The organism is Pseudomonas plecoglossicida NBRC 103162 = DSM 15088 (genome assembly GCF_000730665.1).
GTDB lineage: Bacteria > Pseudomonadota > Gammaproteobacteria > Pseudomonadales > Pseudomonadaceae > Aquipseudomonas > Aquipseudomonas plecoglossicida.
Genome location: NZ_BBIV01000010.1, coordinates 57,058 through 168,642 on the forward strand (window position 1 = coordinate 57,058; position 111,585 = coordinate 168,642).

General features: G+C 63.8%; 105 protein-coding genes, 2 tRNA genes, 2 pseudogenes and 1 riboswitch (2 of these 110 cut by a window edge). Of the genes and pseudogenes, 49 read left to right on the top strand and 60 right to left on the bottom strand.

Annotated features, from left to right (window positions below):
• On the top strand, positions 1-777 hold the 3' portion of the coding sequence (locus tag PPL01S_RS07470) for a hybrid sensor histidine kinase/response regulator (RefSeq protein WP_016395182.1). It extends 1,998 nt beyond the left edge of the window; only the last 777 of its 2,775 coding nucleotides appear in the window; its start codon lies off the left edge, out of view; it ends in the stop codon at positions 775-777.
• A 48-nt stretch (positions 778-825) separates the two neighbouring features.
• Complete coding sequence (locus tag PPL01S_RS07475) at positions 826-1,422, top strand: MarC family protein (protein ID WP_016395183.1); 597 nt, start codon at positions 826-828, stop codon at positions 1,420-1,422.
• 16 nt (positions 1,423-1,438) lie between these two features.
• On the opposite strand, the gene cobJ is transcribed toward PPL01S_RS07475, so the two are convergent.
• The 4 genes from cobJ to cobG are packed head-to-tail and all read right to left on the bottom strand — an operon-like array spanning position 1,439 to position 5,805.
• Entirely contained in the window at positions 1,439-3,136 is a 1,698-nt protein-coding gene (gene cobJ / locus PPL01S_RS07480) for a precorrin-3B C(17)-methyltransferase (RefSeq protein WP_016395184.1), read from the bottom strand.
• 2 nt (positions 3,137-3,138) lie between these two features.
• Positions 3,139-3,873, bottom strand: a complete 735-nt coding sequence (locus PPL01S_RS07485; RefSeq protein ID WP_028625500.1) for a precorrin-2 C(20)-methyltransferase — start codon at positions 3,871-3,873, stop codon at positions 3,139-3,141.
• On the bottom strand, positions 3,870-4,496 hold the full coding sequence (locus tag PPL01S_RS07490; protein ID WP_016395186.1) for a precorrin-8X methylmutase: 627 nt from the start codon (positions 4,494-4,496) through the stop codon (positions 3,870-3,872). The genes PPL01S_RS07485 and PPL01S_RS07490 overlap by 4 nt, the downstream gene beginning before the upstream one ends.
• Complete coding sequence (gene cobG / locus PPL01S_RS07495) at positions 4,489-5,805, bottom strand: precorrin-3B synthase (RefSeq protein WP_016395187.1); 1,317 nt, start codon at positions 5,803-5,805, stop codon at positions 4,489-4,491. The genes PPL01S_RS07490 and cobG overlap by 8 nt, the downstream gene beginning before the upstream one ends.
• A 117-nt stretch (positions 5,806-5,922) precedes the next feature.
• On the opposite strand from cobG, the gene PPL01S_RS07500 reads away from it, so the two are divergent.
• The 19 genes from PPL01S_RS07500 to PPL01S_RS07590 all read left to right on the top strand — a co-directional run bounded on the left by PPL01S_RS07500 (position 5,923) and on the right by PPL01S_RS07590 (position 24,168).
• Entirely contained in the window at positions 5,923-7,134 is a 1,212-nt protein-coding gene (locus tag PPL01S_RS07500; protein WP_016395188.1) for a bifunctional cobalt-precorrin-7 (C(5))-methyltransferase/cobalt-precorrin-6B (C(15))-methyltransferase, read from the top strand.
• Positions 7,127-8,221 (top strand): cobalt-precorrin-5B (C(1))-methyltransferase, encoded by a 1,095-nt coding sequence (locus PPL01S_RS07505; protein ID WP_016395189.1) that lies wholly within the window; start codon positions 7,127-7,129, stop codon positions 8,219-8,221. Before PPL01S_RS07500 ends, PPL01S_RS07505 begins: the two co-directional genes overlap by 8 nt.
• Positions 8,218-8,937, top strand: coding sequence for a cobalt-precorrin-6A reductase (locus tag PPL01S_RS07510; RefSeq protein WP_016395190.1), 720 nt, complete (start codon positions 8,218-8,220; stop codon positions 8,935-8,937). Before PPL01S_RS07505 ends, PPL01S_RS07510 begins: the two co-directional genes overlap by 4 nt.
• 89 nt (positions 8,938-9,026) lie before the next feature.
• Complete coding sequence (vapB, locus tag PPL01S_RS07515) at positions 9,027-9,257, top strand: type II toxin-antitoxin system VapB family antitoxin (protein ID WP_016395191.1); 231 nt, start codon at positions 9,027-9,029, stop codon at positions 9,255-9,257.
• Positions 9,257-9,670 carry a type II toxin-antitoxin system tRNA(fMet)-specific endonuclease VapC gene (vapC, locus tag PPL01S_RS07520; protein ID WP_016395192.1) on the top strand — a complete coding sequence of 138 codons (414 nt, stop codon included), beginning with the start codon at positions 9,257-9,259 and terminating at the stop codon, positions 9,668-9,670. The genes vapB and vapC overlap by 1 nt, the downstream gene beginning before the upstream one ends.
• Before the next feature lie 120 nt (positions 9,671-9,790).
• Positions 9,791-10,228 carry an NfeD family protein gene (locus tag PPL01S_RS07525; RefSeq protein WP_016395193.1) on the top strand — a complete coding sequence of 146 codons (438 nt, stop codon included), beginning with the start codon at positions 9,791-9,793 and terminating at the stop codon, positions 10,226-10,228.
• Positions 10,229-10,255: 27 nt separating this feature from the next.
• The gene (locus tag PPL01S_RS07530; protein WP_016395194.1) at positions 10,256-11,110 is read left to right on the top strand and encodes an SPFH domain-containing protein; all 855 of its coding nucleotides are present in this window, start codon (positions 10,256-10,258) and stop codon (positions 11,108-11,110) included.
• 206 nt (positions 11,111-11,316) lie between these two features.
• Positions 11,317-11,706, top strand: a complete 390-nt coding sequence (locus tag PPL01S_RS07535) for a DUF2946 domain-containing protein (protein WP_016395195.1) — start codon at positions 11,317-11,319, stop codon at positions 11,704-11,706.
• A gap of 48 nt (positions 11,707-11,754) precedes the next feature.
• Positions 11,755-12,240, top strand: coding sequence for a copper chaperone PCu(A)C (locus PPL01S_RS07540; protein WP_016395196.1), 486 nt, complete (start codon positions 11,755-11,757; stop codon positions 12,238-12,240).
• 26 nt (positions 12,241-12,266) lie between these two features.
• Complete coding sequence (locus tag PPL01S_RS07545; protein WP_016395197.1) at positions 12,267-12,698, top strand: DUF2946 domain-containing protein; 432 nt, start codon at positions 12,267-12,269, stop codon at positions 12,696-12,698.
• Positions 12,699-12,763: 65 nt separating this feature from the next.
• Entirely contained in the window at positions 12,764-14,812 is a 2,049-nt protein-coding gene (locus PPL01S_RS07550; protein WP_016395198.1) for a TonB-dependent copper receptor, read from the top strand.
• A gap of 63 nt (positions 14,813-14,875) precedes the next feature.
• Positions 14,876-16,243 (top strand): PepSY-associated TM helix domain-containing protein, encoded by a 1,368-nt coding sequence (locus PPL01S_RS07555; protein ID WP_028625499.1) that lies wholly within the window; start codon positions 14,876-14,878, stop codon positions 16,241-16,243.
• Between the two features lie 201 nt (positions 16,244-16,444).
• Positions 16,445-17,851 (top strand): D-serine/D-alanine/glycine transporter, encoded by a 1,407-nt coding sequence (gene cycA / locus PPL01S_RS07560; RefSeq protein WP_028625498.1) that lies wholly within the window; start codon positions 16,445-16,447, stop codon positions 17,849-17,851.
• Between the two features lie 188 nt (positions 17,852-18,039).
• Complete coding sequence (gene urtA / locus PPL01S_RS07565) at positions 18,040-19,305, top strand: urea ABC transporter substrate-binding protein (protein ID WP_016395201.1); 1,266 nt, start codon at positions 18,040-18,042, stop codon at positions 19,303-19,305.
• Positions 19,306-19,425: 120 nt separating this feature from the next.
• Complete coding sequence (gene urtB, locus PPL01S_RS07570) at positions 19,426-20,913, top strand: urea ABC transporter permease subunit UrtB (protein WP_028625497.1); 1,488 nt, start codon at positions 19,426-19,428, stop codon at positions 20,911-20,913.
• A complete protein-coding gene (urtC, locus tag PPL01S_RS07575) occupies positions 20,913-21,992 on the top strand; it encodes an urea ABC transporter permease subunit UrtC (protein ID WP_028625496.1) in 1,080 nt (359 codons plus the stop codon). The genes urtB and urtC overlap by 1 nt, the downstream gene beginning before the upstream one ends.
• Positions 21,989-22,846 (top strand): urea ABC transporter ATP-binding protein UrtD, encoded by an 858-nt coding sequence (urtD, locus tag PPL01S_RS07580; protein ID WP_016395204.1) that lies wholly within the window; start codon positions 21,989-21,991, stop codon positions 22,844-22,846. The genes urtC and urtD overlap by 4 nt, the downstream gene beginning before the upstream one ends.
• 82 nt (positions 22,847-22,928) lie before the next feature.
• The gene (gene urtE / locus PPL01S_RS07585; RefSeq protein WP_016395205.1) at positions 22,929-23,618 is read left to right on the top strand and encodes an urea ABC transporter ATP-binding subunit UrtE; all 690 of its coding nucleotides are present in this window, start codon (positions 22,929-22,931) and stop codon (positions 23,616-23,618) included.
• A 31-nt stretch (positions 23,619-23,649) separates the two neighbouring features.
• Entirely contained in the window at positions 23,650-24,168 is a 519-nt protein-coding gene (locus PPL01S_RS07590; protein ID WP_016395206.1) for a GNAT family N-acetyltransferase, read from the top strand.
• 31 nt (positions 24,169-24,199) lie between these two features.
• Here the strand turns inward: PPL01S_RS07590 and PPL01S_RS07595 are convergent, their stop codons facing one another.
• Both PPL01S_RS07595 and cbpA read right to left on the bottom strand, forming a co-directional pair.
• Entirely contained in the window at positions 24,200-24,505 is a 306-nt protein-coding gene (locus PPL01S_RS07595) for a chaperone modulator CbpM (RefSeq protein ID WP_016395207.1), read from the bottom strand.
• 2 nt (positions 24,506-24,507) lie between these two features.
• A complete protein-coding gene (gene cbpA, locus PPL01S_RS07600) occupies positions 24,508-25,461 on the bottom strand; it encodes a curved DNA-binding protein (RefSeq protein WP_016395208.1) in 954 nt (317 codons plus the stop codon).
• 164 nt (positions 25,462-25,625) lie between these two features.
• Here cbpA and PPL01S_RS07605 point away from each other — a divergent pair, with 164 nt between their 5' ends.
• Entirely contained in the window at positions 25,626-26,897 is a 1,272-nt protein-coding gene (locus PPL01S_RS07605; RefSeq protein WP_028625495.1) for an Hsp70 family protein, read from the top strand.
• A gap of 61 nt (positions 26,898-26,958) precedes the next feature.
• Here PPL01S_RS07605 and PPL01S_RS07610 read toward each other — a convergent pair whose 3' ends face one another.
• The 3 genes from PPL01S_RS07610 to PPL01S_RS07620 all read right to left on the bottom strand — a co-directional run bounded on the left by PPL01S_RS07610 (position 26,959) and on the right by PPL01S_RS07620 (position 29,173).
• On the bottom strand, positions 26,959-27,966 hold the full coding sequence (locus tag PPL01S_RS07610; protein WP_016395210.1) for an AI-2E family transporter: 1,008 nt from the start codon (positions 27,964-27,966) through the stop codon (positions 26,959-26,961).
• Positions 27,967-28,036: 70 nt separating this feature from the next.
• The gene (locus PPL01S_RS07615; RefSeq protein WP_016395211.1) at positions 28,037-28,321 is read right to left on the bottom strand and encodes a PsiF family protein; all 285 of its coding nucleotides are present in this window, start codon (positions 28,319-28,321) and stop codon (positions 28,037-28,039) included.
• Positions 28,322-28,384: 63 nt separating this feature from the next.
• Positions 28,385-29,173 carry an AraC family transcriptional regulator gene (locus tag PPL01S_RS07620; RefSeq protein ID WP_028625494.1) on the bottom strand — a complete coding sequence of 263 codons (789 nt, stop codon included), beginning with the start codon at positions 29,171-29,173 and terminating at the stop codon, positions 28,385-28,387.
• Between the two features lie 125 nt (positions 29,174-29,298).
• On the opposite strand from PPL01S_RS07620, the gene PPL01S_RS07625 reads away from it, so the two are divergent.
• Entirely contained in the window at positions 29,299-30,192 is an 894-nt protein-coding gene (locus PPL01S_RS07625; protein WP_016395213.1) for a DMT family transporter, read from the top strand.
• Here the strand turns inward: PPL01S_RS07625 and PPL01S_RS07630 are convergent.
• A complete protein-coding gene (locus PPL01S_RS07630; RefSeq protein ID WP_028625493.1) occupies positions 30,173-31,063 on the bottom strand; it encodes an esterase/lipase family protein in 891 nt (296 codons plus the stop codon). The genes PPL01S_RS07625 and PPL01S_RS07630 overlap by 20 nt on opposite strands.
• Positions 31,064-31,187: 124 nt before the next feature.
• Between PPL01S_RS07630 and osmE the strand changes: the two genes are divergently transcribed.
• Positions 31,188-31,547 (top strand): osmotically-inducible lipoprotein OsmE, encoded by a 360-nt coding sequence (osmE, locus tag PPL01S_RS07635; protein WP_016395215.1) that lies wholly within the window; start codon positions 31,188-31,190, stop codon positions 31,545-31,547.
• Positions 31,548-31,577: 30 nt separating this feature from the next.
• Positions 31,578-32,108 (top strand): ferritin-like domain-containing protein, encoded by a 531-nt coding sequence (locus PPL01S_RS07640; protein ID WP_028625492.1) that lies wholly within the window; start codon positions 31,578-31,580, stop codon positions 32,106-32,108.
• A 24-nt stretch (positions 32,109-32,132) separates the two neighbouring features.
• On the opposite strand, the gene PPL01S_RS07645 is transcribed toward PPL01S_RS07640, so the two are convergent.
• Positions 32,133-34,202 carry an AsmA family protein gene (locus PPL01S_RS07645; protein WP_028625491.1) on the bottom strand — a complete coding sequence of 690 codons (2,070 nt, stop codon included), beginning with the start codon at positions 34,200-34,202 and terminating at the stop codon, positions 32,133-32,135.
• 343 nt (positions 34,203-34,545) lie between these two features.
• On the opposite strand from PPL01S_RS07645, the gene PPL01S_RS07650 reads away from it, so the two are divergent.
• From PPL01S_RS07650 to PPL01S_RS24255, 4 genes are all read left to right on the top strand, one after another.
• Positions 34,546-34,953 carry a hypothetical protein gene (locus tag PPL01S_RS07650; RefSeq protein WP_016395218.1) on the top strand — a complete coding sequence of 136 codons (408 nt, stop codon included), beginning with the start codon at positions 34,546-34,548 and terminating at the stop codon, positions 34,951-34,953.
• Positions 34,954-35,074: 121 nt separating this feature from the next.
• Positions 35,075-35,710, top strand: a complete 636-nt coding sequence (fabR, locus tag PPL01S_RS07655) for an HTH-type transcriptional repressor FabR (protein ID WP_016395219.1) — start codon at positions 35,075-35,077, stop codon at positions 35,708-35,710.
• A gap of 43 nt (positions 35,711-35,753) precedes the next feature.
• The gene (locus tag PPL01S_RS07660) at positions 35,754-36,860 is read left to right on the top strand and encodes an AGE family epimerase/isomerase (RefSeq protein ID WP_016395220.1); all 1,107 of its coding nucleotides are present in this window, start codon (positions 35,754-35,756) and stop codon (positions 36,858-36,860) included.
• Between the two features lie 134 nt (positions 36,861-36,994).
• The gene (locus PPL01S_RS24255; RefSeq protein ID WP_144062909.1) at positions 36,995-37,741 is read left to right on the top strand and encodes a hypothetical protein; all 747 of its coding nucleotides are present in this window, start codon (positions 36,995-36,997) and stop codon (positions 37,739-37,741) included.
• A 24-nt stretch (positions 37,742-37,765) separates the two neighbouring features.
• On the opposite strand, the gene PPL01S_RS07670 is transcribed toward PPL01S_RS24255, so the two are convergent.
• The 6 genes from PPL01S_RS07670 to PPL01S_RS07695 form a co-directional block, all read right to left on the bottom strand.
• A complete protein-coding gene (locus tag PPL01S_RS07670; RefSeq protein ID WP_016395222.1) occupies positions 37,766-38,533 on the bottom strand; it encodes an SDR family oxidoreductase in 768 nt (255 codons plus the stop codon).
• A gap of 680 nt (positions 38,534-39,213) precedes the next feature.
• Positions 39,214-39,930: an ABC transporter ATP-binding protein gene (locus tag PPL01S_RS07675; RefSeq protein WP_016395223.1), complete on the bottom strand. Its 717-nt coding sequence runs from the start codon at positions 39,928-39,930 to the stop codon at positions 39,214-39,216.
• Positions 39,927-40,802 (bottom strand): ATP-binding cassette domain-containing protein, encoded by an 876-nt coding sequence (locus PPL01S_RS07680; protein WP_008089577.1) that lies wholly within the window; start codon positions 40,800-40,802, stop codon positions 39,927-39,929. The genes PPL01S_RS07675 and PPL01S_RS07680 overlap by 4 nt, the downstream gene beginning before the upstream one ends.
• Complete coding sequence (gene livM / locus PPL01S_RS07685) at positions 40,799-42,100, bottom strand: high-affinity branched-chain amino acid ABC transporter permease LivM (protein WP_016395224.1); 1,302 nt, start codon at positions 42,098-42,100, stop codon at positions 40,799-40,801. Before livM ends, PPL01S_RS07680 begins: the two co-directional genes overlap by 4 nt.
• Positions 42,101-42,102: 2 nt before the next feature.
• The gene (locus PPL01S_RS07690) at positions 42,103-43,017 is read right to left on the bottom strand and encodes an ABC transporter permease subunit (RefSeq protein ID WP_016395225.1); all 915 of its coding nucleotides are present in this window, start codon (positions 43,015-43,017) and stop codon (positions 42,103-42,105) included.
• A 156-nt stretch (positions 43,018-43,173) separates the two neighbouring features.
• Entirely contained in the window at positions 43,174-44,310 is a 1,137-nt protein-coding gene (locus tag PPL01S_RS07695) for a branched-chain amino acid ABC transporter substrate-binding protein (RefSeq protein WP_016395226.1), read from the bottom strand.
• Between the two features lie 442 nt (positions 44,311-44,752).
• Here PPL01S_RS07695 and pncB point away from each other — a divergent pair, with 442 nt between their 5' ends.
• Both pncB and nadE read left to right on the top strand, forming a co-directional pair.
• Positions 44,753-45,958: a nicotinate phosphoribosyltransferase gene (gene pncB / locus PPL01S_RS07700; protein WP_016395227.1), complete on the top strand. Its 1,206-nt coding sequence runs from the start codon at positions 44,753-44,755 to the stop codon at positions 45,956-45,958.
• Positions 45,959-45,961: 3 nt separating this feature from the next.
• The gene (gene nadE, locus PPL01S_RS07705) at positions 45,962-46,789 is read left to right on the top strand and encodes an NAD(+) synthase (RefSeq protein ID WP_016395228.1); all 828 of its coding nucleotides are present in this window, start codon (positions 45,962-45,964) and stop codon (positions 46,787-46,789) included.
• An 81-nt stretch (positions 46,790-46,870) separates the two neighbouring features.
• Here nadE and azu read toward each other — a convergent pair whose 3' ends face one another.
• Positions 46,871-47,317, bottom strand: a complete 447-nt coding sequence (gene azu / locus PPL01S_RS07710; protein WP_016395229.1) for an azurin — start codon at positions 47,315-47,317, stop codon at positions 46,871-46,873.
• Between the two features lie 348 nt (positions 47,318-47,665).
• Between azu and PPL01S_RS07715 the strand changes: the two genes are divergently transcribed.
• Positions 47,666-48,253 (top strand): cytokinin riboside 5'-monophosphate phosphoribohydrolase, encoded by a 588-nt coding sequence (locus PPL01S_RS07715; protein WP_016395230.1) that lies wholly within the window; start codon positions 47,666-47,668, stop codon positions 48,251-48,253.
• 138 nt (positions 48,254-48,391) lie between these two features.
• Here PPL01S_RS07715 and PPL01S_RS07720 read toward each other — a convergent pair whose 3' ends face one another.
• The 8 genes from PPL01S_RS07720 to rnr all read right to left on the bottom strand — a co-directional run bounded on the left by PPL01S_RS07720 (position 48,392) and on the right by rnr (position 58,053).
• Entirely contained in the window at positions 48,392-50,692 is a 2,301-nt protein-coding gene (locus tag PPL01S_RS07720) for a YgiQ family radical SAM protein (RefSeq protein WP_016395231.1), read from the bottom strand.
• Positions 50,693-50,879: 187 nt separating this feature from the next.
• Positions 50,880-52,277, bottom strand: coding sequence for a replicative DNA helicase (dnaB, locus tag PPL01S_RS07725; protein WP_016395232.1), 1,398 nt, complete (start codon positions 52,275-52,277; stop codon positions 50,880-50,882).
• 113 nt (positions 52,278-52,390) lie between these two features.
• A complete protein-coding gene (gene rplI / locus PPL01S_RS07730) occupies positions 52,391-52,837 on the bottom strand; it encodes a 50S ribosomal protein L9 (RefSeq protein WP_008101037.1) in 447 nt (148 codons plus the stop codon).
• 20 nt (positions 52,838-52,857) lie between these two features.
• Complete coding sequence (locus PPL01S_RS07735) at positions 52,858-53,721, bottom strand: hypothetical protein (RefSeq protein ID WP_028625490.1); 864 nt, start codon at positions 53,719-53,721, stop codon at positions 52,858-52,860.
• Between the two features lie 33 nt (positions 53,722-53,754).
• Positions 53,755-53,985 carry a 30S ribosomal protein S18 gene (gene rpsR, locus PPL01S_RS07740; protein WP_003249563.1) on the bottom strand — a complete coding sequence of 77 codons (231 nt, stop codon included), beginning with the start codon at positions 53,983-53,985 and terminating at the stop codon, positions 53,755-53,757.
• Between the two features lie 28 nt (positions 53,986-54,013).
• Positions 54,014-54,439 carry a 30S ribosomal protein S6 gene (gene rpsF / locus PPL01S_RS07745; RefSeq protein WP_003249557.1) on the bottom strand — a complete coding sequence of 142 codons (426 nt, stop codon included), beginning with the start codon at positions 54,437-54,439 and terminating at the stop codon, positions 54,014-54,016.
• A 291-nt stretch (positions 54,440-54,730) separates the two neighbouring features.
• Positions 54,731-55,477, bottom strand: coding sequence for a 23S rRNA (guanosine(2251)-2'-O)-methyltransferase RlmB (gene rlmB, locus PPL01S_RS07750; RefSeq protein WP_016395234.1), 747 nt, complete (start codon positions 55,475-55,477; stop codon positions 54,731-54,733).
• Positions 55,474-58,053, bottom strand: coding sequence for a ribonuclease R (gene rnr / locus PPL01S_RS07755; RefSeq protein ID WP_028625489.1), 2,580 nt, complete (start codon positions 58,051-58,053; stop codon positions 55,474-55,476). The genes rlmB and rnr overlap by 4 nt, the downstream gene beginning before the upstream one ends.
• Positions 58,054-58,324: 271 nt before the next feature.
• On the opposite strand from rnr, the gene PPL01S_RS07760 reads away from it, so the two are divergent.
• From PPL01S_RS07760 to PPL01S_RS07775, 4 genes are all read left to right on the top strand, one after another.
• Positions 58,325-58,411: transfer RNA gene (locus tag PPL01S_RS07760), tRNA-Leu, on the top strand.
• Positions 58,412-58,499: 88 nt separating this feature from the next.
• A tRNA-Leu gene (locus PPL01S_RS07765) sits at positions 58,500-58,586 on the top strand.
• 184 nt (positions 58,587-58,770) lie between these two features.
• Positions 58,771-59,784, top strand: a complete 1,014-nt coding sequence (locus PPL01S_RS07770; protein ID WP_016395236.1) for an extracellular solute-binding protein — start codon at positions 58,771-58,773, stop codon at positions 59,782-59,784.
• Complete coding sequence (locus PPL01S_RS07775; RefSeq protein WP_028625488.1) at positions 59,784-61,349, top strand: ABC transporter permease; 1,566 nt, start codon at positions 59,784-59,786, stop codon at positions 61,347-61,349. Before PPL01S_RS07770 ends, PPL01S_RS07775 begins: the two co-directional genes overlap by 1 nt.
• A gap of 132 nt (positions 61,350-61,481) precedes the next feature.
• Here the strand turns inward: PPL01S_RS07775 and PPL01S_RS07780 are convergent, their stop codons facing one another.
• The 15 genes and pseudogenes from PPL01S_RS07780 to PPL01S_RS07840 form a co-directional block, all read right to left on the bottom strand.
• Positions 61,482-62,054, bottom strand: a complete 573-nt coding sequence (locus PPL01S_RS07780; RefSeq protein WP_462933165.1) for a Bax inhibitor 1 family protein — start codon at positions 62,052-62,054, stop codon at positions 61,482-61,484.
• A 226-nt stretch (positions 62,055-62,280) separates the two neighbouring features.
• Positions 62,281-62,478 (bottom strand): annotated as a pseudogene (locus PPL01S_RS25055) (type VI secretion system tube protein Hcp); the annotation flags it as partial.
• 225 nt (positions 62,479-62,703) lie between these two features.
• Complete coding sequence (locus tag PPL01S_RS25980) at positions 62,704-63,588, bottom strand: methyl-accepting chemotaxis protein (protein WP_415639449.1); 885 nt, start codon at positions 63,586-63,588, stop codon at positions 62,704-62,706.
• Between the two features lie 21 nt (positions 63,589-63,609).
• Positions 63,610-64,302 (bottom strand): annotated as a pseudogene (locus tag PPL01S_RS25985) (methyl-accepting chemotaxis protein); the annotation flags it as partial.
• A gap of 506 nt (positions 64,303-64,808) precedes the next feature.
• Positions 64,809-66,101, bottom strand: a complete 1,293-nt coding sequence (locus PPL01S_RS07790; protein ID WP_016395240.1) for an adenylosuccinate synthase — start codon at positions 66,099-66,101, stop codon at positions 64,809-64,811.
• A 56-nt stretch (positions 66,102-66,157) separates the two neighbouring features.
• Entirely contained in the window at positions 66,158-67,345 is a 1,188-nt protein-coding gene (locus PPL01S_RS07795) for an ATP phosphoribosyltransferase regulatory subunit (protein ID WP_016395241.1), read from the bottom strand.
• A 289-nt stretch (positions 67,346-67,634) separates the two neighbouring features.
• Positions 67,635-68,504: a protease modulator HflC gene (gene hflC, locus PPL01S_RS07800; protein WP_028625486.1), complete on the bottom strand. Its 870-nt coding sequence runs from the start codon at positions 68,502-68,504 to the stop codon at positions 67,635-67,637.
• The gene (gene hflK / locus PPL01S_RS07805; protein ID WP_016395243.1) at positions 68,504-69,682 is read right to left on the bottom strand and encodes an FtsH protease activity modulator HflK; all 1,179 of its coding nucleotides are present in this window, start codon (positions 69,680-69,682) and stop codon (positions 68,504-68,506) included. The genes hflC and hflK overlap by 1 nt, the downstream gene beginning before the upstream one ends.
• Before the next feature lie 96 nt (positions 69,683-69,778).
• Positions 69,779-71,080: a ribosome rescue GTPase HflX gene (gene hflX, locus PPL01S_RS07810; protein ID WP_016395244.1), complete on the bottom strand. Its 1,302-nt coding sequence runs from the start codon at positions 71,078-71,080 to the stop codon at positions 69,779-69,781.
• Positions 71,081-71,092: 12 nt separating this feature from the next.
• The gene (hfq, locus tag PPL01S_RS07815) at positions 71,093-71,353 is read right to left on the bottom strand and encodes an RNA chaperone Hfq (protein WP_003258160.1); all 261 of its coding nucleotides are present in this window, start codon (positions 71,351-71,353) and stop codon (positions 71,093-71,095) included.
• Positions 71,354-71,448: 95 nt separating this feature from the next.
• Positions 71,449-72,420 carry a tRNA (adenosine(37)-N6)-dimethylallyltransferase MiaA gene (miaA, locus tag PPL01S_RS07820; RefSeq protein ID WP_016395245.1) on the bottom strand — a complete coding sequence of 324 codons (972 nt, stop codon included), beginning with the start codon at positions 72,418-72,420 and terminating at the stop codon, positions 71,449-71,451.
• A 1-nt stretch (position 72,421) separates the two neighbouring features.
• Positions 72,422-74,320 (bottom strand): DNA mismatch repair endonuclease MutL, encoded by a 1,899-nt coding sequence (gene mutL / locus PPL01S_RS07825; RefSeq protein WP_028625485.1) that lies wholly within the window; start codon positions 74,318-74,320, stop codon positions 72,422-72,424.
• Complete coding sequence (locus PPL01S_RS07830) at positions 74,317-75,747, bottom strand: N-acetylmuramoyl-L-alanine amidase (protein WP_016395247.1); 1,431 nt, start codon at positions 75,745-75,747, stop codon at positions 74,317-74,319. The genes mutL and PPL01S_RS07830 overlap by 4 nt, the downstream gene beginning before the upstream one ends.
• Before the next feature lie 18 nt (positions 75,748-75,765).
• Complete coding sequence (gene tsaE / locus PPL01S_RS07835) at positions 75,766-76,233, bottom strand: tRNA (adenosine(37)-N6)-threonylcarbamoyltransferase complex ATPase subunit type 1 TsaE (protein ID WP_016395248.1); 468 nt, start codon at positions 76,231-76,233, stop codon at positions 75,766-75,768.
• Positions 76,221-77,081, bottom strand: coding sequence for an NAD(P)H-hydrate dehydratase (locus tag PPL01S_RS07840; RefSeq protein WP_016395249.1), 861 nt, complete (start codon positions 77,079-77,081; stop codon positions 76,221-76,223). The genes tsaE and PPL01S_RS07840 overlap by 13 nt, the downstream gene beginning before the upstream one ends.
• Positions 77,082-77,146: 65 nt before the next feature.
• Between PPL01S_RS07840 and queG the strand changes: the two genes are divergently transcribed.
• On the top strand, positions 77,147-78,211 hold the full coding sequence (gene queG / locus PPL01S_RS07845) for a tRNA epoxyqueuosine(34) reductase QueG (protein WP_016395250.1): 1,065 nt from the start codon (positions 77,147-77,149) through the stop codon (positions 78,209-78,211).
• Positions 78,212-78,233: 22 nt separating this feature from the next.
• Here queG and PPL01S_RS07850 read toward each other — a convergent pair whose 3' ends face one another.
• Positions 78,234-78,845: a trimeric intracellular cation channel family protein gene (locus PPL01S_RS07850; protein WP_016395251.1), complete on the bottom strand. Its 612-nt coding sequence runs from the start codon at positions 78,843-78,845 to the stop codon at positions 78,234-78,236.
• A 126-nt stretch (positions 78,846-78,971) separates the two neighbouring features.
• Positions 78,972-79,514: an oligoribonuclease gene (orn, locus tag PPL01S_RS07855; protein WP_016395252.1), complete on the bottom strand. Its 543-nt coding sequence runs from the start codon at positions 79,512-79,514 to the stop codon at positions 78,972-78,974.
• Between the two features lie 139 nt (positions 79,515-79,653).
• Here orn and rsgA point away from each other — a divergent pair, with 139 nt between their 5' ends.
• On the top strand, positions 79,654-80,685 hold the full coding sequence (gene rsgA / locus PPL01S_RS07860) for a small ribosomal subunit biogenesis GTPase RsgA (protein WP_016395253.1): 1,032 nt from the start codon (positions 79,654-79,656) through the stop codon (positions 80,683-80,685).
• Between the two features lie 113 nt (positions 80,686-80,798).
• A complete protein-coding gene (locus PPL01S_RS07865) occupies positions 80,799-81,278 on the top strand; it encodes a hypothetical protein (protein WP_016395254.1) in 480 nt (159 codons plus the stop codon).
• A gap of 18 nt (positions 81,279-81,296) precedes the next feature.
• On the opposite strand, the gene motB is transcribed toward PPL01S_RS07865, so the two are convergent.
• Positions 81,297-82,310, bottom strand: a complete 1,014-nt coding sequence (motB, locus tag PPL01S_RS07870) for a flagellar motor protein MotB (RefSeq protein ID WP_016395255.1) — start codon at positions 82,308-82,310, stop codon at positions 81,297-81,299.
• A 3-nt stretch (positions 82,311-82,313) separates the two neighbouring features.
• Positions 82,314-83,165 carry a flagellar motor stator protein MotA gene (gene motA / locus PPL01S_RS07875; RefSeq protein WP_016395256.1) on the bottom strand — a complete coding sequence of 284 codons (852 nt, stop codon included), beginning with the start codon at positions 83,163-83,165 and terminating at the stop codon, positions 82,314-82,316.
• Between the two features lie 130 nt (positions 83,166-83,295).
• On the opposite strand from motA, the gene PPL01S_RS07880 reads away from it, so the two are divergent.
• Genes PPL01S_RS07880 through asd form a run of 3 tightly spaced genes read left to right on the top strand, consistent with a single transcriptional unit; the run spans position 83,296 to position 86,559 of the window.
• Positions 83,296-84,831 carry an HDOD domain-containing protein gene (locus PPL01S_RS07880; protein WP_016395257.1) on the top strand — a complete coding sequence of 512 codons (1,536 nt, stop codon included), beginning with the start codon at positions 83,296-83,298 and terminating at the stop codon, positions 84,829-84,831.
• A gap of 45 nt (positions 84,832-84,876) precedes the next feature.
• A complete protein-coding gene (locus PPL01S_RS07885) occupies positions 84,877-85,686 on the top strand; it encodes a rhodanese-like domain-containing protein (protein ID WP_028625484.1) in 810 nt (269 codons plus the stop codon).
• Positions 85,687-85,695: 9 nt separating this feature from the next.
• Entirely contained in the window at positions 85,696-86,559 is an 864-nt protein-coding gene (gene asd / locus PPL01S_RS07890) for an archaetidylserine decarboxylase (protein WP_016395259.1), read from the top strand.
• A gap of 134 nt (positions 86,560-86,693) precedes the next feature.
• Here the strand turns inward: asd and serB are convergent, their stop codons facing one another.
• The gene (serB, locus tag PPL01S_RS07895) at positions 86,694-87,908 is read right to left on the bottom strand and encodes a phosphoserine phosphatase SerB (RefSeq protein ID WP_016395260.1); all 1,215 of its coding nucleotides are present in this window, start codon (positions 87,906-87,908) and stop codon (positions 86,694-86,696) included.
• Between the two features lie 135 nt (positions 87,909-88,043).
• Between serB and PPL01S_RS07900 the strand changes: the two genes are divergently transcribed.
• A complete protein-coding gene (locus tag PPL01S_RS07900) occupies positions 88,044-89,513 on the top strand; it encodes an AhpA/YtjB family protein (RefSeq protein WP_016395261.1) in 1,470 nt (489 codons plus the stop codon).
• A gap of 204 nt (positions 89,514-89,717) precedes the next feature.
• Here PPL01S_RS07900 and PPL01S_RS07905 read toward each other — a convergent pair whose 3' ends face one another.
• The 9 genes from PPL01S_RS07905 to PPL01S_RS07945 form a co-directional block, all read right to left on the bottom strand.
• Entirely contained in the window at positions 89,718-90,428 is a 711-nt protein-coding gene (locus PPL01S_RS07905; protein WP_016395262.1) for a PqiC family protein, read from the bottom strand.
• A 175-nt stretch (positions 90,429-90,603) separates the two neighbouring features.
• Entirely contained in the window at positions 90,604-92,862 is a 2,259-nt protein-coding gene (gene parC, locus PPL01S_RS07910; protein ID WP_016395263.1) for a DNA topoisomerase IV subunit A, read from the bottom strand.
• A 10-nt stretch (positions 92,863-92,872) separates the two neighbouring features.
• Positions 92,873-93,391 (bottom strand): retropepsin-like aspartic protease family protein, encoded by a 519-nt coding sequence (locus tag PPL01S_RS07915; protein ID WP_016395264.1) that lies wholly within the window; start codon positions 93,389-93,391, stop codon positions 92,873-92,875.
• The gene (locus PPL01S_RS07920; RefSeq protein ID WP_462933166.1) at positions 93,388-94,371 is read right to left on the bottom strand and encodes an esterase-like activity of phytase family protein; all 984 of its coding nucleotides are present in this window, start codon (positions 94,369-94,371) and stop codon (positions 93,388-93,390) included. The genes PPL01S_RS07915 and PPL01S_RS07920 overlap by 4 nt, the downstream gene beginning before the upstream one ends.
• A complete protein-coding gene (gene parE / locus PPL01S_RS07925) occupies positions 94,371-96,275 on the bottom strand; it encodes a DNA topoisomerase IV subunit B (RefSeq protein ID WP_016395266.1) in 1,905 nt (634 codons plus the stop codon). Before parE ends, PPL01S_RS07920 begins: the two co-directional genes overlap by 1 nt.
• A 35-nt stretch (positions 96,276-96,310) precedes the next feature.
• Positions 96,311-96,919 carry a YqiA/YcfP family alpha/beta fold hydrolase gene (locus PPL01S_RS07930; protein ID WP_016395267.1) on the bottom strand — a complete coding sequence of 203 codons (609 nt, stop codon included), beginning with the start codon at positions 96,917-96,919 and terminating at the stop codon, positions 96,311-96,313.
• A 162-nt stretch (positions 96,920-97,081) separates the two neighbouring features.
• On the bottom strand, positions 97,082-97,885 hold the full coding sequence (gene cpdA / locus PPL01S_RS07935; protein ID WP_016395268.1) for a 3',5'-cyclic-AMP phosphodiesterase: 804 nt from the start codon (positions 97,883-97,885) through the stop codon (positions 97,082-97,084).
• 85 nt (positions 97,886-97,970) lie between these two features.
• A complete protein-coding gene (locus PPL01S_RS07940; protein ID WP_027920723.1) occupies positions 97,971-98,423 on the bottom strand; it encodes a DUF1249 domain-containing protein in 453 nt (150 codons plus the stop codon).
• Complete coding sequence (locus PPL01S_RS07945; RefSeq protein ID WP_016395270.1) at positions 98,414-99,031, bottom strand: NUDIX domain-containing protein; 618 nt, start codon at positions 99,029-99,031, stop codon at positions 98,414-98,416. Before PPL01S_RS07945 ends, PPL01S_RS07940 begins: the two co-directional genes overlap by 10 nt.
• Positions 99,032-99,216: 185 nt before the next feature.
• Between PPL01S_RS07945 and PPL01S_RS07950 the strand changes: the two genes are divergently transcribed.
• Positions 99,217-99,963, top strand: a complete 747-nt coding sequence (locus PPL01S_RS07950) for an RsiV family protein (RefSeq protein ID WP_016395271.1) — start codon at positions 99,217-99,219, stop codon at positions 99,961-99,963.
• Here PPL01S_RS07950 and cytX read toward each other — a convergent pair.
• Both cytX and thiC read right to left on the bottom strand, forming a co-directional pair.
• A complete protein-coding gene (cytX, locus tag PPL01S_RS07955) occupies positions 99,932-101,215 on the bottom strand; it encodes a putative hydroxymethylpyrimidine transporter CytX (protein WP_016395272.1) in 1,284 nt (427 codons plus the stop codon). The two genes, PPL01S_RS07950 and cytX, sit on opposite strands and share 32 nt — an antisense overlap.
• Before the next feature lie 122 nt (positions 101,216-101,337).
• Entirely contained in the window at positions 101,338-103,224 is a 1,887-nt protein-coding gene (gene thiC, locus PPL01S_RS07960; RefSeq protein WP_016395273.1) for a phosphomethylpyrimidine synthase ThiC, read from the bottom strand.
• Positions 103,225-103,379: 155 nt separating this feature from the next.
• A riboswitch (TPP riboswitch) is annotated at positions 103,380-103,486 on the bottom strand.
• Positions 103,487-103,648: 162 nt separating this feature from the next.
• Between thiC and PPL01S_RS07965 the strand changes: the two genes are divergently transcribed.
• On the top strand, positions 103,649-105,085 hold the full coding sequence (locus PPL01S_RS07965; protein ID WP_016395274.1) for a TolC family outer membrane protein: 1,437 nt from the start codon (positions 103,649-103,651) through the stop codon (positions 105,083-105,085).
• Between the two features lie 149 nt (positions 105,086-105,234).
• On the opposite strand, the gene waaA is transcribed toward PPL01S_RS07965, so the two are convergent.
• Entirely contained in the window at positions 105,235-106,506 is a 1,272-nt protein-coding gene (gene waaA / locus PPL01S_RS07970) for a lipid IV(A) 3-deoxy-D-manno-octulosonic acid transferase (protein WP_016395275.1), read from the bottom strand.
• A gap of 11 nt (positions 106,507-106,517) precedes the next feature.
• On the bottom strand, positions 106,518-107,408 hold the full coding sequence (locus PPL01S_RS07975; protein WP_016395276.1) for a LysR family transcriptional regulator: 891 nt from the start codon (positions 107,406-107,408) through the stop codon (positions 106,518-106,520).
• 87 nt (positions 107,409-107,495) lie between these two features.
• On the opposite strand from PPL01S_RS07975, the gene PPL01S_RS07980 reads away from it, so the two are divergent.
• From PPL01S_RS07980 to PPL01S_RS07995, 4 genes are all read left to right on the top strand, one after another.
• Positions 107,496-107,828 (top strand): DMT family transporter, encoded by a 333-nt coding sequence (locus PPL01S_RS07980; RefSeq protein WP_016395277.1) that lies wholly within the window; start codon positions 107,496-107,498, stop codon positions 107,826-107,828.
• A gap of 146 nt (positions 107,829-107,974) precedes the next feature.
• Positions 107,975-109,150, top strand: coding sequence for an NAD(P)/FAD-dependent oxidoreductase (locus PPL01S_RS07985; RefSeq protein WP_016395278.1), 1,176 nt, complete (start codon positions 107,975-107,977; stop codon positions 109,148-109,150).
• Positions 109,147-109,959 (top strand): aldo/keto reductase, encoded by an 813-nt coding sequence (locus tag PPL01S_RS07990; protein WP_016395279.1) that lies wholly within the window; start codon positions 109,147-109,149, stop codon positions 109,957-109,959. The genes PPL01S_RS07985 and PPL01S_RS07990 overlap by 4 nt, the downstream gene beginning before the upstream one ends.
• A 52-nt stretch (positions 109,960-110,011) precedes the next feature.
• Entirely contained in the window at positions 110,012-110,980 is a 969-nt protein-coding gene (locus PPL01S_RS07995) for a hypothetical protein (RefSeq protein ID WP_028625483.1), read from the top strand.
• Between the two features lie 70 nt (positions 110,981-111,050).
• Here the strand turns inward: PPL01S_RS07995 and hldE are convergent, their stop codons facing one another.
• On the bottom strand, positions 111,051-111,585 hold the final stretch of the coding sequence (gene hldE / locus PPL01S_RS08000; protein WP_016395281.1) for a bifunctional D-glycero-beta-D-manno-heptose-7-phosphate kinase/D-glycero-beta-D-manno-heptose 1-phosphate adenylyltransferase HldE. Its footprint extends 887 nt past the window's final position; the window shows 535 of its 1,422 coding nt (coding positions 888-1,422); its start codon lies off the right edge, out of view; the stop codon is at positions 111,051-111,053.

The following is a 111,585-nucleotide window of genomic DNA, read 5'->3' on the forward strand; positions in this document are numbered from 1 at the left end:
GTCAGCGCGGTGCCCTCGGGCAAGGAAGCGCTCGCCCTGCTGCGCACCAAGGCACACCTGCGCGACTACTTCGATGCGGTGCTGCTGGACCAGAACATGCCGGGCATGACCGGTATGCAGCTGGCGGCGAAGATCAAGGAAGACCCGAGCCTGAACCACGACATCCTGGTGGTGATGCTCACCGGCATCAGCAATGCGCCGAACAAGGTCATCGCCCGCAATGCCGGGGTCAAGCGCATCCTCGCCAAACCGGTGGCCGGCTACACCCTGAAGACCACCCTGGCCGAAGAACTGGCCCAGCGCGGTCGTGAGCAGGCCGTACCGGTGAACCTGTCGAGCTCCCCCTCGGCACCGGAGCTGCCTGGCGATTTTCGCGTGCTGGTCGCCGAAGACAACAGCATCTCGACCAAGGTGATCCGCGGCATGCTCGGCAAACTCAACCTCGAGCCGGATACTGCCAGCAATGGTGAAGAGGCCCTGCAGGCGATGAAGGCGCAGCGCTACGACCTGGTGCTGATGGACTGCGAGATGCCGGTCCTCGACGGTTTCTCCGCCACCCAGCAACTGCGCGACTGGGAAGCCGCCAACCAGCGCCGTCGTACACCGGTCGTGGCGCTGACCGCGCATATCCTTGCCGAGCACAAGGAGCGCGCACGGCTGGCTGGCATGGACGGACACATGGCCAAGCCTGTGGAGCTGTCGCAATTGCGCGAGCTGATCCAGTACTGGGCGCAACAACGAGAAGCAAAGGCGGATGATCCGCTGCACACCTCCTGAACTATAGTGGCTGGAGCCACCGCTTCAGCCCAGCCAGGAACCTCGCCCATGCTCCATGAGTTGTTCAGCGTCTACCTCAAGATGCTCGTGCTCTACAGCCCGTTCTTCGTGCTGTCGTGCTTCATCAGCCTGACCCGTGGCCACTCCAGCAAGGAGCGCAAGCAGCTGGCCTGGAAAGTGGCGTTCGCGGCGCTGGTCGCCAGTGTGCTGCTCTATCTGTTCGGTCGGGCGATCTTCGGCATTTTCGGCATCACGGCCGACGCCTTTCGCATCGGCGCCGGCAGCGTGCTGTTCATCTCGGCACTGAGCATGGCCCAGGGCAAGCCGGCCGTTCAGGCCGACAACGTGCAGCAGGATGTGACCATCGTGCCGTTGACCATTCCGCTTACGGTAGGCCCCGGCACGATCGGTGCGTTGCTGGTGATGGGGGTCGGGCAACCGCATTGGGACGACAAGCTGCTGGCCATCGTCAGTATCGCCCTGGCCAGCTTCACCGTCGGCCTGGTGCTGTATCTCTCGCACGGCATAGAGCGGATTCTGGGCGACCAGGGCCTGCAGATCGTCAGCCGCCTGATGGGGCTGTTCGTCTGCGCCCTGGCGGCGCAGATCATCTTTACCGGGATCAAGGGCTACCTGGTGAGCTGATCGCCCACCCGTGCGCTCACCCGGCCGTCGGATACCAACGCGGCGTGTACACCCACTGCGTGCCATCGGCCCTGGGGAACTGGCACGTGGTGGAGGAGCCCAGCAGGACCATGGTGCGCATGTCGACCATTTCCGGCACCAGCTCGGCCAGCGTCACGACCCTGAGGGTCTGCCCGGGCCTGCCGATATCCCGACCGAGCACGACCGGCGTACTGCCACTGCGATGCTGCCGGACAATCTCGATGGCACGCCCCAGCTGCCAAGGTCGTGACCGGGAAATCGGGTTGTAGAACGCCAGCACGAGGTCGGCCTGCGCCGCCAGGTCCAGACGCTGCTCGATGACCGACCAGGGCTTGAGGTTGTCCGACAGCGACATCACGCAGAAGTCATGCCCCAGCGGCGCGCCCGCCTGGGCAGCGGTTGCCAGCGAGGCGGAAACCCCCGGCAGGATTTCCAGATCGACACGGTGCCAGGCCGGGTCGTCGGAGGCGTGCAGCGCTTCGAGCACCGCCGCGGCCATGGCGAACACGCCCGGGTCTCCCGACGACACCACCACCACCGAACGGCCCTGGGCGGCCAGCTCGAAGGCGTGGCGGGCGCGCTGCATCTCTTCCCGGTTGTCGGTGCAATGCAAGCACTGGTCATCACGGAAGGGACCAGCCATGCGCACGTAGGTCTCATAGCCCAGCACATCTTCTGCACGCGCCAGCTCCGCCTTGACCGCGGGCACCATCAGCTCGGCGGCACCGGGGCCAAGCCCGATGACCGCCAGGCGACCGCGGCGGCGGCCGACCCGGGCTGTGTCGACAGGTGTCGGCGCAATGGCAATGGCAATGACCATGCCCGCCTGTTCGATCAGTGTGGCGCCAGGCACCTGCTCGGCCAGCATGTTGGCCAGGTTGTCTGTCGCCGGAGCGAAGCGCAGACCGACCCCAAGCGCCCTGGCAGTCTCATGCAACGACTGCTCGGCCATCAAGGTGTCGGCTGCCAGCAGGCACGCCAGCGCCTGTTCCGCCAGGCCGGCGTCACGCAGCGCGCTGCGAATCTGCTCGAGCAGCTCCGGCCCCGCAGCGGCAATCGCCACCACCAGCGAGCGGCGGTGGATCAGCAACTCGTCACGGCTCGCCGGGCGCGCATCGCAGCCGATGTGGATGGTGCGCTGTGCCGATTCGCTGGCAGGCAACTGCGCCTGCTGCAGCCAAGGTGCATCGCCATCGATACGAACGCTTTCACCTGCCAGCAAGTCGGAAACGAAGCGCTTGCCCTGTTCGATATCCGCCAGTGCATAGCCCGCAGGCGGGTTCAGCAGGCAGGTGCCAAAGCGCAGTTCACCACTGGTGGTGATCGCCGCTGCCACGCCCAGCGCTTCGCCAATCTCGCGGGCCATGACATTGACCCCACTCAGCCCGCCGAGCAGCGGCACCACGGCGCTGCCGTCCGCGGCAACCGCCAGCACCGGCGGCTCGTCGCCCTTCTCGCCAAGCAGGCTCGCCAGGCTGCGAATGACGATGCCTGCGGCGCACAGGGCAATGATCGGCGAGCCCTGCTGGTACAAGGCCCTGAGGGTGTCGCCAAACGCCTCGTAATACGCATCGGCACCTTCCACCCGGCCACTCAGGCCATGGATCGAGGACGCTGGATAGCGCTGCTGGATGCGTTGCGCCGTGGCCAGGCTGCCAGGGCCGAGGATGATGATCGCCGGGGCCTGCTGCATGCTCATCCCTGCCATTTTTCACCCGGCACGATGATCAGCGAGAAATAAGGCGAGGACTGCGGATCGACCGCGTCCAGCGGGACGATCTTCTGGTTGGCCATGGTCGCGCGTTCGACATACAGCGCGCGCCCGTCAAGGCCCAGTTCGCCCAGCACCTGGCGCACCTTGGGGAAGTTGCGCCCCAGCTTCATGATCACTGCCGCGTCCGCGTCGGCAAGCCGTCGCTTGAGTTCCTCGGCAGGCAACACGCCTGACAGCACCGAGAGGCTCTGGTTGCGGTAGACCAGGGGCGCACCCAGCACCGAGGCGCCGCCCAGCATCGAGCAGACACCCGGGATCACCTCGGCCTCGTAGCGCTGTGCCAGGCGGTCATGCAGGTACATGTAGGAGCCGTAGAAGAACGGGTCGCCCTCGCAGATCACCGCCACGTCGCGGCCGGCATCCAGGTGTTCGGCCACCTGCACGCTGGCTTCATCGTAGAAATCGCTGATGACCTGCTCGTAGGACAACGGTGCCGGCAAGGCCTCGGTGGTCACCGGGTACACCAGCGGCAGCAGCGTCTGCTCGGCTTGCAGGTGCGCTTCGATGATACCGAAGGCATTGCCGCGCTTGCCCTTGGCCACGAAATAGGCGACCACAGGGGCGTCGCGCAACAAGCGCAAGGCCTTGACGGTGATCAGTTCAGGGTCGCCTGGGCCCACGCCCAGGCCCAGCAGACGTCCGCGCGGCGTCATCATTCCATCTCCGTGGCCAGGGCGTTGACCGCGGCGGCGGCCATCGCGCTACCGCCCAGGCGGCCTTGCATGATCACGAACGGCACGCCACGACTGTCGGCGGCGAGCATGGCCTTGGACTCCGCAGCGCCGACGAAGCCGACCGGGAAACCGAGGATCAGCGCAGGCTTCGGCGCGCCCGCATCGAGCATTTCCAGCAGGTAGAACAGGGCCGTCGGCGCGTTGCCGATCACCACCACGCTGCCTTCCAGGTGCGGCCGCCACAGCTCCAGCGCCACTGCGGAGCGGGTGTTGCCGGCGTCCTTGGCCAGGCCTGGCACGCTGGCGTCGCGCAGGGTGCAGATCACCTCGTTGTTGGCCGGCAGTCGCGCACGGGTGATGCCTTCGGCGACCATGTGCGCATCGCAGAGGATCGGCGCACCGTTGGCCAGGGCTTCGCGCCCGGCGCGACCGGCACCTTCGGAGAACTGCAGGCCATCGATGGCTTCGACCATGCCGCAGGCGTGGATGACGCGTACGGCGAGTTTTTCGAGGTCTGCGGGAATCCGCTCGAGCCGGGCTTCCTCACGGATGATCCGGAAGGAATTGCGATAGATCTCCTGACCATCGCGGATGTAGTCAATCATCAAGGTGCTCCGTCGGCAGGGCGAGCATGGCGCCTGCTTCGTTCAAGGTGAGGTCGGTGGCGCGCAGGGCACCGAAGCCCGGTTGGCGCGCGTCACGCAAGTAAAGGTCGTAGCGGCCCGGGGAGCGGGCCAGCAGCGTGGCCGGGGCGACATGGGCCACGGCGCAGGATCGGGAGCAGCCAGACAGGTGCACGGTGGCTGGCGCACCAGCGGGCAACAGCGCCGAAAGCGTGAGCGCATCGGCCTTGGTCTCGCCGTGCGCCTTGGCGCAACCGCTGGCACCGGTGCAGGCGACGACGCGCGCCAGGGGCTCATGGCCATCGCACAGCAGTCCAAGGGCAGACAGCGTTCGCTGGGCCTGCTCGATGGCTGCGGGATCGATGTTGGTCAGCATCAGACTCTGCCAAGGCGTCAGGCGCAGGCTGCCGTCACCGTGCTTCCGAGCGATGTGCGCGGCACCCCGCAACATGTCGGGTGTGAGCCTGCCAAGCGGCGGCGCAACACCCAGCGCCATGCCGTCGTGCTGTGGCACCGTGCCGAGCCATGGGCCGACGACGGCCTTGCGTCGCCACTGCAGCACGGCCGCAGCACGGCGCAGCGGCATGCCGAGGCCGGCGACAAATGTTTCGACCGGGCAGTCTGCAAGCAACTGGCGCATGCGCGACTGCTCCGGGCGGGCCAGGTCGAGGAAGCGACCAAGCACCGCCTGCACCAGCGCCGGCCCCTGCGCCAGCGGCACCGCCCCCAGCACCGGGCCCTCGGCCGGGCAACCGGCGAGGCCGAACGCCAGCCAGTCACGCTGCTCCAGGCGCAGCGCGCAAAGCCACAGGTCATGGGGGTGTTCGAGCATGGCCAGGCCTTCGCCGCCGTCCAGTTGCACGGCGAACTTGGCCGACAGCTGGTGAAACCGTGGCGTGTCCTGCAGCAGGTCGAGGATCTGCCCGGCCAGCGGCCGCACATCCAGCACCATCGCCGGGTCGTGCCCGGCCAGAGGGCTGAGCATCAGATTGCGCACATCGTCGCTGGCAGCGTCGCGCGGCCCGAGACCTGCCGCCAGCAAGGCGTCGATCAACGCCGCATGATCATCGCCGATGCCGCGAATCTGCAGGTTGCCGCGGTTGGTCACCTCGATCACACCGCAAGCATGACGTTCGGCGGCGCCCGCCACCGCGTCGGCCTGGTCGGCCAGCAGCAGGCCGCCGGGCAGCTTGATCCGGCAGATACCGCCGTCACGGGCACTGACGATGCGCCACAACCCCGGGCAGGCCGAGGGACGGGGCGAAACGATGGGGGCATGGGCCTGCTTCAAAGGGGGTGTCCGGCAATCGCTGAAAATGCGCTTGAGTGTAGAAGGCGCGGTATTATGCCTGCTTTGTCCGGCGGCATGAAAAGCCGGTGGTCGAGCATGATGGGCGGATTGGATCAGATGGCACCCTGGCTGACAGTGATAGGCATTGGCGAAGACGGCTTCAGTGGCTTGGGCAAGCAGGCCCGGCGCGCCTTGCTGGGCGCTTCGAGGATCTTCGGCAGCCCGCGCCAGCTGGCGCTGCTGCCTCGCTGTATCAGTGGCGAGCAGCAGGGCTGGCCCAGCCCGTTCTCCCTGGCCCCGGTGCTGGCACTGCGCGGCGAGCCTGTCTGCGTACTGGCCAGCGGCGATCCGATGTACTACGGCGTCGGTGCCAGCCTGGCGCGGCACGTGCCTGCAGCGCAGATGCAGGTGCTGTCGATGCCCTCCTCCTGCGCCCTGGCGGCGGCGCGCCTTGGCTGGCCACTACAGGACATCCAGGTGGTGTCGGTGGTGGCGCGCCCGCTGGCAGCGCTCAACGCCCACCTGTACAGCGGCATGCGCCTGCTGGTGCTGAGCAACGATGGCGACAGCCCTGCGGCCATCGCTGCGCTGCTGCGCGAGCGCGGCTTCGGGCCAAGCCGGCTGCATGTGCTCGAACACCTGGGCGGGCCGCAGGAACGTCAGTTGACGGGCAGCGCCGACGATTGGCCCTGCCCGCCAGTCGCCGCACTCAACCTGGTCGCCATCGAGTGCCAGGCGTCGCCCGCTGCGCCCCGGCTGGCGCGTGTACCTGGCCTTGCGGACAGTGTCTACCGCCACGACGGCCAACTGACCAAGCGCGACGTGCGCGCCATCACCCTCGCTCGCCTGGCACCGCAACCGGGTGAACTGCTGTGGGACGTCGGCGCCGGTTGCGGTTCCATCGGCATCGAATGGATGCGCGCCCACCCCGCTTGCCGTGCGTTGGCGATCGAAGCCGACGAAGGTCGCCAGGCGTTCATCGAGCACAATCGCGACGCACTCGGCGTACCCGGCCTGCAGCTGGTTCGCGGCAAGGCGCCGGCGGCCCTGACCGACCTGGAGCGCCCGGACGCGATCTTCATTGGCGGTGGTGTCACCCGCGAAGGGGTGCTGTCGCTGTGCTGGGAACGCTTGCGCCCAGGCGGGCGATTGGTGGCCAATGCGGTGACCCTGCAAAGCGAGCTGGCACTGGCGCATTTTCGCGAGGGACATGGCGGCGAACTGACGCGCATCCACGTCGCCCAGGCCCAGCCCCTGGGCGCCTTCGACACCTGGCGCCAGGCACTGCCGATCACCGTGCTCGATGTGGTGAAGCCTGCAGATGCGTGAAGAAACCCGCGAGCAGCCGGCCCCTCTGCGCAGCGGCCTGACCACCGGCAGTTGCGCCACCGCCACCAGCCTGGCCGCAGCGCGCCTGCTGCTCACGGGCGAGGTCAACGACGCCGTGAGCATCACCCTGCCCAAGGGCAAGGTGGTGCAGATGCGCCTCGAATTCTGTCGCCGTGACGGCGAACGCGCCGAAGCGGGCACCCTCAAGGATGCCGGCGACGATCCGGATGTCACCCACGGCGCGCTGCTCTACAGCCAGGTACGCCTGGTGACTGAACCCGGTGTGCAGTTCATCGCAGGTCGGGGTGTCGGCACGGTGACCCGACCAGGCCTGGTGCTGGCCGTGGGCGAGCCTGCGATCAACCCGGTGCCCCGGCGCATGATCACCGAGCACCTGCATCGGTTGGCCAATGACTGTACCTACCCCGGCGGCTTCGAAGTCACGGTGAACGTGCAGGACGGTGAACAGCTCGCACTGAAGACCATGAACCCACGCCTGGGCATTCTCGGGGGGCTGTCGATTCTCGGTACCAGCGGTATCGTGCGGCCCTTCTCCTGCTCGGCCTACATCGCCTCGATCCACCAAGGCATCGACGTGGCCCACACCAATGGCTACACCCATATCGCCGCCTGCACCGGCAACGCCAGCGAAGACACCATGCGGCGCGTCTACGGCCTGCCGGAGATCGCCCTGATCGAGATGGGCGACTTCGTCGGCGCGGTGCTCAAGCACCTGCGCAAGGTGCCGGTGCCGCGCCTGACCCTGTGCGGCGGCTTCGGCAAGATCAGCAAGCTGGCCGCCGGACACATGGACCTGCACAGTCGCCATTCGAGTATCGACCTGCCGCAACTGGCCGGCTGGGCGACGGACGTGGGCGCCGATGTCGACCTGCAGGCCGCGATCATGGCTGCCAACACCAGCCAGCAGGCCCTGGCGCTGGCCCATGCATCCGGGGTCGCCCTGGGCGATGCGGTATGCGCCCATGCGCTGGCCTTCGCCCGCAGCGTGGTGCCGGCGCAGGTGCAGGTCGAGGTGTTCGCCATCGACCGTCAGGGCGGCATCGTCGGCAAGGCCGGTGTGCCATGAGCCGGCGCATCCTGCTGCTTGGCGGCGTCACTGAAGCGCTGGCCATTGCCCGCCAGCTTGGACCAGAACATGTCTACAGCCTGGCCGGCATCGGCCGCGTGCCGCAGGACCTCGCGTGCCAGGTGCGCGTCGGCGGCTATGGCGGGGCCGAAGGGCTGGCCCGCTACCTGCGTGAAGCAGGCATCACCCTGCTGATCGACGCCACCCACCCCTACGCCGCGCAGATCAGCCGCAACGCCGCCGCTGCCGCAGGTGCCGTCGGTATCCCGTGCTGGGCCTTGCGCCGCCCGGCCTGGCAGGCCCAGCCCGGTGACGACTGGCGGGAAGTGCATGACTGGGCGGGGCTGATCGCTGCGCTCAAGCCGTTCCACAGGCCGTTGTTCACCCTCGGGCGTGAGCCGTTGCAACACCTCGACGAGATACCGCCAGGGCAGTTCTGGACCTTGCGCGCATTGGAGGCCTGCCCCGGCAATGACCGTTGCGAGGTGATCGGCGCGCGTGGGCCGTTTCATCTGGAAGGGGAACGTAACCTTTTTGAGACGCGTGGGATTGATGTGCTGATCAGCAAGAACAGTGGCAGCGTAGCGACTGAACCGAAGCTCGAAGTGGCAAGAGAGCGAGGGATACCTTTACTGATAGTGAAACGACCGGTCTTGCCAGAGGTGGACGTGGAGTTCATGCAAACGGAACTGCTGCTCGCCAGCCTCAGGCACTGACCATCGGGCGGCAACGTATATCCCATTGACATATACACCTGCCCCCCTAAACTTCAGTCACAGTTTCCAGCTTTCCAAGGAGGCCCATCATGGATCAAGGTGCTGTCTTCAAAAGCAACCGTAGCCAGGCCATCCGCTTGCCGAAATCCGTCGCCCTTCCCGAAGAAGTGACCCGCGTAGACATCGTTGCTGTGGGACGTGCACGTATCATCACGCCTGCCGGAGAATCGTGGGACACGTGGTTTGACGGCGATGACGCGAGTCCCGACTTCATGGCCAGCCGCGATCAACCTGCCGACCAGGAACGCGAAGGGTTCTAATGCTCAGGTACATGCTCGACACGAATATCTGCATCCTCACCATCAAGAACAAGCCGCAAGTGGTTCGTGAGGCATTCAACCGCCATCATGGTCAGATGGCAATCAGTACCGTAACACTGATGGAGCTCATCTACGGCGCGGAAAAGTCAGCCCACCCCGAGCGTAACCTTTCGATAGTTGAAAGCTTCGCCGCTCGCCTTGAGGTCCTCGACTATGACAGCCGGGCTGCGGAGCACAGTGGCCAGTTGAGAGCTGAATTGGCAATGGCTGGCACGCCGATCGGCCCCTTCGACCAGTTGATTGCCGGCCATGCGCGCGCACGAGGGCTCGTTCTGGTAACAAACAACCTGCGTGAATTCCAGCGAGTCCCTGGTCTTCGCATGGAAGACTGGCTGGATACACCGACAGCCTAGCGATACCAGGTTTCCTACAGTCGACATATCTAGTTCCCACAGCTCTATCAGACACATCTGAGTGGCCATTTGCCTTGCAGGCTGTAGACTCAAGCCCCCTCCCCGGAAGGCGTCACTCATATGGAAATGCAATGGTGGATCTGGCTGGTCTTCGGCATCGGCCTGATCCTGCTGGAACTGGTCCTGCCCACGTTCTTCATCATCTGGTTCGGCATCGGTGCCGTGCTGGTCTCGCTCATCGCACTGGCCGCCCCCAGCCTGCAACTGGACATGCAGGTACTGCTGTGGGTGCTGTTCTCTTCGATCACCACGTTCGCCTGGTTCAAGCTGTTCAAGCGCAAGCAACCTGACGTGCGCTGGACCGCCGACAGCGTGATCGGCGAAGTCGGGTTGCTGATCAGCAGCGTTTCGCCCTTCCAGAAAGGCCGTGTGCGATTCCAGAAGCCGATACTCGGCAACGAGGAGTGGGTCTGCGTCGCCGATAGCGACATTCCCTCCGGCGAGCGCGTTCGACTCGTCGCCATCGAAGGTAATACCGCCCGGGTCATTCGGGCCTGATTCCGTATTTAAAAGGAAGTTTGCATCATGACCAGTCTCATCGTCGTCGCCGCGCTCGCCCTGTTCGTCCTGATCACCGTATTCAAGGGTGTGCGTATCGTGCCCCAGGGCGAGGAATGGATCGTCGAGCGCCTGGGGCGTTACCACACCACCCTCAAGCCTGGCCTGAACATCGTCATTCCCTACATGGACGTGGTCGCCTACCGCCTGCCGACCAAGGACATCATCCTCGATGTGCAGCAACAGGAAATCATCACCCGCGACAACGCGGTGATCGTTGCCAATGCCCTGTGCTTCGCCAAGGTGGTCGACCCGCAGAAGGCTTCCTACGGCGTGCAGAACTTCTCGTTCGCCGTCACCAGCCTGACCATGACCTCGCTGCGTGCCATCGTCGGCGCCATGGACCTGGACGAAGCGCTGTCCAGCCGCGAGCAGATCAAGGCGCGCCTGCGTGAGGCGATGTCCGAACAGACCGAAGACTGGGGCGTGACCGTGCGCTCGGTGGAGATCCAGGACATCAAGCCGTCCGAGAACATGCAACTGGCCATGGAACGCCAGGCGGCCGCCGAGCGTGAGCGTAAAGCCGACGTGACCCGCGCCGAAGGCGCCAAGCAAGCGGCGATCCTCGAAGCCGAGGCACGCTTGCAGTCGGCCAAGCTGGACGCCGAAGCACAGATCAACCTGGCCGAAGCCTCGGCGCGGGCGATTTCGCTGGTCAAGGAAGCGGTGGGCAACGAGACCGTGCCGGCCATGTACCTGCTGGGTGAGCGCTATGTAGGCGCCATGGAAAGCCTGGCCGGTAGCAGCAATGCCAAGGTGGTGGTGCTGCCAGCTGACCTGCAGGAAACCGTGCGTGGGTTGATGGGCCGCAGCAAGGCTTGAGCCCCGATCGCCGGCAAGCCGGCTCCCACAGGTACAGGGTGCCGCCTCTCCCTGTGGGAGCCGGCTTGTCGTGGCGACGAACCGCGGCGATGGGCTGCGCAGCAGCCCCAGATACTCATCCCACCTGCGTCACTTCACCGCACCCCGGCTTTTTTACCTATACTCCGCCTTACAATACCCGCCACGATTCCTGACCGGATCTCTCCATGCCCCCACGTCGGCACATCGCCTGGATAGCCTGCCTCGCAGTGCTGTTCAACCTGCTGGCCATGCCGCTGTCCTCTGCCGCGCCCAAGGGCCCGGCCGAGCAGCTGCTGTGGGGGGCTTTCTGTTCCAGCCTGGCCGGCAAGGCCAAGGTCGATGTGCAGGCCCTGGCCAAGATCGACCTCGGCACGCAAAGCGACGACCACTCCAACATGCAGCACTGCTGGTGCTGCTCCGGCGCCGCGCCGCTGCTGGCCTTGCCAGGCTACCCGGCACAACTGCACAACCCGCCGACGCTGCTGGTCGGCCATGCGCAAGCGCCACCGCGCTATCAACTGACGCCGCGCCAGCTATGGCCCGCGCTCAACCCCCGCGCCTCTCCCCTGGTCTGAGTTCATCACGCTGACTGCCTGAACCCGAACAGAACGGAGATTCACCCCATGCTCAAGCAAGCTCTCGTAGTGGCCGCCTTGCTGCTGCCCGGCGCCTTCGCCAATGCCCATGAATACAGCGTGGGCGACCTGCATATCGCGCACCCCTGGTCGCTGCAGCTGCCGCCCAACGCGCCCAACGTCGCCGCGTATTTCATCGTGCACAACAACGGCAAGGCCGACGACCGCCTGCTCGGCGTCGACAGCCCGATCAGCGATGACGCCCAACTGCACGAACACAGCATGACCGCCAGCGGCACCATGAAGATGCAGCAGGTGCCAAGCGTTGCGGTGCCGGCCGGCAAGGAGGTGGTCTTCGCCCCCAGCGCCTACCACGTGATGCTCATGCAGCCCAAGGACCGCAGCCTGCTCGTCGACGGCAAGCGCTTCCCGCTGACCCTGCACTTCGAGAAGGCCGGCGAAGTCACCGTCGATGTCGCCGTGCAGAAAGAGCCCCCGGCAGACCAACCGCCGGGCCACGAGCACGCGCACTGACCACCCGCTGACAGGCGCTCGCCACCATGAGCCTGCCGCGCAACAGCCCCAGCCGTACCACCCGCCCTGAACGCAGGCGCGTCGGTGGCGGCTGGCTGAGCCTGTTCGCCATGTGGATGATCTTCATCGGCCCGCTGGTTTCCCAGTCGATGCCGATGGATCACCACGCCGGCATGAGCATGCCGATGGACATGAGCATGCCCGCCGAGCATGCGCATGGCGGCGATGCGCACCATGGCCACGGCGGCGATGGCCAGCTGCATGTGATGTGGGAAAAGTGCGGCTACTGCAGCCTGCTGTTCAACTGCCCGGCACTGCCACAAAGCCTCAGCCCGCTCAGCGCGGGTCGTATCACCCCCGCCAGCCCCCTTCCCGCGCCAACACGCCAGGGCCATGCCCGGCAGGCCGTGTTCCCTGGTGCGCGCAGCCGTGCGCCGCCGTCTTCGATCAGCGTCTGAAACCACCATTGCCGCACGGAGCCAGGAGGCTTCGCGCACACTCATGACTGATCGACGGAAATCCTATGTCCGGCTGTACCCCTGCTTTTGCCCATGCATTCAAAGGCACACTCGCCGCCCTGTGCGGCTCGCTGCTCGCGCCCATGGCCCTGGCCGCCGACCCTGGCCATGAAGGCCACGAACACGATCTGGCCGAACTGAGCCCGACGGTGATCACCGCCGTTGCGCCCAGCTCGCCGCTGACCGTGGTCACCAACCCGAAAGACCCGCGCCAACCGGTGCCGGCCAGCGATGGCGCCGACTACCTCAAGACCATCCCTGGCTTCTCGGCGATTCGTGCCGGCGGCACCAACGGCGACCCGGTGCTGCGCGGCATGTTCGGCTCGCGCCTGAACATCCTCACCAACGGTGGCGTGATGCTGGGTGCCTGCTCTAACCGCATGGATGCGCCGACATCCTACATTTCGCCAGAAACTTACGACCGCCTCACCGTGATCAAAGGCCCGCAAAGCGTGATCTGGGGCCCTGGCGGCTCGGCCGGGACCATTCTCTTCGAGCGTGAACCGGAAACGTTCGGCACCCTCGGCAGTCGGGTCAACGCCAGCCTGCTGACCGGTTCCTACGGGCGTTTCGACAAGCTGATCGATACCGCTGCCGGCAACAGTCAGGCCTATGTCCGCTTCGTCGGCAACCAGTCGCACTCGGACGATTACCAGGACGGCAGCGGCGATGCCGTGCCCTCGCGCTGGGACAAATGGAACGGCGATGTGGCCCTGGGCTGGACCCCTGATCAGGACACCCTGCTGGAACTCACTGCTGGCAAGGGTGACGGCGAAGCGCGTTACGCAGGGCGCGGCATGGACGGATCGCAGTTCAAACGCGAAAGCCTGGGCCTGCGTTTCGAGAAGTCCAACCTGGGCGAAGTGCTCGACAAGGTCGAAGCACAGGTTTACTACAACTACGCCGACCACGTAATGGACAACTACAGCCTACGCACGCCGTCACGCAACGGCCCCATGGCCTCGAACGTCGACCGCCGCACGATGGGAGCACGCCTTAAAACCACCTGGCACTGGGCAGACCTGCAACTGATCAGCGGCATCGATGCGCAAACCAACGAGCACCGCGGGCGAAGCGCACGGGGAGTCAACATGTACCAGGACAAGTCCTGGAACAAGGACGCCGACTTCCACAACTATGGAGCATTCGGTGAGCTCACCTGGTATGCCACCACCGAAGACCGACTGATCACCGGTATCCGCCTAGACCGCGCTTCGGCGAAGGACTTTCGTCCTACCAGCCGCACCAACGGCAACACTCGCGCCGACACACTGCCCAGCGGTTTTGCACGCTTCGAGCATGACTTGGCAGTAATCCCGGCAACCAGCTATGTCGGCCTTGGACATACCGAGCGCTTCCCGGACTATTGGGAGCTGTTCTCCAAGCAGACACCCGCCGGTGCGGTCAACGCCTTCGATAACATCAAGCCAGAGAAGACTACCCAACTGGACTTCGGTATCCAGTACCGCGACGTAAACCTTGAAGCCTGGGCATCCGGCTATGTTGGACAAATCCGGGACTACATCCTGTTCGACTACAACGCCGGGACAATGAGCATTCGCACCTCCCAGCAGAACATCGACGCCCGCATCATGGGCGGCGAAATGGGCGCCGCCTACAAGTTGACGGAGCACTGGAAGACCGATGCGACGCTGGCCTACGCTTGGGGCAAGAACAGCAGTGATGGCAAAGCGCTACCTCAGATGCCGCCACTGGAAAGCCGCCTGGGCCTGACCTACAGCCGTGACACCTGGACTGCCGGGGCGCTGTGGCGGCTTGTGGCCGCGCAGAACCGCATCGCCGAAAACCAGGGCAACGTGGTCGGCAAGGACTTCGACAAGAGTGGCGGCTTCGGCGTCTTCTCGCTCAACGGCGCCTACAAGGTGTCGCGCAACCTCAAGCTCAGCGCAGGCGTCGACAACCTGTTCGACAAAGCCTACGCCGAGCACCTGAACCTGGCCGGGAACGCCGGGTTCGGCTACCCGGCCAACGATCCACAGCCGGTGAACGAGCCAGGCAGGACCTTCTGGACCAAGGTCGATTTGAGCTTCTGACAACACAACAACAATGGGCGCGGTCACGGTCGCGCCCCTTAGCTGGTCAAACAGGAGGTTCCCATGAGCGGAACACGCGTTTCCTTCTACAACCTGGCCTGGCGCTGGCACTTCTATGCCGGGCTGTTCGTCGCCCCTTTCATGATCCTGCTGGCGATCACCGGGATCATCTACCTGTTCAAGCCGCAGCTCGATCCGCTGCTGTATCGCGACCTGATGGTGGTCGAAGCCGGGCATCACCGACAGGGCGCGGACCTGATGCTGGCCGAAGTGCGCCAGGCGTATCCCAAGGGCCATGTGGGCCAGTACCTGCCGCCGGTCGATGCCGAACGCAGTGCACAGTTCGTGGTGCATGACGCAGGCCGCGAGCTGAATGTGTTCGTCGACCCGTACAGCGGCAAGATCCTCGGCGAACAGAACGCCAAGCAGAACCTGCAGGCCATCGCCCGTGCCTTGCATGGCGAGCTGATGGTCGGCACGGTCGGCGATCGCCTGGTGGAGCTGGCCGCCGGCTGGGGCATCGTGCTGGTGGTGTCCGGCCTCTATTTGTGGTGGCCACGCGGGCGCAACGGCGCTGGCGTGCTGTGGCCGCGGCGGTCCGCCCGTGGTCGGGTGTTCTGGCGCGACCTGCATGCCGTGATCGGCTTCTGGGGTTCGGCCTTGCTGCTGCTGATGCTGGTCAGCGGCATGACCTGGACCGGCATTTGGGGCAAGCAGTACGCCGACCTGTGGAACCGCTTCCCGGCAGCGATGTGGAATGACGTGCCCAAGTCCGATCGCCAGGCCGGCGAACTGAACGAGGCCCACCGCCAGACCGTGCCGTGGGCGCTGGAAAACACGCCGCTGCCGCAATCCGGCGCGCATGCCGAACATGCCGGGCATCAGGCGATGTCGGACATGCCGGCAGCGCCACAGGTGACCCTGCAGCAAGTGGAAGACGTGGCCACTGCGCGCCAGGTCGCTCCGGGCTACAGCATCACCGTGCCGACCACGGCGGACGGTGTCTACACCATCGCCGTGTTCGCCGACGACCCGCGCAACGACGCCACCCTGCATGTCGACCAGTACACCGGCAAGGTGCTGGCCGACGTGCGCTGGCAGGACTACAACCCGGTCGCCCGGGCGACCGAACTGGGCGTGATGCTGCACGAGGGCAAGATGTTCGGTGCACTGAACCAGATCATCATCCTGCTGGTGTGCCTGATGATCCTGCTGGGCTCGGTGAGCGGGCTGGTGATGTGGTGGAAGCGCCGACCGGAAGGTGGACTGGGCGTGCCGCCGCTGCGTCATGACTTGCCGCGCTGGAAGACGGCGGTGGGGGTGATGCTGGTGCTGGGGGCGATGTTCCCGCTGGTGGGGGTGTCGATGGTGGTGATGTGGGTGGTGGACAGTCTGGTGGTGCGTCGGCGCCGGGTGCTGGCCCAGGCGTAGACCTCATCGCCGGCAAGCCGACTCCCACAGACATGGCACAGTTTTCGAATCCTGTGCTGTACCTGTGGGAGCCGGCTTGCCGGCGATTGGGTTGCGCAGCAGCCCCAGAGGTCATGTCGATCTGTCGCGCCCCGATCCAGGACGCGCGTGTTAGCCTACCCGGCTCTGAAAAAAAGACTGACCCTCAATGGAATGCAGCCAATGACCCGGACCTCTTCCCCCCCTGCTGAAGACCAGCACCTGCAGCGCAACCTGACCAACCGTCACATCCAGCTGATCGCCATCGGTGGCGCCATCGGCACCGGCCTGTTCATGGGCTCGGGCAAGACCATCAGCCTGGCGGGCCCATCGATCATCTTCGTCTACATGATCATCGGCTTCATGCTGTTCTTCGTCATGCGCGCCATGGGCGAGCTGCTGCTGTCGAACCTCAACTACAAGTCGTTCATCGATTTCTCCGCCGACCTGCTCGGCCCCTGGGCCGGCTACTTCACCGGCTGGACCTACTGGTTCTGCTGGGTGGTCACTGGCATCGCCGATGTGGTGGCGATCGCCGCCTACACGCAGTTCTGGTTCCCCGAGCTGCCGCAGTGGATACCGGCGCTGACCTGCGTGGCACTGCTGCTGTCGCTGAACCTGGTCACCGTGAAGATGTTCGGCGAGCTGGAATTCTGGTTCGCCCTGATCAAGATCGTCGCCATCCTCGGCCTGGTCGCCACCGGCCTGTACATGGTCATCACCGGCTACACCTCGCCGAGCGGGCGCACCGCGCAGTTGGCCAACCTGTGGAATGACGGCGGCATGTTCCCCAATGGCCTGATGGGCTTCTTCGCCGGCTTCCAGATTGCCGTGTTCGCCTTCGTCGGCATCGAGCTGGTCGGTACCACCGCGGCCGAGGCGAAGAACCCCGAGCGCACCCTGCCACGGGCGATCAACTCGATCCCGATCCGTATCATCGTGTTCTACGTGCTGGCGCTGATCGCGATCATGGCCGTGACGCCATGGCGCGACGTGGTGCCGGGCAAGAGCCCGTTCGTCGAGCTGTTCGTGCTGGCCGGGTTGCCGGCGGCGGCGAGCATCATCAACTTCGTGGTGCTGACCTCGGCGGCCTCGTCGGCCAACAGTGGCGTGTTTTCCACCAGCCGCATGCTCTACGGTTTGGCCCAGGAAGGCGATGCACCCCGGGCGTTCGAGAAGCTCTCGCGCCGCGCGGTGCCTGCCAACGGCCTGTATTTCTCCTGCACCTGCCTGCTGCTGGGCGCGGTGCTGATCTACCTGGTACCCGATGTGGTCGAAGCGTTCACCCTGGTGACCACGGTGTCGGCGGTGCTGTTCATGTTCGTCTGGACGCTGATCCTGCTGTCGTACCTGAAGTACCGTACACACCGCGCAGCGCTGCACCAGGCATCGAAGTACAAGATGCCGGGCGGGCGCTTCATGTGCTACGTGTGCCTGGTGTTCTTTGCGTTCATCCTGGTGTTGCTGAGCCTTGAAGACGACACCCGCGCGGCACTGCTGGTGACGCCGATCTGGTTCGTGCTGCTGGCGATCACCTACCAGGGCGTGCGCAGCAAGCGCCACCCGCGCAGTGCGGTGCGCAACGGCTAGATAACGTTTGGGGCCGCAAGGCGGCCCCATTCCTGCGCACACCCGGATCCCAGGCACCAAGCTGGATCCACTTCACGCCCCAACTCCTCGCACAACCCCTCTATTGCGCACCTTGCGCCATTCGGCACACCCCTTGCACTGCCCCTCCCCGCTTGGCCAACACCAAAAAAACTCAGCGGAGAGAGCACATGAAGCGTCGCAGTCTGATCAAGGCTTTTACCCTCAGCGCATCAATCGCGGCGATGGGCCTGAGCTGGAGCATCCAGGCCGCCGAAACCATCAAGGTCGGCATCCTGCATTCGCTGTCGGGCACCATGGCGATCTCCGAGACTTCGCTCAAGGACATGGCGCTGATGACCATCGACGAGATCAACGCCAAGGGCGGTGTGAACGGCAAGATGCTCGAACCGGTGGTGGTCGACCCTGCCTCCAACTGGCCGCTGTTCGCCGAAAAAAGCCGCCAGCTGCTGACCCAGGACAAGGTCGCGGTGGTGTTCGGCTGCTGGACCTCGGTGTCGCGCAAGTCGGTGCTGCCGGTGTTCGAAGAACTCAACGGCTTGCTGTTCTACCCGGTGCAGTACGAAGGTGAAGAGATGTCGCCGAATGTCTTCTACACCGGCGCCGCGCCCAACCAGCAGGCGATCCCGGCGGTGGAGTACCTGATGAGCGAAGACGGCGGCAGCGCCAAGCGCTTCTTCCTGCTCGGCACCGACTACGTCTACCCGCGCACCACCAACAAGATCCTGCGCGCCTTCCTGCACAGCAAGGGCGTGGCCGACAAGGACATCGAAGAGGTTTACACGCCGTTCGGTCATGCCGATTACCAGACCATCGTCGCCAACATCAAGAAGTTCTCCGCCGGCGGCAAGACGGCGGTGATCTCCACGGTCAACGGCGACTCCAACGTGCCGTTCTACAAGGAGCTGGCCAACCAGGGCCTGAAGGCCACCGACGTGCCGGTGGTGGCGTTCTCGGTGGGTGAAGAGGAACTGCGCGGCATCGACACCAAGCCGCTGGTGGGCCACCTGGCAGCGTGGAACTACTTCGAGTCGGTGGATAACCCGGTCAACCAGAAGTTCGTCGCCGACTGGAAGGCGTATGCCAAGGCCAAGGGCCTGCCGGGCGCCGACAAGGCCGTGACCAACGACCCGATGGAAGCCACCTACGTGGGCATCCACATGTGGGCGCAGGCGGCGGAGAAAGCCAAGTCCACCGATGTCGACAAGGTGCGCGAAGCGCTGGCCGGGCAGTCGTTCAAGGCACCCTCGGGATTCACCCTGACCATGGACAAGACCAACCACCACCTGCACAAGCCGGTGATGATCGGCGAGATCCAGGATGACGGGCAGTTCAGTGTGGTGTGGGAGACCGAGCAGCCTTTGCGGGCGCAGCCGTGGAGCCCGTTCATTCCGGGCAACGACAAGCGGCCCGATTACGCGGTGAAAGGTAACTGAGTGCATTGGGGCTGCTGCGCAGCCCAATCGCTGGCAAGCCAGCTCCCACAGGACAGCGCCGTCCTTGTGGGAGCCGGCTTGCCGGCGATGAATCCACCGCCGTTTCCCAGGATTGCCCGCATGCTCAAACTCCTGCTCACCCTCCTCCTGCTACTGCCCCTGGCCACCCGGGCCAGCGAAGGCGAATTCTTCCTCAGCGCCAAGCCCGCCGAGCAGACCCGCCTGCTCGAAAGCTGGGCGGCACAACCCGACGCCGCACGCCTGCCGCTGCTGGAAAACCTACGCCAAGGCCGCATCGCCGAAAACGACACCCGCAAGCTGCGCCTGAACAACCGCCTGCGCGGTCTGATCGACAACGCCCTGGCCAGCCACCAGTTGCTCAGCGACAACAGCGACACGCGCCTGGCCGCCGCCCAGCACCTGCAAAAAAGCGCGCAGCCGGCGCAGATGGCTTTCCTCGACCGACGTTTCGCCAGCGAGCCGGACGCCGCCGTGCATGCCGCCCTTGGCCTGGCCCTGGCCAACCTGCAACTGGGCGCCAGCGAGCCTGCCGTGCGCCTGGCAGCCGTGCGTCTGCTCGGCGAAACCGGCGACCCGCTGGCCCGCACCCGCCTGGAAGCCCTGCTGCAACCCAGCGCAGAAACCGACACCGCCGTGCGTACCGCCGCCGAAACCAGCCTGGCCCAGGTCAAGCGCAAGCTGCTGGTCGGTGAACTGCTCGGCCAGGCCTTCAGTGGCCTGTCGCTGGGCTCGATCCTGCTGCTGGCAGCGCTGGGCCTGGCGATCACCTTCGGCCTGCTCGGGGTGATCAACATGGCCCACGGCGAAATGCTCATGCTCGGTGCCTACAGCACCTACATGGTCCAGGTGCTGCTGCAGCGCTACGCACCCGGCGCCATCGAGTTCTACCCGCTGATCGCCCTGCCGGTGGCCTTCGCCGTCAGCGCCGGGGTCGGCATGGCCCTGGAGCGCACGGTGATCCGCCACCTCTATGGCCGCCCGCTGGAAACCCTGCTGGCGACCTGGGGCATCAGCCTGATCCTGATCCAGGCCATCCGCCTGCTGTTCGGCGCGCAGAACGTCGAGGTGAGCAACCCGGCCTGGCTGTCCGGCGGTATCCAGCTGCTACCCAACCTGGTGCTGCCGTACAACCGCCTGGTGATCATCGGCTTCGCCCTGGCCGTGGTGCTGCTCACCTGGTTGCTGCTCAACCGCACGCGGCTGGGCCTGAACGTGCGCGCAGTCACCCAGAACCGCAACATGGCGGCCTGCTGCGGCGTGCCTACCGGGCGCGTCGACATGCTCGCCTTCGGCCTCGGTTCGGGTATCGCCGGCCTCGGCGGCGTGGCCCTTAGCCAGGTCGGCAACGTCGGCCCCGACCTTGGCCAGAGCTACATCATCGACTCGTTCCTGGTGGTGGTGCTCGGCGGTGTCGGGCAACTGGCCGGCAGTCTCTGGGCGGCCTTCGGTTTGGGCATCGCCAACAAGTTGCTGGAGCCGCAGATCGGTGCGGTACTCGGCAAGATTCTCATCCTTGCGTTGATCATTCTGTTCATCCAGAAGCGCCCGCAAGGCTTGTTCGCCCTCAAGGGACGGGTAATCGACTGATGAACCAGCCACTGCTTGTCACTGCTTCGCAAAAAGCCGGGCCGCGCCTGACCCTGGCCATCGGCACTGTCGTGGTGCTGCTGTTGCTGGCCATGGCGCTGTTGTCGCTGTTACCGGCAGGCCATGCACTGCAGGTGTCGGCCTACACCCTGACGCTGGTCGGCAAGATCCTCTGCTACGCCATCGTCGCGCTCGCCCTGGACCTGGTCTGGGGGTATGCCGGGCTGTTGTCGCTGGGCCACGGCTTGTTCTTCGCCCTCGGCGGATACGCCATGGGCATGTACCTGATGCGTCAGGCCGCCGGCGATGGGTTGCCGGGGTTCATGACCTTCCTGTCGTGGAGCGAACTGCCCTGGTACTGGGCCGGCACCCAGCATTTTGCCTGGGCCATGTGCCTGGTGGTGCTGGCGCCTGGCTTGCTGGCCCTGGTATTCGGCTTCTTCGCCTTCCGTTCGCGGATCAAGGGCGTGTACTTCTCGATCATGACCCAGGCCCTGACCTTCGCCGGCATGCTGCTGTTCTTCCGCAACGAAACCGGCTTTGGCGGCAACAACGGCTTTACCAGCTTTCGCACCATCCTCGGTTTCGACATTGCCTCGCAGGGCACCCGGGCGGTGCTGTTCCTGCTCACCGTCGGCCTGTTGCTGGCCAGCCTGTACCTGTGCTGGCGCCTGACTCGAAGCAAGTTCGGCCGGCTGCTCACCGCCGTGCGCGATGCCGAGAACCGCCTGATGTTCTGCGGCTACGACCCGCGCGGGTTCAAGCTGCTGGTGTGGGTGCTCAGTGCCGTGCTGTGCGGCCTGGCCGGCGCGCTGTACGTGCCGCAGGTGGGCATCATCAACCCCAGCGAGATGTCGCCGACCAACTCCATCGAAGCCGCCGTCTGGGTGGCCCTGGGTGGGCGCGGCACGCTGATCGGCCCGCTGCTCGGCGCAGGCCTGGTCAACGGCATGAAGAGCTGGTTCACCGTGGCCTTCCCGGAGTTCTGGCTGTTCTTCCTCGGTGCGCTGTTCATCCTCGTCACCCTGTACCTGCCCAAGGGCGTGGTCGGCCTGCTGAAGAAAAGGAGCCAGCCATGAGAGGCATACCCCCTGTTCACCCCGAGTTCATGCTCGAACCTGTCTTCGACAACCTGGGCGCCGGCCGCGACGCCATCGGCCTGGGCAGTCGCCGCGAGGCCGGGCTCGACACACGCCATGGCACGGTGTTGAGCCTTGAGGACATCAGTGTCAGCTTCGATGGCTTCAAGGCGCTCAACGCACTGAACCTGTACATCGGCGTCGGCGAACTGCGCTGCATCATCGGCCCCAATGGCGCCGGCAAGACCACGATGATGGATGTGATCACCGGCAAGACCCGCCCCGACACCGGCAGTGCGTTTTTCGGCGACACCCTCGACCTGACGCGCATGAGCGAATTCCAGATCGCCCAGGCCGGCATCGGCCGCAAGTTCCAGAAACCCACGGTGTTCGAAGCGCTGACGGTGTTCGAGAACCTCGAGCTGGCGTTGAAGACCGACAAGTCGGTGTGGGCCAGCCTGGCTGCACGCTTGAGCGGTGAACACCGCGCGCGCATCGAGCAGGTGCTGAGCACGCTGCGCCTGTTGCCCTTGGCCCAGCGCCAGGCCGGCCTGCTGTCCCACGGGCAGAAGCAGTTCCTGGAGATCGGCATGCTGCTGGTGCAGGAGCCGCAATTGCTGTTGCTCGACGAACCGGTGGCGGGGATGACCGATGCCGAGACCGAGTTCACCGCCGAGCTGTTCAAGGGCCTGGCCGGCAAGCACTCGCTGATGGTGGTCGAGCACGACATGGGGTTTGTCGGCAGCATCGCCGATCACGTGACCGTGCTGCACCAGGGCAGTGTGCTGGCAGAGGGTTCGCTTGAGCAGGTGCAGGCGGATGAGCGGGTGGTCGAGGTTTATCTAGGTCGCTGAGTCTGCAGTGGGACCCTTGCGGGAGCCGGCTTGCCGGCGATGAGGCCTGTGCAGGCAAAGCAAGAATCACCAGGGAGATGACATGCTGAAAATCGACACCCTGCACCAATATTACGGCGGCAGCCACATCCTGCGCGGCCTGTCCCTTGAAGCCAAGGTCGGCGAAGTCACCTGCCTGCTCGGGCGCAACGGCGTGGGCAAGACCACTTTGCTGCGCTGCCTGATGGGCCTGGTGCCGGCCCGCGAAGGCAGCGTCGAATGGGAAGGCCGGCCGATCACCACGCTCAAGCCGCAGCAACGGGTCCAGGCCGGCATTGCCTACGTGCCCCAGGGCCGCGAGATCTTCCCGCGCCTGACGGTCGAGGAAAACCTGCTGATGGGCCTGTCGCGCTTCCCGGCCCGCGAGGTACCGGGCCTCATCTACGAATTGTTCCCGGTACTCGAACAGATGAAGCAACGCCGCGGCGGCGACCTGTCCGGCGGCCAGCAGCAACAGCTGGCCATCGGCCGTGCCCTGGCCAGCCGGCCGCGGCTGCTGATCCTCGACGAACCGACCGAAGGCATCCAGCCCTCGGTGATCAAGGAAATCGGCACGGTCATCAGGCGCCTGGCCGAGCGTGGCGACATGGCAATCTTGCTGGTGGAGCAGTTCTACGACTTCGCCGAGGAACTGGCCGACCAGTACCTGGTGATGGCCCGTGGCGAGATCATCCAGCGCGGACGGGGTGAAAACATGCAAGCCGAAGGTGTGCGCGGGCTGGTAACCATTTAATCTGCAGCATCGACCTTGCGAGACGCTGCACATGAGCCACGAAATCCGCGACGCCCTGGCCACCGACGTACCGGGCATCCTCGAGATCTACAACGACGCGGTACTCAACACCACGGCGATCTGGAACGAAACTCCGGTGGACCTGGCCAACCGCCAGGCCTGGTTCGAGGCGCGGGCGCAGCAGGGTTATCCGATCCTGGTGGCGGTGGATGCAACCGGTGTGCTGGGTTATGCCTCGTTTGGCGACTGGCGGCCGTTCGAAGGGTTTCGCCATACCGTGGAGCACTCGGTGTATATCCGTGGCGACCAGCGTGGCAAAGGGCTCGGGCCGCAGTTGATGGCGGCGCTGATCGAGCGGGCGCGTGCCTGCGGCAAGCATGTGATGGTCGCGGCCATCGAGAGCGGCAATGCGGCATCGGTGCGCCTGCATGAGCGGCAGGGGTTCGTGGTCACCGGGCAGATGCCGCAGGTGGGGGTGAAGTTCGGGCGGTGGCTGGATCTGACCTTCATGCAGTTGCTGCTGGACCCGGGGGCAGAGCCATCTTGCTGACTGTACTGGCTTGCCGGCGATCAGGCCAACATCACATCTGGGTAAACCGCCCCAACCGCTGCCTCAGCATGCTGTTCTCGCTGCGCAACTGCTGCACTTCCTGCAGCAGCTCCAGCGCCAGCGCCACCCCTTCCCATTCCAGCTCGAGCTCGCGGTGCAGCTTCATCGCACGCTTGGCCAACAGCGGCGCCTGATCGTCGAACAACCACTCCTCCGGCGTTCGCCCCGAAGGTTCAACGATGCCGTGCTCGACGATCTCGACCACGTATTCGGCCGCGATATCGGCCTCCTGGCAAAGGGTGCGCATGTCCAGTTGAACGATCAGGGTGCTGCTCATGATCACTTACTCCATTGTGTCCTCGGATCGAACGCAGCCTTCTCGGAGAGCTGGGTCCACAGTTCGCGGGCAGAAGCATCGGAAGCCGGCGGCATGACCACCTTGAGCTGGGCGTAGAGATTGCCGCGCTCGCCTTGCTTGTTCGCCAGGCCCATGCCCGGCACGCGCAGGCGCTGGCCGCTCTGGCTGTCGGGGCGGATGGTCAGGTTGATCTTGCCGGTCAGGGTCGGCACCGCCACCTTGGTACCCAACGCTGCCTCCCACGGTGCCAAAGGCACGGTGATGATCAGGTCATGACCTTCGACATCGAACAGCGGATGCGGTGCCATGCGCACGGTCAGGAACAGGTCGCCATTGGCCCCACCGCCCACACCCGGCGCGCCCTGGCCCTTGAGGCGGATGCGCTCGCCGTCGGTCACCCCGGCCGGAATCTTCACGTTCAGGGTCTTGGTGGTGAACCCGGTGCGCTGGCCTGCGGCGTTGGTCTGCGGTATCTGGAAGCTGATCTGCTTGGATTCCTTGCTCAGGGTTTCTTCAAGGAAAATCGCCAGTTCCAGTTCCACGTCCTGCCCTCGCCTGCCGGCGCTGCGTTGTTGCCGGGCGCCACCGAACGGGTTGGAGCCGCGGGCGCCGAAGATCGAGCTGAAGAAGTCGGAGAAGTCGCCGCCCTCGAAGCCGCCACCGCCCCCACCACGGCTTTCCCAGCCAGGTGGCGCCTGGAACGGCCGGCCGTGCTGGCCGCCGTACTTGCGGATCTCGTCGAACTCGGCGCGCTTCTGGGCATCGCCAAGCACCTCGTAGGCCTCGTTGGCCTCCTTGAATTTGTCCTCGGCGTCGCGCTCCTTGCTGACATCCGGGTGATACTTGCGCGCCAGCTTGCGGTACGCGGCCTTGATCGCCTTGTCGTCCGCCGTGGGCTCTACGCCGAGTATCTTGTAGTAGTCTTTGAAGTCCATCTATGGATCACCAATGTGAAATTGCGTGTTGCAACAGAAGATAGGGGTCAAGCATAGCCTTTCAAGGTGTGCTTGGCGTTGCTGCAAGGCAGACGACCGGTCTTGATTCTCTGGCCAACTGGCATAAACTGCGCGGCCGTTTTGCCTCCGGAAGCCTGTTTCCCATGTCTGACGTATCCCCGGCCCGCGCCCTGGGCATCGATTTCGGCACCTCGAACTCCACGGTCGGCTGGCACCGCCCAGGTACCGAGTCGCTGATCGCCCTGGAAGACGGCAAGATCACCCTGCCCTCGGTGGTCTTCTTCAATATCGAGGAGCGTCGCCCGGTGTATGGCCGCCTGGCGCTGCACGAGTACCTGGAAGGCTACGAAGGGCGCCTGATGCGCTCGCTCAAGAGCCTGCTGGGCTCCAAGCTGATCAAGCATGACACCAGCGTGCTGGGCAGCGCCCTGCCGTTCAAGGACCTGCTGGGCATGTTCATCGGCGAGCTGAAGAAACGCGCCGAGGCCGCTGCCGGCCGAGAGTTCGACCAGGTGGTGCTGGGCCGCCCGGTGTTCTTCGTCGACGAAGATCCGGACGCCGACCAGGAGGCTGAAGATACCCTGGCCGACGTGGCGCGCAAGCTCGGCTTCAAGGACGTGTCGTTCCAGTACGAGCCCATTGCCGCGGCATTCGACTACGAGTCGGGCATCAGCCGCGAAGAGCTGGTGCTCATCGTCGATATCGGCGGGGGTACCTCGGACTTTACCCTCATCCGCCTGTCGCCCGAGCGCCACCAGGTAGCCGAGCGCCAGAGCGACATCCTCGCCACCGGCGGCGTGCACATCGGCGGTACCGACTTCGACAAGCAACTGAGCCTGCAGGGCGTGATGCCGCTGTTCGGCTACGGCAGCCGAATGAAAAGCGGCGCACTGATGCCCACCAGCTACCACCTCAACCTGGCCACCTGGCACACCATCAACGCCCTGTACTCGCAGAAGTCGCAGCTGGCCTTGGGCAGCATGCGCTATGACATCGAGGACACCCTCGGCATCGACCGCCTGTTCAAGCTGATCGAGGAACGCGCCGGGCACTGGCTGGCGATGGAAGTGGAAGCGAGCAAGATCGAGCTGACCGAGCAGCAGAGCCGCCGTGTCGACCTTGACCGCATCGAGCGTGAACTGGGCGTGGACCTGACCCGTGCGGTGTTCGAAGGGGCCATCGAAGGGCTGCTGGAGCGCGTGCGTGGCAGCGTGACCGAGCTGCTGGCCAAGGCCGGCGTCAGCCAGGGGCAGGTGGATACGGTGTTCTTCACCGGGGGTTCCAGCGGCATTCCGGCGCTGCGCAACAGCGTGGCGGCGATGCTGCCCAATGCGCGGCATGTGGAAGGCAACATCTTTGGCAGCATCGGCAGTGGGTTGGCCATCGAAGCGCGCAAGCGTTACGGCTCGCTCTGAAATCTGCGTAGGCCTCATCGCCGGCAAGCCGGCGATGAGGCCGGTACTGGCCAACAAAACCTCAAACCAGCTCCGCCCGCTTCAGCTCACTCTTCAGGTAGGCGTAATAGATCGGCCCCGCCACCACCCCTGGCAGCCCGAACGCCGCCTCGAATACCAGCATCGCCAGCAACAGCTCCCAGGCCTTGGCACTGATCTGCCCACCGACGATCCGCGCGTTGAGGAAGTACTCGACCTTGTGGATGACGATCAGGTACCCCAATGCCGCCGCCGCCACCCAGATCGACAGCGACATGCCGACGATGGTGATCAGCGTGTTGGACATCAGGTTGCCGATCACCGGCAGCAAGCCGAGCAGGAAGGTCAGCACGATCAGGGTCTTGGTCAGCGGCAGGTGCACACCGAACAAGGGCATCACCACAGCCAGGAAAATACCGGTGAAGGCGGTATTGAGCATCGAGATCTTGATCTGCGCGAAGACGATGTTGCGAAACGCCTGCACCAGCAGGTTCAGGCGCTCGAACAACGCTGCCGCCAAAGGCTTGCGCCGGGAAATGTCCGGGATGCGCTGCAGGGCGATGATCGCCCCGAGGATCATGCCGATCAGCAAGGTGACGAACATGTGCGCCATGCCCTTGCCGACCAGTTGCAGGTCGCTCAGGTGGCTCTTGATCCAGTCACCGATGGCTACCTTGAACTCGGCGGCGCTCGCCGGCAGGTAAGCCTCGATGAACGGCGGCAACTGACCCCGGGCACGCTCGACCAGGGCCATGAACTTGTCCAGCGAGGCGCCGGGGTTTTCCGCCTCGTGCAGCAGGAAGCTGAACGCGCCGGCGATCAACAGCGTCAGGGTAGTGACCACCAGCGTGCCAAGCAGCGCTACCGCCAGCCACCGTGCGCGCTGGCCGGCGATCAGCGGCTGCAGCCGTGGCGTGAGCATGTTGACCAGCTCGAACACCAGCAGGCCCGCCAGCAGGCTGGGCAGCAACTTCAGGGGCAAGGCCAGGAGCAAACCGGCCATCACGATGATCAGGCTGGCGAGGGTGATCTGGCGGGGGGTGAAGGTCATACAGCCTCGACGGCAGACAGCGGAAAGACCCGCAGTCTGCCAGCCTTGAGGCCACAGGCATAGGCGCAGCTCATTTCTTCTTCAGGCAGTCGCTCATGAAGGCCTTGCGCTCGTCGCCCTTCAGGGCCTTGGTGGTGGCGTCGGCATTGCAGGTCTTCATCTTTTCCTGCTGGGCCGTCGGCACGTCCTTCTTCAGGCAGTTGCTCATGAACGCCTTGCGCTCGTCGCCCTTGAGCGCCTTGGTGGTGGCGTCGGCATTGCAGGACGTCATCTTTTCCTGTTGCGCGGTAGCAGCGAATCCTTGCGCGCTGAACAACACAGCCAACACCAGCAACGGCATTTGCAGCATCTTCATGGAGTAGTCTCCTTGTCTCCGCGCCCGATGCACGGTGGTGCAGATCAGTGTAGACAAGAATTTTTACACGCCCGCCCGTGCCTGCCGGCGGTATTGCTCCGGCGTGCACTGGGCCTGGCGCTGGAACATGGCGATGAAGGCCGAGGCGCTGCTGTAGCCCAGGTCGAAGGCAATGGCCTGAATCGGCTGGCCGGCCTCCAGGGCCTCGATGGCGCGCAGGAAACGCAGGCGCAGGCGCCACTCGCCGAAGCTGATGCCCAGCTCCCGCAGGAACTGGCGCGCCAGGGTCCGTTCGCTGACATGCACCTGCGCCGCCCATTCTGCCAGCGGGCGGTTATCGCCAGGCTCGCTGCCGAGAGCGTCGAGCACCTGGCGCAGCCCCTCGCTGCGGGCGAACGGCAGGTAGCAGGTCTGGGTAGGCGCCAGCAACAGCTGGTCGAGCAGCACCTGAACCAGGCGCTGGTCGCGTTCATCCTGAGCCACCTTGAGGTCACGCCGGGCGAAGTCGCCGAGGATGGCCTTGAGGATGTCGCTGATCACCAGGCTGCATGGCTGCTGCGGTAGCTCGGCGCACAGGCTGCGGTCCAGGTAGACCGAGCGATAGACGATGGCCTGGGGGTTGTAGCAGCCATGCTCGGTGCCCGGCGGTACCCACACCGCATAGTGCGGAGGCGAGAGAAAGCGCTGGCCGTCGACGTCCAGGTGCATGACGCCATGGGCGGTGTAGTTGAGCTGGCCCCAGGCATGGCGATGCGGGGCGCTGTGGGTGTTGGCGCCGAACTCGTCGTGACGGAAGTACACCAGCGCTGGAAGCTGGTCGAACTGGGGGATGTCGAGGTATTTGCGGGCCATGGTGTCTGCTTGCAGGGGCAGGTTGTCTGGATACGAGTATAGGCTTGCGAACGGACAGCGGATAATGGCTGCCTGTCGGGGCCCGCCAGCGGCCCTTTCGCAACACCTCAGAGAATCAAAGCTGCATGAATTACCTGTTCCCCCTCACCGCCATCCTCATCTGGGCCGGCAATACCGTGGTCACCAAGCTGTCCGCCGGTGCCATCCACCCCGCCGAGATCGGCTTCTACCGCTGGCTGCTGGCCGGCCTGCTATTCACCCCGTTTCTGCTGCCCAAGGTCTGGCGCAACCGCGCTGCGATTCGCCCGCACCTGGGCAAGGTCTTCGTCCTCGGTGTACTAGGCATGGCGCTGTACCAGAGCCTGGCGTACTTCGCCGCCGGTATCACCAGCGCCACCAACATGGGCATCATCCTCTCGCTGATGCCGCTGATGTCGTTGGCCCTGTCGATCGCTTGGCTCGGCCAGCGCCTGACCTTCGGCGCCTTGTTCGGTGCGTTGGTGTCGTTCTACGGAGTGCTCGAAGTGGTGTCTGCCGGCCACCCTGGCGCACTGCTCGAACAGGGCCTGAACAGCGGCGACCTGCTGATGCTGGTGGCCACCCTGGCCTACGCGCTGTACAGCTTCCTGTTGAAGAAATGGCAACTGCGCCTGCCGCCCTTGCAGTTGCTGTACCTGCAGGTGCTGGTGGCCATCATCGTGCTGTTGCCGCTGTTCCTGCTCTCGGAGAAAACGGGCCTGAATGCCCACAACGTCGGCCTGGTGCTGTATGCCTGCGTGCTCGCCTCGATGGTCGCACCGCTGGTGTGGATGCAGGCCGTGCACCGGCTGGGGCCGAGCCGCACTACGCTGTTCTTCAACCTGCTGCCGGTGGTGACCGCGCTGATTGCCGCTGGCGTGCTCGACGAGCAACTGGCCAGCTACCACCTGATCGGCGGCCTGCTGACCCTGGCCGGCGTGGTCCTCGCCGAACGCTGGACCACCCCCGTGCGCCGGGTGGCTACAGCCCCGCAGCCTTGAGCCGAGCGGCATGCTCGGTGAACAGGCGCACCGGTTCGGCGCCCTTGCCCACGGCGCCGAGCGACTGATTGACGATGTCCAGATGGTCGAGCGGGTAGTCGTCACCAATCACCTGGCCTAGATGCGAGCTGAAGCGCCCGACCATCCCGTCGCAGTGGGCCTTTTCCTTGACGAAGCTGCGTGCGAACAGGCGACAGAAGCGATTGCTGCCGTCGAAGCGGTTGCGTCCCTGGTCGGTAAACCCGGGCTGGAGGGTGCCCGACCAGGAGTAGTAGCGAACGCCGTTGACCTCGCCCGGCCCTTCCCCACCCCAGGTTTCGGGCAAGCCCTGTGGGTAGGCTTGGTTGAACAGCGCCACGCCTTCGCTGGTCAAGGACTGGTGCGAGGCATGTACGTCGACTGGCAGCGGGTCACGGCGCCAGCCGGTTTCCAGCCACACCAGCAACAGTGCCAGGCCGTGCAGCACAGCCTTCAGGATGCGCCCCTGGGGTGAGTCTCCTGGCGCGGTGCGTTCAAGGTGGTCAGCCAGTTCCGAGCCGTGGTTGGGCCCGGCCACCGAAGTCACCGAGGCGATCCGCTCAGGCCTTCTGGCAGCGGCGTAGCGGGCATCCAGGGCACCTTGGCTGTGGCCGATCAGGTTGACCTTGCTGGCGCCGGTGCGCTCACAGATGTCTTCGATGATCGCCAGCAACTGCTCGCCGCGCACCTCGCTGGCGTGCAACGGCGAAACCTGCACAGGGAACACCTGCGCCCCGCCCTTGCGCAAGGCCGGCACGATGCCGAACCAGTAGGGATAGAGCAGCACCCTGACGAAGCCGAGCATCCCCGGTACCAGCACCAGCGGGTATCGCGTGGCCAATTCCTGTCCCATTGCCCTAGCCCCTTTCCGTGGACGATCGGCCCACACTACAGCGGCCATGATGACCATCGCAATCGAACTCCTGACGCGCGCTGCGGTTCCAAACCAGAACAGACCCTGTGCAAGGAGCGGGACCATGTACAAGCAGACCCTGGCAATCCTTCTAGCAAGCGCCACCCTGGCCGCCTGCGGCAGCCGCCCGGAAAACCCGGTCGACTACGTTACCTACCGCGACGAACCGCTGGTCAAGCAGGTGGAAAACGGCATGACCATGCAGAAGGTCATCGCGATCGGCGGCAGCCCGTCCAACGTGATCGATTTGCCGCACGGGGGCACCTGCAACGACTACATCCTCAACCGCGACGGCCAGCAACAGCCCTACTACGTGCGTTTCGACGCCACCGGCCATGTCGATGCCAAGGGCTTCAAGACATGCAAGCAACGAGAAGAGGACAGCGAAGCCGTAAAGGACGCGAAAGCCTCCGTCACACCTTGACCCACCGTCCTGATCTGTTTGGAGACAACCATGAGCAACGTTGAACTGACCGATGTGCAAACCCTGCGCAAGCGTGCCCGCCAGCATGTGGAACAAGGGGCCGTGACCGAGGGTTACCAGGCTGATAGAAAGGAAATCCTGCGCCTGCTCAACGAATCGCTGGCCACCGAACTGGTCTGCGTGTTGCGCTACAAGCGCCACTACTTCATGGCCAGCGGGATCAAGGCGAGTGTCGCGGCCGAAGAGTTCCTCGAGCATGCCACCGAGGAAGCCGAGCACGCCGACAAGCTGGCCGAACGCATCGTGCAGCTGGGGGGGGAGCCTGACTTCAACCCGGACAACCTGACCAAGAACTCCCATGCCCAGTATGTGGCGGGCAATACGCTGAAGGAGATGGTGCTGGAGGACCTGGTGGCCGAGCGTATCGCGATCGACAGCTACCGGGAGATCATCCAGTACATCGGCGATACCGACCCGACTACCCGGCGTATCTTCGAAGACATCCTGGCGCAGGAAGAAGAGCACGCGGACGATATGTCCGATCTGCTGCAGGGGTTGTAATCGCTAAGGGCCGCTATGCGGCCCTTACTGTTTCTTGCCCTTCACCGCAGCCGGCGCCTTGCCCGCCTTCATCTGCTGCAGCAACGGCGTGCACTGATTAGGTTCATCTCCACTGCTCGGTGCCACCAGCGCCAGCAACCCCGCCGCCGGCCCCGCCACCACCCCCAACGCCACCATCCCCGCCCCGCGCAAGGCCAGCGGCACCGCCTGCACACCCGCGCTCGGCTTGGCGAACGGCCCACGCACATACAGTGGCGAGCGCAGCGAGAACAACCGCAGCCCTTTGGATTCCGGGCTGATCTTCAAGTCCAGCTGCTCGCTGGCGAAATTGGCCGTGCCATTGATGTAGATGATCGCGTTCTCGGTGTCGAAGATGAACAGCCGCGTAGTCGCCAACCCATCCTTGATCCCGACATCGGCCGCCGCGCAATTGATCTTCACATCCTCGTCACCAAACAGCTTGCCGACCACATAGTTGCCGACATTGAGCCCGGCGATTTCCATCAGGCTGCGGCTGATCGCACCATCGTTGATCAACATGCGCAGGTCGCCATTGGCCGTGCCCAGCAACGCCGACACCGAGTTGCCGCGGCCACTGATGTCGGCATCACCATTGAGTTCGCCAAAGCTGGTCTGCATGGGCGCAAAGGTGGGGAACAACTGCTTGAGCTTGAAGCCACGCGCAGTCAGTTGGGCACGCCCCTGCAGGGGCACGCTGCGCCCGTCCAGGCGGATGTTCGAGGCCAGGTTGCCACCCGCCACGCCGAAGCGCAGCGGCTCCAGGCGCAACAGGCCGTCGTCGAGAATCACGTGGGCAGACAAATCATTGAAGGGCAGTTGTTCGCTATGGACGATGCGTTTACCGGCGAAGGTGACATCGGCATCCATGGCGCGCCAGCGTTCGGTGCGGAACTCTTCCACCGGCAGCACCTTGCCGGCCGGCTGCTTGCTGGCACCGCCACGGGCTTTCTGCTCGGCATTGGAGTCGGCGCCGATCAACGGCGCCAGGTCCTTGAACAGCAATTGATTGGAAACCAGCTTGCCGGAGAGTTTGGGCCGCGGCTGGCTGGCGACGAACGCCAGGTCGCCGTGGATGTCACTGTCACCGATCTTGCCGTTGAAGCCCTGGTAATTGAAAGTCGCGCCCTCGGCCGCATGCAAGTTGGCGGTGAGGTGGCCATCGGTTTCATAGGCAGGGGTGTCGGGCAAGGTCACGCCGGTCAGCGGGTAGAGGTTGCCCAGGCTGGCACCCGACAAGCGCAGGCGCAGGTCGAGGGCGCCGAGGTTGCGCGGGTCGGTCAAGGTGCCGGCGAGTATCACGTGGGTATCGGCGATGCGCACATCGACCTGCAACGGGAACGGCTGGCTGGCATCCTGCAGCGCCAGCAAGCCACCGATCTTACCTGTACCAGTAACCGGCTGGTCCTTGTAACGGCCCTTGGCCTTGAGCCCGAAGGCATAGTCCTGAGCGCCGCCGGCCTTTTCCGCGCTGGCCTTGCCGACGATATCGCTGAACGGGATCGGCTTGCCCAACGGGTCGATCTGCACCTTCATGCTGGTTTTCAGAGTTTGGTCATCGAAGCTGACCTTGCCTTGGTCGAAGCCGATTGCACCAATATCCAGCTGCCATTTTGACGGCTCTGCGCTCTCGTCCTTGGGGCCGAAGTCGAAGGTCCAGTTGGCACGGCCATCGGCGAGGCGGGTCAGGCTGGCGGTGGGTTTCACCAGGTCGATCCGCGGGATGACGATCTGCTGGAACACCAGTGGCAGTGGCGCCAGGCGAAACTCGACGCGCTCGAGGCCGACCATCTGCGGCTCCTTGAGCCAGTCGGGGTTGCCCAGGGTCAGATTCTCGGCAGTGAAGCGGGGCCAGGGTACCCAGGCGCGCCAGCCGCCCTCTTCGGGTTCGGTGCGCCAGTGAACGGCGAGGTTGCCGTTGATTGCGAAGGGCCGTTGCAAGGCCTCGGAAACCTTCTCGTTGAGCAGCGGCTTGACACGGTTCCAGTCGAAAGTGGCGATCACCACGACCAGTATCGCCAGCAGGGTCAGCAGGGTGGTGAGGGTCCAGGGGAAGATTCTGGCGGGACGCGTCATTGCGTGGTTCTCCTGACGACATGGCACAAAGCGGGCACAGCGATGGCACTCAATATCTCGGACTGATGAAAACCCGTGGGGTTTTATCGGTGGCGTCCATGATAGCGAAGTTTTTCCGGGGCTCTGCCTCGGCTATTGGTCTGGGCTCGGTTGTTGGGCGACCATGAAAGGCTACCAGCAAAGAGCCATCACCCACTCCGCAAGCAGCGCAATAGAGCCTTTGCAAAGGTCTATCAATACGGTCGATTGTTACCATTACCCGTATGAACTTCTCTCTGGTGCCCCCGGGCGTAGCATTGGCTTCGTACCCACTTTCCCGCCCCACCCGAGGAGCACCGAGATCATGAAACGCACCCTGCTTACCCTGACCCTGTCTGTTCTGGCTGCCAATGCCTTCGCTGTACCTGCTGCCGATCAGCACCTGACCGCCGAATCGCGCTCCAGCGCCGCAGAAATCGCCCAACCGCTGAAAACCGTTGCCGAAGGCGGCTCGGATCGCCTGATCGAACGCAGTGGCCGCGTCGCCGAAGGTGGCTCGGACCGCCTGATCGAACGCAGTGGCCGTGTCGCTGAAGGTGGTTCGGACCGCCTGATCGAACGCAGTGGCCGCGTTGCTGAGGGTGGCTCGGACCGTCTGATCGAACGCAGTGGCCGTGTAGCCGAAGGTGGCTCGGACCGTCTGATCGAACGCAGTGGCCGTGTAGCCGAAGGTGGCTCGGACCGTCTGGTTGAAATCAGCCGTGTGATCTGATCACCATGGCCGAAAACTACAACCTGCATCACAGTGCCTGCTCTCCTCCCAGCCCGGTCCATTGACCGGGCTTCGTTTTTTTATCTAGAGTGCCCAGCCTCACCGTCTCAGAATTCCTGCCATGCTGCCGCGCGCCGAACAAAAGCAACAGACCCGCCAGGCTCTGCTGGATGCTGCCTGCCAGCTCATGGAGAGTGGTCGCGGCTTCGGCAGCATCAGCCTGCGAGAAGTCGCCAGGGCGGCAGGTATCGTCCCCACTGGCTTCTACCGGCACTTCACCGACATGGACGCCCTGGGCCTTGCCCTGGTCGCCGAAGTCGATACCACTTTTCGCCAGACCATCCGCCTGGTGCGCCAGAACGAATTCGAACTCGGCGGCATTACCGACGCCTCGGTGCGGATCTTTCTCGACGTGGTAGCGGCCCACCGCGCGCAGTTCCTGTTCCTTGCTCGCGAGCAGTACGGTGGCTCGCAAGCGGTCCGCCAAGCCATTGCCCGCCTGCGCCAGGACATCAGTGACGACCTCTCCACCGACCTTGCGCGCATGAAGCGCTGGCAACACCTGGACAGCGCCGCTTTGGCGGTGATGGCCGACCTGGTGGTCAAGACCGTGTTCGCCACCCTGCCCGAGTTGATCGACAGCCCAGAGCAAGGTTATCCACAGGCGTTGACGGCGCAGGAGAAGATCACCCAGCAATTGCGCTTCATCTTCGTCGGCGCGCGGCATTGGCAAGGGCTGGGCAACCCACAACCCTAGTTCTGCTAACATGGCGCCCTGCCCGACAGCGACGAGCGCCCACATGTCCAATCCACGCCCCACCCTGCCCGAACTGGCCCGCTTCAACCAGCACTTCGCCGAACGTATCGTGCCGCTGTGGCAAGGCCCGGGCTGGAATGCCGACCTGGCCCTGCCCTATGAAGCCCTGGACGCCCAGCACCGCCCGCTGCCGGTCCAGCGCTACCGGGCCATGGCCTGTGCGCGTCAGCTGTACCTTTTCAGCAGCCGTATCGAGCAACCGGGCGCCGCCGAGCGCGCGGCGGCGCTGTTCCGCTCGCTGCAGCGGCATTTCCATGACGCCGAGAACGGTGGGTGGTTCTACAGCATCGACGCCGACGGCAAGCCGCTGGATCGACGCAAGGACCTCTACACCCACGCCTTCATCGTCTTCGCCTGCGCCCATTACTGGGGCAAGGTGCGCGAGAGCCTGGTGGAGTCGGCGCTGAATGCTGCGCTGGAGATCGTCGCCGAGCAGTTCGCCCGCGACGATGGCCTGTACGAGGCGAGCCTGGGCGAGGACTGGTCCGACCTGAGCAGCGGACCCCTGCAGAACCCGCAAATGCACCTGGCCGAGGCCTTCCTGCAAGTGCTCGCCGTGCGTGAAGACGAAGACGTGCAACAGGACCTTCTGCAACTGTGTGAAGCGCTGCAGGCGCACTTCGTCGAACCGCAGCACGGGCTGATGCTGGAGAAGCCACGCGGTGCTGTGGATAACTGGTTCGAGCCGGGCCATCAGTTCGAATGGTTCTACCTGCTGGAAACTTCGCCGCTGCTACGGGGTACGCCGTTGCATGCGTCCATCGACCGCGCGTTCGACTATGCCGAACGATGCGGGGTACGGAATGCGGCGGTACTGGCGATGCTCGATGTGGATGGCAAGGTGATCGATGCGACCCAGCGGATCTGGGCGCAGGCAGAGTATTTGCGGGCATTGGCCTTACGCGTCGGCCACGATGCCAGGTTGCTCGAACAGTTGCAGGCGATGAACAAGCGATTCCTGCGCGAGGACGGATGGTTTGAGTGCCTGGACAGCAAAGGCGCCGTCAGCAGAGATGACATGCCTTCCACTACCCCTTACCACTTGGCGACCTGCCTGCAAGGATTGGGGCTGAACGGCCAGAATAGATGAAAGCAATGCACCTGGAAGTGCTAGCGCCGTCCAACCAAGAACCTTTTCCTACAAAAACTTGCAACTTTGGAAGTAGGACTGAGCAAGTCGGGAGCGTTACCGTCTTTTAAATCATTCGCAACAGAGTGGATTAAATGACACCTCCTTTGATGAAAGCCGAAGCGAAACAGGCACTTCTTGACTTCCTTGAGCAGGAAATCAACAGTGCCGCGCAGAACATTATCAACCTCAAGCATCGGCAAGATCACTATGCCTACGGTCAACTGCAGGTTTTCATAGCATTTCGCCGCATTCTTTCCGATACCGTCACAGACGATCTGGTCGAGTCCTCCTCAACAAGGTGCGACCTTGATCGAGGATTTCTGACTGCCGTGGAAAAGACCCTTTTCCAGCTGGGCCTGATCGAACAGGCGACCCTGAATCGCCTGTTCGAGTCGCAGCTCTCTCACAAACACAAACGCACAGCCGCTTCGCCACACGTAGCGGTGGACTACATTCAGAAATATACGTTCGCGGATGGTAAAAAGGAGCTGATACTCACCAGTGACCTTGACCGCCTCGCTCAGCTACCGACGCGGGAAGATACTTCCGAGCCGGAGCCGCAACCTGTCAAAGCTCAAGTCAGGGATTTTCTGGACACTCAAATCAACGTCGCTGCGCAAAAGATCATCGATACCAGGCGCCTTGACTACGATGATTATTCCAATGGTGAGCTTGGCTACCTGTTGAACTTGAGGCGATGGATGGAAGGTACTTCCAACCCGCAGGATCTCGGCCTGCACGGCGCCGTTACGGATGTACTTCAACAAGCCGGAGCGATTGCTCAATGCAAAAGCTACCTCGATGGCCTCCTGCAACATGAGCCCGAAAACAAGGACTGATCCGGGCACACATTGCGACAGGGTTTATCCCTTGGTCGAGCGATCGATCGAGAAACCCGCCCAGTCCTGGCTCACCGGCATCAGCTGCAGGCTGTTGATGTTGATGTGGGCCGGCTGGTTGAGGATCCAGAAGATGGTCTCGGCGATATCCTGCGGCTGGATCGGCTCGGCACCGGCATAGGTGGCGTCGTACTTGGCCTGGTCACCACCGAAGCGCACCAGCGAAAACTCGCTCTCGCACAGGCCCGGCTCGATGTTGCTGACGCGCACGCCAGTGCCACGCAGGTCACAGCGCAAGCTCAGCGAGAACTGGCCAACGAAAGCCTTGGTACCGCCATACACATTGCTGCCCGGGTAGGGGTAGTTGCCTGCCACGGAACCCACGTTGAGGATTGACGCGCCGCGACCATGGGCGATCAGGCGTGGCAGCAGCAAGCGGGTGGTGTACATCAGGCCCTTGATGTTGGTGTCGACCATGGTTTCCCAATCGTCGAGGCTGCAGTTCTGCGCCGCATCCACACCCAATGCCAGGCCTGCGTTATTGACCAGGCCGCGCAGCTTGTCGAAGCCGGCCGGCAGGGTGGCGATCGCCTGTTCCATGGCCTTGCGGTCGCGCACGTCGAGCACCAGGCCATGCACTTCGGTCTTGGCCGACAGCTCGGCGCACAGGGCATCCAGGCGCTCCTTGCGGCGCCCAGTGAGTACCAGCTTCCAGCCGGCGTCGGCGAAACGGCGGGCGGTGGCCTCGCCAAAACCGGAAGTCGCGCCAGTGATGAATACGGTGGACGTCATGCTCTGTTCCTCGCTGTGGATAGTCTTCGGCAGGCCTTGCAGCATGCCTCTGCTTGGCCCTGGCAGCAAGGTGTGAAAGCAGCTGGTCACTTTTTGTACATAGTCGCGAAAGCCTTGCTACAGAGCGGCTGGCGCCAGCTATACGCATGTTATCCACAAGCCTTTCCCCACGGATTGGGGGCAACTTGCCCTACCAGCGGAACCCTTTCAGCGAACTGCGGTCAGCTGCGAGCTATTCGGTGATGGCGCAACGCTTTCAAGCATGCTGCTTGCAGCGGTCTGTCCAAGGGTTTTTCACAGAGTTATCCACAGAGCGGAGCTGAAATTAACACGAATCAGGTCTGTGGAAAAAAGCGTGTGAAATCATCCACAACGGCTTGCTGATCAAAATATGATCAGCCCCGTACAGGCCTTGTATTCAAAGGGCTTGAGCGAGGTGCCACCATGTTTTCCACAGGCGGTTCCACATTATCCGTGGAAAACATACCGCCTGTGTAAACAAGGGCTTGCGAAGGGTTTGTAGTGCGCTTCGAGAAAGATATGCGACAAGTTGTCCACATGTGCCACGGGACCGCTGCGCGCCCCAATCGCCGGCAAGCCGGCTCTCACAGGTTCACCCCTGCCCTTTGTGGGAGCCGGCTTGCCGGCGATTGGGCTGCGCAGCAGCCCCCAAACTGCCTTCAGTGCCCGCCCAGGTAGGCGTTACGCACCTCTTCGTTCACCAACAGTTCCTGCCCGGTGCCGGTCATGCGGATCTGGCCGTTGACCATCACATACGCCCGGTCAGACAACTTCAGTGCATGGTTGGCGTTCTGCTCCACCAGGAAGATGGTCATCCCGGTCCTGGCCAGCTCACGCAAGGTCGCGAAGATCTGCTTGACGACAATCGGCGCCAGCCCCAGCGATGGCTCATCGAGCAGCAACAGCTTGGGCCTGCTCATCAACGCCCGGGCAATGGCGAGCATCTGCTGCTCGCCACCGGACATGGTCATCGCCCGCTGGTTACGCCGCTCCTTCAAGCGCGGAAACAGCTCGAACATGCGCTGCATGTCTTCACTGGCATGCTTGTCGCCGATGGGGATGGTGCCCATCATCAGGTTTTCCTCGACCGTCATGTCGGGGAACACACGGCGCCCTTCCGGGGACTGGGCGATGCCGTTGGAGGCGATGTAGTGCGACGACTTGCGGGTGATGTCGGTGCCGCGGTAGACGATGTGCCCGGACGCCGCACGCGGCTGGCCGAAGATCGACATCAGCAAGGTTGACTTGCCGGCACCGTTGGCGCCGATCAGGCTGACCGTCTCGCCTTCATTGATGTGCATCGAGACTTTCTTCAGGGCCTGGATCGGCCCGTAGAACACGTCCAGTTCCTTCAGTTCAAGAATGGGTGCACTCATACCAGCTCCTCTTCGTCGGCACCCAGGTAGGCGGCGATCACCGTCGGGTTGTGGCGGATATCCTGTGGCGCGCCTTCGGCGATCACGTTGCCATGGTCGAGCACGACGATATGGTCGGAGATGCTCATGACCATGCCCATGTCGTGTTCGATGAGCACCACGGTGATGTCGTGCTCGTCACGCAGCACACGGATCATGCGGCTGAGCGCCTCGGTCTCCTGCGGATTGAGGCCGGCGGCCGGTTCGTCCAGGCAGATGATCTTCGGCCGCGTGCACATGGCCCGGGCGATTTCCAGGCGACGCTGCTGGCCGTACGACAACTCGCCGGCCAGGCGGTTGGCGCAGTCGACCAGGTCGACCACCTCCAGCCAGTAGAAGGCGTGGTCCAGGGCATCGCTCTCGGCCTTGCGGTAGGCCTTGGTATTGAGCACGCCGGCCAGCAGGTTGCGGTTGACCCACATGTGCTGGGCGACCAGCAGGTTCTCTACCACCGACATTTCCTTGAACAGGCGAATGTTCTGGAAGGTCCGGGCGAGGCCTGCACGGTTGACCAGGTGGGTACCGCCGAACATCTTGTAGTACAAGCGGTTGGCAAACTTCGCCGGCGACACGAAGTCGGTCGCCTGGAAGCGCTCGCCCAGCAGCTGGATGACGTTGGTATGACTGCCACGCACGTTCAGCTCGATGCGCCCGCCACTGGCCTTGTAGAAGCCGGTCAGGCAGTTGAACACGGTGGTCTTGCCGGCGCCGTTGGGCCCGATCAGGGCGAAGATCTGGTTGCGCTTGACCTTGAGGCTGACATCGCTGAGCGCCTTGATGCCACCGAACTGCATCATCAGGTTGTCGACCGAGAGAATGATTTCGTCGCTCATGGCGCCACTCCTTTACGCGGGGTCACACCGGTACGGCTGATGCGGATCAGCCCACGCGGTCGCCAGATCATCATCAGCACCATCAGCACGCCGAACAGCAGCACCCGGTACTCGGAGAAGCTGCGCAGCAGTTCCGGCGCCACGGTCAGCACGAAGGCCGCGATCACCACGCCAACCGTCGAGCCCATGCCGCCCAGCACGACGATGGCCAGGATCAGCGCCGACTCGAAGAAGGTGAACGAGGACGGGTTGACGAAGCCCTGGTAGGTGGCGAAGAACACCCCGGCAAGGCCTGCGGTGGAGGCGCCCAGGGTGAATGCCGAGAGCTTGACCAGCACGTGGTTCAGGCCCATCGAACGGCAGGCGATCTCGTCCTCGCGCAGGGCTTCCCACGCGCGACCGACCGGCATGCGGGTCAGCCGGTGCTTGACGTACAGCACCCCCAGCACCACGGCGAACAGCACCGCATAGATGAACACGAACTTCAGGTTGGCGTTGTAGTCGATACCGAGAAACTCGTGGATCGGCGTGCCGCCGTCCTTGGCCCGGCGGCCGAACTCCAGGCCGAAGAGGGTCGGCGATGGTGCCGGCATGCCGTTCGGGCCACCGGTGAACGACAGCCAGTTGTTCAGCACCAGGCGGATGATCTCGCCAAAGCCCAGGGTCACGATCGCCAGGTAGTCACCGTGCATGCGCAAAACCGGGAAGCCGAGTATGCATCCGGCCAGGGCTGCGGCGATGGCCGCCAGCGGCAGCACGCTCCAGAAGCCCAGGCCGAGGTACTGGTAACCCAGCGCCAGGCCGTAGGCGCCGATGGCGTAGAACGCCACGTAACCCAGGTCGAGCAGGCCCGCCAGGCCGACCACGATGTTCAGGCCAAGGCCCAGCAGTACGTAGATCAGGCCGAGGATGACCACGGTCAGCAGGTACTTGTTGGCAAAGATCGGGAAGATGATGGCGATCACGATCAGCGCCGGGATGATGTAGCGCAGCCGCGACTTGTAGTCAGGGGCGTTTACGTGCACGCCCGAGCCACCATTGTCGAAGCCCTGGAGCATGCGCTGGCCTGGGGCGGTCTGCAGGAACAGGCTGAGCAGGAAGCGCCCGACCATCACCCCGCCGACCAGCCAGGCGACGCGACGCGGCTCGGCATTGAAGGTGTAGCCATCGAGCACCACGCCGACCACCGGGCCAAAGACGATGAGCGCCAGCAAGCCGGCGACGATGGTCTCCAGCAGGCTGCGTTTGAGATCGAAACCGCGGGTTTCGGAAACAGGGGCAGTCTTGAGAACGGACATGTTCACACCTTAGCCACGAGCGGGCGACCCAACAGGCCTTGTGGGCGGAAGATAAGGATCATCACCAGCAGCGAGAAGCTGAATACGTCCTTGTAGTCGGAGTTGATCAGGCCGGAGAACAGCGACTCGGAGATGCCCAGAATGATCCCGCCGAGCATGGCGCCAGGCAACGAGCCGATGCCGCCGAGTACCGCAGCGGTGAATGCCTTGATGCCGATGATGAAACCGGCATAGAAGTCGAAGGTGCCGTAGTTCATGGTGATCAGCACGCCCGCCAGCGCAGCCATCACCGCACCGATGACAAACACGTAGGAGATCACCCGGTCGGTGTTGATGCCGAGGATCGAAGCCATCTTGCGGTCTTGCTGAGTGGCGCGGCACATGCGGCCGAGCTTGGTGTACTTGATCACGTAGGTGAGCAAGGCCATGCCGACGAACGCGGCGACCAGGATGAAGATCTTGGTGTAGGTCAGTTGCACGAAGCCCGTGCCCACGTCGACGCGCCAGGCACCTTCGAGCAGGGTCGGCACGCCTTGCTGGCGGGCGCCCTGGCTGATCTGCGCGTAGTTCTGCAGGATCAGTGAGATGCCGATGGCACTGATCAGCGGTGCCAGGCGGGTGGAGTTGCGCAGGGGTTTGTAGGCGATGCGCTCGATGGTGAAGCCATAGACGCCGGTGACGACGACGGTGAACAACAGCGTACCCAGCATCAGTAGCGGGAACGATTCGACGCCGAAATAGGCCAGCAATGCCAGACTGATTGCCGCGAGGTACGCGGAAATCATATACACCTCGCCGTGCGCGAAGTTGATCATGCCGATGATGCCATAGACCATTGTGTAGCCGATGGCGATCAGGCCATAGACCGACCCGAGGGTCAGGCCGTTGACCAGTTGCTGCAGGAAAATACCATCCATAACGCAATCTCACCTGATTGAGATTGCACGAGCGCCGACCACGGCGGGCCGCCGATGCAGCGGCCCTCGCAGCGCAGAACTGTGCAGATCTACGGATAAAGACAGGTACCGCGGGGCTGCGGCCCAGGCGTCATGCACCCAGGCCGGTCGCCGTTGTTATTTTTGTTTTTCCAGCTGGTGGTACTTGCCGTCCTTGTCCCACTGGTAGACCACGTAGTCGGAGACAGTCAGGTCGCCCTTGCTGTCCCACTTCTTCTCGCCCATGACGGTCTGCACCGGGTTGGCCTTGAGCCATTTGGCAGCGTCTTCGCCCTTGTTCGACTTGGCGCCGTTGAACGCGGCGGCCAGTGCCTGGACAGAGGCGTAGGCGTACAAGGTGTAGCCTTCAGGCTCGGTACCGGCCTTGCGGAATTCCTCCACCACTGCCTTGCTGTCCGGCAGCAGGCGCGGGTCGGCGCCGAAGGTCATGTACACGCCATCGACGTACTGTGCGCCGCCAGCGGTGGCCACCAGTTCGTCGGTGACGATGCCGTCATCGGACATGAACTTGACGTCCTTCAGGCCCTGCTCGCGAAGTTGGCGCACCAACGGGCCGGCTTCCGGGTGCAGGCCGCCGAAGTAGACGACGTCGGCGCCGGCAGCGCGGATCTTGGTGACCACGGCGCTGAAGTCTTTCTCGCCACGGGTCAGGCCTTCATACAGCACCGGCTTGACGCCACGTTTTTCCAGCTGCGCCTTGGTCGCATCGGCCAGGCCCTGGCCGTAGGTGTCCTTGTCGTGCAGCACCGCGACCTTCTTGCCCTTGAGCACGTCGACGATGTAGTCGCCGGCGACGATGCCCTGCTGGTCGTCACGACCGCACATGCGGAACATCGCGCTCAGCCCGCGCTCGGTGACCTGCGGGTTGGTGGAGCCGGGAGTGATGGCGATCACGCCGGCTTCGTCGTACACCTCGGAGGCCGGGATGGTATTGGAAGAACAGAAGTGGCCGACCACACCGATCACCTTGTCCTGATCGACCAGGCGGTTGGCCACGGCCACAGCCTGTTTCGGTTCGCAGGCGTCGTCACCTTTTACCAGGACGATCTTTTCGCCGTTCACGCCGCCAGCCGCGTTGACCTTGTCGGCCGCCGCCTGGGCACCTTTCATGTACTGCTCGCCAAACGCTGCGTTAGCCCCGGTCATGGGGCCCGCTACACCGATCTTGACGTCGGCCTGAACAAACGAAGAAACACCCAGTGCCGTAGCCACGGCAAGTGCCAGGAAACCTTTCTTGTAAAACGTCTGCGACATGAGGTGGTGCTCCTAGAGTTTTTTTTGGTTGGCACTACAACTTCTCAGCCCTGTGCTCCGAGCAAGGGCCGTGCCATCGGTTTTGTCTTCCGGGAAAACACACTGGGCAAAGGGCAAGCAGGCGACCGGCGGCCTTTTCTTTATTGAGCGTGCAACCGTCTGCCTTGCGGCAGGCGCCACCACTCGTACAGACAAGGAGCAACCAGCAAGTGCCATCATTGCAACCCTTGCAAGTGTTTACGTGCAACCACCCTGTAACAGCACACCGTCACCGAAGTGCACACCGCTGGTGCGCGACTGCTACAGGCGGCACCGTTTGAAGGCTAGCTCGTGCACGGAAAAACACCTGTTTTGGCTTTGCCGGCGATGAGGCCGGTCCGACACAACAAATCCGAAAAGACTGGCACAATGGCCGCCATTCACTGCTTCTGGAGCCCCATCGATGAGCGAGAGCGCATTCGCCGAGCGCATCGTGCACAGCCTGCTCGACACCGACTTCTACAAGCTCACCATGATGCAGGGCGTGCTGCACAACTACCCGGATGCCGATGTGGAATGGGAATTCCGCTGCCGCAATGGTGAGGACCTGCGCCCCTACCTTGGCGAGATCCGCCACCAGCTCGAACAGCTCAGCGAACTCACCCTGGATGATGGCCAGTTGGCCTTCCTCGAACGCATCAGCTTCCTCAAGCCTGACTTCCTGCGCTTTCTGCGCCTGTTCCGCTTCAACTTGCGCTATGTGCACCTGGGCATCGAAAACGACCAGCTGTGCCTGCGCCTGAAAGGCCCGTGGTTGCACGTGATTCTCTTTGAAGTGCCGCTGCTGGCCATCATCAGCGAAGTCCGCAACCGCCAGCTGCACCCGCGCATGCGCCTGAGCGAGGCTCGCGAACAGCTGTACCGCAAGTTCGACTGGCTGTGCGCCCACGCCAGCGACGACGAACTGGCCGAACTGCAAGTGGCCGACTTCGGCACTCGCCGGCGTTTCTCCAGCCGCGTCCAGGAAGATGTGGTGCGCGTGCTGCGCGATGACTTCCCGGCCCGCTTCGTCGGCTCCAGCAATGTCCACCTGGCATGGAAACTGGATATCAAGCCGCTGGGCACCATGGCCCACGAGTGGTTCATGGCCCACCAGCAGCTCGGCCCTCGACTGATAGACAGCCAGATCGCCGCTCTCGACTGCTGGGTACGCGAGTACCGAGGCCTGCTCGGCATCGCCCTGACCGACTGCATCACCATGGATGCCTTTCTGCGCGATTTCGACTTGTACTTCGCCAAGCTGTTCGACGGCCTGCGTCACGATTCGGGCGAACCGGTGGCCTGGGCGGAGAAGGCCATCGCCCACTACCAGAGGCTGGGTATCGATCCGATGACCAAGACCCTGGTGTTCTCCGATGGCCTGAACCTGACCCGCTCACTGGAAATCTTCCGCGCCCTGCGCGGGCGCATCAATGTCAGTTTCGGCATCGGCACCAACCTGACCTGCGACATCCCGGGTGTGGCGCCGATGAGCATCGTGCTTAAAATGACCGACTGCAATGGCTCTCCGGTGGCGAAGATTTCTGACGAAGCTGCCAAGACCCAGTGCCGCGACGCCAATTTCGTCGCCTACATGCGCCACGTATTCAAAGTCCCCAGCAAGGAGTAACCCATGCAAGCCGTTCAGCAAGAGATTGCCCAGGCGCTCAAGGTGCAGCCGCCGTTCACAGGTGCTGCCGCGCTCGAGGCCGAAGTCGCCCGGCGCGTGGCGTTCATCAAGGACTGCCTGGCCAACGCCCGCCTCAAGACCTTGGTGCTGGGGATCAGCGGTGGCGTCGACTCGCTGACCGCCGCCCTGCTCGCCCAGCGCGCCATCAACGAGCTACGCGCCGAAACGGGCGACAAGGCCTATACCTTCATCGCCGTGCGCCTGCCTTATCAGGTGCAGCACGACGAACACGACGCCCAGGCTTGCCTGGAAGTGATCAAGGCCGATGAAGTGCACACGGTCGACATCGCCCCGGCGGTGCGGGCGCTGGCTGCAGAGGTGGTGGAGTTGAAGAACGGCTCGCCGACCCTGGTGGATTTCGTCGTCGGCAACGTCAAGGCGCGCACACGCATGGTGGCGCAGTACACCATCGCCGGTGCTCGCGCAGGCCTGGTGATCGGTACCGACCACGCCGCCGAGGCGGTGATGGGCTTCTTTACCAAGTTCGGTGACGGGGCTTGCGACCTGGCGCCCTTGAGCGGCCTGGTGAAGAACCAGGTGCGGGCGATTGCGCGCAGCTTCGGCGCGCCGGAAGCATTGGTGGAGAAGGTGCCGACCGCAGACCTCGAAGACCTGGCGCCGGGCAAGCCGGACGAGGCCTCACATGGGGTGACCTACCAGCAGATCGATGCGTTCCTGCATGGGCAGCCGGTGGAACAGGAGGCGTACGACATCATCGTCGCTACCTACCGCAAGACCCAGCACAAGCGCGAATTGCCGTTCGCACCGTGAAAAGCAACGCGGGCAAGCCCGCTCCTGTAGGAGCGGGCTTGCCCGCGATTGGAGGGCGAAGCCCTCCCCTGCATCAGCCCATCACTTGACGACGACAGTGCCCTTCATCATCGAAATGTGGCCCGGGAACGAGCAGAAGAAGCCATAGTCGGTACCCGCAACCAGCTTGGCCACATCAAATGTCACCGAGTCTTTTTCGCCAGCGCCAATGATCTTGGTGTGAGCGATGATGCGCTCATCACCGTCTTTCAGGTAATTCTTGTCGATCCCGGCGGCCAGGCCATCGGTAGCGATCGGCTGCATGTCAGCTGCCTTGCTGATGACGATGTTATGGCCCATGACATTCTTCGGCAGGTTGCCCGAATGCTCCAGGTTCACGGTGAATTGCTTGCAGCTCTTGTCGATGACGATTTCCTTGGTGTTGAAGGACATCTGGTCCGTCGAGTCGACAGTCACCGAGCATTCAGCTGCGAAGACAGAGGCGCTGGCGAGGGTCAGCAGGGATACCGCTACAGCTTTCGCAAACATCATGAATCTCCTTGGCAGGGTTTTATCAATTGCGAGACTGCCCGAATGCGTTGCGCCCCTTGCTGACATGCATCAAGGGGATGTCAAGCGTTCAGCCAGTAGAATTGTTTGATGGATTGTATACAACCAATCTAAGAGCACATCATGCCCTTTTCCGGGACGATGGGACAACCTCTCATTTCGGAGTAATGCCCATGTTCCTTTCCAATTTCATGAACAGCTTGCTCGCCGCCTACGCCCAGGGCGCCGCTGGCGCGACCTGCGAATTTTCCCGTCCGGAGTGAAAGCAGCCTTGGAAGCTGTAGGCCTGCGCCGTACCCTGTCACATCAAGTGACTGGAGATGAACAATGGCTGTACGTTCCGTTTGCGTGTTCTGTGGCGCCAGCATCGGTGCCAACCCTGCCTATCGTGAAGCGGCCGTTGCCCTTGGCCAGGCCATCGCCCGCCGTGGGCTGACCCTGGTCTACGGCGGCGGTGCCGTCGGCCTGATGGGCACCGTGGCCGACGCGGCCATGGCAGCCGGTGGCGAAGTGATCGGGATCATCCCCGAGAGCCTGATGAACGCCGAGATCGGCCACAAGGGGCTGACCCGCCTGGAAGTGGTCGACGGCATGCACGCGCGCAAGGCACGCATGGCCGAGCTGAGCGACGCCTTCATCGCCCTGCCGGGTGGGCTGGGTACGCTCGAGGAGCTGTTCGAGGTGTGGACCTGGGGGCAACTGGGCTATCACGCCAAGCCGCTGGGGCTGCTGGATGTGAACGGGTTCTATGAAAAGCTTGGCGGGTTCCTCGACCATATCGTCGAAGAAGGTTTCGTGCGGCCGCAGCATCGGGCGATGCTGTTGCTGGAGCAGCAGGCGGATGCGCTGCTGGACGGGATGGAAACGTTTGTCTCGCCGGTGTTGCCCAAGTGGGTCGACAAGAAGCCTGATTGAGGGCTGAAATCCTGGGACCGCTTTGCGGTCCATCGCCGGCAAGCCAGCTCCTACAGGTACCGCGCAAGCCTCAGGTCTTGTGCAATCCCTGTGGGAGCTGGCTTGCCAGCGATTGGGCCGCAAAGCGGCCCCCTGAAATCAGCGCGGAATGACCGGCTGGCGCGGTTTCTTGCCCTTGCCGCCACCCTTGGCCGCTTCCTTGCGCTCCTTGGCCGCCTGCTGATTGCGGGCGAACGCTTCGGCCTTGGCCTTCTCGCGCTTGTCCCACGGCTTGCTGCCATCGCTGCCACGCGGTGGCAGGCCAGTGTGCTGGGTCAGCACCTTCTGCTCCTTGGCCACCTTGTGGCTGCCCGCCGGCGTCGAGTTCTTGCGTCGCGCACTCTGGTACGTGTCGGTCTGCGGCTGGTGCAGCGGAATCAGCTGGTGCTTGCCCGGGCCGATCAGATCGGCGCGACCCATGCGCTGCAGGGCTTCGCGCAGCATCGGCCAACCCTTCGGATCGTGGTAGCGCAGGAACGCCTTGTGCAAGCGGCGCTGCTCCTCGCTCTTGACGATCTCCACGCCTTCGCTCTTGTAGGTGACCTTGCGCAGCGGGTTCTTGCCCGAGTGGTACATGGCCGTGGCCGAAGCCATGGGCGATGGGTAGAACGCCTGCACCTGGTCGGCGCGGAAGCCGTTGCCCTTGAGCCACAGGGCCAGGTTCATCATGTCTTCGTCGGTGGTGCCGGGGTGCGCGGCGATGAAGTACGGGATCAGGTACTGCTCCTTGCCCGCCTCTTTCGAGAACTTCTCGAACATGCGCTTGAAGCGGTCATAGCTGCCGATGCCCGGTTTCATCATCTTGTCCAGCGGGCCACGCTCGGTGTGCTCCGGGGCGATCTTCAGGTAGCCGCCGACATGGTGGGTCACCAGCTCCTTGACGTACTCCGGCGATTCCACCGCCAGGTCGTAGCGCAGGCCCGAGGCGATCAGGATCTTCTTCACACCCGGCAAGGCACGGGCCTTGCGGTACAGCTCGATCAGCGAGCTGTGGTCGGTGTTGAGGTTCTCGCAGATGCCCGGGAACACGCACGACGGCTTGCGGCAGTGCTTTTCGATCTCGGGGCTCTTGCAGGCGATGCGGTACATGTTGGCGGTCGGGCCGCCGAGGTCGGAGACCACACCGGTAAAGCCCGGCACCTTGTCACGCATCTCTTCGATCTCGTGCAAGATCGACTCGTGCGAGCGGTTCTGGATGATGCGGCCTTCGTGCTCGGTGATCGAGCAGAAGGTGCAACCGCCAAAGCAGCCACGCATGATGTTGACCGAGAAGCGGATCATCTCGTAGGCCGGGATGCGCTCCTTGCCGTAGGCCGGGTGCGGCACACGGGCGTAGGGCATGCCGAACACGTAGTCCATTTCCTCGGTGCTCATGGGAATGGGTGGCGGGTTGAACCACACATCCACTTCGCCGTGCTTCTGCACCAGGGCGCGGGCGTTGCCCGGGTTGGTTTCCAGGTGCAGCACGCGGTTGGCGTGGGCGTAGAGCACCGGGTCGTTGCGCACCTTCTCGAACGACGGCAGGCGGATCACCGATTTTTCGCGGGTCACGGCCGGGCTATCGAGGATCTGCACGACCTTGGCCTCGTTCGAATCCTCCTGGTCACCCTTGGCCTGCTCGATGGCGCAAGCCTGGGTGTCCTGGGTATTCACGTACGGGTTGATGATCTTGTCGACACGGCCCGGGCGGTCGATGCGGGTGGAGTCGATCTCGTACCAGCCCTGCGGCGTGTCACGGCGCACGAAGGCCGTGCCGCGCACGTCGGTGATGGTTTCGATCTGCTCGCCGTTGGACAGGCGCTGGGCGACTTCGACCACTGCACGCTCGGCGTTGCCGAACAGCAGGATGTCGGCGCTGGCGTCGATCAGGATCGAGTGGCGAACCTTGTCCTGCCAGTAGTCGTAGTGGGCGATGCGGCGCAGCGACGCCTCGATGCCACCGAGGACGATCGGGACATGCTTGTAGGCTTCCTTGCAGCGCTGGCTGTACACCAGGCTGGCGCGGTCCGGACGGCTGCCGGCCATGCCGCCCGGCGTGTAGGCGTCGTCGGAGCGCATCTTCTTGTCCGCGGTGTAGCGGTTGATCATCGAGTCCATGTTGCCGGCCGCGACGCCGAAGAACAGGTTCGGCTCGCCGAGCTTCATGAAGTCGTCCTTCGACTGCCAGTTCGGCTGGGCGATGATGCCTACGCGAAAGCCCTGGGCTTCCAGCAGGCGGCCGATGATGGCCATGCCGAACGACGGATGGTCGACGTAGGCGTCACCGGTCACGATGATGATGTCGCAGGAATCCCAGCCGAGCAGATCCATTTCCTGCCTGCTCATCGGCAGGAAAGGTGCTGGTCCGAAGCATTCGGCCCAGTACTTGGGATAGTCGTAGAGAGGTTTGGCTGCTTGCATGTCAGTGACCGGTTCTGTTGTGCAGGGAAATCGCGGGCGCGGAATATAGCACAAAAATTGACCAAGTCCGACGGTGGTTGTCGGATTCATGGGATGCCTTTACCGACCCTATCGCCGGCAAGCCGGCTCCCACAGGATCACTAGAGCCCTTTGTGGGCGCCGGCTTGCCGGCGATGAGGCCAATGGCTTATTCGTCGTCGTCGAAGTTGTACATGCCCGGCGCGAGGTTCTCGAAGCGGGTGTACTTGCCGATGAACGCCAGACGGACGAAGCCGATGGGGCCGTTACGCTGCTTGCCGATGATGATTTCGGCCACGCCCTTGTGCTCGGTCTCCGGGTGGTACACCTCGTCCCGGTATACGAACATGATCACGTCGGCGTCCTGCTCGATCGCACCGGATTCACGCAAGTCGGAGTTCACCGGGCGCTTGTTCGGCCTTTGTTCCAGGGAGCGGTTCAGCTGCGACAGGGCGATCACCGGGCAGTTGAACTCCTTGGCCAGGGCCTTGAGCGAGCGGGAGATCTCGGAGATCTCGTTGGTCCGGTTGTCACCGGCCGAGCCCGGGATCTGCATCAACTGCAGGTAGTCGACCATGATCATGCCGATTTCCCCGTGTTCACGGGCCAGGCGGCGGGTGCGCGCGCGCATTTCCGAGGGGCTGATGCCGGCGGTATCGTCGATGAACAGCTTGCGGTCGTTGAGCAGGTTCACCGCCGAGGTCAACCGCGGCCAATCGTCATCGTCCAGCTGGCCGGAACGCACCTTGGTCTGGTCGATACGGCCCAGCGACGAGAGCATACGCATGATCAGCGATTCACCTGGCATCTCGAGGGAGAACACCAGTACCGCCTTTTCACTACGCAGCACCGCGTTTTCCACCAGGTTCATGGCAAAGGTGGTCTTGCCCATCGACGGACGGCCGGCGACGATGATCAGGTCGGCGGCCTGCAGGCCACTGGTCTTTTCGTCCAGGTCGGTGTAACCGGTGGAAATACCGGTAATGTCGCTGTCTGAGTTGAACAGCGTGTCGATGCGGTCGATGGCCATGGTCAACAGCTCGTTGACCCCCACCGGGCCACCGGTCTTGGGCCGCGCCTCGGCGATCTGGAAGATCTGCCGCTCGGCATCGTCGAGGATTTCTGCAGCGTCGCGCCCTTGCGGGTTGAACGCGTTGTCGGCGATATCGGTACTGATGCTGATCAGCTGGCGCAGGGTCGCACGCTCGCGAATGATCGCGGCATAGGCCTTGATGTTGGCCACCGACGGCGTGTTCTTGGCCAGTTCCGCCAGGTAGGCCAGGCCGCCGACCTGGGTCGACAGGCCTTCCTTGTCCAGCTGCTCGTGCAGGGTCACCACGTCGAATGGCTGGTTGGCGTCGGCCAACTTGTGCACGGCGCGGAAGATCAGGCGGTGGTCATGCCGGTAGAAGTCACCATCCGACACCTGGTCCAGCACCCGCTCCCAGGCGCTGTTGTCCAGCATCAGGCCACCGAGCACGGCTTGTTCGGCCTCGATGGAATGCGGCGGCACCTTGAGGGCTGCGGTCTGCAGGTCGAGCTGTTCGGGGTTGGTAATCTCGTTCATGGCCACGAAGGAATTCTGGAGGATGAAAAAGACAAAGGGCACGGCCTGTCGAAAACAGGACCGTGCCCGATGTTAACCGGCTAGCCCGCCAGGGGCTACCCAGTCAGCGCAGCTTAGGCAGCTACGACGACCACACGTACAGTGGCTTCAACGTCGCTGTGCAGGTGCACGGCTACGTCGTATTCGCCAACTTGACGGATGGTGCCGTTCGGCAGACGAACTTCAGCCTTGGCCACTTCAACGCCGGAGGCGGTCAGGGCGTCAGCGATGTCGTGGGTGCCGATCGAACCGAACAGCTTGCCTTCGTCGCCAGCGGTGGCAGTGATGGTCACTTCCAGCTCGGCCAGTTGGGCAGCGCGGCTTTCAGCCGAAGCTTTACGGTCAGCAGCTGCTTTTTCCAGCTCGGCGCGACGCTCTTCGAACGCAGCCAGGTTGGCGGCGTTGGCAACGGTGGCCTTGCCGAATGGCAGCAGGAAGTTACGGCCGTAACCAGCCTTAACCTTAACTTTGTCGCCCAGGTTGCCCAGGTTAGCGACTTTTTCCAGCAGGATCAGTTCCATTTGGTAAAACCTCTTAACTTTTAACCTTCACCGTTCGCGGAGTCTTTCCCCGGGGGGGACTTGCGACCGCGAAAATCAATCAGGCTGTCGACAATGGCCAGGACCATCAGCAACGGATAAATCAGCTGCATGATCAGCGGCAACGTCACGTACATGCCCACCAGCCAGAACCCGGCCAGTCGCCCCTGTGCCACCAGCCCGTGCATCAAGGCGATGCCGGCCAGGACCAGTACCAGGCTCGATGCCGATGCCAGGATGATGAATTGCGGCCCGATGAACGGAGCCACCACCATCACTGTCACCAAGACCGCCATGGTCTGTTTCGGCAGCCTCAGGGCGCGAAATTCGCGACCGAAGCCTCCAGGGTTGTACAACGCTGCCTGCCAATAGCGCGCCAGCACCAGGGCCAGCACACTGAACAATTGCACCGTCACGGCTGTGGAAGCGACCAGCACAGGGCGGATCAGCTCACCGGAGAGCATCGGTTGGCCTTCGATCTTCGGCATGGCATCGGCAAACGCCTTGGCCAGTACATCGAAGGTCTGCGCCAGCGCCAGGTCGAGCACGTGGCTGAAAACCACGGCGAACACGGCACTGACCACCAGCACTCGGCTCCAGGGATGCTCGGCACGCAACATGGCGGCCAGACCCAGGGCACCCGCGATCACCAAGAAGGTGACGGGATCGCCCATGAACCACACGGCCAGCCCGGCCAGCAGGCCGCCGGCGATGACCGTTGAAGCATCCTTGAACCCACGCCGCAGCAGCACAAGGCTGCCGGCAGCGGCACTCAACCAGAACAGCAGCGGCAGTACCGCGCTAATGACCACCACCAGGGTGGCCTGCACACGACCGCGCATGATGAAACTTGCTAACGCTCGCATGCTTATCCCTTACTGCTTGTCGACGACCCGGTCTCAGCGGCCGTGGCTGTCGGTGTAGGGCAGCAGGGCCAGGAAGCGGGCGCGCTTGATAGCGGTAGCCAGCTGACGCTGATAACGAGCTTTGGTACCGGTGATACGGCTTGGAACGATCTTGCCGGTTTCGGATACGTAAGCTTTCAGGGTGTTGAGATCTTTGAAGTCGATCTCTTTCACGTCTTCAGCAGTGAAGCGGCAGAATTTACGACGACGGAAGAAACGTGCCATTTAATAGGCTCCTCTAAAGGTCCGTGGATTACTCGTCAGCGTTATCGCTGGAGTCGCTGTCATTGCTGTCGTCGCCTTCGGCGGAGTCAGCATGCTCAGGACGCTCACGACGCTCACGGCGCTCGCTGCGGTTTTCTTCAGCCTTCAGCATCTCGGACTGGCCGGTAACGGCTTCGTCGCGACGGATGACCAGGTTACGGATAACGGCATCGTTGTAGCGGAAGTTGTCTTCCAGCTCGGCCAGGGCCTTGCCGGTGCACTCAACGTTCAGCATCACGTAGTGAGCCTTGTGAACATTGTTGATTGCGTAGGCCAGTTGACGACGGCCCCAGTCTTCCAGGCGGTGGATCTTGCCGCCATCTTCTTCGATCAGCTTGGTGTAACGCTCAACCATGCCGCCGACTTGCTCGCTCTGGTCCGGGTGAACCAGGAAGATGATTTCGTAATGACGCATGAATGCTCCTTACGGGTTAGTAGTCTGCCAGGATATCTAGTCAGACAAGGAGTGAATGACACTGTGTGTCTTGCCATGGAGGGGAGGCACATGCGCACCTGCCAGCTCGGCAAGGGGCGCAATTGTAGAGAAGGCGCGACACACAAGCAAGGTGATTGGCGATTATTTGAACAGCCGGAAACACTTTATGACTGTACCGGCCCTATCGCCGGCAAGCCGGCTTCCACAAAGGCCCCCACAAGTCTGGATACCTGTGGTGAACCTGTGGGAGCCGGCGATAGGGTCAACGGATCAGCGCTTGGTCTGGCGTTGCCGCACGGCCTCGAACAGGCACACGCCAGTCGCCACCGAAACGTTCAGGCTGCTGACGCTACCACCCATCGGCAACTTCACCAGGAAATCGCAGTGCTCACGGGTGAGCCGGCGCATGCCCTTGCCTTCTGCGCCCATGATCATCACCAGCGGCCCGGTCAGGTCCTGCTGGTAGATCTCCTGCTCGGCCTCGCCGGCAGTGCCGACCACCCACAGGCCACGCTGCTGCAGTTTCTCCAGCGTGCGCGCCAGGTTGGTCACGGCCACCAGCGGGATCACTTCGGCAGCACCACAGGCCACCTTGCGCACCACCGGCGTCAGGGTCGCCGACTTGTCCTTGGGCACCACCACCGCCGTGGCACCCGCCGCATCGGCGGTGCGCAGGCAGGCGCCGAGGTTGTGCGGGTCGGTGACACCGTCCAGCACCAGGATCAGCGGCGGGGTTTCGGTGCGCTCGAGCAATTCCTCGAGCATCAACTCGCCCCACACCTGGCTCGGGCTCACCTCGGCAACCACGCCCTGGTGCACGCCTTCGACCCAGGCATCCAGCTCACGGCGCTCGGCCTGGCCGACCGCCACGCGGTTTTCCGCGGCCAGTGCCAGCAACGCCTGGATGCGCGGCTCGCTGCGCCCTTCCGACAGCCAGATCTGCTTGACCCGCTTCGGATGGTGCTGCAACAGCGCCTGCACGGCGTGCACGCCGTAGATCTTTTCCAGCTGACTCATGACTTGTTCTTGCTCTTGCGTGGCGCGCCGGACTTCGGCGGGCCTTTACGGTGCTTGGTCGGCTTGCCGGACGGCTTGCCGCCCTTGTCCGACTTGCTGCTGGCATGGCCGCCGGTGCGCGCCTCGCTCATCAGCGCCTTCTTCATTTCGCGGCTCTTGCGCACTTCGGCGTTGCGCTGCACAGCGTCTTTCGGGAAGTACGCTTCGGCGGTTTCGCTCTTGCGGCTGCGCGGCTTCGGCGTGGCCTTGGCCTCCACCACCGGCTGCTGCTCGGGCTTGTCGGCCCCTTGCGCGGCACCGCGGCCCTTGCGGCCAATCGGCGCGCTGAGCTGCTGCTCGGAGACTTCGAAGTCGATCTTGCGCTCGTCGAGGTCGACGCGCATGACCTTGACCTCGATGGTGTCGCCCAGGCGGAAGCTGCGCCCGGTACGCTCACCCGACAGGCGGTGATGCACCGGATCGAAGTGGTAGTAGTCGCCCGGCAGCGCACTGACGTGCACCAGGCCTTCGACGTAGATGTCGGTCAGTTCGACGAACAGGCCGAAACCGGTCACTGCGGTGATCACACCCGGGAAGGTCTCGCCCACGCGGTCCTTCATGAACTCGCACTTGAGCCAGTTGACCACGTCACGGGTGGCTTCGTCGGCCCGGCGCTCGGTCATCGAGCACTGCTCACCGAGCTGGTCGAGCGTGTTCACGTCGTACGGGTAGATGCGCGCCTTGGGGATGCTCATCGCGCCGGCACGCTTGACGTGCGGGGTATCGACCTTGGAGCGGATGATGCTGCGAATGGCGCGGTGCACCAGCAGGTCCGGGTAACGACGGATCGGCGAGGTGAAGTGGGTGTACGCCTCGTAGTTCAGGCCGAAGTGACCGTTGTTGTCGGTGCTGTACACCGCCTGGCTCAGCGAGCGCAGCATGACGGTCTGGATCAGGTGGAAGTCCGGGCGCCCGGCGATGCTCGCCAGCAGGGCCTGGTAATCCTTGGGCGACGGGTCCTTGCCCTTGTGCAGGGTCAGGCCCAGCTCGCCGAGGAAGGCGCGCAGTTTTTCCAGGCGCTCCGGCGGCGGGCCGTCATGCACGCGATACAGCGCTGGCACACCGTGCTTGTGCAGGAATTCGGCGGTGGCGACGTTGGCCGCCAGCATGCATTCCTCGATCAGCTTGTGGGCATCGTTGCGCACGGTCGGGCGGATTTCCGCGATCTTGCGCTCGTCACCGAAGATGATGCGGGTTTCCTGGGTTTCGAAGTCGATGGCGCCACGGGCGTGACGGGCATCGACCAGCACCTTGTACAAGTTGTACAGGTTCTTCAGGTCCGGCAGGACCTCCTTGTACTCCTCGCGCAGCGCCTTGCCCTCACGGGTGCGGGCGTGTTCGAGCATGCTGCTGACCTTGTTGTAGGTCAGCCGTGCATGGGAGTGGATCACACCTTCGTAGAACTGGTAGTCGACCATCTGGCCGGCTTTGTTCATGGTCATTTCACAGACCATGGCCAGGCGATCGACGTGCGGGTTCAGCGAGCACAGGCCGTTGGACAGTTCCTCGGGCAGCATCGGTACCACGCGCTCGGGGAAGTACACCGAGTTGCCGCGCTGCTGGGCTTCGACGTCCAGGGCCGAGCCCAGGCGCACGTAGCTGGAGACGTCGGCAATGGCCACGTACAGGCGCCAGCCACCGGAGAACAGGCGCAGCTTGCCCAGCGGTTCGCAATAGACGGCGTCGTCGAAGTCGCGGGCGTCCTCGCCATCGATGGTGACGAACGGCAGGTGGCGCAGGTCGATGCGCTTTTCCTTGTCCTTCTCTTCGACTTCGGAGCGGAACTTGCGCGCTTCCTTGATCACGTCCTTGGGCCAGACGTGCGGAATATCGTAGCTGCGCAGGGCAACGTCGATTTCCATGCCCGGCGCCATGTAGTTGCCGATGACTTCGACCACGTCGCCTTGCGGCTGGAACCGTGGGGTCGGCCAGTGGGTGATCTTGATTTCGACGAACTGGCCGATCTTGGCGCCGCCGTTACGCCCGGCGGTCACCAGCACTTCCTGCTGGATCTTCGGGTTGTCCGGAGTCACGTAGCCGATGCCGCCTTCTTCGAAGTAACGGCCGACCACGCTCTCGTGGGCGCGGGAGATGACTTCGACCAGCACGCCTTCGCGGCGACCACGACGGTCGACGCCGGAAACCCGTGCCAGGGCGCGGTCGCCGTCGAAGACCAGGCGCATCTGCGACGGGCTGAGGAACAGGTCGTCGCTGCCATCGTCGGGGATAAGGAAACCAAAGCCGTCGCGGTGGCCGGAGACACGGCCGCAGATCAGGTCCAGCTTGTCTACCGGGGCATAGGTGCCGCGCCGGGTATAGATAAGCTGGCCATCGCGCTCCATGGCACGCAGGCGGCGGCGCAAGGCTTCGATCTGGTCTTCTTCGTGAAGACCGAACTCTGCCGCCAGTTCCTCGCGCGCGGCCGGCTCGCCACGATCGGCAAGGCGCTGCAGGATCAGCTCACGGCTGGGAATGGGGTTGTCGTATTTTTCCGCTTCGCGAGCGGCCTCGGGATCGAGGGATTGCCAATCGGCCATCAGAAGGGGTTCACCTTGGGGTATATAGATAGGAATTCTGGCATAGGCGTATTGAAACCGGAAATGTCAGCCTTGGACAGCCCCAGCGGCATGTCCGGCGCGCCGCAATAGGCCTGTGGAATCAACAAGTTGAATTTTTTGAAATTTTTTTCGATTGGGGGCTTTACAGCCCTTGGGAGCGTCCGTATAGTGCGCACCACAACGACGGACAACCCCGAAGTTGTAGTAGAGATGAACGACGCTGTAAAGCATCTTGTAATCTCGAATGTGTGCCCAGGTGGCGGAATTGGTAGACGCGCTGGTTTCAGGTATCAGTGACCGCAAGGTCGTGGAAGTTCGAGTCTTCTCCTGGGCACCAAGATTTTTCAAGTAACAGATGACCAAGGATCTGTTACTACTGTGTGAAAGCGAACGATAGTCGCCTTCATCAGATGATGCAAAGCTTTGCCCAGGTGGCGGAATTGGTAGACGCGCTGGTTTCAGGTATCAGTGACCGCAAGGTCGTGGAAGTTCGAGTCTTCTCCTGGGCACCATACAAAAACCCACTAGCTTGCTAGTGGGTTTTTTCTTGCCTGCGATTTTTGTATCCCCCCTTCTCGCTTGCCGGAATGTCTGGCTTGGCGATCTGCCATGAATTTCTTGTCACCCGGCCACTTGAGAAACGATTTCGTTTACCATTGTTTCCAAATATGTAGCCGTAAGCGAGGAAGTACCCGCATGACGATCCGTCCGCAACCGCTGATGCGCACCCTGGCCGCTGCAGTGCTGAGCCTGGTGATCGGCGCTCCGGCCGCCATGGCAGACGACCCGGTCAGCCTGACCATGTACAACGGTCAGCACAAGGAAATCGGCGAAGCCATTGCCAAGGCCTACGAGACCAAGACCGGCATTCACATCAATATCCGCAAGGGCAGCAGCAACCAGCTGGCCAGCCAGATCATCGAGGAAGGCGACCGCTCGCCGGCCGACATCATCTACACCGAAGAATCCCCTCCCCTGAACAACCTGGGCGAGCTGGGCCTGCTGGCAAAGATCGATGACGCCACCGCGAGCATGGTGCCCAAGGAGTACGTAGGCGCCAACGGCACCTGGATGGGCATCACCGCCCGTACGCGCATCGTGGTGTTCAACCCGAAAAAGGTCGACGAGAAAGACCTGCCGACCACGGTCATGGACTTCGCCAACCCGGAATGGGAAGGACGCGTCGGCTATGTACCGACCAGCGGCGCCTTCCAGGAGCAGGCGGTGGCCATCCTGAAAATGCACGGGCGTGAAGCCACCGAAGAATGGCTGACCGGCCTGAAGGCCTTCGGCAAGACCTACACCAACAACATGGTCGCCCTCAAGGCCGTGGAAAAAGGTGAAGTCGCTGCGGTGCTGGTGAACAACTACTACTGGTATGCCCTGCAGCGTGAGCGCGGCAAGCTGGACACCAAGCTCTATTACCTGGCCGATGGCGATGCCGGCAACCTGGTCACCATCTCCGGCGCCGCCGTGGTCAAGGCCAGCAAGCACCCGAAAGAATCCCAGGCCCTGCTCAACTGGATGGCCAGCGAAGAAGGCCAGCGTGTGATCACCCAGACCACCGCCGAATACCCGCTGCACAAGGGCATGGTCTCCGACCGTGGCCTGAAGCCGTTCGAGGACCTGCGCCCGCCGAAGATCTCGCCAGCCGACCTGGGCAATGCCGAGGAAGCGATCGAGCTTGAACGCGAGGTCGGCCTGCTCTGATGACCGCCGTCCTGTCCCAGCCGGCGCCAGTACGTTTCGTACCGCGCCGCAAGCGCCCCTCGATCTGGGTGGTGCTGCCTGTGCTGTTCCTGGTGGCGATGAGCTTGCTGCCACTGCTGTACGTCGCCATGAAAGCCTGGGAAGCCGGCTGGCGTGAAGCCCTGCATCTGCTCTGGCGCCCGTTCGTCTGGGGGTTGATGCGCAACACCCTGATGCTGATGGCCGGGGTGACGCTGGCCTGCATGGTGGTGGGCATGGCCCTGGCCTGGTTGCTCGAACGCAGCAACCTGCCGGGCCGCCGGTTGTGGGGTGTGGTGCTGTGCCTGCCATTTGCCGTGCCGTCGTTCGTCAGCAGCTTCACCTGGGTGTCGCTGAGCTCGGACTTCGAAGGCCTCGGCGGGGCGATCCTGGTCATGGCGCTTTCCAAGTACCCGCTGGTGTTTCTGCCGGTGGCAGCGACCTTGCGCAACCTCGACACTTCGCTTGAAGAGTCGGCGCGCACCCTGGGCTACAGCCGCTGGGGCGTGTTCCGCAAGATCACCCTGCCACTGCTGTGGCCCTCGATGCTCGGCGGCGCGCTGCTGATCGCCCTGCATATGCTGGTCGAGTTCGGCGCATTGTCGATTCTTGGCCTGCAGACCTTCACCACGGCGATCTACCAGCAGTTCGAACTGGAGTTCAGCAACGCCAATGCCGCCATGCTGTCGGCGGTGCTGTTGGCGCTGTGCCTGCTGATGCTGTGGCTGGAACTGAAGGTACGCGGCAAGGCCCGCCACGTGCGCATCGGTCAGGGCGTGGCACGCCGCGCGCAGCCGGTACGCCTGCGTGGCTGGATGCCGTTGGCGCAGCTGTTCTGCCTGGGGCTGGCGATTCTCGGTAGCGGTATTCCGCTGGCGATGCTCGGCTATTGGCTGAGCGTCGGGTCGTCGGCAGCCTTCCCGGTGGCCGAGATCAGCAAGGCCCTGCTGACTTCGCTATCTGTGTCGCTGGGCGGCGCAGGCCTCTGCGTGCTGCTGGCGTTGCCGGTGAGCCTCCTGGTGGTGCGCTACAAGGGTCGCCTGGCACTGTGGGCCGAACGCCTGCCTTACCTATTGCACGCCCTGCCCGGCCTGGTGATCGCCCTGTCGCTGGTGGTGTTCGCGTTGCACTATGTGCCGGCGCTGTACCAGACCACCGCGCTGCTGCTGCTGGCTTATGCGCTGCTGTTCCTGCCTCTGGCCCAGGCGCCGGTACGCACCGCGCTGAACAAGGCTTCGCCGACCCTCGAAGAAGCGGCCCGCACCCTGGGTGCCAGCAGCTTCGCGGCGTTCTGCCGGGTGACATTGCCGATCATCTTCCCGGCCATGGCAGCGGCCTTTGCTTTGGTGTTCCTTGATGCCATGAAGGAGCTCACCGCCACTCTGCTGCTCAGCCCGACTGGCATGACCACCCTGGCCACTGAAGTCTGGGCGCATACCGCCAACGTCGAGTTCGCAGCGGCGGCGCCTTATGCAGCGTTGTTGATTGTGGTATCGGGGTTGCCGGTTTATCTGCTGACTACGCGGATGTATTTGAACAAGGCTTGAAAGCTTGCCCAGGCTGCCATACGGCCTGGGCATTACGCCACCAAGGCAACTCACTTCCTGGATACGATCCGCAAGACCCGCAGAAACAGATTAATAATGTCCAGATACAGCGATGCGGCGCTGTCAATCGCGTTATCCACGGTCCGCTCGATCTGGTTCGCACGCCCCCCCAACCCCGATATAGCCACAGAATATCAATGCAGTGATCCAATCCATTACCGCGAGATGGATACCGAATAACCAAACCTGCGCCAATTCAACGAAGATCACAACTATCAAGGCTGTACACAATGACGCCTCGATGCGCTTGAAGAAGCGGGGGAACGCAGTCCCCAGCAGCATCATGGTAACGGTTAGCAAGACGGTCGCCTGCAAGGCCTTCACGATGTTTTCATGTGAGTATTCCGGGAGGACGATGACAAGCAGCAATCCGACCGGTATCACGATCAGGTTGTAGCCGAGGAAACTGTACAACGGCTTTTCAGATTTGAAGATGATTGCGACACCCGCTAACGCTGTGATCATGTAGCCAACCAAGAACAGCATCATGGGGACGGCCCGAACAATCTCAGCCGGCACCGTGACTACCAGATACCAGTTGACGAAGAATCCCCACATAAGCACTGCGCCGAGGATGAAATTGTAGGTATTCGCCGATATTTTATGGTTGGTTCCAAATCGATTGAAGGTTCCGTTTTCCAGCATATCCGTTATGCTCCCTGGATCTATTCCTAACAAGTAGCGCCGCAGTCACGCCCACTCAACAGCATCTGGTCAAGCCCCTGCTGTTATGTAGCGATAGCGCCTTATGCGGTGTTATTGATTGCTGTATCGGGTCGCCCATCGACCTGCTGACTACGCGGATGTCGTTCAACAAGGTTTGAGAACGGGCCCAGGCTGGAGAGCAGTCTGGATTTCCGAAAAGACCAGCGCAGCTGGAGCTGTCCAGATATTTGGTGAAGGTCAAATTGGTGAGGGTGGTACGGCCGGAGGACGCGCCACCTGCAGAGCTTGCAGTGGCTGAGGTGCTCTGGTTGGCGCCGAACTTGTAGCCGATGATTTCGATCCAGTCTGCGTACTGCTGGTCCAGTGCTTCGCCATTGATTGGCGACTGTACAGGACCATAAATGGCACTACATTGCTGGCGTGGACCTGAAGCACTACCTGACCGTCAAGCTGGAGATCACCGAGCGACTGTCAAAAGATATTGGTATTTAGCAACACCGCCACCAGTAGGAGCGGCCTAGTGTCGCGAAAGGGCCGCAGGGCGGCCCCGGCAATCTGCAGCGCTACGCAGACCCTGGGGCCGCTGCGCACCCCTCGCGACACAAGGCCGCTCCTACAGTCGATAGCGTCATGCGCGGAACTGACCCAGGCTGGCGCGCAACTGGGCTGCCAGGTCATCCAGCACCTTGCTGCTGGCGGTGGTTTGCATCACCACCTGCGCCGAGCGCTCGGCCTGGGCGTGGATGTTCTCTACCCGCCCGCGCACTGCCTGTGCACCGTGCGCTTGCTGCTCGGCCGCCCGGGTGGCCAGGCCAATCGCCGCGTGCACCTGCTCCACCGCCACTTGCACCGACTGCTGGCGACGTTCGTTGTCACGCAACACGAGCAGCCCTTCGCTGGCCTTCAGGCCGGCCTGGCTGATGGTGGCGACCGCCTCCTTGGCACCCTTCTGCAGTGCCGAGATATGCGCCTGGATATCCCCCGTGGAACTTTGCGTCTTGCTCGCCAGTGCCCGCACCTCGTCGGCCACCACGGCGAAGCCGCGCCCGGTTTCACCGGCCCGTGCGGCTTCGATGGCGGCGTTGAGGGCCAACAGGTTGGTCTGCTCGGCGATACCGTGGATCACGGTCAGCACCACTTCGATCTGTTCGCTCTGCTTGGCCAACCGCTCGATCACGTGCGAGCCGGTCTCGACCTGGCCGGCAAGGTTTTCGATCAGGCCGGCCAATTGCGTCGACGTGCGGCTGTTCTCGTCCGTGGCCTGACGAATGCCCACCACCTGCTGCAGCGCCGCCTTCATCGCATGGCTTTCGGCCTGGGCTTCGTCAGCCATGCTCGACAGGTCACGCAAGCTCGCCGCCACTTCATCGCGCTGCAATGCTGCGGCCGCATCAGCACCGGCGTTGCGCTGGGCCATGGTGCCGATCTCGACGCCGGTACGCTGCGCCACTTCTCCGGCCTCACGCACGATAGGCTGAAGCTTGTCGACGAAACGGTTGACCGCCGAGGCCATGTCGCCGATTTCGTCGCGGCTGTCCAGGTTGACGCGCTTGGTCAGGTCGCCTTCGCCAGCAGCCAGGTCATCGAGGGCGTCTACCAGCAATCGAAGCTTGCTCAACACGCGACGACCGAGTACCACGGCAACCGCGATCAAGACACCCAGGCCGACCAGCACGAGGCCCAGGCCGAAGCGAAAGCGCAGCTCACCCGCGGCATCGCGCACGGTTTGTGCGGTATTGGCCTGCATCGCCGTGGCACTGCTCTGCGCAGCTTCCAAGCGATCACGCAGGGCTTTGCCGCTGTCCGCCGCAGCGGCACCGAGGCTGTCGCCTACCAGTTGTTCGCCGCTGGCGATCAAGGCATTGAAACGCTGGTCCAGGGCCTTGAGCTCCTGGTCCACACCCGCGGTGGAGACCCCCATCAGCACCTTGCCGATTTGTGCACCGTTAGGACTGATCGAGGCTTCGACGAAGTACACCGAAGGGTCCCGGCGAGCAGCATCGAGCACCTTGTCCAGCGTCCGCTCGCCCTGACCTTTCTCTATCAGGGCCTGGTTGATGGGGTTCTGCCGGTTGAGGTAGCGCGTCAGGTGCTGGCCCTGGGCATCGTCATAGATCACGAACAACACGCTGGGGTTGCGCTGGGCGCGGCGGGCGAAGTCGGAGAGCGTCGGCACGTCGTTGTCCCAGATCGCCCGCGGGGCGACCGAGGCCAGCAGTTCGGCCATGTCGTTGGCGGAGTCCTTGAGGTTCTTCTCCAGCGTGGCCCGCAGTTGCTGCTGCTCGCTTTGCAGACGCTCGGAGAGCCCGGCGCTGAGGCGCTGACGGGTACTGCTGGAGAGCCCTTCCAGGCCAGAGCGGACTTGCTGCCCGGCTTGCTCCAGCTCGCCGGCCAGTTTGCGGCTGTCATTGCCCAGACGCTGGTTCAGGTCGGCCTCAAGCGCAGTGATGGTGCTTCGGGTCAGCGCAACGGCAAACAGGAACTGCACCAAAAGGGCGATACCCAAGGCAACAAACACAGGCCGCAACAGGCGGCTTCGTAACAGAGAGAGGATGGCAGACACGGTGAAACCCTCGTGCTTTCTGGCGCCACTATTTTGATGGCATCTACAGGAGCTTCTTACAGCAAGGGTTGTGCCGGGGGCAGCAGGGATATGCGCCAAGGTCGAGCAGACAAACAAAAACGCCGCGGCCCCTTTCAGGACCGCGGCGTCAGATCAGCCTGAAAGGCGGATCAGGCGAACGGATGACGCAGCACGATGGTCTCGTTGCGGTCCGGGCCGGTGGAGATGATGTCGATCGGCGCGCCGGTCAGCTCCTCGATGCGCTTGATGTAAGCGCGAGCAGCTTCTGGCAGCTCTTCCAGGGTCTTGACACCCAGGGTCGACTCGCTCCAGCCTGGCATCTCTTCGTACACTGGCTCCAGGCCGATGTAGCTGTCAGCATCGGAAGGCGCGTCGATGACGGCGCCGTTCTCGTTCTTGTAGCCAACACAGATGTTGATGGTTTCCAGACCGTCCAGTACGTCCAGCTTGGTCAGGCAGATGCCCGAGATGCTGTTGACGTCGATGGCGCGGCGCAGGATGACGGCATCGAACCAGCCGCAACGGCGGGCACGGCCGGTGGTGGAACCGAACTCGTGGCCACGCTTGGCCAGGGTGGCACCGGTCTCGTCGAACAGCTCGGTCGGGAACGGACCGGAACCTACGCGAGTGGTGTAGGCCTTGGTGATACCCAGGATGTAGTCCAGGTACATCGGGCCAACGCCGGAACCGGTGGAGATGCCACCAGCGGTGGTGTTGGAGCTGGTGACGTACGGGTAGGTACCGTGGTCGATGTCCAGCAGCGAACCCTGGGCGCCTTCGAACATGATGTCCTTGCCGGCGCGACGCAGGTTGTGCAGTTCGGCGGTGACGTCGAGCATCATCGGCTTGAGCTGCTCGGCGTAGGCCATGCACTCGTCCAGAGTCTGCTGGAAGTCGATGGCCGGCTCTTTGTAGTAGTTCACCAGCTGGAAGTTGTGGTAATCCAGCAGCTCACCGAGCTTGGCAGCGAAGCGCTCGCGGTGGAACAGGTCGCCCACGCGCAGGCCGCGGCGAGCGACCTTGTCTTCGTAGGCTGGGCCGATACCACGGCCGGTGGTGCCGATCTTGGCTTCGCCACGGGCTTTCTCGCGGGCCTGGTCCAGGGCCACGTGGTACGACAGGATCAGCGGCGCAGCTGGGCTGATGCGCAGGCGCTCGCGCACCGGTACGCCCTTCTCTTCCAGCTTGGTGATTTCACGCATCAGGGCATCCGGGGCAACGACCACGCCATTGCCGATCAGGCACTGAACGCCTTCACGCAGGATGCCGGACGGAATCAGGTGCAGAACGGTTTTTTCACCGTTGATCACCAGGGTGTGGCCCGCGTTGTGGCCACCCTGGTAGCGCACTACGGCGGCAGCATGTTCGGTCAGCAGATCGACGATCTTGCCTTTGCCCTCATCACCCCACTGGGTGCCCAGGACGACGACATTCTTACCCATAACACTTGTCCTCATTCACGCAAACTTGGTTGCCGGCCAACTGCCGGCGCAGAAACTCATTGGGTCAGCGGCAGTACCTGCCAGCGCCCGTCTTGCTGAATCAATTGCCGATCACAATCCGCCTCGAGAGCAGCACTCAACGGCTGGCCAGGCAGGGCCTGGACCACACGCTGGCCCTCGTTGCGCAACTGGCAGACCTGCTGCCAGAGGGCCGCGTCGCCACTGTCCGGCATCCAGATGCCGCCAGTTGGCAATACGACCTCCGCTCGCCCCAGTGTGACCAGGGTCTTCAAATCCGTGGAGAAACCGGTGGCCGGGCGCGCCCGGCCGAAATCGGCGCCGATGTCGTCATAGCGACCGCCCTGGGCGATCGACTGACCTTCACCCGGGACGAACACCGCGAACACCACACCGGTGTGGTAGTTGTAGCCGCGCAGCTCGCCGAGGTCGAAATACAGCGGCAGCTCGGGGAAACGCGACGCCAGACGGTCGGCGATCGCCAGCAGGTCGTCCAGCGCCGCCAGCACGCTGGCCGGGGCACGGCCCAGGCGCACGCGGGCTTCGGCCAGCACTTCGCGACCACCGCACAGCTCGACCAGGGCGCGCAGCATGTTGCCCAGGTCCTTCGGCAGGTCGGCGGTCAGCGCCTGCACTTCATCAACCGACTTGCGCTGCAGGGCGTCGAACAACTGCTGTTCGACGGCGCCCGAGAGGCCGGCGGCGCGCGCCAGGCCACGGTAGATGCCGACATGACCGAGGTCCATGTGCACATCCGCGACGTCGGTCAGCTGCAGCGTGGCGAGCATCAGGCTGATGACCTCGACATCGCTGGTAGGGCTGGCGTCGCCGTACAGTTCGGCACCCAGCTGGATCGGGCTGCGCGAGGTGGACAGGGCACGCGGCTGGGCGTGCAGCACGCTACCGGCGTAGCACAGGCGGCTCGGGCCTTCGCGGCGCAGGGTGTGGGCGTCGATGCGCGCCACTTGCGGCGTGAAGTCGGCGCGGAAGCCCATCAGGCGGCCCGACTGTGGGTCGACCACCTTGAAGGTGCGCTGATCCAGGTCCTGGCCGGCGCCGGTGAGCAGCGACTCCAGGTACTCGATATGCGGGGTGACGACCAGTTCGTAGCCCCAACTCTGGAACAGGTCCAACACCTGGCGGCGCGCGATCTCGATGCGCGCAGCCTCAGGTGGCAGTACTTCCTCGATGCCATCTGGCAGCAGCCAGCGGTCTACCGTTGCCATTACGCCATTTCCCCTCTGGTCCGGGCGGCTTGCCTGCAGGCGAGCCGTCAGTGAAGCAGGCATTGGCGCACATAGCGGGCAGCACTAATCCCAGCGCCACCACCGTACCCAATACCCTCGAATTGCCTTGCGACCTGACCAAGCCGTCGACTGGCCGTTTGCCAATCAACCTTGCAGACGCAAAAAAGCCGGGAAATTTCCCGGCTGCCGCATCATACACCCCTTTTCATTCAGGATGCACCCTGCCTGGAGTTTTAGCTGCCAGGCGGGGTGTTTCCTCAACAGAGCATCAGGGCTTGCTCTTGTCCAGGAAGCGGAAGAACTCGTTCTTCGGATCCAGAACCAGCACGTCGCTCTTGCTCGAGAAGCTCTCGCGGTATGCCTGCAGGCTACGGTGGAACGCGTAGAAATCAGCCTCCTGGCTGTAGGCCTTGGCATAGATGGCGGCCGCCTGGGCGTCGCCGTCACCGCGGGTTTCCTCAGCTTCGCGATAGGCTTCGGCCAGCAGTACACGGCGCTGACGATCGGCATCCGCGCGGATACCCTCGGCCAGCTCGTTACCCTTGGCACGATGCTCGCGGGCTTCGCGCTCACGCTCGGTGCTCATGCGGTCGAACACGCTGCGGTTGACTTCCTTCGGCAGGTCGATGGCCTTGACGCGCACGTCGACCACCTCGATACCCAGTTCCTTGCTGGCCATGCGGTTCAGCGAGGCAGTGATGTCAGCCATCAGCGCGTCACGTTCACCGGATACCACTTCGTGCAGGGTACGCTTGCCGAATTGGTCGCGCAGGCCGCTTTCCAGACGCCGCGACAGACGCTCGTCGGCGATCTGCTTCATGCCGGAGGTGGCAGTGTAGAAGCGTTCGGCATCCTTGACGCGCCACTTGGCGTAGGCGTCGACCATCACCGCTTTCTTCTCCAGGGTCAGGAACCGCTGGGTCGGGGCGTCGAGGGTCATCAGGCGAGCGTCGAACTTGCGGACCTGGTTCACATACGGGATCTTCACATGCAGCCCCGGCTGGACATCCGCCTGGACTACCTTACCGAAGCGCAACAGTACCGCACGCTCGGTCTGGGACACGATGTAGAAGCTGTTCCAGGCCACGATGGCCAGGACCACAGCGGCGATCAGGGCGATCAGCGATCTATTGCTCATCAGCGGCTCTCCCTAGTACGCATCTGCTGCTGTTGCTGTTGAAGGTCCTGCGCCGCACGTGCTGCTGCATCGTTGGCCGACGGGGCAACGCCGGTGACAGGTGCGGTCGTGTTGCGACTGCCTTCGACCATCTTGTCCAGCGGCAGGTAGAGCAGGTTGTTCTGCCCGTCCTTGGTCGCCACCATGACCTTGCTCGAATTGCTGTAGACCTCTTGCATGGTCTCCAGGTACAGACGCTGACGGGTCACGTCAGGTGCCTTGTGGTACTCGGCGACCAGCTTGGTGAAGCGGTCGGCCTCACCCTTGGCACGGGCGATGACTTCGTCGCGGTAACCGTTGGCGTCCTCGATGATGCGCTGGGCCTGACCACGGGCTTCCGGCACCACGCCGTTGGCGTAGGATTCGGCCTGGTTGCGGGCACGCTGTTCATCTTCACGGGCGCGGATCACGTCGTCGAAGGCTTCCTGCACTTCACGCGGGGCTGCCGCGCTCTGTACGTTGACCTGGGTGACGGTGATGCCGGTACGGTAGTTGTCGAGGAAGCGCTGCAGGCGTTCGCGGATATCCACGGCCATCTGTTCGCGACCTTCGGTCAGCACCTGGTCCATCGAAGTGGAACCCACCACGTGGCGCAGGGCGCTGTCGGTGGCATGCTGCAAGCTCACCTCGGGCTGGTCGACGTTGAGCACGAAGTCCTGCAGGTTGCTGATCTTGTACTGGACGGTCAGCGGCACCTCGACGATGTTCTCGTCTTCGGTGAGCATCTGGCCCTGCTTGGTGTAGGCACGCTCGCGCGTGACGTTTTCCATGTACTTGCGATCGATTGGCGGGAAGTAGATGTTCAGGCCGGGACCGACCGTCTCATAGTACTTGCCGAAGCGCAGCACGACGGCCTGCTCCTGCTCGTCGACCACGTACACGGCGCTGTACAGCCAGATGGCAGCCAGTACCGCCAGGCCGATGCCCAGCAGGCCATAGCCTCCGCCCTTGCCGACATTGCGGTCACCGCCTCGTTTCTTGCCGCTGCCGAACATGCCGTTGAGGCTGTCCTGCAGTTTGCGGAAGGCCTCGTCCAGATCCGGCGGACCTTTTTTGTCGCCACCGCCGCCGCCGCCACCACGGCGACCGCCCCAGGGATCCTGATTGTTCGAGTTGCCACCCGGCTCGTTCCAAGCCATAGCGCTCTCCATCTGATAAAGCAAAGACGCGCCCACGGCGCGCCGTCCAATGCTACAGAATGCCTGCCACTGCCGCCCGGCGACCTCGCCGGGCATTTATTGCAAAGTGTGTTGCTCGACAAACACTTGCGGCTCCATGCCTTCACGGCTGACCAGGCGATTCAATTCGACCCGGGGCAACCGAACACTCAGCAGGTAGCGCCCTTCTTCGTCATGCGTTTCACTCTGCACGGCACCCAAGGCAAAGAATTGCGCGCGCAAGCGAGCAAAACGCTGCTCCAGACACAGGGTACCGACATACAGATCATCCCCCAGCAACTCGGCAATCGCCTGGCCAACCAGCTCCAGGCCACGTCCATCGCGTGCCGATACCCAGACCCGCTCCGGCTTGCCATCGGCATCGCGCTGAATCTGCGGCTCGACATCTTCCAGCAAGTCGAGTTTGTTATAGACCTCGAGGATCGGCAAGCCTTCGGCACCGATCTCGCCGAGCACTGCCAATACCTGCTCGATCTGCTCCATGCGCTCTGGCTCATGGGCATCGATCACATGCAGCAACAGGTCGGCGTTGCTCGATTCTTCGAGCGTAGCCCGAAAAGCCTCCACCAGCTTGTGCGGCAGGTGGCGAATGAAACCTACGGTGTCAGCCAGCACGATCGGCCCGAGGTCGTCGAGCTGGAGACGGCGCAGGGTCGGATCGAGCGTGGCGAACAACTGGTCCGCGGCATACACCTCGGACTGGGTCAGGGCATTGAACAGGGTGGACTTGCCGGCGTTGGTGTAGCCCACCAGCGATACCGACGGGATATCCGCACGGCGGCGGCCACGACGGGCCTGCTCGCGCTGGCTGCGGACCTTTTCCAGGCGCCCCTTGATCTGCCGCAGGCGCACCCGCAGCAAGCGACGGTCGGTTTCAAGCTGGGTTTCACCCGGACCACGCAGGCCGATACCACCCTTTTGTCGCTCAAGGTGGGTCCAGCCGCGCACCAGCCGCGTGCTCATGTGCTCGAGCTGGGCCAGTTCGACCTGCAGCTTGCCTTCATGGGTACGCGCCCGCTGGGCGAAGATGTCGAGGATCAGCCCGGTACGGTCGAGCACACGACACTCGAAGACACGCTCGAGGTTGCGCTCCTGACTGGGCGTGAGGGTGTGATTGAAAATCACCAGGTCTACCTGTTCGGCTTTGACCAGGTCGCGCAACTCTTCGACCTTGCCGCTGCCAATCAGGTATTTGGCGGTAGGCTGATGCCTTGCCACCGTGACCAGCGAAACGATGTCGGCACCGGCCGACAATGCCAGTTCCTGAAACTCCTGCGGATCTTCGCGCGCCTCAGGGTTCTGACCTTCCAAGTGAACGAGCAGTGCACGTTCACCACCACCGTGGCGCTCAAAGAACAATGCAGGCTCCTATCAGGCGTTGCCTGGCTCGCTGTCACCGTGTTCGGAATCGGACGGGCTGGGCAGGCGAACCGGACGGGCAGGAACCACGGTCGAAATGGCGTGCTTGTAGACCATCTGGCTGACGGTGTTCTTCAGCAGTACCACGAACTGGTCGAAGGATTCGATCGAGCCCTGCAGCTTGATACCGTTGACCAGGTAAATCGACACCGGGACCTTTTCTTTTCTCAAGGTGTTCAAGTAAGGGTCTTGTAGCGAATGCCCTTTTGACATATGCCGCACTCCTGTAAGGATCAATAGTAGAAATTCAAAGAAATCGAATAAGTTGTGCCGCCCCTTCGCAAGAATAGACGGCAATCAGCAGGGACTCAGCTCAATATGGAGACGGTCCCCAGGTATTTCAAGGTGCGGGACAGATTGTCGCAGGCCAGGCTGTCGAGCCAATGTACATCAGGCCAACCACGCAACCAGGTGAACTGCCGCTTGGCCAGCTGCCGGGTAGCAATGATACCGCGTTCGCGCATCTCGCTCTCGGTCAGCTTGCCATCGAGATAGTCCCAGACCTGCCGATACCCCACTGCCCGTATAGACGGCAGCCCGGCGTGCAAGTCACTTCTGGCTCGCAGCGATCGGACCTCGTCGACGAAGCCCTGTTCCAGCATTTGTGAAAATCGTAGCGCAATTCGCTGATGCAAAATGTGACGATCTGTAGGAGCAATCGCCAAACTCGCGACAGTATAGGGCAAATGCCCGCCGGCGCCTGCGTCTGCGCCGCGACTTTCCGCGAATTGACGCTGGCGATGGGCCGTCATGCTCTCGCCACTCACCCGAAAGACCTCCAGCGCGCGAATCAGGCGCTGCGGGTCATTGGGGTGGATGCGCGCCGCGGACTCCGGGTCGACCTCGGCCAGTTGCCGGTGCAACTCGGCCAGGCCCAGCGCCTCGGCCTGGGCTTCCAGCTCGGCGCGCACCGCAGCGTCCGCCGCCGGCATGTCCGCCAGGCCCTCGATCAACGCCTTGTAATAGAGCATGGTGCCGCCGACCAGCAGCGGCACCTTGCCGCGTGCGGTGATCTCGGCCATGGCCTCCAGCGCATCGGCACGGAACTGCGCGGCGGAATAGCTTTCGGCGGGGTCGCGGATGTCGATCAGGCGGTGCGGATGGGCCGCCAGGATCTCCTTGGAAGGCTTGGCCGAACCGATGTCCATGCCGCGGTAGACCAGCGCCGAGTCGACGCTGATCAGCTCGCAGGGCAGGACCTGGGTCAGCTCGATGGCGAGGTCGGTCTTGCCGGCCGCCGTGGGGCCCATGAGAAATATTGCTGGGGGCTTGCCGCTCATGTCATCGACCGCGCAGGAAAAGTTTGTCCAGATCGTCCAGGCCCATCTGGGTCCAGGTGGGACGGCCGTGGTTGCACTGGCCGCTGCGCTCGGTGTTTTCCATATCGCGCAGCAGGGCGTTCATCTCGGGGATGGCCAGCCGTCGGTTGGCGCGCACGGCGCCGTGGCAGGCCATGGTGCCGAGCAGTTCGTTGAGGTGCGCCTGGATGCGGTCGCTGGTGCCGTATTCCATCAGGTCGGCGAGTACGTCCTGGACCAGGCGATTGGCCTCGGCCTGCTTGAGCAAGGCCGGGATCTGGCGAATCGCCAGGGTTTCCGGCCCCAGACGCTGCAACTCGAAGCCCAGCCGCTGGAACCACTGCCCATGCTCCTCGGCGCAATCGGCCTCGCGCTGGCTCAGCGCCAGTGTCTCGGGCACCAGCAGCGGCTGGCCGCTCAGGCCTTCACTGGCCATGGCCACCTTGAGGCGCTCGTACATGATGCGCTCGTGGGCAGCATGCATGTCCACCAGCACCAGTCCGACGGCGTTCTCGGCGAGGATGTAGATACCTTTGAGCTGGGCCAGGGCATAACCCAGCGGCGGGATGTCGCCTTGGCTCGCGGGCAGCGCCGGCGGCGCAGCCGCGCCGTCGTTCAAGGGTTTGTAGAACTCGCGATAGGCCGCTTGTGCCTCGGCCGCCGGCAGCGGCTGAGACGGGCGCGGTGTGTACTGGTATTGATAACCCGCACCGCTGCCGCCATTGGACACCGAAAACTGAGGTGCCTGGGGCTGTTCGAGCACCGGCGAGGCCAGGCGCATCTCACCTTGCGGCCCGAATTCACCGACTTGCTGGCCACTCGGGCGGACGATCTCGGCAGCCGCGGCAGGCGCCGCCAGCTGGTCTTCGGGGCGAACGTCGGCCAAGGCACGGTGCAAGGTGCCGTAGAGGAAGTCGTGCACCGAGCGCCCTTCGCGGAAACGCACTTCGTGCTTGGTCGGATGCACGTTGACGTCGACGCCGTTGGGCTCGAGCTCGAGGAACAGCACGAATGTCGGGTGCCGCCCATTGAACAGCACATCGCGATAGGCCTGGCGCACGGCGTGGGCGACCAGCTTGTCGCGCACCGCGCGACCATTGACGAAGAAGTACTGCAGGTCGGCCTGGCTGCGCGAGAACGTCGGCAGGCCGACCCAACCCCACAGCCGCAGGCCATTGCGCTCGACATCGATGGGCAGTGCCTGCTCCATGAAACCTGGGCCGCAGATGGCGCCGACCCGCCGCGCACGTGCTGTTTCGTCGTGCGCTTCGTGCAGACTGAGAATGCTCTTGCCGTTATGACGCAGGTGGAAGCCGACATCGAAACGGGCCAGGGCCAGGCGGCGGATGACTTCCTGGAGGTGGTCGAACTCGGTCTTCTCGGCCTTGAGGAACTTGCGTCGCGCCGGGGTATTGAAGAACAGGTCGCGCACTTCCACCGAAGTACCCACCGGATGCGCGGCAGGCTGCACCCGCGGAGTCATGTCGCGACCTTCGGCTTCCACCTGCCAGGCTTCGGTTGCGCTGGCAGTGCGAGAGGTCAGGGTCAGGCGCGCCACCGAGCTGATCGAGGCCAGGGCCTCGCCACGAAAGCCCAGGCTCAGCACCCCTTCGAGGTCTTCCAGTTCACGGATCTTGCTGGTGGCGTGACGGGCCAGGGCCAGCGGCAGGTCATCGGCGGAAATACCACCGCCGTCGTCGCGCACCCGCAGCAGCTTGACGCCACCCTGCTCGACCTCGACGTCGATGCGCCGGGCACCGGAATCGAGGCTGTTCTCGAGCAGCTCCTTGGCCACCGAGGCCGGGCGCTCGACCACCTCGCCCGCGGCGATCTGGTTGGCCAGCCGCGGGCTGAGCAGCTGGATGCGCGACCCACCACTCATTGCGAAGCCAGCGTAGTGGCGGGGATAGAGAGGTGCTGGCCGACCTTCAGCTCATCGGTCTTGAGGCTGTTGCTACTGCGCAGGCTGGGGACGCTGACCTGGTAGCGCACGGCAATCATCGCCAGGGTTTCGCCAGGGCGCACGGTATGGTCGCGCGGCCCCTGGGCAATCTTGCCGCTGTCACGCAGCCAGGCCACATAGGTGCCGGGCGGCGGGTTTTGCTGGAAGTACTGGCGCACACCGGTATGGATCGAGCGGGCCAGGGCCTGCTGATGGCTGGAGGTGGCCAGTTTGGCGGCTTCATTGTTGTTGGAAATGAACCCGGTTTCGACGAGGATCGACGGAATGTCCGGCGACTTCAGCACCATGAAGCCCGCCTGCTCTACCCGTTGCTTGTGCAGCGAGGTGACGCGCCCCATGTTGCCGAGCACCTTCTGCCCGACATTGAGGCTGGAGCTGAGCGTCGCGGTCATCGACAGGTCGAGCAGCACGCCCGCCAGCATGCGGTCCTTGTCGTCGAGGCTGACATTGCCGGCACCGCCGATCAGGTCGGAACGGTTTTCCGTGTCGGCCAGCCAACGCGCGGTCTCGGACGTGGCGCCGCGGTCGGACAGGGCGAACACCGACGCCCCGAACGCCGCCCGCGACGGCGCCGCGTCGGCGTGAATCGAGATGAACAGGTCGGCGCCCTTCTTGCGGGCGATCTCGGTGCGCTTGCGCAGCGGAATGAAGTAGTCGCCGGTACGGGTCAGCTCGGCGCGGTAGCCCTTCTCGGAGTTGATCTGGCGCTGCAGCTCCTTGGCGATCTGCAGCACGATGTCTTTCTCGTGCTGGCCGCGCGAGCCGGAGGCACCCGGGTCCTCACCGCCATGGCCGGCGTCGATGGCGACCACGATGTCACGCTTGCCGGCAGGTACAGGCGGCAGCTTGATCGCCGGCTGAGCCGGGCTGACCGGCACGGCCGGCGTGGTCGCCGGGGTAGGTACTGGCGTCGGCGGTGCTGGCGGCGTCGTGGCAGCGATGGCGTCCGACTCCTGGTCGTACAGGTCGACCACCAGGCGGTTGCCATACTGGGCGTTGGGCGCCAGCGTGAAGCTCTTGGGCGTCACCGATTTCTTCAGGTCGACCACCACGCGCAGGTCAGTGGGCGTGCGCTGTGCCGAGCGCACGCTGCTGATCGGCGTGTTCGAAGTGGAGACACTCAGCGGCGCAGCCAGGGTCGCGCCATTGATGTCGATGACCAGGCGATCGGGCGCACTCAGGGTGAAGACGCTATGCTGCACCGGGCCTGAAAGGTCAAAGACCAGCCGCGTGTTGTCCGGCGCACGCCACAGGCGCATGCTCTTGACTTGTGTGACGGCCAGAGCGTCAACGGTCACCGCTGTCAGCAGCAGCCCAACGACAGCGACCAGTGCGCGTATGCGCATACCTACCCCACTTACTGTTTATTGTGTTTTGGCCAGTGCAACGCACCAGGCCTCGCCGCGAGTCCCCTGCGGCGAAAGGTTCAGCGAGCGTCCGCCCGCTTGGGGGCTTATGGTAATGGTCAGGTCAGGCTTTGGCAAAACGCCCGCACCCTTTTGTGGCCACTCGAACAGGCACAGCGGATCGCCCTCGAAGTAGTCGCGAATGCCCATGAACTCCAGCTCTTCCGGGTCGACCAGGCGATACAGGTCGAAGTGGAAGGCACGCACCTCACCGATTTCGTAGGGCTCGACCACGGTGAACGTGGGACTTTTCACTGCACCAGTATGGCCCAGGCCACGGATCAGACCGCGGGACAGGGTGGTTTTCCCCGCCCCCAGGTCACCTTCGAGAAAAATCACGCCGTGACCGCCGGTCACCTCGGCCAGTTTGGCGCCGAATGCCACGGTAGCCGCTTCATCGGCCAGAAACAGGGTTATGCCTGACACGCAGAATGTTCCTCCAACAATTCACGAATGACGGGCGCCAGATCGCTGGCCGCCAAGCCTCTACCTTTGACTCCCAGACGCTCGCCAGCGCAGGCGTGCAGCCACACGCCCAGGCAGGCGGCACTCCAGGCGTCCAGCCCCTGGGCCAGCAAGGCGCCCAGTACGCCGGTCAACACATCGCCCAGGCCCGCCCCGGCCATTGCCGGATGACCGCGCTCGCACAGTGCCAGCTGCCCTGCCGGATCGGCGACCAGGGTGCCGGCACCCTTGAGCACACAGATGCTGGCATAGCGCCGCGCCAGCTTGCGGGCAGCGCCGGCGCGGTCGGCCTGGACCGCTTCGGTGGAAATGCCCAGCAAGCGCGCAGCCTCCCCTGGATGAGGCGTCAGGATACTGCCGCTGGGCAAGGCCAGCGGTGTACGCGCCAGCAGGTTCAATGCATCGGCGTCCCACACCTGGGGCTGCTCGGCATTGGCCACTGCCGACAGCAGGCTGCGGCCCCAGGCCGCCTGGCCCAGGCCAGGGCCGACCACCAGCACCGAGGCACGCTCCAGCAGCCCCATCAACTGGTTGGCCGAGCTCACCCCGAGGCACATGACCTCCGGCAGGCGGGCAAGGCTTGCGGCAACATGCTCGGGCCGGGTCGCCACGCTGACCAGGCCGGCGCCACAGCGCAGCGCGGCCTCGGCACCGAGCAGTACCGCGCCACCGGTTCCAAGGTCGCCGCCGACCACCAGCACATGGCCGAAGTCGCCTTTCTGGGCATGCGCAGGCCTTGCCGGCAAGCGCGCCACCGTCCTGCTGCCAAGCAATTGCGGGGGCTGACTGAGGTGTTTGGTCTGGGGCATGAGGTCAAAGGCTCCAATGTCTGGCAGAATTATACGCACCTGAGCCCGTATTGCCTTGCCCATCCATGTCCGCTTGCACACTTGACCTCGCCGCACTGGCCCAATCGATCAAGCATTGGGGCCGAGAACTCGGTTTTGCCCACGTCGGCATCGCCGGGGTGGACCTTGGCGAGCACGAACAGCACCTGCAGCGCTGGCTCGACGCCGGCTACCAGGGCGAGATGGAATACCTCGGCGCGCACGGCAGCAAGCGGGCCCACCCCGAGCAACTGATTCCCGGCACCGTGCGCGTGGTCTCGTTGCGCATGGACTACCTGCCTGGCGACACGCAAATGGCACAACGGCTGGCGCAGCCGGAAAAGGCCTATGTATCGCGCTACGCCCTGGGACGCGACTATCACAAGCTGGTGCGCAAACGCGTGCAGCATCTGGCCGACCGCATCCAGGAAGACATCGGCCCGTTCGGCTATCGCGCCTTCGTCGACAGCGCCCCGGTGCTGGAAAAGGCCCTGGCCGAACAGGCCGGGCTGGGCTGGATCGGCAAGAACACCCTGCTGCTCAACCGCAAGGCCGGCAGCTACTTCTTCCTCGCCGAACTGTTCGTCGACCTGCCGCTGCCGGTGGACGAGGCGCATGCCAGCGAACATTGCGGGCGTTGCGAGGCGTGCCTGGACATCTGCCCGACCAAGGCCTTCATCGGGCCTTATGTGCTGGATGCGCGGCGCTGCATTTCCTACCTGACCATCGAACTGAAGGGCGCGATTCCCGTCGAGTTGCGCTCGATGATGGGCAATCGGGTATTTGGCTGTGATGACTGCCAGATCGTCTGCCCGTGGAACCGTTTTGCCCAGCCGACTCAGGAGAACGACTTCCAGCCCCGGCACGGCCTGGAAAATACCGAGCTGGCAGAGATGTTCCTGTGGGATGAGCGGACCTTCCTGCGCAAGACCGAAGGCGGGCCATTGCGGCGGGCGGGGTATGAGCGTTTCTTGCGCAACCTGGCGGTGGGGTTGGGCAATGCACCTTCGACGATTCCGGTGCTGGAGGCCCTCAAGGCGCGGCGGGACGACCCTTCGGAGCTGGTGCGTGAGCATGTGCAGTGGGCGCTGGAGCGGCATGGCTGCCGTTAGGGGGCCGCTGCGCGCCCCAGCTTCACTGCTGGTCGTTATAGTGGAACTTGGGCATTTCCCAATGGAAACGAATGGCCAGCAAGCGCAGCAGGAACCCGCCAAACAAGGTCAGCAGCATGGCCTGCTCGGCCGGCAGCTTGAAATACACACACCCCAGATAGAACCACGCCGCCGCAAACGACACGCTGGCATACAGCTCACGCCGGAACACCAGCGGAATGTCGTTGCAGAAGATGTCTCGCAGAATCCCGCCAAACACCCCGGTGATCACCCCGCTGATCGACGCCACCAGCATTCCCTGCCCCATTTCCAGCGCCGTCATGCAACCAATCAGGGTGAAGGCCACCAGCCCCAGGGCATCGAGCACCAGGAACAGCGAGCGCAAGCGGCGCATCATCGGCGCAATGAAGATCGTCAGCAGTGCGGCAAGGCTGGTCAGCACCAGGTATTCCGGGTGCTTCACCCAGGTCAACGGGTAGTGCCCGAGCAGCACGTCGCGCACCGAGCCGCCACCCAGGGCGGTGACACAGGCGATCAGCACCACGCCAAACCAGTCCATGCCGCGGCGGCCGGCAGACAAGGCGCCAGTCATGGCTTCGGCGGTGATGGCGACAAGGTAGAGCATCAACAACATGGTGCGGGTCCAGATAAGCGGCAAGCAGCAAGCCTCAAGCAGCAAGCGATATGCATTGATCGGACGGATAACCGCCCCCGAACATTACACTGCTTGGCTTGTAGCTTGCCGCTCGAGGCTTGAAGCTTAAAATTTGATGAAGTGCTCGCGATAGTGGCGCAGTTCGGCGATCGACTCGCGAATGTCGTCCAGCGCGAGATGGGTGCCGCCCTTCTTGAAACTGTCACGCACATCCGGCGCCCAGCGCGCGGCCAGTTCCTTCAAGGTTGAAACGTCGAGGTTGCGGTAGTGGAAGTAGTTTTCCAGCTCGCGCATGTGACGATAAAGGAAGCGGCGGTCCTGGCAGATGCTGTTGCCGCAGATCGGCGACTTGCCCTTCGGCACCCACTGCTCGAGGAAGGCGATGGTCTGCGCCTGGGCCTCGGCCATGCTCACCTTGCTTTCCCGCACGCGCTGGGTCAGGCCCGAGGCGCCGTGGGTTCGGGTATTCCACTCATCCATCCGCGCCAGCACTTCGTCGCTGTGGTGGATGGCGATCACCGGCCCTTCGGCCAGCGTGTTCAGTTCACTGTCGGTGACGATGGTGGCCATCTCGATGATGACATCGCTGTCCGGGTCCAGACCGGTCATTTCCAGGTCGATCCAGATCAGGTTCTGTGGGTTCTGCATGCAGGGCTCCTCGAATAGGCGGTCATATTAGCCTAGCGCGGGCAGCCCGCGCATTCATGGCGCAACGCCAAGCACGATGGTACGGCGCCTGGCGTGCTAAACTGCGGGCCGTTTTCAATCGCCCCTCCACGGAACCTTCATGGCCAAACGCCAGCTCAACCGCCGCCAGAACTGGCGTATCGAAAAAATCCAGAACGAACGCGCCGCACGCGCTGCCAAGCGCGAACAGCATGCGCTGCAGGAGCTGGAGGGTGGCGACCTGGGGCCGGAACAGCTGGGGTTGGTGATCGCCCACTTCGGCGTGCAGGTCGAGGTCGAGGCTCAGGATGGCGAGGCCGCCGGCCAGGTATTCCGTTGCCACCTGCGGGCCAACCTGCCGGCGCTGGTCACCGGCGACCGCGTCGTGTGGCGCGCAGGCAACCAGGGCATCGGGGTGATCGTCGCGCAGATGCCCCGCAGCACCGAACTGTGCAGGCCGAACAACCACGGCCAGCTCAAGCCGGTGGCGGCCAACGTCGACCTGATCGTGATCGTGTTCGCACCCGCTCCCGAGCCGCATCCGAACCTGATCGACCGCTACCTGGTGGCGGCCGAGCATGCCGGCATCCGTCCATTGCTGCTACTGAACAAGGCCGACCTGATCAATGACGAGAACGGTCCGGGGCTGCATGCGCTGCTCGAGGTCTACCGCGAACTGGGCTACCCGCTGCTCGAGGTCTCGGCGCACCACGGCGACGGCATGCAGCGCCTGCAACACATGCTCGATGGCCACATCAGCGTGTTCGTCGGCCAGTCGGGCGTGGGCAAGTCATCGTTGGTCAACAGCCTGCTGCCGGATGCCGGCACGCGCGTGGGCGATCTTTCCGAATGGTCCGGCCAGGGCACGCACACCACCACTACCGCGCGCCTGTACCACTTCCCCAATGGCGGCGACCTGATCGACTCACCCGGCATTCGCGAATTCGGCCTCGGCCATGTCAGCCGTGGCGATGTGGAGGATGGCTTCATCGAGTTCCGCGACCTGTTCGGCACCTGCCGCTTCCGTGACTGCAAGCACGACCGCGAACCGGGCTGCGCCTTGCTCAAGGCACTGGAAGAAGGTCGAATCAAGCCTCAGCGGATGAGCAGCTACCGCTCGATCATTGCCAGCCTGCCGGAAGATAGCTACTGACCTGTAGGATTATTTACCTCAAAGCGTAGGACTGTTCCGGTTTTACCGTCATCTATTGCTCCGGCCGCCGCTTTCCCTGATGGTCATGACTTCTATCAGGGAGGGCAACCGTGATGCCGGTGTTCATCAGCTACCGCCACGAAGAGCGGCTTGACGCCTTCATTCTCAACGAGCGCCTCTTGCTCGAAGGCATTCCCGCACAATTGGTCCTGTTCGACTGCGACGGGCAGACCAGCGAAGACCTCTATGGCAGCTTCTGCCAGCAGGTCTGTGATGCGACCCACTGGATTGGCCTGCTGCCCGAGCGCTTCGCCGATGACTGGTGGACGGCATGGCTGCTGGGGGCTGCAGTCATGGCCAGCCGCAGAGTGAGTTTCTACCAGCCGGATGGCAACGCTTTGCCGGCTCACCTTGGCAAATGGCCGGTCTTGCGCGAGCGCGCGCATATCGACCTGTTCGTGAGGGCGTATCACGACGAATGCACATTCGCCCGGGCCTTGACCTTGCCGGCGCTCGGCGGGAGTTGGGCCGACAGGGACAATGCGGACTTCTTCCATGCCGATCTGAAGGCCAAGATCAGGCGGGGGTTTTGAAAGCGGCCCTCTTGACGCTTACTGGTCCTTCGCCTCGTCCATCTTCAAGGTGCCATCCTCGAAGATGTTCAGCTTCTGGCGCAGCTCACGCGGCTGCATCGGCGCGTCGCCTGCCCCAGGCGCGGCAGAAGCGCCAGGCGCAGCAGGTGCCGGGGCCTGGGCCGGCGGCGTCTGCGGCGCGCCCTGCTCGCCCTCGATGTTGCGCTGGGCCTTCTTGGTCAGGACGATGATGTCGATACGACGGTTCACCGGGTTGAACGGGTTCTTGCGGTCGAACAGCGACGAAGACGCATACCCCACCACCCGCGCCACCTGCTCATCCGGGTAGCCCCCGGCCACCAGCGCGCGGCGCGCGGCATTGGCACGGTTGGCCGACAACTCCCAGTTGCCGAATTCACCGCTACCCGAATAGGGCTTGGCATCGGTATGCCCGCTGATGCTGATCTTGTTCGGCACGGCCTTGATGGTGTCGGCCATGGCCAGCAGGATGTCCTCGAAATACGGCTGCAGGCGGGCACTGCCGATGTCGAACATCGGCCGGTTCTCGGCATCCATGATCTGGATGCGCAGACCGTCCTGGGTGATCTCGAACAGGATCTGATCCTTGAACTTCTGCAACTGCGGGTTCTCTTCGACCTTGTTCTGCAGCTCCTGCAGCAACAGCTCGAGGCGCTCGCGCTCGACCTGTTCGGCCATGGTCTCGACCTGATCCTTGTCCAGCTGGATGCTGGTATCAGGCGTAGGTTCGGACTTCTCTTCCGGGTTGATGGTCTTTTCCGGCGCCAGCTGCGGCGAGCCGCCCAGGTCGATGACGTAGGGCGTACCGCTTTCGGAGAAGCCGATCGGGTCCTTGAAATAGCCGGCGATGGCGATCTTCTGCTCTGGCGTTGCCGTGGACAGCAACCACAGCACCAGGAAGAAGGCCATCATCGCCGTGGCGAAGTCGGCGAAGGCGATTTTCCAGGCACCCCCATGGTGCCCGCCACCATAGCGCTTGACGCGCTTGATGATTATCGGCTGATTGTTTTCCATGACTCAGCGACCGCGAACCGCTTGTTCCAGCTCGGCGAAGCTTGGGCGGTGCTTGGGGTACAGCACCTTGCGCCCGAACTCCACGGCCAGCGAAGGCGGCATGCCCGAGGCGGAGGCAACCAGCGATGCCTTGATCGACTCGTACAGGTTGAGCTCTTCCTTGGCATCGTGCTCCAGGCACTTGGCCAGCGGCCCGAAGAAGCCATAGGCAGCGAGAATACCGAAGAAGGTACCGACCAGGGCCGCACCGACGTGCAGGCCGATGGAAGCCTGGTCGCCATCGCCCAGCGACGCCATGGTCACCACGATCCCCAATACCGCGGCGACGATACCGAAACCGGGCATGCCGTCGGCAATGCCGGTGACCGCGTGCGACGGGTGCTCGAGCTCTTCCTTCATGCTCAGCAGCTCCATGTCGAACAGGCCTTCGAGCTCATGGGGCGCCATGTTGCCGGTGGACATGATGCGCAGATAGTCGCAGATGAATGCCGTCATGCGCTCATCGCCCAGCACGGCGGGGTACTTGGCGAAGATCGGGCTGGAGGCGGCATCCTCGATGTCGCCCTCGATGGCCATCATGCCCTCGCGACGACTCTTGTTGAGGATCTCGTACACCAGGCCCAGTACCTCCAGGTAGAAGGTATGGGTGAAGCGCGTGCCGAACATCTTCATCGACTTCTTGATTACATGCATGGTCATGTAACCAGGGTTGGCCTGCATGAAGGCGCCAAAGGCCGCACCGCCGATGATCAGCACTTCGAACGGCTGGATCAGTGCCGCGATCTTGCCGTGGGAGAGCACATATCCGCCGAGCACGCTCGCGAATACGACGATGATGCCGATAATTTTAGCCATAGGTTCAAAGCACTTGCTGTCGTGGTCAGGGTGAGGGGCGGGAGCTTTAAAACTCTTCTTCTACTTATCGGCAGAACTGCGCCAGACTATAGCCACATAATGAGAAAAGCCAGTTCGGACTGATGTCAAAATGCCAATGGAATCCAAGATACCCACTCAGAATCCGCGTACGCTAGACGCCTGGGTAAAGCTGCTCGACGGTGTTCGTTTACCGGTGCCGAAGCACAGTCACGACCGGGTCATGAGCGCCATCAACGATTACCGCCGCTCCCTGCGCGAGATCGCCGAACTGATGCAGGACAGCCCGGCCCTGGTGCTGTCGGTGATGCGCGAGGCCAATCACCCGGCCAATGCCAGCCAGGCTGAGCCTGCCGAAAGCCTGGAAATCGCCCTCAATCGCCTGGGCCTGGCACGCAGCAAGGAGCTGCTCAATCGCCTGCCGGCACTGCCGGACGCCGACATCCCTCCCGTGCTGCGCCAGTTCCTGATGATCAGCCAGCACGCCGCACAACAGGCCAGCGGCCTTTTCGCCAGCCGCCTGGCGCGGCTGTGGCAGGAAATCCACTGGGGCAGCCTGCTGTTCCTCTCGCCGCTGTGGCCCATGGCGCTGACCTGCCCCGCGCTGCTGGACGCCTGGGAACTGCGCGTCATCCACAAGGGTGAAGATGCCGCGCAAGTAGAAGAAGAACTTTTCGGTGTACGGATCATGGCCCTGTGCCAAGCCGTAGCCGAACAATGGCGCCTGCCGCAATGGGTAACCCAGGGCTACCGCCTGCTGCTTGAAGAGCGGGAGCAACTGGCACAGGTACTGAGCATCGCACGCGACGAAGACCTGCTCAGCCAGCAGCACCGCCTGGACGACGCAGCCGGCCTGCGTCGCTGGTTCAACCAACCTGCCAACACCGTGCTGCTGGCCAACAACCTGGCGCTGGCTGCCCAAGTCGGCTGGAGCAACCCGCATCTGCTTCGCTGGCAATTGCTGACCGCCCTTTACCTGCAGACATCGCTGGAAGACGTGCAGCAACAGGTCCACCAGCAGGCTGCCGCCAGTGCCCGGCGCCACGCCCGACACGCGCTGTTCCACCCGGCCGAAGCGCTGCTCTGGCCTTGGCACCAGCGCCGCCCGCACCCCGACATGCTCGCACCACCGCCGCCATCCAGCGAGCAGCTGGGGCGCTGGCGCGCGCTGTGCCAGGAGCTGCTGGCCCAGCCCAGCCCGTTCAGCAATGCCGTGCACTTGGCCACCCACGCCCGCCAGGCCCTGGAGGAGTGCGGCATGCAGCGCATTCTGCTGCTCAGCCTGGACAAGGCCAATGATCTGTTGCGCGTACAACAGGCGGCCGGGCTGCCCAAGGAGGCGGCGGCCATTACCCTGCCCGTCGCGCAGAACAAACTGCTGCAGAAGCTGCTCAGCAAAGCCGGGCAACTACGCCTCACGCCGGAGAATCACAGCCAGTTCGCTGCACTTTTGCCCTCCCCGCTGCGAGCAGTCTTCCGCGGCGAACACGTGTTGCTACGCTCGCTGGCGGTCAATGAACAGGTACTGATGCTGGCGGTGGCCGACCAGGGCGGCAAGCCGCTGGCTGACGTCAGCGTGCAGGCCTTCGGCAAGACCGCGCAGTGTATCGAGCGCGCCCTGACGGTGTTTGCCAACCGCAATGCCTGACCCTTGCGCTACAATCGCTCCCTCTTTCCACACTGGAGACCGTGGATGACAGACTTTTCCGGATTGCCCCTGGTAATCGAGGCCGATGACTTATTGCCACGCCTCGATTCACCACAGCTGATCCTGGTCGACCTCAGCAGCGCCAACCGCTATGTCAGCGGGCATATCCCTGGCGCGCGTTTCGTCGAGGGCAAGCGCACCCAGCTCGGCCTGCCACCAGCGCCCGGCCTGCTGCCGGCGCTCGGGGACCTGGAGAAACTGTTCAGCGAGCTCGGCCACCACGACGACGCCGTCTACGTGGTCTACGACGATGAAGGCGGTGGCTGGGCCGGTCGCTTCATCTGGATGCTCGATGTGGTTGGCCACAAGGCCTACCACTACCTCAACGGTGGCATCCAGGCCTGGCCAGCAGACAAGCTGTCGACCGAGGTACTCGCGCCAGCAAACGCCCCTGTGCAGTTGCAGTTGCATGGTGAGCCAACCGCGACTCGCGAGTACCTGCAAAGCCGCCTGGGCGCCGACGACCTGGTCATCTGGGATGCCCGTGCACCCCAGGAGTTCAGCGGCGAGAAGCTGCTGGCGGCCAAGGGCGGGCATATCCCCGGCGCCATCAATTTCGAATGGACCGCAGGCATGGATCTCAACGACCACCTGCGCATCCGCAAGGACATCGCCGATGTCCTGAAAGAAAAGGGCATCACCCCTGACAAGGAAGTGATCACCCATTGCCAGACTCACCGCCGCTCCGGTTTCACCTACCTGGTGGCCAAGGCCCTCGGCTACCCACGCGTAAAGGCCTACGCCGGTTCGTGGAGCGAATGGGGCAACCACCCGGACACGCCTGTAGAAGTTTAAGGAACCTGCATGAAATCCCGTTTGTTCATCATCAGCCAGTACCTGCTGCCGCACCACCTGCTGTCGCGGTTGGCCGGCTGCGTCGCCGAGTGCCGTGCACGCTGGTTCAAGAACGCCTTCACCGCCTGGTTCGCCAAGCGCTATCAGGTGAACATGAGCGAAGCGCTGGTCGAAGACCTGAGCGCCTACGAGCACTTCAATGCCTTCTTCACCCGCGCCCTGAAGCCGGGCGCACGCCCGTTGGACGAAACCCCGGGGGCGATCCTCTGCCCGGCCGACGGCGCCGTGAGCCAGCTCGGCCCGATCGAGCACGGCCGCATCTTCCAGGCCAAGGGCCACGGTTTCAGCGCCCTGGAGCTGCTGGGTGGCGATCCTGCCCTGGCTGCACCATTCATGGGCGGTGAGTTCGCCACTATCTATTTGTCGCCGAAGGACTACCACCGCGTGCACATGCCGCTGGCCGGTACCCTGCGCGAGATGGTGTACGTGCCGGGCCGCCTGTTCTCGGTGAACCAGACCACGGCAGAGAACGTGCCTGAGCTGTTTGCCCGCAACGAGCGAGTGGTGTGCCTGTTCGACACCGAGCGCGGGCCGATGGCCGTGGTGCTGGTCGGCGCGATGATCGTTGCCTCGATCGAGACGGTATGGGCCGGGCTGGTCACGCCGCCAAAGCGTGAGCTGAAGACGTTCCGTTATGACGAAGGCAGCCGTGCGCCGATCCACCTGGAAAAAGGTGCGGAGCTGGGCCGCTTCAAGCTGGGTTCGACCGCCATCGTGCTGTTCGGGCCTGAGCAGGTGAAGTGGGCCGAAACTCTGGGTGCCGGTTCGGCAGTGCGCATGGGTGAGCTGCTGGCAGCGCCTGCGCAGGGTTGATTCACTGCATGTAGGGCCGCTTTGCGGCCCATCGCCGGCAAGCCGGCTCCCACAAAAGATCCCTGGAACACCACGGAACCCTGTAGGAGCTGGCTTGCCGGCGATGGGCTGCAAAGCAGCCCCAGAATTTCAGATCAAACGCGGGCGTCGCGGTCGCGCAGCCCCAGCAGATACAGCACACCATCCAGACCCAGGGTCGAGATCGCCTGCTTGGCCGACTGACGTACCAGCGGCTTGGCACGGAAGGCCACACCCAGGCCTGCCAGCGACAGCATCGGCAGGTCGTTGGCACCATCGCCCACGGCAATCGTCTGCTCCAGTTGCAAGCCCTCTTCGCTCGCCAGTCGCTGCAGCAGCTCGGCCTTGCGCTGGGCATCGACGATCGGTTCGACAGCCACACCGGTCACCTTGCCGTCGACCACTTCCAGCTCGTTGGCGAATACATAGTCGATGCCCAGGCGCGCCTGCACCTGCTTGGCAAAGTAGGTGAAGCCACCGGACAGGATCGCGGTCTTGTAGCCCAGGCGCTTGAGCTCGGCGAACAGGTTTTCGGCACCTTCGGTCAGACGCAGGGAAGCACCGATCTCGTCCAGCACGCTGACATCCAACCCCTTGAGCAGCGCCATGCGCTCCTTGAAGCTGGCGCGGAAGTCCAGCTCGCCGCGCATCGCCCGCTCGGTGATGGCGGAAACCTGCTCACCTACGCCGGCGGCCTTGGCCAGCTCGTCGATCACCTCGGCCTCGATCAGCGTCGAGTCCATGTCGAAGACCGCCAGGCGGCGGTTGCGGCGGAACAGGTCGTCCATCTGGAAGGCGATGTCGATGTTCAGCGCCTCGGACAAGGCGAAGAAGTCGGCACGCAGTGCCTGAGCATCGCTCGGCACACCGCGCACGGAGATTTCGATGGCGGCCTTGCCCTTCTCGCTCTGGGCATCCAGGGCCACACGCGCGGACAGGCGCTCGATACGCTCGATGGTCAGGCCGTACTGGCTGATGACCGCACTGACCCGCTGCAGCTGCTCAGGAGTGATCTTGCGGCTGAGCAAGGTGACGATGTGGCGCGCCTCGCCCTGGCCGTCTGCCCAGTGCTGGTAATCCGCCTCGGAAATCGGCGTGTAGCGGGCCTGCAGGTTCAGTTCATGGGCCTTGGACTGCACGCTTTGCAGCAGGGCCGTGGCCACTTCGTTGTCCGGAATGTCGACCAGAATGCCGAACGACAAGGTGCCGTGCATGACCGCCAGGCCGATGTCGAGGATGTTCACACCACCCTGCAGCAGGACGCCAGTGATAGCGGCAGTGAGACCGGGACGGTCCTCACCGGTGATGTTGATCAGGACGATTTCGCGCACAACCTGGCTCCGACTTCGATGAAAAATGCGCATTCTACCGATTTTCCATGACCATCGGGCGCCAACGATACTTTGCCGACAAAACACGGGTCGCTATACTGCGCAACACTTTTCTGCCACTAAGAGCCGCGCTCTGTGAACCGGCCCACGCCCGTCAAACCAGACAACTTCTTCCTCATGATCTTCCGTGCCCTGCGCCAACGTCGCGTTCCCCTGGCACTGCGCATCGCCAGCACCAACATATTCCTGGTGGCGCTGGCGTTGGTGATCTATGCCTGCGTGATGGGCCTGCAGTTCAAGCAGGCCATGCACGAGCAGGCGGACGCCCTTGGCCAGAGCCTGACCACCCAGACCGCCACCTCGGCGACCGAGCTGCTGGTGTCCAACGACATCCTCAGTCTCAACGTGCTGCTGGGCAACCTGGTGAAGAACCCATTGGTGGCCCACGCGGCGATCTACAGCGTGGACAACCGTATCCTCGCCGAAGCCGGCCAGCGCCCGCGCAACGGCCTGCTGGGTGAGGCGCAGGGGCTGTACCAGACCAAGATCACCTTCCAGGACGTCACCGCCGGGCAGCTGCGCATCAGCCTGGACATGAGCCAGTTCCAGCAGCCGATGCTGATCAGCATGCAGAGCATGGGCATCCTGGCCGCGATCCTGCTGGCCCTGGCACTGAGCCTGAGCCTGCGCCAAGGCCATCACATCACCTTGCCGCTGCTGCAGCTGCGCGTATGGCTGCGTGACCCGCACCCCTATACCCCGGCGACCGACCGCCAGGACGAGATCGGCGATATCGCCCGCCAGCTGCATGCCCGCCTGGCCCCGCCGCCACCGCCGGAGCCGGAGCCTGCGCATGAGGAAGACGAAGACGACGACGATCACTTCGATGACCTGCACGAGGCCGAGCCCACACCGAAAGCCGCACCGCGCGCCAGGATCGCAGCTCAGGCCGACGAGCATGATGAAGAGGCCTTCGCCGGGCTGATGGATGAAGAAAGCGCGCACCCCGCGGCCGTCGTCAAATCCGACGAACCCCAGAGCACTGCGGTACTGGCCGTTCAACTGGGCTCTCAGGAGCAATTGCGGCGCCTGCCGCGTACCCGCCTGACCGAACTGCTGGAGCGCTACCGCGACTGCCTGGAACAGGCGGCCTCGTTGTATGACGGTGAAACCTTCACGTTCAACGATGGCAGCACCCTGGTGCTGTTCCACAGCGGCGACAGTGGCGAGGACTACCTGACCAACGCCATCTGCTGCGGCGAGCTGCTTCGCGCCCTGGGCCACGCCCTGCAAATCGAGGTGGCAGACAGTGGCATTACCTTGCAGCTGCAGCTTGGCCTGACCCAGGGCGACGACCTGCATGGGCTGGAGCAGGCCGACCTGCTGGAGGCCGAGAAGGCCCAGGATGCCCTGGCGCTGTCCCAGCACAGCCGCAACCTGCTGCTGGTGGAGCGGCCGATCAGCGACGACGCCCTGGTGCGCCAACGTGCGCGGATCCGACCGATCGCCAGCCCTGAGGGCGCCTGCTGCGTGGAGCGGTTGATGGAGCCTTACCCATCGATGCTGGAACGCCAGTTGGCCCGGATGCACGAGCGCAGGGTCTGAGATCCAGCACCGTCGCTGTAGGAGCGGCCTTGTGTCGCGAAAGGGGCGCGCTGAGCGCCCCCAGCATTTCATGCAGCGCTGGCAGAATCCTGGGGCCGCTGCGCGGCCCTTTCGCGACGCAAGGCCGCTCCTACAGGGGACCTCGTTGTACAGTCAATAAAAAAGCCCGCACATGTGCGGGCTTTTTCGTTTCTGGCAGAAAGATCAGAACCGATAGACTTCCATATCGGTGCGAATCGGCGAAGCCATCGGGATCTTCGACTTCTCTGGCGCCTTCTTGACCTGCACCGGTGCGGCCTGCTTCTTTGGCGCTTCCTCGGCGAGCGCTGGCTGGTTGGCCAGTGGCTTGACCGCGGAGCTCAACTGTTCGGCCAGCTGCTGCAACAGTTGCCCCTGGGCCTGAACCTGCGACGACTCGGTGCCCTCATGCTGCTGTTCGAGGTGAACGATACGGTTGTCACGCACACGTCCACGGCGGTCGAGCAGGCGCCATTGGGCGTCGAGGATCGCCGGCTGGTTCTTGCCGGAATCCAGGCGGGTGATCGACAGCAATACCTGCACGTCCGGCGAGAAGCCGGCGCTGGCCGGGGCCAGGACTACGCGCTGGCTGTCCAGGCGCCAGGCCAGCTGGCGAACCAGCAATTGATCGATGTCTGCCGACAGGCTGCCGGCCCAACGACCATCGGTCGCAGAGCTCAGGCTGCCATCGGCTTGTCGCTGCAAGAAGGTTTCGCGCTGCAGGTAATCGGCGATCGATACCGGGCCGAGCACCACGGCCATACCCGCACTCTGCGAGGGCTGGCCAGGGTCACCGCTGTCGAGCTGATACAGGGCGACCGGCTGATGCATGCTGCATCCGCTCAGCCCCAGCAAGCCCGTCAATAGCAGCGCAAATGGAAGGCGCAGAAATTTCATTCATCCCATCCAGGCGGTCGCCACCAGGCACACCGCAGTGATACTGATATTCATTCATTCGGGCACACGGCCACGCCGGCACCGCAAGCGCACTATCATCCGCGAAATGCCGGTCAGACTCCAGCATTTCCGCCTGGAACGGCGCTGGAAATGCCGTTCCAGACCACTCATCGGGTCACGCCGGGCCTTCCACCTGCAACCCGTCGACCCGCTGGAAGCCACGTGGCAGCTTGCTACCGCGCCGCCCGCGTTCGCCCTTGTAATGCTCCAGGTCGTCCGGTTTCAGCGACAAGGTGCGCTTGCCCGCCTGCAACACCAGGGTCGCGCCCTCGGCAAGGACGGCCAGGTCGGTGACATATTCTTCCCGGCTGGCCACCCGGTCACCGGGCACGCCGATGATCTTGTTGCCCTTGCCTTTGCCCAGCTGGGGCAGATCGGCCACCTTGAACACCAGCAGGCGCCCTTCCGTGGTCACCGCCGCCAGCCAGTCCTGTTCGCGATTGGCCACAGGACGCGGGCTGATGACCTTGGCGCCGTTAGGCAGGCTGAGCAGCCCTTTGCCGGCCTTGTTCTTGGCCTGCAGGTCCTCGCCCTTGACCACGAAGCCATAACCGGCATCCGAGGCCACCACATACAGGGCATCGTCTTCCGGCAACAGCACGCATTCGAAGGTGGCGCCCGGTGGCGGCGTCAGACGGCCGGTCAGCGGCTCGCCTTGGCCACGCGCCGAAGGTAGGCTATGTGCCGCCAGCGAGTAGCTGCGCCCGGTGGAGTCGATGAGCACGGCGAACTGGTTGGAGCGACCGGCGGCAGCTGCCTTGAAACCGTCGCCTGCCTTGTAGGAAAGGCCGGTGGCATCGATATCGTGGCCTTTGGCGCAACGCACCCAGCCCTTCTCCGACAGCACCACGGTGACCGGCTCGGCGGGCATCAATTCATTTTCGGACAGTGCCTTGGCTTCGGCACGCTCGACGATCGGCGAGCGGCGCGCGTCGCCATAGGTCTCGGCGTCCTTGATCAGCTCGCTGCGCACCAGCTTGCGCAACTTGGCATCGCTGCCGAGCAGCGCCTGAAGCTTGGCCTGCTCCTTGAGCAGCTCGTCCTGCTCGCCACGAATCTTCATCTCTTCCAGACGCGCCAGCTGACGCAGGCGGGTCTCGAGGATGTACTCGGCCTGGATCTCGGACAGTTCGAAACGGGCAATCAGTGCCTGCTTGGGGTGTTCCTCGGTGCGGATGATATGAATCACTTCATCCAGGTTGAGGAACGCGGTGAGCAAGCCTTCCAACAGGTGCAGGCGCCTCTCGACCTTGTCCAGGCGGTGCTGCAGGCGGCGACGAACAGTACCGACGCGGAACTCCAGCCACTCCAGCAGCAAGGCGCGCAGGTTCTTCAGCTGCGGCCGGCCGTCGAGGCCGATGATGTTGACGTTGACCCGGTAACTGCTTTCAAGGTCAGTGGTGGCGAACAGGTGCTGCATCAGCTCGGCGGCATCCACCCGGTTGGAGCGCGGGATGATGACGATACGGCACGGGTTCTCGTGGTCCGACTCGTCACGCAGGTCGGCGACCATCGGCAGCTTCTTGGCCTGCATCTGCGCGGCGATCTGTTCCAGTACCTTGGCCCCGGAAACCTGGTGTGGCAGCGCGGTGACGACAATGTCACCGTCCTCGACCCGGTACACGGCACGCATGCGGATCGAACCACGGCCGCTTTCGTAGATCTTGAGGATCTCGGCACGCGGCGTGATGATTTCAGCTTCGGTCGGGTAGTCGGGGCCTTGAATGTGCTCGCACAACTGCTCGATGGTGGCCTTGGGCTCGTCGAGCAGGCGCACGCAGGCGCTGGCCACTTCGCGCAGGTTGTGCGGCGGTACGTCGGTGGCCATGCCCACGGCGATGCCGGTGGTGCCATTGAGCAGAATGTTCGGCAGGCGCGCCGGCAGCACTGCCGGTTCCTCCAGCGTGCCGTCGAAGTTCGGCACCCAGTCCGCGGTGCCCTGGCCCAGTTCGCTGAGCAGCACCTCGGAATAACGCGACAAGCGCGCCTCGGTATATCGCATGGCGGCAAACGACTTCGGATCGTCCGGTGCACCCCAGTTACCCTGGCCATCGACCAGCGTGTAGCGGTAACTGAACGGCTGCGCCATCAGCACCATGGCCTCGTAGCAGGCCGAATCGCCGTGGGGGTGGAACTTGCCGAGCACGTCGCCGACGGTACGCGCCGACTTCTTGTGCTTGGCGTCGGCATCGAGCCCCAACTCGCTCATGGCATAGACGATGCGTCGTTGCACAGGCTTGAGGCCATCGCCGATGTGCGGCAGGGCCCGGTCCATGATCACGTACATGGAGTAGTTGAGGTAGGCCTGTTCGGTGAAGTCAGCCAGCGAACGGCGTTCGACGCCGTCGAGGCTGAGTTCCAGTGAGTCGCTCATGCGGGCCTCGTCATTTCAGGTTCTGGCGCAGCAGCATGGTGCCGCCGCGCTGGGTAAATTCAAGTTGTTTCAACGCGCTCATGCCAAGCAGCACGGTTTGCCCATCCAGCCCGGGCACCACCAGGGCACGCACGTTCTGCAGGCGGATATCGCCCAGCTGCAGGCTGTCCAGACGGGTGCGGTAGCCCTCGGTACGGCCATTGGCGGTACTGAGCGTCACCGGGCTGCCACGTTGCAGCTCCAGGTCCCGGGCCAGCACTTCGGGGATCGCCACGTCGGTGGCGCCGGTGTCGAGCATGAAGTGCACCACCTGGCCATTGATCGCGCCATCGGCCACGAAGTGGCCCTGGCCGTTGCTCAGCAGGCGCACTTCGATGAAGCCTTCGCCATGCTCGGACTGCACCTGGGCGTTGGGGTTGCGCTCGCGCTCCTCCCACTGCCCGAAGAAGCGCGTGGCCAGGAACAGCGCCGCCGCCCAGGCGACGATCATCAGCACCTTGCCCGCGCGCTTGCCCGGAGCCTGGCTCATGGCTTGGCGCTCCAGCCACCTTGCGGTGCATCGAAGCGCCAGACCACCGGGCGGCTTTCGCCGTCGGCACGATCACCCTTGTTGTTGTCGATGCCCACCCAGGCGCCCTTGGCATCGATCACCAGCGCTTCGGCCAGGCCGAACGGCTGATCGTACAGACGCTCTGGTACCAGGGTATCGGCGGCGAACGACCAGCAACGCTCGACCTGGCCACTGTCGGCATCACGCCGGCAGACACGGTAGGCGTTGCGTTCAAGGGTGAACAACTTGCCCTCGAACCAGGCCAGGTCGGCGAAATCACGTGAAAGTGCGCGGGCATTGGGCATCTGCGGCGGTTGCATTTCCACCCCGGCCTCGCTGAGCAGTATGCAGGTCCGCCCGCAGTTCCATACCGAGTGCTGCCGCTCGATCGCCACCAGCCCGCGGCGTTCGCGCTCGGCCGCCAGCCACAGGCGGTCGCCTGCCGGGTTGATCGCAACCCCTTCGAACAAGGCATTGAAGTGCAGCAGCATGCCGCTGGCACGGGCCTGACGAATCATCGCCGGGTCGATCTTCAACCAGTCCGGCTCACCTGCGACCGGCAATTGCAGCACCGCTGCATGGGCTTCGCTGACCAGATAGAGGTTGTCAGCCTGATCGCAGGTGATGCCTTCGTAATCCAGCTCACCGCCGCGGATGTAGGACACAGCCCAATTGCGCGACCTGAGGCCCCACGGCAGGCCACTGTCCGGCACCGCCGGCGGGGTGAAGGTCAGCGGCTGAGCACGCCATACCGCGTTCTGTTGGTCGAAACGGTAGACGCGGTCGTCGTCGCGGTCGGAAACACCCCACAGCGCGCCGCGGCAAAAGGCCAACCCGGAAAGGTTGCCACCGCGCATGCCGTCGATCGGGTGCTCGGACGCCAGCTTCAGCTCTGGCCAGTTGCCTGCCAGGCTCGGCAGGGCAAACAGGCTCAGGGCAATTGCGGCGAACAGACGAATCAAACCAGGACCTCAGCCAGGTTGCCTTTGGTTTCCAGCCAGCTCTTGCGGTCGCCGGCGCGTTTCTTGGCCAGCAGCATGTCCATGATCTCGGTGGTGCCCGGCAGGTCGTCCAGGGTCAGCTGGACCAGGCGCCGGGTGTTCGGGTCCATGGTGGTTTCGCGCAGCTGTGGCGGGTTCATCTCGCCCAGGCCCTTGAATCGGGTGACCTGTGGCTTGCCGCGCTTCTTCTCGGCCACCAACCGGTCGAGGATGCCGTCACGCTCGGCCTCGTCGAGGGCGTAGTAGATTTCCTTGCCCAGGTCGATGCGATACAGCGGCGGCATGGCGACGTAGACATGGCCGGCTTCGACCAGCGGGCGGAAGTGCTGCACGAACAGCGCGCACAGCAGGGTGGCGATGTGCAGGCCATCGGAGTCGGCGTCGGCGAGGATGCAGATCTTGCCATAGCGCAGTTGCGACAGGTCGGCGGCGCCGGGGTCGACACCGATGGCCACGGCGATGTTGTGCACTTCCTGACTGGCCAGGACTTCGCCACCGTCGACTTCCCAGGTGTTGAGGATCTTGCCGCGCAGCGGCAGGATCGCCTGGAATTCCTTGTCCCGCGCCTGCTTGGCAGAACCGCCGGCGGAATCGCCCTCGACCAGGAACAGCTCGGCACGCATCGGGTCCTGCCCGGCGCAGTCGGCCAGCTTGCCTGGCAGTGCCGGGCCCTGGGTGATGCGCTTGCGTTCGACCTTCTTGCTCGCCTTCAGGCGGCGCCCGGCGTTGCTGATGGCCAGTTCAGCCAGTTGCATGCCGAGTTCGGGATGGGCGTTGAGCCACAAGCTGAAGGCGTCCTTGACCACCCCGGAGACAAAGGCGGCGGCTTCGCGGGACGACAGGCGCTCCTTGGTCTGCCCGGAGAACTGCGGTTCCTGCATCTTCATCGAGAGCACGAAGGTGATGCGTTCCCAGACGTCTTCCGGCGCCAGCTTGACCCCGCGCGGCAGCAGGTTGCGGAATTCGCAGAACTCGCGCATGGCATCCAGCAGACCCTGGCGCAGGCCATTGACGTGAGTGCCGCCCTGGGCGGTGGGGATCAGGTTGACGTAGCTTTCCTGGACGCTGTCACCGCCTTCCGGCAACCACAGCAAGGCCCAGTCCACGGCCTCCTTGTTGCCGGCCAGGCTGCCGCAGAACGGCTCGTCGGGCAGGCGCTGGTACTCGCTGACCGAGTCGACAAGGTAGGAACGCAGGCCATCTTCGTAGTGCCACTCGACCTTCTCGCCACTGGCCTTGTCCTCGAAGCTCACCAGCAGCCCCGGGCACAGTACGGCCTTGGCCTTGAGCACGTGCTTGAGGCGGCTGATGGAGAACTTCGGCGAATCGAAATATTTCGGATCGGGGCTGAAGTACACGCTGGTACCGGTGTTGCGCTTGCCGACCGTACCGACCACTTCCAGCTCGCTGGCCTTGAAGCCGTCGGCGAAGGTCATCTGGTATTCGTTGCCGTCGCGCTTGACGCGCACGCGGACCTGGGTCGACAGGGCGTTGACCACCGAGATGCCTACGCCGTGCAGGCCGCCGGAGAACTGGTAGTTCTTGTTGGAGAACTTGCCGCCGGCGTGCAGCTTGGTGAGGATCAGCTCGACCCCCGACACGCCCTCTTCGGGGTGGATGTCCACGGGCATGCCGCGGCCATCGTCGCTGACTTCCAGCGAATGGTCGGCATGCAGGATGACCTGGACCGAACGGGCATGACCTGCCAGGGCTTCGTCGACGCTGTTGTCGATGACTTCCTGGGCCAGGTGGTTCGGCCGGCTGGTATCGGTGTACATGCCCGGCCGCTTGCGGACCGGGTCAAGGCCCGAGAGGACTTCGATGGCGTCTGCGTTATAGGCGCTAGCGCTGGGATTGGCCATGGGTTCTCGTCGTCAGTCTGGTGAATGCGAAAAAATCAAAATACAGAAAAATCGAGCGCCGCGTACTGCTGCCGGGCAATACCGGCAAACGCCAGCAGTGCCGGTATTTGCGCGGCGAAGCCCTGGTAGCTGTGGTCGCCGCCGGCCTGGATACGCAAGGCACAGGCGCGGTAATAGCGTTCGGCGTGGCGATAGTCCAGGGTTTCATCGGCGGTCTGCAACCACACTTGATAGCGGTTGGGGTCCTCGGGTGGCGGCACTTCCAGCTCGGCCAGTGCCTGCATATGATCGAGGGTCAGTTCCCAGGTTTCACCGGTGTAGTGATTGCGCTGGCTGCCCAGGTAGCCGTCAAAGCGCTTGTGCGGCGTTACCGCAGGGTTGACCAGCAACGCTTTCAGGCCATGGCGCTCGGCCAGATGGGTGGCATAGTAGCCGCCGAGCGAGCTGCCGACCAGCAAGGGTGCGCCCAGCTCGGCGATGGCGGCTTCGAGCTGCAGCATGGCGTGGCGCGGGTGGTGGTGCAAGATCGGCACCCGCAGCTGGGCCGATAGCCCCAATTGCTGCATCACCGCCTCGAGCTGGCGCGCCTTGGTGGACAGCGGAGAGCTGTTGAAGCCATGGATATAGAGGATGGAACCCGACATGCTGCCCCCGGAATCTGTGGCTTCGCGCCCGAGGGTGCGGGCGCAGGGATGCGCAGTGTAGCGTGTTCGCCGGGTTTTGGCGCCGCGGCGGGTTTTTCGCAACAATTTCACTGGCCCCATCGCCGGCAAGCCGGCGATGGGCTGCACAGCAGCCCCATTACCTCAATACCCAGGGCTGTCGAAGTCGAGCCTGACCTTGAAGTCCGTGGCCCGCTCCATCCCAGTCTCCAATCGCCCGTCGGCGTGCAGACGCAACCAGCGATACCCGGGCTGCTCTTCGCTGACCTTGAAGTCCTCGCTGTCGGCGGCGAACTGGATGCAGGTAGACGGCGTGGCCAGCAGGCGCAGGCCATCGCGCATTTCATCCCATGGCTGATGGATATGCCCCCAGAGCAAGGCTCTCACCTGTGGATGACTCGCCAGGCGCTGCAACAGCTCGGTGGCATTGCGCAAACCGATGGGCGCAATCCACGCACAGCCGATGTCCACCGGCTGATGATGGCAGCAGACCAGGCAATGGCGCTCGCCTGCCGACGCCAAGGCCTGGTCGAGCAGCGACAGCTGGTCCTGCTCGAGCAGCCCATGGGTAGCCCCTGCCACCGCCGTATTGAGCATCACCACCCGCCAGGCGCCCACGTCGGTGACCGCCTGGACCAGCTGTGGCGCCACCTCGGCCATCACCTGCGCTTCGTCATGGTTGCCCGGCAACCAGCGTGCGCGGGCAGCCAGCCCGGCGGTCAGGGCACTGAAGGCCTCATAGGAAGCGACGCTGGCATCCTGCGACAGATCGCCGGTGCACAGCAGCAGGTCGATACGCGGCTGCTCGCGCCGCACCTGCTCGATGACATGGCGCAAGCTGTCTCGGGTGTTCAGGCCCAGCAGCGTGCCCGCCGGGTCGGCGAACAGATGGGCGTCGGTCAGTTGCACCACATGCACGGGTGCCGGGGAAAGGTCTGGGTGCGGCAACGGCCGTCTCCTCGAGCGGATTCAGCAGGAATTATGGCGCCGCAGCCGTGCCGAGCAAACAGTGGAAGCCGACCGGCATCACATTTCAGCGCACACTTGCCAGTTCGTGGCCACAGGCCAGGCAGTGGCTCAGCCATTCGCCAAGGAACAGGTTGAGCTGGGCTTTCTCGTCCGGCTGGTGCATCGCTTCGTTGGGGTACGGGTAGATGCTGCGCAGGCGCCGGGTATGTTCAGCGCTGACCACTTCAGCCATGCGCGCATCGTGGTACACCTGAACTTCCAGGTGCGGCACCGGCAGCCACGGCAGGCTGTGCTCCTGGCGCACCCGCAAGGTGGTAGTGTACGGGCAGGCCAGCAGCACATCGAGCACCAGCACGCCGAGCATCTGGTCGCCCTGGGTCATGCCGATGCGCCGTGAGCTCTGGGTGGTGCGCATATCGGGAAGCAGGCGCATGAGCCGGGCGTAGTTGGCCTCGCAGGCTGCTTGCAGCCCGGCCAGGTCGACCCGATAACGCTCACGCAGCAGGTTCACTTCCACATACCTCGAACTTCTTCACGGTTCAGTGCCAGCCATTGCAGGCCGATGATGGTCGCCGCGTTGCAGATGCGCCCGTCGCGCACGGCCTGCAAGGCATCCTCGAACGACCAGACGCGCACCCGGATATCCTCGCCTTCTTCTTCCAGGCCATGCAGGCCGCCGGCGCCTTCGCTGCTGCAGCGCCCGAGGAACAGGTGCACGTATTCGTCGCTGCCACCCGGTGACGGGAAGTAGCGGGTCATCGGCCACAGGGCGCTGAAGGTCAGGCCGGCTTCCTCTTCGGCTTCGCGGTGGGCCACTTCTTCCGGTTGCTCGTCCTTGTCGATCAGCCCGGCGACCATTTCGATCAGCCAGGGGTTGTCGGTCTTGCCCAGCGCTCCGACGCGGAACTGCTCGATCAACACCACTTCGTCGCGTTGTGGATCGTAGGGCAGTACACATACGGCATCGTGCCGCACGAACAGTTCACGACTGATCTCGCGCCCCATGCCGCCAGCGAACAGTTCGTGGCGCAGGCGCAGCTTGTCGAGCCTGTAGAAGCCCTGGAAGCAATTGGCCCGCTCGATGAGATCGAAGCCCCTGGGCACTGAATTCAACGCGTCTGACATGGAAATCCTCATGACCTCGAATACCGCTTCGCGCCATCCTACTCTGCACGCCTGCCGGTTTCATCCCTTTCCGGCAACCGTTCGTGCGGTCGGGACAGCGCGTCCACTCTCTGTTAGCTTAGTGGCGAACTGAAGGCCGCGCAGACGGTCAAAGGCCGACTTTTCACTGTTCTGCAAGGATCATCATGACACTTGTCAAACTGACTTCCGTGGCTGTGCTGGCCTTGGCCCTGGGTGCCTGCCAGAGCCTGTTCACGCCCAACTACCGGGCACCGCTAGAGGTCAAGCGTGACGCCTGGGAGCATGTCAAACCCGGCTGCAGCGCCAGTGACTGCCCACTGGTCAACATCGATACCATCCATTTCCCGGACCTGCCGAAACTCGACGCCATCGTCGAGAAACGCCTGTTGCAGCTGACCGAGGACAACCAGCACGGTACCGCGCCAAGCACCTTGCAGGCCTACGAGCAGCAATACCTGGCCAGTGCCGACAAGCGCAACAGCAGCTACCTGCAGGCCAAGGTACGCGAGCAGCATGACGGGTTGGTGATCATCGAGTTGTCGAGCTACCTGGACAGCGGCGGCGCCCACGGCATGCCCGGGCGCGGCTTCATCAACTACTCGCGCAAGCTGGACAAGGTGCTGACCCTGCAGGACATGCTGGTGCCGGGCCAGGAAGAGACCTTCTGGAAGACCGTCGAAGAATCGCACCGCGCCTGGCTGATCAGCGTGGGCATGGACAAGGACGCCCAGTTCATGAAGACCTGGCCGTTCCGCAAGTCACCGCACATCGCCCTGACCTACGGCGCGGTAGTGGTCAAGTATGAGGTCTATACCATCGCACCCTATTCCATGGGCCACGTGGAACTCAAGATCCCCTACCCGCGCCTGAACGGTGTCATCAAGCCCGAGCTGTTTCCCGGCCGCGGCTGAGGCTCAGTAGCGCATGCAGTCCACCTGCCAGCACCAGTGCTGGCAGGGTCGCGCCCAACGCCGGCGCCTCGGCGGCGATCCAGTGGTAGGCCGCGACACCCACCACCCAGGCCAGCAGAGCCTGCCAGTGCAACCCGTCGACGAAGGACGGCGCACGGCGGCGGCGGATCACGTAGTGATCCATCAATACAACGCCGAACAACGGCGCGAACACCGAGCCGATCAGCAGCAGGAAGTTCTCGTACTGGGCCAGCGGCGCCAGCAAGGCGATCAAGGTGCACAGCACGCCGATGGCCAACGCCAGGTGCTCGACTTTCACAGGCACCAGCAAGCCGGTGGAAACGGCAGCCGAATGGATGTCGGCAAAGGCCTTTTCCGACTCATCCAGCAGAATCAACAGCAGCGGCAACCCCATGCCCGCGCCGGCCAGCGCCAGTAGCAGGGCATTGACCTCGCCGCTCGCGGCGAAGGCAAGGGTATAGGCCACGCCCAGGCTCATCAGCCAGGTGTTGCCGATGAAGTAACCCAGCACGGTACCGCCGAAGACGCGCTTGGCGCTGCTGGCGAAACGCGAGTAGTCGGCGATCAGCGGCAGCCACGACAGCGGCATGGCGATGACGATGTCGAAGCCCACGGCCAGCGACATCGAGCCGTCGCCGCTGCGGTTCCACAGCTCGGTCAGGTCAGCCTTGGCGAACAGGTTCCAGGTCAGCCACAGGCAAGCCCCCATCAGCACCCAGATGCCCCACTTGCGCAGGATCTTGCGCACGAACGCCAGCGGCCCGCTGACCGCCAGCAAGGTGGCCAGCCCGCCGAAGCACAAGGTCCAGAACATCGGGCTGTTCCACAAGCTGTCCTCGCCGAAGGTACGCGCACCAAGCAGGCTGGCGGCGTCGCGCATGACGATGATCTCGAACGCCCCCCAGCCTACCAGCTGCAGGAGGTTGAGCAGTGCCGGCAAGCGCGCACCGTGGCGGCCCAGGCTCAGGCGCAGAGTGGCCATGGCCGACAGGCCGGTGTCGCTGCCGATGACGCCCGCTGCGCCCAGCAGCAGCACGCCGACGCCAGTGCCGAGCGCAATCGCCAGGACCGCGCCCGCCAGGCCCAGGCCCGGGGCAAGCATGGCGCCGACCTGCAGGACCATCAGGCCGATGCCGAGGGAGAACCATAGGGAAAACAGGTCGCGGGCGCCAAACGGGCGCTGGCTGGAAGGGACCGGGTGGTCGGGAGAGAAGTGGCTGGGGGTGGTCATTGTTGTGATCGCCAGAGAAGAAAGTAGTGGGTCCAATCGCCGGCAAGCCGGCTCCCACAGGGTTCGGTGTGGGAGCCGGCTTGCCGGCGATGCGGTGCGCCCAGCGCACCGCCCGGTTGTCGTTACACCTTGTGGTAAAGCTGGCTGCCTTCCTGGCGGAACCGCTCGGCCTGCTCGCGCATGCCGTCCTCGACCGCTACATCCACCGCGTCGATGCGCTGGTTGGCGGCATATTCACGCACTTCCTGGGTGATCTTCATCGAGCAGAACTTCGGCCCGCACATCGAGCAGAAGTGCGCCACCTTGGCCGACTCCTTCGGCAGCGTCTCGTCGTGGAAGGCGCGTGCAGTGTCCGGGTCCAGGCCGAGGTTGAACTGGTCTTCCCAACGGAATTCGAAACGCGCCTTGGACAGCGCGTTGTCGCGAATCTGCGCGCCCGGGTGCCCCTTGGCAAGGTCGGCTGCGTGGGCGGCGATCTTGTAGGTGATGATGCCGGTCTTGACGTCGTCCTTGTTCGGCAGGCCCAGGTGCTCTTTCGGGGTCACATAGCACAGCATCGCGCAGCCGAACCAGCCGATCATCGCCGCGCCGATGCCGGAGGTGATGTGGTCATAGCCCGGCGCGATGTCGGTGGTCAGCGGGCCGAGGGTGTAGAACGGCGCCTCGTCGCAGCACTCCAGCTGCTTGTCCATGTTTTCCTTGATCAGCTGCATCGGCACGTGGCCCGGGCCTTCGATCATGCACTGCACGTCGTGCTTCCAGGCGATCTTGGTCAGCTCGCCGAGGGTTTCCAGCTCACCGAACTGGGCCGCATCGTTGGCGTCGGCAATCGAGCCCGGGCGCAGGCCGTCGCCCAGCGAGAAGCTGACGTCGTAGGCCTTCATGATTTCGCAGATCTCGTCGAAATGCGTGTACAGGAAGTTCTCCTGGTGATGCGCCAGGCACCATTTGGCCATGATCGAGCCGCCGCGGCTGACGATACCGGTGACGCGCTTGGCGGTCAGCGGCACGTAGCGCAGCAACACGCCGGCATGGATGGTGAAGTAGTCCACGCCCTGCTCGGCCTGTTCGATCAGGGTGTCGCGAAACAGCTCCCAGGTCAGGTCTTCGGCGATGCCGCCGACTTTTTCCAGGGCCTGATAGATCGGCACGGTGCCGATCGGTACCGGCGAGTTGCGGATGATCCACTCACGGGTTTCGTGGATGTGCTTGCCGGTGGACAGGTCCATGACCGTGTCCGAACCCCAGCGGATACCCCAGGTCAGCTTGGCCACTTCTTCCTCGATCGAGGAGCCCAGGGCGCTGTTGCCGATGTTGCCGTTGATCTTCACCAGGAAGTTGCGGCCGATGATCATCGGCTCCAGCTCCGGGTGGTTGATGTTGGCCGGGATGATGGCGCGACCGCGGGCGATTTCCTCGCGCACGAACTCGGCGGTGATCTCTTTCGGGATGCTCGCGCCGAAGCTGTGACCGGCGTGTTGCTGGCTGAGCAGGCCGGCAGCGCGCGCCTCCTGCAGCTTCATGTTCTCGCGGATGGCGACGTACTCCATCTCGGCGGTGATGATGCCCTGGCGCGCATAGTGCATCTGCGTGACGTTGGCCCCGGCCTTGGCACGGCGCGGGTTGCGCACATGGGCGAAGCGCAGCTTGGCCAGTTCGGCATCGTTCAGGCGCTGCTGGCCGAAGTCGGAGCTCAGGCCGCCCAGGCGCTCGGTGTCGCCACGGGCATCGATCCAGGACGAGCGTACATCGGCCAGGCCTTTGCGCACGTCGATGACGACGTTGGGGTCGGTGTACGGGCCGGAAGTGTCATAGACCAGCACCGGCGCGTTGCTCTCGCCGCCGAAGTCGGTGGGGGTGTCATGCAGGCTGATTTCGCGCATGGGCACGCGGATGTCCGGGCGCGAGCCTTCGACATACACCTTGCGCGAGCGCGGGAAAGGTTGCACGGACTGCTGGTCGACTCGTGCCGACTCGCTGAGGTTGATCGTTTTTTCTTGTTTGCTCATCACAGGCTCTCCAGACGTCTTCCTTGGGCGGATGTCGGGGTGAACCTGAAAGGTGTGAACGCACCCCTTGACGGGTGTGCAGTGCCGGATGGAGGGGTGCCTTGAGCTGCATGCAGCTGCGACATTCCCGGACCTGGCACAAGAGGCTCCCCGGGAAGGCGAGCAATCTTGTTCCCTACGCAGGCGCTAACCTGATCAGGTTCAACGGGATCCGGAACTTTCCGATCTCAGCCTTTGATTCAAGGCACCCCGACAAGAACATGCGCAGTCTAGACTGGAGTAGTCGGTAAAGCCAAGCGGGTAAAACAAGGCGATGATGAAAGGCGAACTCGACGATTGTTGCCAACGGCACTCGGCACTAAACTGCTCCGTCATTCGATACTCAATGGTTCAGAAATTACAATTTCGTACAAGGATTGCCTCTATGCTGCGCAAACTCTCACTGGCGATTGCCGTGTCTTGTGCGTTCAACGGAGTGGCCGGGGCAGCGCAAGTGCCCACGACGGTGAAGACCGACCTGGTCAGCGTCTACCAGGAAGCGGTGGACAACAACGCCGATCTCGCTGCCGCACGAGCCGATTACGGCGCACGCCGCGAAATCGTGCCCCAGGCCCGCGCCGGCTTGCTGCCGAACCTGTCGGCCGGTGCCGAGATGCAAAGCACCCGCACCAAGTTCGATGAGCCATCGGCCACCACCAACCGCAGTGGCAATTCGTGGAATGCAACCCTCTCGCAGCCGATCTTCCGCGCCGACCGCTGGTTCCAGCTGCAGGCCGCCGAGGCCGTCAACGAACAGGCCGCCCTGGAACTGTCGGCCACCGAGCAGAACCTGATCCTGCAGACCGCGCAGAACTACTTCGCCGTGCTGCGCGCCCAGGACAATCTGGCCGCGACCAAGGCCGAGGAAGCGGCGTTCAAGCGTCAACTGGACCAGTCCAATGAACGTTTCGATGTCGGCCTTTCCGACAAGACCGACGTGCTTCAATCTCAGGCCAGCTACGACACCGCCCGAGCCAACCGGATCATTGCCGAGCGCCAGGTGCAGGATGCCTTCGAGGCCCTGGTCACCTTGACCAACCGCGAGTACAGCTCGATCCAGGGTGTGGTCCACACCTTGCCCATCCAGGTGCCGACGCCCAACGATGCGAAGGCCTGGGTAGAAACCGCCGGACGCCAGAACCTCAACCTGCTGGCTACCAACCACGCGGTCGACGCCGCTGAAGAAACCTTGCGCCAGCGCAAGGCCGGCCACGCCCCGACCCTGGACGCTGTGGCGCGCTACGACAAGGGCGACAACGACAACCTCGGCTTCTCCAACCCCTCGCCCTTCCCCGGCCAGCGCTACAGCGGTGATGTCGAACAGACCACCATCGGCCTGCAGCTGAACATCCCGATCTATAGCGGCGGCCTGACCAGCTCGCAGGTGCGCGAGGCCTACCAGCGCCTGAGCCAGAGCGAGCAGCAGCGCGAAAGCCTGCGCCGCCAGGTGGTGGAGAACACCCGCAACCTGCACCGTGCGGTGAATACCGACGTGGAACAGGTGCAGGCACGCAAGCAGTCGATCATTTCCAACCAGAGTGCACTGGAAGCCACCGAGATCGGCTACCAGGTCGGTACCCGCAACATCGTCGACGTGCTCGATGCACAGCGCCAGCTGTACACGTCGGTACGCGACTACAACAACAGCCGCTATGACTACATTCTCGACAACCTGAGCCTGAAGCAGGCGGCCGGCACCTTGAGCCCGCAGGACCTGATCGACCTCAAGCGCTACCTGAAGGCGGACTACAACCCGGACAAGGACTTCCTGCCACCGGATCTGGCGGCTGCCGCCGCCAAGAACTTCGAACGTCGCCCCTGATTCAAGAACGCGCTCGTTCTTGTAGGAGCGGCCTTGTGTCGCGAAAGGGCCGCAAAGCGGCCCCAGGAAAGCTGCAGCGATGCAGGAATTGCCGGGGCCGCCTGCGGCCCTTTCGCGACACAAGGCCGCTCCTACAGGGGTCGTACAACTCAGCTGACGAGTTTGCCCAGCCCATCGAGCAACCGCTGCAAGGCCCCCTGATTGGCCCGCATCACCGCCCTGCCCGCCTCGCCCATGCGCCCAGCATCCTGCGGCAGCTCGATCAGCCGGCGCACGGTCTCTGCCAAGCCCTCGGCATCTTCGATCTGCTGCAACGCGCCTGCTTCACGCAGCATGGCCGTGATTTCGAGGAAGTTGAACACATGCGGCCCCATGATCACCGGCAATGCCAGAGCGGCCGGCTCCAGTGGATTGTGGCCACCGGTGGCGACCAGGCTGCCGCCGACGAAGGCGATGTCGGCCAGCGCATACAGGAACAACAGCTCCCCCATGGTATCGCCGAGCAGTACGCGGGTCTGGCCATCGACCGCCGCGCCGGTCGAGCGACGCACCGTGGCGAACTGTTCGCTGCACAAGGCGTGCACCGCATCGAACCGTTCGGGGTGGCGCGGCACCAGGATCAGCAACGCATCGGCATGCACCTGCAGCAGCTGCCTATGGGCCTGCAGGATCAGCGCATCTTCACCTTCATGGGTACTCGCCGCGATCCATACCGGGCGCTGCCCGGCGCTCCATTGCTGGCGCAAGGCCCTGGCACGCGGCAGCAATTGCTCGTCGATCTTCAGGTCGAACTTGATCGAGCCGGTCACCTGCACGCACTCAGGACGCGCACCCAGATCACGGAAGCGTTGCGCCTCGGTCTCGGTCTGCACCGCAATCAGGTTCATCTCGGCCAGCATTGGCCGGGTCAGCCTGGCAAAGCGCGCATAACCACGGGCAGAGCGCTCGGACAATCGCGCATTGGCCAGGACCACGGGAATGCCGCGCCTGGCGCACTGGTGGATATGGTTGGGCCACAGCTCGGTTTCCATGATGATGCCCAGGCACGGGCGTACATGGTCGAGGAAGCGCCCCGCCGCCCAGGGCAGGTCATACGGCAGGTAGCAATGCTGAATGCGAGGTTCGTCGGCGAACATCGCGCGAATCCGCTCGGAACCGGTCGGGGTCATGCAGGTGAGGGTGATCGGCAGTTGCGGGTAAGCCTTGAGCAGGGCACGCACCATTGGCGCGGCGGCAATGCTTTCGCCGACCGATACCGCATGCACCCAGATACCGCCCGGGCGCATGGCCGGCAGGTTGCAGGCAAACCGTTCGCCGATGCGCTGGCCATAGGCCGGCGCCTTGCGGGCACGCAGGAACAGGCGCAGCGCGACCAGCGGCAGGCCCAGGTGAAACAGCAGGGTATAGAGGGTTCTGTTCATGGCGGCGGAGTTTAACCGATCGCGCGCAGATGCACTGCAAAGCGCTCGGCCAACCATTGCGCAGCCGGGCCCAGGGGTTCGTCACGGCGCCAGGCCAGCTCCACCACCAGGGCCGGAGGCCGCCACTCGCTGTCCAGCTCGACCATCTGTGCCTGGTAGGTCGGGTACTGCACCACATGTCGCGGCAACCAGGCCCAGCCCAGGCCACGCATCAACAATTCGGCCATGGCGTAGAAGCTGTCGGCACGCCAGATCTGCGGGCTGATTGCCTCGCCGCCGGGGTAGCCGCTTTGCTGTGGCGTGATGAGCAACTGACGGTGACGCGCCAGCTGCTGGCGGGTGACCCGCCCTTCCCGCGCCAGCGGGTGATCGACCGCACACACCGTGACCATCTCCACACTGCCCAGGGCACGCCGCTCCAGCGAGGCGGGAATGCTTTCGTGATGAAAGAACAGCCCCAGGTCGGCGCGCCGCTCCGCCAGCTTGCGCGCCACGTCGCCCTGGGCACCACTGGCCAACTGCACTTCGAGAAACGGGTAGCGGCTGGCCAGTTCGTCGAGGCTGTCGATGACCGGCTGATAGGGCATGGCTTCGTCCTGGGCAACCCGCAACAGGGCTTCCTGACCGCGCATGAGGGCGAGCGCCCGGCCATCCAGGCGCTCGCCCTGGCGCAACAGCTCGCGGGCATCCTCCAGCAACGCCGTGCCGTTCTCGGTCAGCCGGGGCTGTCGGCCGCTGCTGCGCTCGAACAGGGTGACGCCCAGGTCCGCTTCCAGCAAGGCGATGGCGTTGCTGATCGCCGACTGCGCCCGGCGCTGCTCGCGGGCAACCGCCGAGAACGAGCGCAGCTCGGCGACTCGCACGAACAGGCGCAGTTGTTCCAGATCCCAACGATCCGCCATTTACCTATCTCCAGTAGTGATAGGTAATGACTTTACCCCATCCGAGGGAGGTCTAGAATGCCCGACCAGTAACCGGAGAATCGCACCATGAACGCCTACACCTACCTCGCCATCGCCATCTGCGCCGAAGTCATCGCCACCGCCTCCATGAAGGCGGTCAAGGGCCTGAGCACGCCACTGCCATTGCTGCTGATGGTGGTGGGCTATGGCATCGCGTTCTGGATGCTGACCCTGGTGGTGCGCAGCATTCCGGTGGGCGTCGCCTATGCGCTCTGGTCGGGGCTGGGCATTGTCTTGATCAGCGTGGCGGCCCTGGTGATCTATGGGCAGAAGCTGGATGTACCGGCGATGCTGGGCATGGCGATGATCGTCGGCGGGGTGGTGGTGATTCAGCTGTTCTCGAAGACTGCCGGGCATTGATGTTCGCCTGCAAGGGCCTATCGCCGGCAAGCCCGCTCCCACATGGATAGCGGCGCTGTACCTGTAGGAGCCGGCTTGCCGGCGATAGGGCCGCCACGGATATAGGCTGTATACTTGCCTGCTGTCCCAGTCTTCGAGGTACCGCCATGCCATCCGCCATTTCCACTGACGTGCTGATCGTCGGCGCCGGGGTCGCAGGCCTTTGGCTCAATGCCCGGCTGCGTCGCCTGGGCTATTCCACCGTGCTGGTGGAACGCGCCAGCCTCGGCGGCGAGCAGACCATCAAGTCCCAGGGCATCATCCACGGTGGTACCAAGTACGCCCTGCACGGCGCGCTGACCGGCGCCTCGGAGGCCATCGCCGACATGCCGCGCCGCTGGCGCGAAGCCATCGACGGCAGTGGCGAGCTGGACCTTACCCGCACCCGCCTGCTTTCCGACGCCCACTACCTGTGGTCGCCGGGCACGCTGGCCGGCAACCTCACCAGCTTCTTCGCCAGCAAGGCCGTACGCACCCGGGTCGAACAGGTCAAGGGTGAACAACTGCCGCCAGCCCTGCAGGACCGCGCCTTCAAGGGCAAGGTGTATCGCCTGTCCGAACTGGTCATCGACGTGCCCAGCCTGCTGGCCAACCTGGCGGAACTTGCCGGTGACAGCCTGCTGGCCGGCCAGCGCATCGAGCCCCTGCGAGAAGGCGACGAACTGCTCGGCCTGCGTGTCGACGACCGTGAAATCCGCGCCCAGCGCATCGTGCTGAGTGCAGGCGCCGGCACCGAGGAGCTGCTGCACGCCCTCGGCTTGCGCCAACCGGCCATGCAAACCCGTCCCCTGCACATGGTCATGGCCAAGGGCGCCAACCTGAAACCGCTCTACGCGCACTGTCTGGGCGGCGGGCCGAAGCCGCGGGTCACGGTCACCACCCACCCGGCCGCGGACGGTCAATGGGTGTGGTACCTGGGCGGCGATCTTGCCGAAGCCGACGGGGTGGCCCGCGAACCTGCGGCGCAGATTGCCGCCGCGCAAAAGGAAATCGCCCACCTGCTGCCATGGGTCGACCAGAGCCAGGTGCGCTGGGCCACCCTGCGTGTCGACCGTGCCGAGCCCGCGCAGTCCGGCCTGGTGCGCCCGGACAACGCCTTCCTCGCCGATCAGCAACGCTTGCTGGTGGGCTGGCCGACCAAACTGGCCCTGGCACCGGACTTCAGCGACCGGGTCATCAGCCACCTGGAGCGCGACGGCGTCCGCCCGCAGGCCCAGGCTGACCTGTCCGACCTGCCACGCCCGCCGCTGGGCGTCCCGGCCTGGGAGCAACTGCTGCCATGACCCTGCCGACCCTGCACGACGTCCACCGCCCACTTGGCAGCACCGGCTTCAAGGTCTCCCCCCTGGGCCTGGGTACCGTCAAGCTCGGCCGCGACCAGGGCGTGAAGTACCCTACCGGCTTCACCATTCCCGGCGACGACGAAGCCCGCCTGCTGCTGGCGCAGGCCCGTGAGCTCGGCATCAACCTGATCGACACCGCGCCGGCCTATGGCCGCAGCGAGGAACGCCTGGGCCCGCTGCTGCGGGGCCAGCGCGACGAATGGGTGATCGTCAGCAAGGTCGGCGAGGAGTTCGAGGACGGCCTGTCGCACTTCGACTTCAGCGCCGCACATACCCGCCGCTCCGTCGAGCGCAGCTTGCAACGGCTGGAAACCGACCGTATCGAACTGGTGTTGGTGCATTCCGATGGCAACGACCTGGCGATCCTCGAGCAGCAAGAGGTCTACCAGACCCTCGCCGCGCTCAAGCAGGAAGGCAAGATCCTTGGCTACGGCCTGTCCGGCAAGACCGTGGCCGGTGGCCTGAAGGCTCTGGAGCAGGGCGATTGCGCCATGGTCACCTATAACCTCAACGAGCAGGCGGAACGCCCGGTGCTGGACTACGCTGCCGAACACGGCAAGGCGATTCTGGTGAAGAAGGCCCTGGCCAGCGGGCATATCTGCCTGGCGCCAGGGGTCGATCCGGTTCAGGCCAGCTTCGAGCTGCTGTTCTCACACCCGGGCGTGAGCAGTGCTATCGTCGGCACCATCAATCCGTTGCATCTGGCCCACAACGTGGCCACCGTCGCCCGTATCCTGGGCCAGCATTGAGTTGTCCCCACCCCTAGGGCCAGGCGACTGGACCGACGCAAGGAGGAGCCTCGTGCCGCGTACGCTGATCCGCAAGAACCCGAGCAACTTCAAGACACTGCCACTGCATGTCGAAGCCACCGCCGAAGGCCTGGTCTACCAGAGCATCGGCATGCCGTTGAACTTTGCCCAGACCCAACAGCGGCGACGGGCGATCCAGTTGCCCGACAACCAGCGCTTCGTGGTGGAACTGGCCAACCTGGGTGTTTCGGTGCGCTTGACCTTGCACTGGCAGCAGCGCGACTACTGGGTGCTGGTGCGGCAACGTCGCCAGGACCGCGGCGACGTGGTGCTCAAGCTGATTTCTGGCTACGTGCCCGCCCAGGAGCTCAACCTACCGCTGCATACCGCCGTTCAGGAAGTGGCCGAGGAATGCCTGCTGGAAACCCCGGAAGGCTGGCTGGGCGGGCGTTTCAACGACACCTGGCTGCCAGCCCCCTATGCGGCGGCCCTGCATTACCGGGAGGCATTGCCAGTCGTGCTGACGCCGCAATCGGGGGCTGCACGGCCCGTGCATTGCGGCAACCTGATGCTGCTGGAGCGGCCACGGGCCTACGTGCACCTGCCCACTGCCTCGTTGCAGCTGATCTACGACATGCGCCTGCAAGTGCCCAGGGAAGCGAAGAAGCTGAGCCTGTTCCACGTCGATGAACGCCTTGAGGGCGGTCAACTGGTGGCCCGCCTCAACCGCAAGCGACCCGACCTGTACCTGATGCCACTGCAGGACGGTCAGCCTTTGGCGGAGCTGTATACGCTGAAGAAAGACGAGCTGGTGCCGGCGAGCACCCGCGGGCTGTACCTGGCCGAGAGTTTTGCCCGGCAGAGCGGCTGGGTGGTTTCGCAAGAGCGCATTCGCTGGAAGGACTGGGTGAAGCAGCAGGGGCTGGTGGAGCGCAAGGCGGAGCCGGGTTCGCACCTGCAGCGCTTTGGTGACAAGGCGCGGGCGTTGCTGGAGCGGGCGCGCACCTCACTTCACAAGTGAACCGTCGGGGCTGCTGCGCAGCCCAATCGCCGGCGAGCCGGCGATGGGCCGCAAAGCGGCCCCATGCACATCAGTTCTTGCGGATCTTCTCGACAATCGCCGTGGTCGAGCTGTTCTCGACCAGACCCAGCACCTTCACCGTACCGCCGTAGGCGCGGACGATATCGGCACCCACCACCTGGTCGATGCCATAGTCGCCACCCTTGACCAGTACATCCGGCTTGACCTGGCTCAGCAGGTTCTCCGGGGTACCTTCCGGGAAGCTGATCACCCAGTCCACCGCACCCAGGCCAGCCAGCACGGCCATGCGCCGGTCGACACTGTTGATCGGCCGGCCCGGGCCTTTCAGGCGGCTGACCGAGGCATCGTCGTTGACCGCGACGATCAACCGATCGCCTTGTGCACGCGCCTGCTCCAGGTAAGTCACGTGCCCGGCATGCAGGATGTCGAAGCAGCCGTTGGTGAACACGATCTTCTCGTTGTGCGCACGGGCGTCATCAATGGCCAGCAGCAGTTGCTCCAGCCCCAGCACGCCACGCTCGGAACCTTCTTCGCGCTGGATTGCGCGGCGCAGCTCAGGTGCACTGATGGCCGCCGTACCCAGC

Excerpts from the sequence above, each read along its gene's own strand:
- PPL01S_RS07475 (WP_016395183.1), top strand. The coding sequence starts at position 826 with ATGCTCCATGAGTTGTTCAGCGTCTACCTCAAGATGCTCGTGCTCTAC.
- cobJ (WP_016395184.1), bottom strand. The coding sequence starts at position 3,136 with ATGCAGCAGGCCCCGGCGATCATCATCCTCGGCCCTGGCAGCCTGGCC.
- PPL01S_RS07485 (WP_028625500.1), bottom strand. The coding sequence starts at position 3,873 with ATGATGACGCCGCGCGGACGTCTGCTGGGCCTGGGCGTGGGCCCAGGC.
- PPL01S_RS07490 (WP_016395186.1), bottom strand. The coding sequence starts at position 4,496 with ATGATTGACTACATCCGCGATGGTCAGGAGATCTATCGCAATTCCTTC.
- PPL01S_RS07500 (WP_016395188.1), top strand. The coding sequence starts at position 5,923 with ATGGCACCCTGGCTGACAGTGATAGGCATTGGCGAAGACGGCTTCAGT.
- PPL01S_RS07505 (WP_016395189.1), top strand. The coding sequence starts at position 7,127 with ATGCGTGAAGAAACCCGCGAGCAGCCGGCCCCTCTGCGCAGCGGCCTG.
- PPL01S_RS07510 (WP_016395190.1), top strand. The coding sequence starts at position 8,218 with ATGAGCCGGCGCATCCTGCTGCTTGGCGGCGTCACTGAAGCGCTGGCC.
- vapB (WP_016395191.1), top strand. The coding sequence starts at position 9,027 with ATGGATCAAGGTGCTGTCTTCAAAAGCAACCGTAGCCAGGCCATCCGC.
- vapC (WP_016395192.1), top strand. The coding sequence starts at position 9,257 with ATGCTCAGGTACATGCTCGACACGAATATCTGCATCCTCACCATCAAG.
- PPL01S_RS07525 (WP_016395193.1), top strand. The coding sequence starts at position 9,791 with ATGGAAATGCAATGGTGGATCTGGCTGGTCTTCGGCATCGGCCTGATC.
- PPL01S_RS07530 (WP_016395194.1), top strand. The coding sequence starts at position 10,256 with ATGACCAGTCTCATCGTCGTCGCCGCGCTCGCCCTGTTCGTCCTGATC.
- PPL01S_RS07535 (WP_016395195.1), top strand. The coding sequence starts at position 11,317 with ATGCCCCCACGTCGGCACATCGCCTGGATAGCCTGCCTCGCAGTGCTG.
- PPL01S_RS07540 (WP_016395196.1), top strand. The coding sequence starts at position 11,755 with ATGCTCAAGCAAGCTCTCGTAGTGGCCGCCTTGCTGCTGCCCGGCGCC.
- PPL01S_RS07545 (WP_016395197.1), top strand. The coding sequence starts at position 12,267 with ATGAGCCTGCCGCGCAACAGCCCCAGCCGTACCACCCGCCCTGAACGC.
- PPL01S_RS07550 (WP_016395198.1), top strand. The coding sequence starts at position 12,764 with ATGTCCGGCTGTACCCCTGCTTTTGCCCATGCATTCAAAGGCACACTC.
- PPL01S_RS07555 (WP_028625499.1), top strand. The coding sequence starts at position 14,876 with ATGAGCGGAACACGCGTTTCCTTCTACAACCTGGCCTGGCGCTGGCAC.
- cycA (WP_028625498.1), top strand. The coding sequence starts at position 16,445 with ATGACCCGGACCTCTTCCCCCCCTGCTGAAGACCAGCACCTGCAGCGC.
- urtA (WP_016395201.1), top strand. The coding sequence starts at position 18,040 with ATGAAGCGTCGCAGTCTGATCAAGGCTTTTACCCTCAGCGCATCAATC.
- urtB (WP_028625497.1), top strand. The coding sequence starts at position 19,426 with ATGCTCAAACTCCTGCTCACCCTCCTCCTGCTACTGCCCCTGGCCACC.
- urtC (WP_028625496.1), top strand. The coding sequence starts at position 20,913 with ATGAACCAGCCACTGCTTGTCACTGCTTCGCAAAAAGCCGGGCCGCGC.
- urtD (WP_016395204.1), top strand. The coding sequence starts at position 21,989 with ATGAGAGGCATACCCCCTGTTCACCCCGAGTTCATGCTCGAACCTGTC.
- urtE (WP_016395205.1), top strand. The coding sequence starts at position 22,929 with ATGCTGAAAATCGACACCCTGCACCAATATTACGGCGGCAGCCACATC.
- PPL01S_RS07590 (WP_016395206.1), top strand. The coding sequence starts at position 23,650 with ATGAGCCACGAAATCCGCGACGCCCTGGCCACCGACGTACCGGGCATC.
- PPL01S_RS07595 (WP_016395207.1), bottom strand. The coding sequence starts at position 24,505 with ATGAGCAGCACCCTGATCGTTCAACTGGACATGCGCACCCTTTGCCAG.
- cbpA (WP_016395208.1), bottom strand. The coding sequence starts at position 25,461 with ATGGACTTCAAAGACTACTACAAGATACTCGGCGTAGAGCCCACGGCG.
- PPL01S_RS07605 (WP_028625495.1), top strand. The coding sequence starts at position 25,626 with ATGTCTGACGTATCCCCGGCCCGCGCCCTGGGCATCGATTTCGGCACC.
- PPL01S_RS07610 (WP_016395210.1), bottom strand. The coding sequence starts at position 27,966 with ATGACCTTCACCCCCCGCCAGATCACCCTCGCCAGCCTGATCATCGTG.
- PPL01S_RS07615 (WP_016395211.1), bottom strand. The coding sequence starts at position 28,321 with ATGAAGATGCTGCAAATGCCGTTGCTGGTGTTGGCTGTGTTGTTCAGC.
- PPL01S_RS07620 (WP_028625494.1), bottom strand. The coding sequence starts at position 29,173 with ATGGCCCGCAAATACCTCGACATCCCCCAGTTCGACCAGCTTCCAGCG.
- PPL01S_RS07625 (WP_016395213.1), top strand. The coding sequence starts at position 29,299 with ATGAATTACCTGTTCCCCCTCACCGCCATCCTCATCTGGGCCGGCAAT.
- PPL01S_RS07630 (WP_028625493.1), bottom strand. The coding sequence starts at position 31,063 with ATGGGACAGGAATTGGCCACGCGATACCCGCTGGTGCTGGTACCGGGG.
- osmE (WP_016395215.1), top strand. The coding sequence starts at position 31,188 with ATGTACAAGCAGACCCTGGCAATCCTTCTAGCAAGCGCCACCCTGGCC.
- PPL01S_RS07640 (WP_028625492.1), top strand. The coding sequence starts at position 31,578 with ATGAGCAACGTTGAACTGACCGATGTGCAAACCCTGCGCAAGCGTGCC.
- PPL01S_RS07645 (WP_028625491.1), bottom strand. The coding sequence starts at position 34,202 with ATGACGCGTCCCGCCAGAATCTTCCCCTGGACCCTCACCACCCTGCTG.
- PPL01S_RS07650 (WP_016395218.1), top strand. The coding sequence starts at position 34,546 with ATGAAACGCACCCTGCTTACCCTGACCCTGTCTGTTCTGGCTGCCAAT.
- fabR (WP_016395219.1), top strand. The coding sequence starts at position 35,075 with ATGCTGCCGCGCGCCGAACAAAAGCAACAGACCCGCCAGGCTCTGCTG.
- PPL01S_RS07660 (WP_016395220.1), top strand. The coding sequence starts at position 35,754 with ATGTCCAATCCACGCCCCACCCTGCCCGAACTGGCCCGCTTCAACCAG.
- PPL01S_RS24255 (WP_144062909.1), top strand. The coding sequence starts at position 36,995 with ATGACACCTCCTTTGATGAAAGCCGAAGCGAAACAGGCACTTCTTGAC.
- PPL01S_RS07670 (WP_016395222.1), bottom strand. The coding sequence starts at position 38,533 with ATGACGTCCACCGTATTCATCACTGGCGCGACTTCCGGTTTTGGCGAG.
- PPL01S_RS07675 (WP_016395223.1), bottom strand. The coding sequence starts at position 39,930 with ATGAGTGCACCCATTCTTGAACTGAAGGAACTGGACGTGTTCTACGGG.
- PPL01S_RS07680 (WP_008089577.1), bottom strand. The coding sequence starts at position 40,802 with ATGAGCGACGAAATCATTCTCTCGGTCGACAACCTGATGATGCAGTTC.
- livM (WP_016395224.1), bottom strand. The coding sequence starts at position 42,100 with ATGTCCGTTCTCAAGACTGCCCCTGTTTCCGAAACCCGCGGTTTCGAT.
- PPL01S_RS07690 (WP_016395225.1), bottom strand. The coding sequence starts at position 43,017 with ATGGATGGTATTTTCCTGCAGCAACTGGTCAACGGCCTGACCCTCGGG.
- PPL01S_RS07695 (WP_016395226.1), bottom strand. The coding sequence starts at position 44,310 with ATGTCGCAGACGTTTTACAAGAAAGGTTTCCTGGCACTTGCCGTGGCT.
- pncB (WP_016395227.1), top strand. The coding sequence starts at position 44,753 with ATGAGCGAGAGCGCATTCGCCGAGCGCATCGTGCACAGCCTGCTCGAC.
- nadE (WP_016395228.1), top strand. The coding sequence starts at position 45,962 with ATGCAAGCCGTTCAGCAAGAGATTGCCCAGGCGCTCAAGGTGCAGCCG.
- azu (WP_016395229.1), bottom strand. The coding sequence starts at position 47,317 with ATGTTTGCGAAAGCTGTAGCGGTATCCCTGCTGACCCTCGCCAGCGCC.
- PPL01S_RS07715 (WP_016395230.1), top strand. The coding sequence starts at position 47,666 with ATGGCTGTACGTTCCGTTTGCGTGTTCTGTGGCGCCAGCATCGGTGCC.
- PPL01S_RS07720 (WP_016395231.1), bottom strand. The coding sequence starts at position 50,692 with ATGCAAGCAGCCAAACCTCTCTACGACTATCCCAAGTACTGGGCCGAA.
- dnaB (WP_016395232.1), bottom strand. The coding sequence starts at position 52,277 with ATGAACGAGATTACCAACCCCGAACAGCTCGACCTGCAGACCGCAGCC.
- rplI (WP_008101037.1), bottom strand. The coding sequence starts at position 52,837 with ATGGAACTGATCCTGCTGGAAAAAGTCGCTAACCTGGGCAACCTGGGC.
- PPL01S_RS07735 (WP_028625490.1), bottom strand. The coding sequence starts at position 53,721 with ATGCGAGCGTTAGCAAGTTTCATCATGCGCGGTCGTGTGCAGGCCACC.
- rpsR (WP_003249563.1), bottom strand. The coding sequence starts at position 53,985 with ATGGCACGTTTCTTCCGTCGTCGTAAATTCTGCCGCTTCACTGCTGAA.
- rpsF (WP_003249557.1), bottom strand. The coding sequence starts at position 54,439 with ATGCGTCATTACGAAATCATCTTCCTGGTTCACCCGGACCAGAGCGAG.
- rlmB (WP_016395234.1), bottom strand. The coding sequence starts at position 55,477 with ATGAGTCAGCTGGAAAAGATCTACGGCGTGCACGCCGTGCAGGCGCTG.
- rnr (WP_028625489.1), bottom strand. The coding sequence starts at position 58,053 with ATGGCCGATTGGCAATCCCTCGATCCCGAGGCCGCTCGCGAAGCGGAA.
- PPL01S_RS07770 (WP_016395236.1), top strand. The coding sequence starts at position 58,771 with ATGACGATCCGTCCGCAACCGCTGATGCGCACCCTGGCCGCTGCAGTG.
- PPL01S_RS07775 (WP_028625488.1), top strand. The coding sequence starts at position 59,784 with ATGACCGCCGTCCTGTCCCAGCCGGCGCCAGTACGTTTCGTACCGCGC.
- PPL01S_RS07780 (WP_462933165.1), bottom strand. The coding sequence starts at position 62,054 with ATGCTGGAAAACGGAACCTTCAATCGATTTGGAACCAACCATAAAATA.
- PPL01S_RS25980 (WP_415639449.1), bottom strand. The coding sequence starts at position 63,588 with ATGGCCTCGGCGGTCAACCGTTTCGTCGACAAGCTTCAGCCTATCGTG.
- PPL01S_RS07790 (WP_016395240.1), bottom strand. The coding sequence starts at position 66,101 with ATGGGTAAGAATGTCGTCGTCCTGGGCACCCAGTGGGGTGATGAGGGC.
- PPL01S_RS07795 (WP_016395241.1), bottom strand. The coding sequence starts at position 67,345 with ATGGCAACGGTAGACCGCTGGCTGCTGCCAGATGGCATCGAGGAAGTA.
- hflC (WP_028625486.1), bottom strand. The coding sequence starts at position 68,504 with ATGAGCAATAGATCGCTGATCGCCCTGATCGCCGCTGTGGTCCTGGCC.
- hflK (WP_016395243.1), bottom strand. The coding sequence starts at position 69,682 with ATGGCTTGGAACGAGCCGGGTGGCAACTCGAACAATCAGGATCCCTGG.
- hfq (WP_003258160.1), bottom strand. The coding sequence starts at position 71,353 with ATGTCAAAAGGGCATTCGCTACAAGACCCTTACTTGAACACCTTGAGA.
- miaA (WP_016395245.1), bottom strand. The coding sequence starts at position 72,420 with ATGAGCGGCAAGCCCCCAGCAATATTTCTCATGGGCCCCACGGCGGCC.
- mutL (WP_028625485.1), bottom strand. The coding sequence starts at position 74,320 with ATGAGTGGTGGGTCGCGCATCCAGCTGCTCAGCCCGCGGCTGGCCAAC.
- PPL01S_RS07830 (WP_016395247.1), bottom strand. The coding sequence starts at position 75,747 with ATGCGCATACGCGCACTGGTCGCTGTCGTTGGGCTGCTGCTGACAGCG.
- PPL01S_RS07840 (WP_016395249.1), bottom strand. The coding sequence starts at position 77,081 with ATGCCCCAGACCAAACACCTCAGTCAGCCCCCGCAATTGCTTGGCAGC.
- queG (WP_016395250.1), top strand. The coding sequence starts at position 77,147 with ATGTCCGCTTGCACACTTGACCTCGCCGCACTGGCCCAATCGATCAAG.
- PPL01S_RS07850 (WP_016395251.1), bottom strand. The coding sequence starts at position 78,845 with ATGTTGTTGATGCTCTACCTTGTCGCCATCACCGCCGAAGCCATGACT.
- orn (WP_016395252.1), bottom strand. The coding sequence starts at position 79,514 with ATGCAGAACCCACAGAACCTGATCTGGATCGACCTGGAAATGACCGGT.
- rsgA (WP_016395253.1), top strand. The coding sequence starts at position 79,654 with ATGGCCAAACGCCAGCTCAACCGCCGCCAGAACTGGCGTATCGAAAAA.
- PPL01S_RS07865 (WP_016395254.1), top strand. The coding sequence starts at position 80,799 with ATGCCGGTGTTCATCAGCTACCGCCACGAAGAGCGGCTTGACGCCTTC.
- motB (WP_016395255.1), bottom strand. The coding sequence starts at position 82,310 with ATGGAAAACAATCAGCCGATAATCATCAAGCGCGTCAAGCGCTATGGT.
- motA (WP_016395256.1), bottom strand. The coding sequence starts at position 83,165 with ATGGCTAAAATTATCGGCATCATCGTCGTATTCGCGAGCGTGCTCGGC.
- PPL01S_RS07880 (WP_016395257.1), top strand. The coding sequence starts at position 83,296 with ATGCCAATGGAATCCAAGATACCCACTCAGAATCCGCGTACGCTAGAC.
- PPL01S_RS07885 (WP_028625484.1), top strand. The coding sequence starts at position 84,877 with ATGACAGACTTTTCCGGATTGCCCCTGGTAATCGAGGCCGATGACTTA.
- asd (WP_016395259.1), top strand. The coding sequence starts at position 85,696 with ATGAAATCCCGTTTGTTCATCATCAGCCAGTACCTGCTGCCGCACCAC.
- PPL01S_RS07905 (WP_016395262.1), bottom strand. The coding sequence starts at position 90,428 with ATGAAATTTCTGCGCCTTCCATTTGCGCTGCTATTGACGGGCTTGCTG.
- parC (WP_016395263.1), bottom strand. The coding sequence starts at position 92,862 with ATGAGCGACTCACTGGAACTCAGCCTCGACGGCGTCGAACGCCGTTCG.
- PPL01S_RS07915 (WP_016395264.1), bottom strand. The coding sequence starts at position 93,391 with ATGAGCCAGGCTCCGGGCAAGCGCGCGGGCAAGGTGCTGATGATCGTC.
- parE (WP_016395266.1), bottom strand. The coding sequence starts at position 96,275 with ATGGCCAATCCCAGCGCTAGCGCCTATAACGCAGACGCCATCGAAGTC.
- PPL01S_RS07930 (WP_016395267.1), bottom strand. The coding sequence starts at position 96,919 with ATGTCGGGTTCCATCCTCTATATCCATGGCTTCAACAGCTCTCCGCTG.
- PPL01S_RS07945 (WP_016395270.1), bottom strand. The coding sequence starts at position 99,031 with ATGTCAGACGCGTTGAATTCAGTGCCCAGGGGCTTCGATCTCATCGAG.
- PPL01S_RS07950 (WP_016395271.1), top strand. The coding sequence starts at position 99,217 with ATGACACTTGTCAAACTGACTTCCGTGGCTGTGCTGGCCTTGGCCCTG.
- cytX (WP_016395272.1), bottom strand. The coding sequence starts at position 101,215 with ATGACCACCCCCAGCCACTTCTCTCCCGACCACCCGGTCCCTTCCAGC.
- thiC (WP_016395273.1), bottom strand. The coding sequence starts at position 103,224 with ATGAGCAAACAAGAAAAAACGATCAACCTCAGCGAGTCGGCACGAGTC.
- PPL01S_RS07965 (WP_016395274.1), top strand. The coding sequence starts at position 103,649 with ATGCTGCGCAAACTCTCACTGGCGATTGCCGTGTCTTGTGCGTTCAAC.
- waaA (WP_016395275.1), bottom strand. The coding sequence starts at position 106,506 with ATGAACAGAACCCTCTATACCCTGCTGTTTCACCTGGGCCTGCCGCTG.
- PPL01S_RS07975 (WP_016395276.1), bottom strand. The coding sequence starts at position 107,408 with ATGGCGGATCGTTGGGATCTGGAACAACTGCGCCTGTTCGTGCGAGTC.
- PPL01S_RS07980 (WP_016395277.1), top strand. The coding sequence starts at position 107,496 with ATGAACGCCTACACCTACCTCGCCATCGCCATCTGCGCCGAAGTCATC.
- PPL01S_RS07985 (WP_016395278.1), top strand. The coding sequence starts at position 107,975 with ATGCCATCCGCCATTTCCACTGACGTGCTGATCGTCGGCGCCGGGGTC.
- PPL01S_RS07990 (WP_016395279.1), top strand. The coding sequence starts at position 109,147 with ATGACCCTGCCGACCCTGCACGACGTCCACCGCCCACTTGGCAGCACC.